Annotated in this window: 89 protein-coding genes (2 of these 89 cut by a window edge); 46 read left to right on the top strand and 43 right to left on the bottom strand. The window is 63.3% G+C overall.

Annotated features, from left to right (window positions below; genetic code table 11):
• Both ACQ4WS_RS00690 and ACQ4WS_RS00685 read left to right on the top strand, forming a co-directional pair.
• Positions 1 to 1,044: the 3' portion of an ATP-binding protein gene (locus ACQ4WS_RS00690; RefSeq protein WP_436472747.1), read on the top strand. The gene continues 1,470 nt to the left of window position 1, outside the view; 1,044 of the gene's 2,514 nt are visible here — the last part of the coding sequence; its start codon lies beyond the left edge, outside the window; its stop codon occupies positions 1,042 to 1,044.
• A gap of 149 nt (positions 1,045 to 1,193) precedes the next feature.
• Positions 1,194 to 2,180 (top strand): magnesium and cobalt transport protein CorA, encoded by a 987-nt coding sequence (locus ACQ4WS_RS00685; RefSeq protein WP_436472745.1) that lies wholly within the window; start codon positions 1,194 to 1,196, stop codon positions 2,178 to 2,180.
• Between the two features lie 203 nt (positions 2,181 to 2,383).
• Here ACQ4WS_RS00685 and ACQ4WS_RS00680 read toward each other — a convergent pair whose 3' ends face one another.
• The 10 genes from ACQ4WS_RS00680 to ACQ4WS_RS00635 form a co-directional block, all read right to left on the bottom strand.
• Positions 2,384 to 3,229 carry a universal stress protein gene (locus ACQ4WS_RS00680; protein ID WP_436472743.1) on the bottom strand — a complete coding sequence of 282 codons (846 nt, stop codon included), beginning with the start codon at positions 3,227 to 3,229 and terminating at the stop codon, positions 2,384 to 2,386.
• Positions 3,230 to 3,253: 24 nt separating this feature from the next.
• Complete coding sequence (locus ACQ4WS_RS00675) at positions 3,254 to 5,059, bottom strand: PHA/PHB synthase family protein (protein ID WP_436472741.1); 1,806 nt, start codon at positions 5,057 to 5,059, stop codon at positions 3,254 to 3,256.
• 248 nt (positions 5,060 to 5,307) lie between these two features.
• Positions 5,308 to 6,594, bottom strand: a complete 1,287-nt coding sequence (locus ACQ4WS_RS00670) for a DUF445 domain-containing protein (protein ID WP_436472740.1) — start codon at positions 6,592 to 6,594, stop codon at positions 5,308 to 5,310.
• A 59-nt stretch (positions 6,595 to 6,653) separates the two neighbouring features.
• Positions 6,654 to 8,051 (bottom strand): branched-chain amino acid transporter BcaP, encoded by a 1,398-nt coding sequence (gene bcaP / locus ACQ4WS_RS00665; protein ID WP_436472739.1) that lies wholly within the window; start codon positions 8,049 to 8,051, stop codon positions 6,654 to 6,656.
• A 211-nt stretch (positions 8,052 to 8,262) separates the two neighbouring features.
• The gene (locus tag ACQ4WS_RS00660; protein WP_436472737.1) at positions 8,263 to 10,050 is read right to left on the bottom strand and encodes an MFS transporter; all 1,788 of its coding nucleotides are present in this window, start codon (positions 10,048 to 10,050) and stop codon (positions 8,263 to 8,265) included.
• 50 nt (positions 10,051 to 10,100) lie between these two features.
• On the bottom strand, positions 10,101 to 11,195 hold the full coding sequence (locus tag ACQ4WS_RS00655) for an N-acetylglucosamine-6-phosphate deacetylase (protein WP_436472735.1): 1,095 nt from the start codon (positions 11,193 to 11,195) through the stop codon (positions 10,101 to 10,103).
• Positions 11,196 to 11,198: 3 nt separating this feature from the next.
• Entirely contained in the window at positions 11,199 to 11,966 is a 768-nt protein-coding gene (locus ACQ4WS_RS00650) for a DeoR family transcriptional regulator (protein WP_034751280.1), read from the bottom strand.
• A gap of 34 nt (positions 11,967 to 12,000) precedes the next feature.
• Positions 12,001 to 13,344 (bottom strand): D-tagatose-bisphosphate aldolase, class II, non-catalytic subunit, encoded by a 1,344-nt coding sequence (locus tag ACQ4WS_RS00645; protein WP_436473160.1) that lies wholly within the window; start codon positions 13,342 to 13,344, stop codon positions 12,001 to 12,003.
• A complete protein-coding gene (locus ACQ4WS_RS00640; protein WP_436472733.1) occupies positions 13,344 to 14,297 on the bottom strand; it encodes an ROK family protein in 954 nt (317 codons plus the stop codon). Before ACQ4WS_RS00640 ends, ACQ4WS_RS00645 begins: the two co-directional genes overlap by 1 nt.
• On the bottom strand, positions 14,284 to 15,432 hold the full coding sequence (locus ACQ4WS_RS00635; RefSeq protein WP_436472732.1) for an AgaS family sugar isomerase: 1,149 nt from the start codon (positions 15,430 to 15,432) through the stop codon (positions 14,284 to 14,286). The genes ACQ4WS_RS00640 and ACQ4WS_RS00635 overlap by 14 nt, the downstream gene beginning before the upstream one ends.
• A gap of 357 nt (positions 15,433 to 15,789) precedes the next feature.
• Here ACQ4WS_RS00635 and ACQ4WS_RS00630 point away from each other — a divergent pair, with 357 nt between their 5' ends.
• The 5 genes from ACQ4WS_RS00630 to ACQ4WS_RS00610 all read left to right on the top strand — a co-directional run bounded on the left by ACQ4WS_RS00630 (position 15,790) and on the right by ACQ4WS_RS00610 (position 28,566).
• Positions 15,790 to 19,140 carry a TIM-barrel domain-containing protein gene (locus ACQ4WS_RS00630; RefSeq protein ID WP_436472730.1) on the top strand — a complete coding sequence of 1,117 codons (3,351 nt, stop codon included), beginning with the start codon at positions 15,790 to 15,792 and terminating at the stop codon, positions 19,138 to 19,140.
• A 98-nt stretch (positions 19,141 to 19,238) separates the two neighbouring features.
• A complete protein-coding gene (locus ACQ4WS_RS00625) occupies positions 19,239 to 22,184 on the top strand; it encodes a TonB-dependent receptor plug domain-containing protein (protein WP_436472728.1) in 2,946 nt (981 codons plus the stop codon).
• A gap of 493 nt (positions 22,185 to 22,677) precedes the next feature.
• Positions 22,678 to 25,722, top strand: coding sequence for a TonB-dependent receptor (locus tag ACQ4WS_RS00620; protein ID WP_436472726.1), 3,045 nt, complete (start codon positions 22,678 to 22,680; stop codon positions 25,720 to 25,722).
• A 66-nt stretch (positions 25,723 to 25,788) separates the two neighbouring features.
• Complete coding sequence (locus ACQ4WS_RS00615) at positions 25,789 to 27,180, top strand: Gfo/Idh/MocA family protein (RefSeq protein WP_436472724.1); 1,392 nt, start codon at positions 25,789 to 25,791, stop codon at positions 27,178 to 27,180.
• Between the two features lie 63 nt (positions 27,181 to 27,243).
• Positions 27,244 to 28,566 carry a DUF3472 domain-containing protein gene (locus ACQ4WS_RS00610; protein WP_436472722.1) on the top strand — a complete coding sequence of 441 codons (1,323 nt, stop codon included), beginning with the start codon at positions 27,244 to 27,246 and terminating at the stop codon, positions 28,564 to 28,566.
• A 9-nt stretch (positions 28,567 to 28,575) separates the two neighbouring features.
• On the opposite strand, the gene ACQ4WS_RS00605 is transcribed toward ACQ4WS_RS00610, so the two are convergent.
• Both ACQ4WS_RS00605 and ACQ4WS_RS00600 read right to left on the bottom strand, forming a co-directional pair.
• A complete protein-coding gene (locus tag ACQ4WS_RS00605; RefSeq protein WP_436472720.1) occupies positions 28,576 to 28,869 on the bottom strand; it encodes a hypothetical protein in 294 nt (97 codons plus the stop codon).
• 268 nt (positions 28,870 to 29,137) lie between these two features.
• Entirely contained in the window at positions 29,138 to 29,515 is a 378-nt protein-coding gene (locus ACQ4WS_RS00600) for a SirB2 family protein (protein WP_436472719.1), read from the bottom strand.
• Between the two features lie 466 nt (positions 29,516 to 29,981).
• On the opposite strand from ACQ4WS_RS00600, the gene ACQ4WS_RS00595 reads away from it, so the two are divergent.
• From ACQ4WS_RS00595 to ACQ4WS_RS00585, 3 genes are read left to right on the top strand one after another with little or no spacing between them, the layout of a single operon-like run.
• On the top strand, positions 29,982 to 31,226 hold the full coding sequence (locus tag ACQ4WS_RS00595; protein ID WP_436473158.1) for an MFS transporter: 1,245 nt from the start codon (positions 29,982 to 29,984) through the stop codon (positions 31,224 to 31,226).
• A gap of 8 nt (positions 31,227 to 31,234) precedes the next feature.
• Positions 31,235 to 32,620, top strand: coding sequence for a NarK family nitrate/nitrite MFS transporter (locus tag ACQ4WS_RS00590; protein ID WP_436473156.1), 1,386 nt, complete (start codon positions 31,235 to 31,237; stop codon positions 32,618 to 32,620).
• A gap of 59 nt (positions 32,621 to 32,679) precedes the next feature.
• On the top strand, positions 32,680 to 33,372 hold the full coding sequence (locus ACQ4WS_RS00585; RefSeq protein WP_436472718.1) for a carbonic anhydrase: 693 nt from the start codon (positions 32,680 to 32,682) through the stop codon (positions 33,370 to 33,372).
• A 115-nt stretch (positions 33,373 to 33,487) separates the two neighbouring features.
• On the opposite strand, the gene ACQ4WS_RS00580 is transcribed toward ACQ4WS_RS00585, so the two are convergent.
• Complete coding sequence (locus ACQ4WS_RS00580) at positions 33,488 to 33,859, bottom strand: ribonucleotide reductase subunit alpha (protein ID WP_436472716.1); 372 nt, start codon at positions 33,857 to 33,859, stop codon at positions 33,488 to 33,490.
• A 245-nt stretch (positions 33,860 to 34,104) separates the two neighbouring features.
• Here ACQ4WS_RS00580 and ACQ4WS_RS00575 point away from each other — a divergent pair, with 245 nt between their 5' ends.
• From ACQ4WS_RS00575 to ACQ4WS_RS00535, 9 genes are all read left to right on the top strand, one after another.
• Entirely contained in the window at positions 34,105 to 37,803 is a 3,699-nt protein-coding gene (locus ACQ4WS_RS00575) for a nitrate reductase subunit alpha (RefSeq protein ID WP_436472714.1), read from the top strand.
• A gap of 1 nt (position 37,804) precedes the next feature.
• Positions 37,805 to 39,355, top strand: a complete 1,551-nt coding sequence (gene narH, locus ACQ4WS_RS00570) for a nitrate reductase subunit beta (RefSeq protein WP_230538232.1) — start codon at positions 37,805 to 37,807, stop codon at positions 39,353 to 39,355.
• A 21-nt stretch (positions 39,356 to 39,376) separates the two neighbouring features.
• Positions 39,377 to 40,033 (top strand): nitrate reductase molybdenum cofactor assembly chaperone, encoded by a 657-nt coding sequence (gene narJ, locus ACQ4WS_RS00565; RefSeq protein WP_436472712.1) that lies wholly within the window; start codon positions 39,377 to 39,379, stop codon positions 40,031 to 40,033.
• A 34-nt stretch (positions 40,034 to 40,067) separates the two neighbouring features.
• Complete coding sequence (gene narI / locus ACQ4WS_RS00560; RefSeq protein ID WP_436472710.1) at positions 40,068 to 40,754, top strand: respiratory nitrate reductase subunit gamma; 687 nt, start codon at positions 40,068 to 40,070, stop codon at positions 40,752 to 40,754.
• 14 nt (positions 40,755 to 40,768) lie between these two features.
• Positions 40,769 to 41,515, top strand: a complete 747-nt coding sequence (locus tag ACQ4WS_RS00555) for a peptidylprolyl isomerase (protein ID WP_436472708.1) — start codon at positions 40,769 to 40,771, stop codon at positions 41,513 to 41,515.
• Between the two features lie 102 nt (positions 41,516 to 41,617).
• Positions 41,618 to 42,604: a GTP 3',8-cyclase MoaA gene (gene moaA / locus ACQ4WS_RS00550; protein WP_436472707.1), complete on the top strand. Its 987-nt coding sequence runs from the start codon at positions 41,618 to 41,620 to the stop codon at positions 42,602 to 42,604.
• A 162-nt stretch (positions 42,605 to 42,766) separates the two neighbouring features.
• Entirely contained in the window at positions 42,767 to 44,668 is a 1,902-nt protein-coding gene (locus ACQ4WS_RS00545; RefSeq protein WP_436472705.1) for a type IV pili methyl-accepting chemotaxis transducer N-terminal domain-containing protein, read from the top strand.
• Between the two features lie 23 nt (positions 44,669 to 44,691).
• Complete coding sequence (locus ACQ4WS_RS00540; RefSeq protein ID WP_436472704.1) at positions 44,692 to 45,354, top strand: response regulator; 663 nt, start codon at positions 44,692 to 44,694, stop codon at positions 45,352 to 45,354.
• A 126-nt stretch (positions 45,355 to 45,480) separates the two neighbouring features.
• Entirely contained in the window at positions 45,481 to 46,692 is a 1,212-nt protein-coding gene (locus ACQ4WS_RS00535; protein ID WP_436472702.1) for an NnrS family protein, read from the top strand.
• A gap of 86 nt (positions 46,693 to 46,778) precedes the next feature.
• On the opposite strand, the gene ACQ4WS_RS00530 is transcribed toward ACQ4WS_RS00535, so the two are convergent.
• The 6 genes from ACQ4WS_RS00530 to ACQ4WS_RS00505 all read right to left on the bottom strand — a co-directional run bounded on the left by ACQ4WS_RS00530 (position 46,779) and on the right by ACQ4WS_RS00505 (position 54,469).
• The gene (locus tag ACQ4WS_RS00530; protein WP_436472700.1) at positions 46,779 to 50,189 is read right to left on the bottom strand and encodes a response regulator; all 3,411 of its coding nucleotides are present in this window, start codon (positions 50,187 to 50,189) and stop codon (positions 46,779 to 46,781) included.
• Between the two features lie 151 nt (positions 50,190 to 50,340).
• The gene (locus ACQ4WS_RS00525; protein ID WP_436472698.1) at positions 50,341 to 51,840 is read right to left on the bottom strand and encodes a response regulator; all 1,500 of its coding nucleotides are present in this window, start codon (positions 51,838 to 51,840) and stop codon (positions 50,341 to 50,343) included.
• On the bottom strand, positions 51,837 to 52,199 hold the full coding sequence (locus ACQ4WS_RS00520; protein WP_436472696.1) for an Hpt domain-containing protein: 363 nt from the start codon (positions 52,197 to 52,199) through the stop codon (positions 51,837 to 51,839). The genes ACQ4WS_RS00525 and ACQ4WS_RS00520 overlap by 4 nt, the downstream gene beginning before the upstream one ends.
• Before the next feature lie 34 nt (positions 52,200 to 52,233).
• On the bottom strand, positions 52,234 to 52,860 hold the full coding sequence (locus tag ACQ4WS_RS00515) for a response regulator (protein WP_436472694.1): 627 nt from the start codon (positions 52,858 to 52,860) through the stop codon (positions 52,234 to 52,236).
• Positions 52,861 to 52,934: 74 nt separating this feature from the next.
• Positions 52,935 to 53,849 carry an HDOD domain-containing protein gene (locus ACQ4WS_RS00510; RefSeq protein WP_436472692.1) on the bottom strand — a complete coding sequence of 305 codons (915 nt, stop codon included), beginning with the start codon at positions 53,847 to 53,849 and terminating at the stop codon, positions 52,935 to 52,937.
• Entirely contained in the window at positions 53,846 to 54,469 is a 624-nt protein-coding gene (locus ACQ4WS_RS00505; protein ID WP_436472691.1) for a hypothetical protein, read from the bottom strand. The genes ACQ4WS_RS00510 and ACQ4WS_RS00505 overlap by 4 nt, the downstream gene beginning before the upstream one ends.
• A 346-nt stretch (positions 54,470 to 54,815) precedes the next feature.
• Between ACQ4WS_RS00505 and ACQ4WS_RS00500 the strand changes: the two genes are divergently transcribed.
• On the top strand, positions 54,816 to 57,257 hold the full coding sequence (locus ACQ4WS_RS00500) for a membrane-bound PQQ-dependent dehydrogenase, glucose/quinate/shikimate family (protein ID WP_436472689.1): 2,442 nt from the start codon (positions 54,816 to 54,818) through the stop codon (positions 57,255 to 57,257).
• Positions 57,258 to 57,326: 69 nt separating this feature from the next.
• On the opposite strand, the gene ACQ4WS_RS00495 is transcribed toward ACQ4WS_RS00500, so the two are convergent.
• Complete coding sequence (locus ACQ4WS_RS00495; RefSeq protein ID WP_436472687.1) at positions 57,327 to 60,815, bottom strand: DUF748 domain-containing protein; 3,489 nt, start codon at positions 60,813 to 60,815, stop codon at positions 57,327 to 57,329.
• 245 nt (positions 60,816 to 61,060) lie between these two features.
• On the opposite strand from ACQ4WS_RS00495, the gene ACQ4WS_RS00490 reads away from it, so the two are divergent.
• From ACQ4WS_RS00490 to ACQ4WS_RS00480, 3 genes are all read left to right on the top strand, one after another.
• Positions 61,061 to 63,205, top strand: a complete 2,145-nt coding sequence (locus ACQ4WS_RS00490; protein ID WP_436472685.1) for a TonB-dependent siderophore receptor — start codon at positions 61,061 to 61,063, stop codon at positions 63,203 to 63,205.
• 180 nt (positions 63,206 to 63,385) lie between these two features.
• Complete coding sequence (locus ACQ4WS_RS00485) at positions 63,386 to 63,784, top strand: DUF2946 domain-containing protein (protein ID WP_436472683.1); 399 nt, start codon at positions 63,386 to 63,388, stop codon at positions 63,782 to 63,784.
• Between the two features lie 89 nt (positions 63,785 to 63,873).
• Positions 63,874 to 65,961, top strand: coding sequence for a TonB-dependent receptor (locus ACQ4WS_RS00480; RefSeq protein WP_436472681.1), 2,088 nt, complete (start codon positions 63,874 to 63,876; stop codon positions 65,959 to 65,961).
• Positions 65,962 to 66,065: 104 nt separating this feature from the next.
• Here the strand turns inward: ACQ4WS_RS00480 and ACQ4WS_RS00475 are convergent, their stop codons facing one another.
• Positions 66,066 to 66,290, bottom strand: coding sequence for a hypothetical protein (locus tag ACQ4WS_RS00475; RefSeq protein ID WP_436472679.1), 225 nt, complete (start codon positions 66,288 to 66,290; stop codon positions 66,066 to 66,068).
• Between the two features lie 225 nt (positions 66,291 to 66,515).
• On the opposite strand from ACQ4WS_RS00475, the gene ACQ4WS_RS00470 reads away from it, so the two are divergent.
• The 5 genes from ACQ4WS_RS00470 to ACQ4WS_RS00450 all read left to right on the top strand — a co-directional run bounded on the left by ACQ4WS_RS00470 (position 66,516) and on the right by ACQ4WS_RS00450 (position 71,050).
• Positions 66,516 to 67,253 (top strand): NYN domain-containing protein, encoded by a 738-nt coding sequence (locus tag ACQ4WS_RS00470; protein WP_436472677.1) that lies wholly within the window; start codon positions 66,516 to 66,518, stop codon positions 67,251 to 67,253.
• 118 nt (positions 67,254 to 67,371) lie between these two features.
• A complete protein-coding gene (gene dsdA, locus ACQ4WS_RS00465; protein ID WP_436472675.1) occupies positions 67,372 to 68,703 on the top strand; it encodes a D-serine ammonia-lyase in 1,332 nt (443 codons plus the stop codon).
• An 11-nt stretch (positions 68,704 to 68,714) separates the two neighbouring features.
• A complete protein-coding gene (gene dsdC / locus ACQ4WS_RS00460; RefSeq protein ID WP_436472673.1) occupies positions 68,715 to 69,644 on the top strand; it encodes a DNA-binding transcriptional regulator DsdC in 930 nt (309 codons plus the stop codon).
• A gap of 20 nt (positions 69,645 to 69,664) precedes the next feature.
• Positions 69,665 to 70,477 (top strand): ferritin-like domain-containing protein, encoded by an 813-nt coding sequence (locus ACQ4WS_RS00455; protein ID WP_436472671.1) that lies wholly within the window; start codon positions 69,665 to 69,667, stop codon positions 70,475 to 70,477.
• 342 nt (positions 70,478 to 70,819) lie between these two features.
• Entirely contained in the window at positions 70,820 to 71,050 is a 231-nt protein-coding gene (locus ACQ4WS_RS00450) for a hypothetical protein (RefSeq protein ID WP_436472669.1), read from the top strand.
• Here the strand turns inward: ACQ4WS_RS00450 and ACQ4WS_RS00445 are convergent.
• The gene (locus ACQ4WS_RS00445) at positions 71,004 to 72,101 is read right to left on the bottom strand and encodes a DNA topoisomerase IB (protein WP_436472667.1); all 1,098 of its coding nucleotides are present in this window, start codon (positions 72,099 to 72,101) and stop codon (positions 71,004 to 71,006) included. The two genes, ACQ4WS_RS00450 and ACQ4WS_RS00445, sit on opposite strands and share 47 nt — an antisense overlap.
• Positions 72,102 to 72,193: 92 nt before the next feature.
• On the opposite strand from ACQ4WS_RS00445, the gene ACQ4WS_RS00440 reads away from it, so the two are divergent.
• Positions 72,194 to 72,577: a YkvA family protein gene (locus tag ACQ4WS_RS00440; protein ID WP_436472665.1), complete on the top strand. Its 384-nt coding sequence runs from the start codon at positions 72,194 to 72,196 to the stop codon at positions 72,575 to 72,577.
• Here ACQ4WS_RS00440 and ACQ4WS_RS00435 read toward each other — a convergent pair.
• From ACQ4WS_RS00435 to ACQ4WS_RS00425, 3 genes are all read right to left on the bottom strand, one after another.
• Positions 72,574 to 73,764 carry a serine hydrolase domain-containing protein gene (locus ACQ4WS_RS00435; RefSeq protein WP_436472663.1) on the bottom strand — a complete coding sequence of 397 codons (1,191 nt, stop codon included), beginning with the start codon at positions 73,762 to 73,764 and terminating at the stop codon, positions 72,574 to 72,576. The two genes, ACQ4WS_RS00440 and ACQ4WS_RS00435, sit on opposite strands and share 4 nt — an antisense overlap.
• A gap of 109 nt (positions 73,765 to 73,873) precedes the next feature.
• Positions 73,874 to 75,169, bottom strand: a complete 1,296-nt coding sequence (locus ACQ4WS_RS00430) for a cation:proton antiporter (RefSeq protein ID WP_436472661.1) — start codon at positions 75,167 to 75,169, stop codon at positions 73,874 to 73,876.
• Between the two features lie 50 nt (positions 75,170 to 75,219).
• Positions 75,220 to 76,335, bottom strand: a complete 1,116-nt coding sequence (locus tag ACQ4WS_RS00425; RefSeq protein WP_436472659.1) for a mechanosensitive ion channel family protein — start codon at positions 76,333 to 76,335, stop codon at positions 75,220 to 75,222.
• A 259-nt stretch (positions 76,336 to 76,594) separates the two neighbouring features.
• Here ACQ4WS_RS00425 and ACQ4WS_RS00420 point away from each other — a divergent pair, with 259 nt between their 5' ends.
• The 3 genes from ACQ4WS_RS00420 to ACQ4WS_RS00410 are packed head-to-tail and all read left to right on the top strand — an operon-like array spanning position 76,595 to position 81,511.
• Positions 76,595 to 78,862 (top strand): alpha,alpha-trehalose-phosphate synthase (UDP-forming), encoded by a 2,268-nt coding sequence (locus tag ACQ4WS_RS00420; protein WP_436472657.1) that lies wholly within the window; start codon positions 76,595 to 76,597, stop codon positions 78,860 to 78,862.
• On the top strand, positions 78,862 to 79,653 hold the full coding sequence (gene otsB / locus ACQ4WS_RS00415) for a trehalose-phosphatase (RefSeq protein WP_436472655.1): 792 nt from the start codon (positions 78,862 to 78,864) through the stop codon (positions 79,651 to 79,653). Before ACQ4WS_RS00420 ends, otsB begins: the two co-directional genes overlap by 1 nt.
• Entirely contained in the window at positions 79,625 to 81,511 is a 1,887-nt protein-coding gene (locus tag ACQ4WS_RS00410; RefSeq protein ID WP_436473154.1) for a glycoside hydrolase family 15 protein, read from the top strand. Before otsB ends, ACQ4WS_RS00410 begins: the two co-directional genes overlap by 29 nt.
• 95 nt (positions 81,512 to 81,606) lie before the next feature.
• On the opposite strand, the gene ACQ4WS_RS00405 is transcribed toward ACQ4WS_RS00410, so the two are convergent.
• Positions 81,607 to 83,937: a TonB-dependent receptor gene (locus tag ACQ4WS_RS00405; protein WP_436472653.1), complete on the bottom strand. Its 2,331-nt coding sequence runs from the start codon at positions 83,935 to 83,937 to the stop codon at positions 81,607 to 81,609.
• A 273-nt stretch (positions 83,938 to 84,210) separates the two neighbouring features.
• Entirely contained in the window at positions 84,211 to 85,461 is a 1,251-nt protein-coding gene (locus ACQ4WS_RS00400; protein WP_436472651.1) for a PepSY-associated TM helix domain-containing protein, read from the bottom strand.
• 749 nt (positions 85,462 to 86,210) lie between these two features.
• Between ACQ4WS_RS00400 and ACQ4WS_RS00395 the strand changes: the two genes are divergently transcribed.
• The 4 genes from ACQ4WS_RS00395 to ACQ4WS_RS00380 all read left to right on the top strand — a co-directional run bounded on the left by ACQ4WS_RS00395 (position 86,211) and on the right by ACQ4WS_RS00380 (position 88,691).
• Positions 86,211 to 86,609, top strand: a complete 399-nt coding sequence (locus ACQ4WS_RS00395; protein ID WP_436472650.1) for a DUF8788 domain-containing protein — start codon at positions 86,211 to 86,213, stop codon at positions 86,607 to 86,609.
• Between the two features lie 309 nt (positions 86,610 to 86,918).
• Positions 86,919 to 87,434: a hypothetical protein gene (locus ACQ4WS_RS00390; protein WP_436472648.1), complete on the top strand. Its 516-nt coding sequence runs from the start codon at positions 86,919 to 86,921 to the stop codon at positions 87,432 to 87,434.
• 178 nt (positions 87,435 to 87,612) lie between these two features.
• Positions 87,613 to 87,888, top strand: coding sequence for a hypothetical protein (locus ACQ4WS_RS00385; RefSeq protein WP_436472647.1), 276 nt, complete (start codon positions 87,613 to 87,615; stop codon positions 87,886 to 87,888).
• A 104-nt stretch (positions 87,889 to 87,992) separates the two neighbouring features.
• Entirely contained in the window at positions 87,993 to 88,691 is a 699-nt protein-coding gene (locus ACQ4WS_RS00380) for an aspartate/glutamate racemase family protein (protein ID WP_436472645.1), read from the top strand.
• Positions 88,692 to 88,707: 16 nt separating this feature from the next.
• Here the strand turns inward: ACQ4WS_RS00380 and ACQ4WS_RS00375 are convergent, their stop codons facing one another.
• The 6 genes from ACQ4WS_RS00375 to ACQ4WS_RS00350 all read right to left on the bottom strand — a co-directional run bounded on the left by ACQ4WS_RS00375 (position 88,708) and on the right by ACQ4WS_RS00350 (position 93,629).
• Positions 88,708 to 89,547 (bottom strand): DUF3037 domain-containing protein, encoded by an 840-nt coding sequence (locus ACQ4WS_RS00375; RefSeq protein WP_436472643.1) that lies wholly within the window; start codon positions 89,545 to 89,547, stop codon positions 88,708 to 88,710.
• Complete coding sequence (locus ACQ4WS_RS00370) at positions 89,544 to 90,284, bottom strand: HipA family kinase (RefSeq protein ID WP_436472641.1); 741 nt, start codon at positions 90,282 to 90,284, stop codon at positions 89,544 to 89,546. The genes ACQ4WS_RS00375 and ACQ4WS_RS00370 overlap by 4 nt, the downstream gene beginning before the upstream one ends.
• 166 nt (positions 90,285 to 90,450) lie before the next feature.
• A complete protein-coding gene (locus ACQ4WS_RS00365; protein ID WP_289947978.1) occupies positions 90,451 to 91,668 on the bottom strand; it encodes an MFS transporter in 1,218 nt (405 codons plus the stop codon).
• A 363-nt stretch (positions 91,669 to 92,031) separates the two neighbouring features.
• Positions 92,032 to 92,505, bottom strand: coding sequence for a DUF6328 family protein (locus tag ACQ4WS_RS00360; RefSeq protein ID WP_436472639.1), 474 nt, complete (start codon positions 92,503 to 92,505; stop codon positions 92,032 to 92,034).
• Positions 92,506 to 92,578: 73 nt separating this feature from the next.
• A complete protein-coding gene (locus ACQ4WS_RS00355; RefSeq protein WP_436472637.1) occupies positions 92,579 to 93,307 on the bottom strand; it encodes a hypothetical protein in 729 nt (242 codons plus the stop codon).
• 109 nt (positions 93,308 to 93,416) lie between these two features.
• Positions 93,417 to 93,629: a hypothetical protein gene (locus ACQ4WS_RS00350; protein WP_034751103.1), complete on the bottom strand. Its 213-nt coding sequence runs from the start codon at positions 93,627 to 93,629 to the stop codon at positions 93,417 to 93,419.
• Positions 93,630 to 93,891: 262 nt separating this feature from the next.
• On the opposite strand from ACQ4WS_RS00350, the gene ACQ4WS_RS00345 reads away from it, so the two are divergent.
• On the top strand, positions 93,892 to 94,311 hold the full coding sequence (locus ACQ4WS_RS00345) for a YidB family protein (protein WP_436472634.1): 420 nt from the start codon (positions 93,892 to 93,894) through the stop codon (positions 94,309 to 94,311).
• 167 nt (positions 94,312 to 94,478) lie between these two features.
• Here the strand turns inward: ACQ4WS_RS00345 and ACQ4WS_RS00340 are convergent, their stop codons facing one another.
• The 3 genes from ACQ4WS_RS00340 to ACQ4WS_RS00330 form a co-directional block, all read right to left on the bottom strand.
• On the bottom strand, positions 94,479 to 95,576 hold the full coding sequence (locus ACQ4WS_RS00340) for a LacI family DNA-binding transcriptional regulator (protein ID WP_436472632.1): 1,098 nt from the start codon (positions 95,574 to 95,576) through the stop codon (positions 94,479 to 94,481).
• Between the two features lie 166 nt (positions 95,577 to 95,742).
• On the bottom strand, positions 95,743 to 96,015 hold the full coding sequence (locus ACQ4WS_RS00335) for a hypothetical protein (RefSeq protein ID WP_436472630.1): 273 nt from the start codon (positions 96,013 to 96,015) through the stop codon (positions 95,743 to 95,745).
• A gap of 9 nt (positions 96,016 to 96,024) precedes the next feature.
• On the bottom strand, positions 96,025 to 96,525 hold the full coding sequence (locus ACQ4WS_RS00330; RefSeq protein WP_436472628.1) for a hypothetical protein: 501 nt from the start codon (positions 96,523 to 96,525) through the stop codon (positions 96,025 to 96,027).
• A gap of 300 nt (positions 96,526 to 96,825) precedes the next feature.
• On the opposite strand from ACQ4WS_RS00330, the gene ACQ4WS_RS00325 reads away from it, so the two are divergent.
• The 5 genes from ACQ4WS_RS00325 (at position 96,826) to ACQ4WS_RS00305 (ending at position 101,373) form a co-directional block, all read left to right on the top strand.
• The gene (locus tag ACQ4WS_RS00325) at positions 96,826 to 98,076 is read left to right on the top strand and encodes an Hsp70 family protein (RefSeq protein WP_436472626.1); all 1,251 of its coding nucleotides are present in this window, start codon (positions 96,826 to 96,828) and stop codon (positions 98,074 to 98,076) included.
• Between the two features lie 84 nt (positions 98,077 to 98,160).
• Entirely contained in the window at positions 98,161 to 98,790 is a 630-nt protein-coding gene (locus tag ACQ4WS_RS00320; RefSeq protein ID WP_436472624.1) for a 3'-5' exonuclease, read from the top strand.
• Between the two features lie 176 nt (positions 98,791 to 98,966).
• Complete coding sequence (locus ACQ4WS_RS00315) at positions 98,967 to 100,355, top strand: tetratricopeptide repeat protein (RefSeq protein WP_436472622.1); 1,389 nt, start codon at positions 98,967 to 98,969, stop codon at positions 100,353 to 100,355.
• Between the two features lie 101 nt (positions 100,356 to 100,456).
• The gene (locus ACQ4WS_RS00310; protein WP_436472620.1) at positions 100,457 to 100,933 is read left to right on the top strand and encodes a DUF4262 domain-containing protein; all 477 of its coding nucleotides are present in this window, start codon (positions 100,457 to 100,459) and stop codon (positions 100,931 to 100,933) included.
• Positions 100,930 to 101,373 (top strand): DUF6386 family protein, encoded by a 444-nt coding sequence (locus ACQ4WS_RS00305; protein WP_436472618.1) that lies wholly within the window; start codon positions 100,930 to 100,932, stop codon positions 101,371 to 101,373. Before ACQ4WS_RS00310 ends, ACQ4WS_RS00305 begins: the two co-directional genes overlap by 4 nt.
• Positions 101,374 to 101,402: 29 nt before the next feature.
• Here the strand turns inward: ACQ4WS_RS00305 and ACQ4WS_RS00300 are convergent, their stop codons facing one another.
• Positions 101,403 to 103,190, bottom strand: a complete 1,788-nt coding sequence (locus tag ACQ4WS_RS00300; protein WP_436473152.1) for a GGDEF domain-containing protein — start codon at positions 103,188 to 103,190, stop codon at positions 101,403 to 101,405.
• Positions 103,191 to 103,603: 413 nt separating this feature from the next.
• On the opposite strand from ACQ4WS_RS00300, the gene ACQ4WS_RS00295 reads away from it, so the two are divergent.
• Positions 103,604 to 105,799, top strand: a complete 2,196-nt coding sequence (locus ACQ4WS_RS00295) for a prolyl oligopeptidase family serine peptidase (protein ID WP_436472617.1) — start codon at positions 103,604 to 103,606, stop codon at positions 105,797 to 105,799.
• A 15-nt stretch (positions 105,800 to 105,814) separates the two neighbouring features.
• Here ACQ4WS_RS00295 and ACQ4WS_RS00290 read toward each other — a convergent pair whose 3' ends face one another.
• The 6 genes from ACQ4WS_RS00290 to ACQ4WS_RS00265 all read right to left on the bottom strand — a co-directional run bounded on the left by ACQ4WS_RS00290 (position 105,815) and on the right by ACQ4WS_RS00265 (position 111,808).
• Positions 105,815 to 106,735, bottom strand: coding sequence for an STM4011 family radical SAM protein (locus ACQ4WS_RS00290; protein WP_436472615.1), 921 nt, complete (start codon positions 106,733 to 106,735; stop codon positions 105,815 to 105,817).
• Positions 106,729 to 108,108 carry an STM4012 family radical SAM protein gene (locus ACQ4WS_RS00285; RefSeq protein WP_436472613.1) on the bottom strand — a complete coding sequence of 460 codons (1,380 nt, stop codon included), beginning with the start codon at positions 108,106 to 108,108 and terminating at the stop codon, positions 106,729 to 106,731. The genes ACQ4WS_RS00290 and ACQ4WS_RS00285 overlap by 7 nt, the downstream gene beginning before the upstream one ends.
• Positions 108,105 to 108,953, bottom strand: coding sequence for an STM4013/SEN3800 family hydrolase (locus tag ACQ4WS_RS00280; RefSeq protein ID WP_436472612.1), 849 nt, complete (start codon positions 108,951 to 108,953; stop codon positions 108,105 to 108,107). The genes ACQ4WS_RS00285 and ACQ4WS_RS00280 overlap by 4 nt, the downstream gene beginning before the upstream one ends.
• Positions 108,946 to 110,034 (bottom strand): STM4014 family protein, encoded by a 1,089-nt coding sequence (locus ACQ4WS_RS00275; protein ID WP_436472610.1) that lies wholly within the window; start codon positions 110,032 to 110,034, stop codon positions 108,946 to 108,948. Before ACQ4WS_RS00275 ends, ACQ4WS_RS00280 begins: the two co-directional genes overlap by 8 nt.
• Before the next feature lie 27 nt (positions 110,035 to 110,061).
• Complete coding sequence (locus tag ACQ4WS_RS00270; RefSeq protein WP_436472608.1) at positions 110,062 to 110,988, bottom strand: STM4015 family protein; 927 nt, start codon at positions 110,986 to 110,988, stop codon at positions 110,062 to 110,064.
• A 244-nt stretch (positions 110,989 to 111,232) separates the two neighbouring features.
• Positions 111,233 to 111,808, bottom strand: a complete 576-nt coding sequence (locus tag ACQ4WS_RS00265) for a helix-turn-helix domain-containing protein (RefSeq protein ID WP_034751403.1) — start codon at positions 111,806 to 111,808, stop codon at positions 111,233 to 111,235.
• Positions 111,809 to 112,028: 220 nt separating this feature from the next.
• Between ACQ4WS_RS00265 and kbl the strand changes: the two genes are divergently transcribed.
• The 3 genes in view from kbl to ACQ4WS_RS00250 are tightly spaced (at most 48 nt apart) and all read left to right on the top strand, a layout consistent with a single transcriptional unit that may run on beyond the window.
• On the top strand, positions 112,029 to 113,255 hold the full coding sequence (gene kbl / locus ACQ4WS_RS00260) for a glycine C-acetyltransferase (protein ID WP_436472606.1): 1,227 nt from the start codon (positions 112,029 to 112,031) through the stop codon (positions 113,253 to 113,255).
• A 21-nt stretch (positions 113,256 to 113,276) separates the two neighbouring features.
• Positions 113,277 to 114,242, top strand: coding sequence for an NAD-dependent epimerase/dehydratase family protein (locus ACQ4WS_RS00255; protein ID WP_436472604.1), 966 nt, complete (start codon positions 113,277 to 113,279; stop codon positions 114,240 to 114,242).
• Between the two features lie 48 nt (positions 114,243 to 114,290).
• Positions 114,291 to 115,343, top strand: the 5' portion of a protein-coding gene (locus ACQ4WS_RS00250) for an L-serine ammonia-lyase (protein ID WP_436472603.1). It continues 360 nt past the right edge of the window; the window shows 1,053 of its 1,413 coding nt (coding positions 1–1,053); its start codon is at positions 114,291 to 114,293; its stop codon lies beyond the right edge, outside the window.

Raw genomic sequence — 115,343 nt, 5'->3', positions numbered from 1 at the left:
GAATCCTTGCTGGAGACGGAAACCAATCTCAGTCCGCAGGGCCGGCATTGCCTGGAAGTGATCGAGCGCGCCATCGACGACGTGGCCGCCACCGTGGCGCGCATGCGCGAATTCTACCGCCAGCGCGAACCGCAACTGACGCTCTCGCCCATCGACGCCAACCTGGTGGTGCAGCAGGTGCTGGACCTGACGCGCGCGCGCTGGAGCGACATGCCGCAGCAGCGCGGCATCGTCATCACCCTGCGCACGCAGCTGGCGCACGAGCTGCCCATGCTGCCGGGCAGCGTGGGCGAACTGCGCGAAGCGCTGACCAACCTGGTCTTCAACGCCGTCGACGCCATGCCGGAAGGCGGCACATTGAGCGTGCGCACCAGCTGCGCCAGCGCAGCGGGAGAGGCGCGGCAGGTGTGGATCGAGGTGGGCGACACGGGCATCGGCATGGACGAGAATACGCGCCGCCGCTGCCTGGAACCGTTTTTCACCACCAAGGGCGAGCGGGGTACGGGCCTGGGCCTGGCCATGGTGTATGGCATGATGGAGCGCCATGGCGCCAGCATCGACATCGTCACTGCGCCGGGGCAGGGTACGGCGGTGCGCCTGGCTTTTCCCGCCTGCGCGGTGGGCGAGGGGGAGCAAGCGCCCGAGGCGGCCCACGCCGTGCCGCCGCGCCTGCGCATCCTCGTGGTGGACGACGACCCGATGGTGCTCAAGTCCCTGCGCGACATCCTGGAAATCGATGGCCACGAGGTGGTGTCCGCCGATGGGGGCCAGGCCGGCATCGACTGCTTCCTGGCCGCGCACGACCGGCTCGAACACTTTGCGGTGGTCATCACGGACCTGGGCATGCCCCACGTGGACGGGCGCAAGGTGGCCAGCGCGGTGCGCCAGTGCTCTCCGGCCACGCCCATCATCATGCTCACGGGCTGGGGCCAGCGCCTGGCCGCCGACAGTGACTATCCCGAACACGTCGACTGCGTGCTGGGCAAGCCGCCCCGGCTGAAGGAGTTGCGGCGCGCCTTGAATGCGGTCATGTCGACGGTATAGGCCGCCGAGGTCGTTCAATCCCGATTATCCTTGTTTCAAATTTTTGTATTGGCGTACCCGCATGTCAATGCGCTCACTCGGTTGGCATGGTTATCATGGTCTCCGCTATACTGGCCGCCCGGCATTGCCGCCCATATCAGAAAATCACCATGGACCTGAGTACCCACGCCGCCGTCGTCAATGGCGAAGCCTATCGCGACGGCAAGAAGATCGCGCACTTTGATATTGACAAGGTGGGCGACTTCCTCGGCGATCCTGATTGTTTCGTCTGGATCGGCCTGGCCAGCCCCGACGTCACGGCCATGCAGGCGCTGCAATCGGCTTTCGGCTTGCATGAACTGGCCGTCGAGGATGCACAGGGCGCGCATGAGCGGCCCAAGCTGGAAGAATACGGCGACACCCTGTTCATGGTGATGCACACGGCTACCCTCGACGGCGACGCCATCGTCTATGGCGAAACCCACGTCTTCCTTGGCCCCCGCTTCATCATCACGGTGCGCCACGGCGCCTCGGCCGGCTATGCGAAGTTGCGTGAGCGCAAGGAAAGCGTGCCCGAGAAACTGGCCAGCGGCCCCGGCTACGTGCTGTATTCCATCATCGATTTCATCGTCGACCAGTACCAGCCCTGCATCGACCATTTGCAGTCCCGCTTCCAGCACTATGAGCTGCAACTGTTCAAGCCCAGTTTGAGCGAAGACAAGCTGCAGGATTTCTACCAGCTCAAGACGGAGCTACTGAAGCTGGACGCGGCCGTCAATCCCCTGCATGACATTTGCACCCAGCTGATCCGTTTCCATGGCGACATCGTGCCCAAGGAAAACCGCATCTATTACCGCGACATTCTCGACCACGTCAAACGCGTCACGCACACGGCGGGGCAGATGCGCGAACTGGTCAATTCGGCCATGCAGGTGGCGCTGGGGCAAATTTCGATCCGCCAGAACGAGGTGGTCAAGCGCCTGGCCGCCTGGGCCGCCATCCTGGCCGTGCCCACCATGGTCTTCAGCCTGTACGGCATGAATTTCGAATTCATGCCGGAACTGAAGTGGCGCGGCAGCTATCCGGCCGTGATCGTTGTCATCATCGCCGGCTGCTACTGGTTGCACCGGCGCCTGAAGCGCGAAGGGTGGTTGTAACGAGCAGGCGATTCTTTGCCACCGCGCCGCTTCCTGGATCGGCGTCGCCACCGGCTCCTCAGAGCCGCCTCTGGCCTGTGCCAAGGCGAGCTGGGGTCGGGTGTGTTGCTCATGCTGTACTCCTGTGTGGGTGAGGGCATGAGCAGCCGCGCATGAAGCGCAGATGAGGCCGCTGAAGGAAGGCTGAAGGCCCCGTCTGCGCGCTAGTGCGACACCAGCACCGGCAGCGTCATCTCCTGCAGTACCGTGCGCGTGACGCCGCCCAGCAGCGCTTCGCGCAGGCGCATGTGGCCGTAGCAGCCCATCACGATCAGGTCGCAGTGCCGCTGGGCCGCCATGGCCAGCAGGGCCGTGCCCACGTCCTGGCCGTGCGGGGTGTCGTGCTGCAGCACCTCGATGTTGACGCCATGGCGCGCCAGGTACAGGGCCAGGTCGGCGCCTGGCTGCTCGCCATGCGCGGCCGGCTGGGCGTGCGAATTGACGACGGCCAGCGTCACCTGCCGTGCCCCTTGCAGCAGCGGCAGCGCATCGGTGATGGCGCGCAGCGCTTCGGCGCTGCCATTCCAGGCCAGCAGCGGATGTTGCGCGGTGCCCGCTGGCGTGTCGCAAGGCGCGTGCGGCACCATCAGTACGGGCCGGCCGCAATGCAGCATCAGGTATTCGGCCGTGCCGGCGATGACGCGCGACGGCGTATCCTGCGCGTCCGTCTGCCCCAGGATCAGCAAGTCGCAATAGCGCGCCTGTAGCAGCAGTGCGCCTTGCGCGTCGTCGTCGACGAAGCGCGTTTCGTAGGTGCCCAGGCCTTCTTCGCGGGCGATGCGCTCGAAGTCGTGCAGCGCCTCGCTGGCCTGGGTGCGCAGCGCCTGCATCTGCGCCGGCGCAAACTGCAGCGCGTTGACGCCGCCGCCATATGCGTAGCGCGAGATGCCGCTCATGGCCGAACCGATCAGGTGCGCCCCTTCGGCGATGGCCAGGCGCACGGCCAGGCGGATGCGCTGGGCGCAGTGGCGGGAATTGTCGACGTGGACCAGCAGGGTAGTGTAGGGCATGGCGTTTTCCTCGGTTATCGGTGTTCAGGTCTGCAGCACGTAGCTGCCCGGCGCGTCGCCCAGGTCGGGCCCCATGGCGGGCGGCGCCACTTGCGTGCCCGCGCGCTCTTCCAGCCAGGCTTGCCAGGCGGGCCACCATGAGCCGTCATGGTGCGGCACGTCGCGCTGCCAGCTGTCCGCGTCGATATAGGGCGCGTCGTGGCGCTGTGTGGCCAGCTGGTAGCTGCGGCGCGGCTGGCCCGGCGGCGAGACTACGCCCGCATTGTGGCCGCCCGAGGTGAGCAGGAAGGTGACGTCCGTGTCGCTCAGCAGCTGCAGTTTATACACGGAGCGCCACGGCGCCACGTGATCCGTCAGGGTGCCGACGGCAAAGAGGGGCGCGTCGATGTCGGACAGGGCGATGTGGCGGCCCGCCGTGTGGTAGCGGCCTTCGGCCAGGTCGTTGTGCAGGAACAAACGGCGCAGGTATTCCGAGTGCATGCGACAGGGCATGCGCGTGGCGTCGCCGTTCCAGGCCATCAGGTCGCTGCCCTGCTCATCTTCGCCCAGCAGGTAATGGCGCAGCCGGCGCGACCAGATCAGGTCGTTTGAACGCAGCAGCTGGAAAGCGCCCGCCATCTGCTTCGTATCGAGGTAACCCTGCTTCCACATGGCCGCTTCCAGGAAGTTGACCTGGCTGTCGTCGATGAACAGCGACAGTTCGCCCGGTTCCTTGAAATCGACTTGCGAGGCCAGCATGGTGAGGCTGGCCAGGCGCGCATCGCCATCGCGCGCCATGCTTGCGGCGGCAATCGCCAGCAGGGTGCCGCCCAGGCAGTAGCCGGCCGCGTGCACCTGCGGCGCGCCCGTGATGCGGGCAACGGCGTCGAGCGCGTCCATCACGCCCAGCTGGCGGTAGTCTTCCAGCGACAGTTCGCGGTCTTCTTCCAGCGGGTTTTTCCAGGAAATCATGAACACCGTGTGGCCCTGGCCCACCAGGTAGCGCACCAGCGAATTGTGCGGCGACAGGTCGAGAATATAGAATTTCATGATCCAGGCGGGCACGAACAGCAGGGGCGTGGCATGCACCTTGGCTGTCGTGGGGGCGTACTGTATCAATTCGATCAAGTCATTGCGGTAGACCACCTTGCCCGGCGTGACGGCCAGGTTCGCGCCCACCTTGAACGCTGCTTCGCCGGTCGCGCCAGCGCCCATGGCGGCGCGCTGCCAGTCGCCGGCCGCGTGGGCCATGCCGCGCGCCAGGCTGGCGCCGCCGCTCTCGAGGGCCGCTTGCTGCACCACGGGATTGGTCAGCAGGAAGTTCGACGGCGCCAGCATGTCCAGCCATTGGCGCACGGTGAACGTGACGACATCCTCGTGGTGCGGCGAGACGCCGCGCACGCCCGTGGTGGCGCGGTGCCACCATTGCTGCTGCAGCAAGAAGCCCTGGTAGACCAGGTTGTACGGCCAGCGCTGCCAGGCCGGGTCGGCGAAGCGCCGGTCCTGCGGCAGCGGCGCGATGCATGGCTGGTTCGCGCCAGCGCCCGGCAGCGCTGATTGCATGGCGTACTGTTGCCAGCGGCCGATCTTTTTCCACGCTTCCTGCAGCAGGGTTTGCTGCTTCGATGGCGCCAGCACCAGGTGGCTGAGCCAGTCGGCATAGGCGTTGCCCAGCGCCGCCGGTGAAATGCCGCCCGTAAACTTGCCCAGCCAGGCGTTCAGCAGCAAGTCCAGGCTGGCGCCTTCCGGCGCGCTCTCCGGATAGTCGGGTGGGGGCACGCCTTGCCACGCGCTACCCAGGCGCTCATGTTCAACTTGTGGCTCCGCGCTGCTAGACTGCGTCTTGCTCATCCAGGACTCCTGTCATTTTTTTACAGGATAGCAAGAGCTTGTTCAAAAAATTATGATCTACATCAAGTTTGCCCGGATGCGTGCAGCAGGCAGCCTGCCTCAGGTGTGGCCAGAAGCGCCAGCGGCCTGCGCTTCCTCGCAGATACATGCCATGAATGCCTGTACGGCGGGACGCGTGGCCTCGAATTGCTGCCGCATTTTCCATCGCATGCGGCGCTGTCCGGGGATATTGCGCGCTGGTAGTGGCGCTAAAACGCCTGGCTGACTGAGTAAATCAGCAAACCGGCCAGGCCGCCCACGATGGTGCCGTTGATGCGGATGAATTGCAGGTCGCGCCCGATGGCCAGTTCGATGCGTTCGCTCATTTCATCCTTGCTCCACAAGTCCAGGCGGGCGGCGATGAAGGTGCCCACTTCGCCCCGGTAGCGGCGCACCAGCGAGCCGCTGCCGGCGACGATGGCGTCGTTCAGCCATTCCCGCGCGCGCATATCGGCCTCCAGCACCTGGCCCGTGTTGCGCGCCAGGCTGGCGATGGCTTGCGCCAGCACGGGCTGGTCCGCATGCAGGTCGGCCAGCAGGCGCGTGCCGATGTGGTTCCAGACGTCGCCCAGCATGGTTTGTACCGTGTCGCTGGCGACCAGCTGTAACTGGTAGTGGCGCACCGTTGCCTGCCACTGCGGGTCGGCCTTCAGGTGCAGCGCGCTGTCGGCGATCCAGCCGGCGATGCGCTGGCGCAGCGGGTGCTGCGGATCAATGCGCACGGCGAGGGCGAATTTTTGCAACGAGGCGATCATGCGCGGCTCGTACGCTTTCACGGCTTTTTTCACCAGCGCGTTCTCGATCTGGAAAGCGCCCAGCACGAAGTCGCCGATGGCGGCGTGGTGCGCTTCGTCGTCCAGGTAGGCGGCGCTGCGGTCGAGCATGAAGTCCAGCAGTTCCTGCGGCTTGCCATCGGCGATCAGCGCATCGATGCAATCGGCCGCCACGTCGGACAGATTCAATTGTCCAAGATAGCTGCTGGCCTGGTCACGCAGCAGCCGGCCCAGCTTCTTATGGTCGGCCATCGCCAGCAGCTGTTTCACCACGCCGGCGCTGGCCATGCCCAGCTGCTGCGCGTGGACCTCGTCGCTGAGCCAGTCTTTCATGCGCGCGGCAGGGTCGGCTTGCATGATGCGCTCGGCGATGCCTTGTTCGGTAATGAAATGGTTTTCCACGAAGGCGCCCAGGCTGCGGCCGATGTCTGCCTTGCTGTTCGGGATGATGGCCGTATGCCACAGGGGGATGCCCAGCGGGTGGCGGAACAGGGCGACGACGGCGAACCAGTCGGCAATCGCCCCCACCATCGCAGCTTCGGCAAACGCCTCTACATAGCCCCAGGCGGGGTGGCCGCCCCGCTGCGAGCGGGCTACGGCGAAGACCAGCGCGGCCAGCAGCAGCAAGCCGGCGGCCAGCCACTGCATGTTGCGCAGGCGCGCGCGCTTGAGCTGGTCCGTGCTTTGCTCCAGCTGGGCGATGAGGTAGGGGGATGGTTGCATGGATGGCGGCCTGCAGGGTTGCGAGACCGCCATCTTACTGCGATGGCGCAGTGACGCGATTACTGTTGCGGATGCAGCAGCGAACGGCGGCGCGCGTAGCCGAAGTAGATGACCAGGCCGATCACCAGCCAGATGGAAAAGGCCACCCAGGTGACCCAGCTGAGGAAGGTCATCAGGCCGACGCACAGGATCACGGCCAGCGCCGGCACGTATGGCACGCCGGGGCAGCGGAAGGCGCGCGGCAGGTCGGGACGCTTCTTGCGCAGCACCACCACGGCAATCGACACCATGGTGAAGGCGGCCAGGGTGCCAATGTTGATCAGCTCGGCGAGGATGTTGAGCGGGATCACGGCGGCGATCAGGCCGAACACGATGCCGACTAGCCAGGTGGCGAAGAACGGCGTGTGGAAGCGCGGATGGACGGTCGACAGGCGCTTGGGCAGCAAGCCGTCGCGCGACATGGCGAAGATGATGCGCGTCTGGCCGAAGGCCATCACCAGGATCACGGTGGTCATGCCGAGGATGGCGCCAAGGTCGACGAAGCCGGCGATCCAGTTTTCGCCCGCATATTGCAGGGCCAGCGAGACGGGATGGTCGACGCCGAGGAATTTTTGGTATGGCACGATGCCCGTCATGATGGCCGAGACCACCACGTACAGCACGGCGCACACGGCCAGCGAACCGATAATGCCGATCGGCAGGTCACGTGACGGTTTCTTGACTTCCTCGGCGGCCGAGGTGACGGCGTCAAAGCCGATGAAGGCGAAGAACACCAGCGCTGCGGCGCTCAGCATGCCGTGGTAGCCGAATGGCATATAAGGCTGCCAGTTGGCCGGCTGCACGTGGCGCGCGCCGAAGATAATAAACAGCAGCACCACGCCCACCTTGATGGCCACCATGATGTTGTTCAGGCGCGCCGATTCGCGCACGCCCCAGCCCAGCATGGCCGTCAGCAGCAGCATGATGACGAGGGCAGGCAGGTTGATGAAGGTTGTCACGCCCGGCAGGGCGCCCGGCGCGGCCGTCAGGGCCGCAGGCAGGGCGATGCCAAAGCCCGACAGCAGCGACTGGAAGTAGCCGGACCAGCCGACGGAAACGGCGGCGGCAGCCAGGCCGTATTCGAGCAGCAAGTCCCAGCCTATCATCCAGGCAGCCAGCTCGCCCAGGGTGGCATAGCTGTAGGTGTAGATGGAGCCGGCCACCGGCACGGTGGAGGCGAATTCCGCATAGCACAGGGCGGCGAAGCAGCAGGCCACGGCGGCCACGACAAACGACAGCGACAGGGCTGGGCCGGCCGTCAGCGCGCCCGTACCGGTGAGCACGAAAATGCCCGTACCGACGATGGCGCCTATGCCCATGAGGACGAGGTCGAAGGGCCCCAGCACCTTGGCCAGACCTCCTGGCTTCTTGCTGTGGGCAATCATATCATCCAAATTCTTGGTTCTAAATAAGCTCACTGTGTCTCCTGGTGGTTTTTGTCATGGCGTCATTGCCGCCTCGTGAGTAGCACGACGCAGCCAGATTTTAGCCCACGCGCCCTTGATTCCAGAAGGAAAACTGTACATTGTTGTGCGCGCCAGCCCCGTAAACTTGCGAAGCAGGCAAAAAAACAGCCCCGGATGGTGGTCCGGAGCTGGAAAGGAGATTGCTACAAATGGTTACTTTGGCTTACTTTGAAAAGTGCGCTTCAATCTCTTCTAACGTCTTGCCCTTCGTTTCTGGCAGCAAAAACGCGGCCGCCAGGAAGTACAGCACGGTGCAGCCGGCGCCGAAGAAGAACAGCGTCGAATAGCCGTGCAAGCCCACGGTCGGCAGGAAGATGGCGGCGATCACCGTCGAGACGAACTGGTTCACCAGCAGGGCGATGCTCATGCCGTTCGAGCGGATGCGCGTCGGCATCAGTTCGGACAGGGCCAGCCACACGCACACGCCCGGTCCCACGGCAAAGCTGGAGACAAATACGCAGATGGCGATCGCCACCAGCCAGCCGTGCGTGGACGAGGGTACGGGACCCAGGCTGGCTTTTTCGATGCGCAGCGGCGCTTCGCGCCCGTCGGCCGGGTCGGCGAACGGGTTCAGGTGCAGCTTGCGGAAGAACACGCCGATCACGCTGTCGGCTTGCACGGCGTCTGCGCGGGCGATCGTCACCTGGTGCAGCACGGGGTCGTCGCTGCGCAGGCTTTTCACGTTGGTGAACGGGCCGTAGGCGTAGGCGATGGTCAGCTGCTGCGGCGTGCCGTCGGCCGCCGCGCCCAGGGCCGTCAAGGTGGGCGCATCGAGGCGCAAGGCCAGGCCGTCCGCTTGCACCTGGGCGGCGATGGCGGGGCGCACGTCGGCCAGGTGCGCTTCGGCGCCGCGGAACAGCAAACCGGCTGCCAGCAGCGAGACGACGATGCCGCCCGTGCCCAGCATCAGCAGGAATTTGCGGCCCTTGCGGTCGACCAGCAGCACGGCCACCACCGTCATCAGGGCGTTCAGCACTTTCAATAACACGTCCGCCATATTGGCCGAGGCGCCCGACAGGCCCGCCTGGTTCAAAATATTGACGACATAGGCGAGGATGGAATTGATACCCGTCGCCTGCGTGCAGGCCAGGATCAGGCACGCGAGCAGGAAGGGCAGCACGTAGCGGCGGCTCAGCAGCGGATCCCTGGCCTTGCCGCTCGCCTTGGCTGTATTCTCCGGCGTATCTTGCATCTCGCGCAGTTCGATGTCGGCGGCGGCGGGCAGGCGCGTGCGCAGCAGCGACTGGCGCGCCTGCTCCATGCGGCCCCGTTGCGCCAGCCAGCGCGGCGACTCGGCCAGCAGCAGCGCGCCCACGGTAAATACCAGGCCTGGCGTCAGGCAAACCCAGAAGATGCTGCGCCAGGCCTGGTCCTTGGCTGTGAAGATGGCGGCGCTGCGGCCCGCTTCCGGCAAGGCTTGCGCTGCCTGCGTGGCCGTTTCCACCGTCTGCGCCTGCAGCAGGCCGATCAGGGCGGCGGCCACCAGGCCGATGGTCAGCAGCAGCTGGAACAGGGCGGCGCCCCGTCCGCGCTGCTGCGCGGGCAGGCATTCGGCCAGGTACAGGGGCACGACGACGCCGATCAAGCCGCCGCTGATGCCTTGCAGCAGGCGGCCCAGCAGCAGCGGCGTGTAGCCGTCGGCCAGGGCGATCAGCGGGATGCTGGCGCTGAACAGGGCGCCGGCCAGGAACATCACCCAGCGCCGGCCGATAATATCGGCCAGGGCGCCGGCGAACAGCGAGGAGAGGACTGAACCCAAGAGCACGGCGGCGACGATAAAGCTCAGCTGCTGCGCCGTCAGTTTCCAGGCCACCGAGGCCGTCGATTCCAGGTAGGGCAGGGCGCCGGCGATGATGCCGATGTCTATGCCGTACAGCAATCCCCCCATGCCGGCAATAAATAGCAGGTAGCGCATGGCCCACACGGGGGCCTTGTGTGACGTGTCGTGCATGGTAACTCCGGGACGGGGTTGAGGTTGGGGGCTGGGTCTAGAGACTGAATCTAGCGGGTGGAAAGATCGATGGCCGCGCCTTCGACGAAGACGGACACTGGCTGCAAGTTGGTATCGAGGACGACGATATCGGCCCAGGCGCCGGGCGCCAATCGGCCCCGTTCGGATTCGCCCAGGTAATCGGCCGGATACAGCGACAAACGGTTCGAGGCGTCGGCCAGGTCCAGGCCCAGGTCGACGAAATTGCGCAGGGCCTGATCCATGGTCAGCACGCTGCCGGCCAGCGAGCCCGTGGCCAGGCGCACGCAGCCCAGGCATTTGTAGACGCGCTGCGTGCCCAGGCCGTATTCGCCATCGGGCATGCCGGTGGCCGAGGTGGCGTCCGTCACGCCATACAGGCGCGGGATGGCGCGCAGGGCCGCGCGCAGGGCGCCCTTGGCCACGTGCTGCAGGTCGGGGATGATTTCCGCGTACTCGGCATGCGCCAGCGCCGCGCCCACCATGCCCGGGTCGTAATGCGTCATGCCCGTCATGCCGTTATACAGGTGGGTAAAACCGGAGACGCCGGCTTTCAGCGCCGCCACGCCTTCGTCATACGTGCCGGCGCTGTGGCCGATCTGCACGCGGATGCCCATCGCCGCCAGTTGCGGGATCAGTTCCAAATGGCCGGGAATTTCCGGCGCCATGGTCAGCACCTTGATGGGGGCGATGGCGTGAAAGCGCTGCACCAGCGCCAGGCTCGCTTGCACCACGTCGGGCGGTTGCGCGCCCAGGCGGTGCAGGTTCAAAAACGGGCCTTCCAGGTGCACGCCCAGCATGCGCGCGCCGTTGGCGGGTCGCTCGGCGATGACGCCGGCCAGGCCTTGCAGGGCGCGCAGGATCGAGGGCTCTTTCGCCGTCAGGGTGGTGCCCAAGAGGGCCGTGGTGCCGTGGCGCGCATGCACCTGCGCCACGTTTGCGCCGGCGTTTGCGCCTTCCATGATGTCGACGCCGGCCGCGCCATGCACGTGCAGGTCGATGAAGCCGGGCAGAATGGTCAGCGCGCTGTCGGCGGCAGGGTCTTCTTGTATCTGGACGATGCGCTGGTCAAAGGTGATGGTGCCCGTGATCCAGCCAGATGGGGTAAGGATTCTGCCGCTCAGCATGTGTTATTCCGCTATAAAAAGTTCGATGCCCAGCTTTTGCAGCCCTTCGCGGTACTCCTGGCTGATGCTGGCATCGGTGATGACGGTATCGACGCGGTCCAGCTGCACGATGCGGTGCAGGCTGACGCGGCCGAACTTGGAGGCGTCCGTGAGGACGATGATTTTCTTGGCCCGTTCCACCATCTTGTGGTTCAGGCTTGCTTCCGCTTCGTGGTGGGTGGTGACGCCAAATTGCAGGTCGAAGCCGTCCACGCCCAAAAACAGTTTGTCGAAGCTGTAGGCTTGCAAACAGGTTTCGGCCTGGCTGCCCTGGATCGACAGCGACTGCTTGCGCAGCAGGCCGCCCGTCAGGATCAGGTCCACGCCGGGCGCGTCGGCCAGTTCCCATGCGATGTTGAGGCCATTCGTGGCCACCGTCACGCCCGTCGCATCGCGCAAATGGCGCGCCAGCGAAATGGTGGTGGTGCCCGAGTCGATGATGATGTTGTCGCCCGGCTCCACCAGCCGCGCCGCATAGGCGCCGATGCGCTCCTTCTGCTCGTGGTTGATGGCGTCCTTCTGGCGTATCGTGTGTTCAAGCGGCGGCGTGCGCGTCAGGGTCGCGCCGCCGTGGCTGCGCGTGGCCATGCCTTGCGCTTCCAGCGCATTCAAGTCGCTGCGGATGGTGACCGCGGACACGCCGAGCTTTTCCACCAAGTCGGTCACTTGCACCGAGCCCTGCTGGGCAAGCATTTGGAGGATGGATTCACGGCGTTGGCTGGTATTTCGCATGGTGGCGGGCTCAGTAAAAATGAAAATACCGAGCTTAACAGATTGCCGCTTCGGCAATGACGGCCACTGCCGCATTGCGGTTGCAGGCGCGCGCATATTGCGCCAGCAAGCTGCCGATTTTGTGCTCGATCAAGGCTGGCGCCTGCGCTGGCAGGCTGCCCTGCACCACGGCGGCGTACTGTTCCGGCAAATGCTGGCTTAATAGCGGCAGCGGAATGGCCACGGTGTCCAGGTTGGCCAGCAGCTTGCCGACGGCGGCCGCCACTTCCGGCTCGCCCCAGTAATAGCGGCAACGGTCGCTCAAGCCGTAGCGGCGCATCAATCGCTGCTCGTCCGGCGTGCCCAGGTAATGCTTGATCCAGTTCTTCGGCTTGGCCACCATCACGTCGTCGAGCACCTGCATCAGCTGCGAGGTGGCGTGCGCCGGCAGCAGTTCCTGCTCGATCTGGCACAGGGCGAACAGCGCCTCGCGCAGGGCGAAGGTGGCGGCCGGGCCCACTTTCAGGATGGCGAAATGGTCGCGTACCATGGCGTGCAGGGCGGACTCGCGCTGGTAATCGGTGGAGTGGGCTTCGAACACGAGGCCAGGCTGCTCGGCGACAAAGGCCGACAGCTCGGTGGCGGCATCCGCGTCGTAATGCTGGATGCTGCTCTGGTCGAAATCGACGCCGGGCTGCACCACCATGGCGATCACGCGGCGCCAGGCGCCATGCAGGTCGTTGTCGAGGAAGGCGCGGCGGTGCACGTCGAGGGTGCGGCGCGCCGCCTGCGGACTGGTGACGGCGCCGGCCTGCGCCAAGGACGCTTCGCCGCCGGGAATCGGTACTTCCGTGCCGATCACGTAGACGGGCGGCGCGAAGCCGGCGGCGGCGGCGGCCGCTTCGGCGACGATGCACAGGCGCGCCGAGCGGGCTGCCACGGTTTCATCGTCGAGTTGCAAAGGGTCATCCACGCAGCGCATGCTGCAATCGAGGTGGATCTTGTGGAAGCCTGCCGCCGCATACGCGGCGATCAGTGTCTCTGCGTGCTCCATGGCGGTGGCCGCATCGAGGTGCTGCCAGGCGTTCGGGCCCAGATGGTCGCCGCCCAGCACCAGGCGCTCGGTCGGGAAACCCTGTTCGCGGGCCAGTGCCAGCATGCTGTCGCGGAAAACGGCCGGCGTCATGCCCGTGTAGCCGCCGAACTGGTCGACCTGGTTCGAGGTCGCTTCGACCAGCAGCACGGTGTCGTACTCGCTGGCCACGCGCATGGCGGCGCGCAGCACGCTCGGGTGGCTGCAGCAGACGGCGTACAGTCCCACGCGTTCGCCGCGGCGGTGCGCCTTGATCACTTGCTGGATCGGGGACAAGGTAAAAGTCGGGTTTTCCGCTTGCTTCATCATGTTGACGCCTTTGTATGTTGTCGTATCAAAAGGGCCGCGCCGCGCGCGCCGCCGGCGTCGCCAAAGCGGGGCGGCAAAATGGGCGGCACGTGCACGCCGGGGAACAGGTGGCGCTTGACGGCGGCCGGCAGCTTGTCGTACAGGTGCGGCAGCTTGGACAGGCCGCCGCCGAGCACGATGACGTGCGGGTCGTAAGCCAGCACCAGGCCTGCCAGCGCGTGGCCCAGCACATCGAGGTGCACGGCTACCGTGCGCTGGGCCACGGCGTCGCCCATGTTGGCACGCGCCACGATGGCCAGCGGCTCTGCGCCATCGCCGCCAAAATGCGCGTGGAGTTTGCGCATGGCGGGGCCGGAGACATAGCGCTCCAGACAACCCGCCTTGCCGCATGGGCAGGGATATTCGGCCAGGCCATGCTGCGCCAGCAGGGTGGCGGGCAGGCTCCAGTGGCCCCATTCGCCGGCCACGCCGTTAAAGCCGCGCAGCAGCTGGCCGCCCACGCAATAGCCGCCGCCGGCGCCCGTGCCGAGAATGGCGCCGAACATGCTGGCGGCATTCTCGGCGGCGCCGCCTTGTGCTTCCGACAGGGCGAAACACTGGCAATCGTTGCCGATGGCAACAGGGCGCTGCAAGGCTTGCTGCAGGGTTTGCGCCACCAGGCGGCCGTTCAGGGCCGGCACATTGGAGCTCAGTTGCCGGCCGCTGGCGCTGTCGATCACGCCTGGCAAGCCGATGCCGACAGGCGCCGTCGTGCCCAGGGCGGCGTCGCCGCGCGCCACCAGGTCGACGATGGCTTGCACGAAGGCGGCAAAATCGTCGCCCGGCGTGGCCACGCGCTCGCGGAACACTTCCGTCAGCGCGCCGTCGTGGTCGGCAAAGGCGACCAGCTCCATCTTGCTGCCGCCGATGTCGATGCCGTGGTAACCGGCTGTGTGATTAGAATTGGTCATGGCCATAGATGGTGACGCCTTGCACGACACGGTTGACGATGCCGCCGGCGAATGGATTGTCGGGGCGCAGTTGCAGCAGCGCGGACTGGTGCAGCGCATATTGCTGCGCCATCAGCAGCCACAATGGCGCCAGCCAGGCGTCGGGCCAGGCCGGCGCGTCGGCCGCCAAGTTGGCAGATAGGTCGCCGCCGATACCCACCGTCAGGCACGCCTGCGCCACGCTGTCGCGCTGCAGCTCTTTCAGTAAATCATCTTCATACTGGCGCGCCAGCGGCTTGCTGCTGCGCAACAGGATCACCAGCGACTCCGTGGTGACGGCCGATTTCGGGCCGTGGCGGAATCCCAGCGGCGTATTCGCCATCGCCATCACGCGGCCACCCGTCAATTCCAGGATTTTCAATGCCGCTTCCTTGGCCAGCGCTTCCAGCGGGCCGCTGCCCAGGTAGACGACGCGTTGCACCGGCTGCGATCCCAGGTCCGCCACAGGCGCCGACCAGTCGCGCAAGGCTTGTTCGCCCAGTTGCGCCAGCGTCTCCAGGCGGGTCAGATCCGTGTCCTTGCCCAGTACCGACAGGGCCGCCAGCAGCATGCTGCTAAAGCTGCTTGTCATGGCGAAGCCGCGGTCGCAACTGCCTTCCGGCATCAGCAGGTTATACGTGTTGCTGTCATTGGCGCCCTGGCGCGCCAGCTTGCCTTCTGCATTGCAGGTGATGTTGAGGAAGCGCGCGCCGGGCACGACCTGGCGCAGCAGTTCCACGGCGGCCAGGCTTTCCGGGCTGTCGCCGCTGCGGGCAAACGAGACGAGCAGGGTGGGCGCGTCCGCTTCCAGGTACAGCTCATGGTGCGTCAGCAAGGTAGTGGTGGCGATGGCGCGGATCTGCGCGGGCCAGGCCGCATTGAGTGTATCGACAACGATCTCGCCCACATAGGCCGAGCTGCCGGCGCCCGTCAGGATGACGCGCTGCTGCGGGTTGGACAGCGCATCACCGAGGAAGGCGGCCAGTGCTGCCTGCTCGCTGCGCAAAATGCTGGCCAGCGCGCGCCAGATGGCCGGCTGGTGGGCGATTTCCTCGGCCGTGTGCAGGCCGCCGATGTCGCGCCAGGTTTGAATGTCACGCTGAAGAAGGGTAGTCATGAGAGGTCAGTAAAGTGTTTGTTGGGGAAAGCATAGGCACTAAATTTCGAAAAGTCAAATACGAAAGCAAAACGAAAGTAAATTGTTTGCTGACTTGCGAAATAATGTCGTTCTGATTGACGTTAACCGGACTGAATCATGTTGCGGTGCCGCATGAAACCCAGTACTGCCGCCGCTTGTCGCTGAAATGCGACGATAACGAAAGTATGTTTTGTGACATTTTGGTGAAACGTAAGAAAAATGCGCCAATTCTGGGCATTTTATTAATAAATTGTCCCTTTAACTTTCTTTTGATTGACGATATTTATTTTTCTTCTTAAAGTATTTCCATCACTTCGATTTTCTGAAAGCCGTCAGATGAAACCTCTCCCGCTTCCCCGCCGCGCCCTTGTCGCCTGTGTCCTCGCCGCCCTTGCCACGCTGGCCGCGCCGGGTCTGCATGCCGCGCCTATCGGCAATCTGCAGTCGCTCTCCTCCGTGCATGCGGCCGACGTGGCCAAGGGCGAGGCACTGGGCTGGGATCTGCGCAGCGACACGGGCATGCAGCTGCGTATCAGCCTGCCGCAGGCGGACGTGTTGCGTATCCAGGCGGGCGGCAAGGCCGGTTTGACGGGGCCGGGCGACAAGGCCGCGCCCATCGTCGTGGGCCAGCCAGCCGCGCAAGTGGCCTATACCATCAGCGAGCAGGCCGAGCATATCCTGATCAATACCGAAGCCCTGAGCCTGCGCATCGACCGCAAACCCTTGCGCTTTACCTTGTACCGCAAGGGCGATGCTGTGCCGCTGTGGCGTGAGGTGCAGCCGCTGTCGCTCGACGACAAGCAGGGCGTGCAGGTGCTTTCCAGCCTGCCGGGCGAGCGTTACTTTGGTGGCGGCCAGCAGAATGGCCGCTTCGAATTCAAGGGCAAGCAGGTGTCCGTGTCGTATTCGGGCGGCTGGGAAGAGGGCGACCGGCCGAATCCCGCGCCATTCCTGATGAGTTCAAGGGGCTGGGGCATGCTGCGCAATACCTGGTCCGACGGCAATTACGATTTGCGTGATAACGAGCAGATCTCGCTGCAGCATGCGGAAGGCCGTTTCGATGCGTATTTCTTTGTCGGCAAGGACGTGCGCGACGTCGTCGCCCGTTATACGGACTTGACTGGCCGCGCGCGCATGCTGCCCCGCTGGGCGCTGGAATACGGCGACGCCGATTGCTACAACGATGGCGACAATGTGAAAAAACCCGGTTCCGTGCCCAAGGGATGGAGCGATGGCCCGACTGGCAAGACGCCGGATGTGGTGGAAACGGTGGCGCGCCAGTACCGCGAACACGACATGCCGGGTGGCTGGATATTGCCCAACGACGGCTATGGCTGCGGCTACACGAATTTGCCGGAAACGGTGAAGGGCCTGGCCGGCTATGGCTTCCGCACGGGCCTGTGGACGGAAAACGGCGTCGACAAGATCGCCTGGGAAGTGGGCCAGGCGGGTAGCCGCGTGCAAAAGCTGGACGTGGCGTGGACGGGCAAGGGCTACCAGTTCGCCATGGATGCGAACAAGTCCGCCTACGACGGCATCCTGAACAACTCCGACAGCCGTCCCTTCCTGTGGACGGTGATGGGCTGGGCCGGCATCCAGCGCTACGCCGTGGCGTGGACGGGTGACCAGAGCGCCAGCTGGGACTACATACGCTGGCACATCCCGACCCTGATCGGCTCGGGCCTGTCTGGGCAGGCGTATGCGTCCGGCGACGTGGACGCCATTTTCGGCGGCAGCCCGGAAACCTATCTGCGCGACCTGCAGTGGAAAAGCTTTACGCCGGTCCTGATGGGCATGTCCGGCTGGGCCGCGGCCGAGCGCAAGCATCCGTGGTGGTTCGAGCAACCGTACCGTGACATCAACCGCCGCTATCTGAAGCTCAAGATGCGTTTGACGCCGTATATGTATACGCTGGTGCGCGAAGCGGAACAATCGGGCGCGCCGCTGGTGCGGGGCCTGATGTGGGATTACCCGCAAGACCCGGCCGCCTACACGGAAGCATACAAATATCAATTCCTGCTGGGGCGCGACGTGCTGGTGGCACCCGTCTACCGCAGCCAGGCCGTCAGCGGCGGCTGGCGCAAGGGCATCCACCTGCCGCAAGGCACGTGGTACGACTACTGGGATGGCCGCCAGGCCACGGCGGACGCCAAAGGGCGCGACCTGGATATGCAGGTCACGCTGGATAAACTGCCCGTGTTTGTCCGCGCCGGCGCCATCCTGCCCATGTATCCGGAAATGCTGTATGACGGCCAGAAGCCCAAGGATCAGCTGACCCTCGATATCTATCCGCATGGCGCTTCCGAATACACCCTGTATGAAGACGACGGCAATACGCGCCAGTACCAGGGCGGCGCTTTCAGCCAGCAAGTCATCCGCATGCGCCAGGCGGGCGGCGACGTGCAGGTCGACATCGGCGCCGTCGATGGCCAGTACCAGGGCCAGGAAGCGCGCCGCGGCTATGCGCTGCGCATGCTGGCGGGGCAGGCCCCGGCCGCCGTGCGCGCCGGCGAACGCCTGGTCGCGGCATCCGCCGAACGCGCCGCCTACGACAAGGCGGCAGAGGGCTGGTTCTTCGACGCAGCAGACAGGCAGGGCACCTTGCACGTGAAAGTGGCGGCGCAGGATATCCGCCAGCCTTTGACTTTGCAGGTCGCCGGCGCGCTGGCCGTGGCGAGACTCGATGCCGATTTCCCTGCCGCCCCCGTGCCGGGCCGCGGCTTGCCGGCCGACGCCATGCAGGTAGTGGCGCGTCCGGCGGAAGAAAGCGGCTACCCGCTGGAAAACGCCTTCGATGGCAAGCCGGAGACGTGGTTCCGCACCGTGCGCAGCCCGTCCGTGAAAAGCGGTCCGCACGAATGGGTGATCGGCTTTACGGAGCGGCGCCTGGTGGACGGCATCGAACTGGCGCCGCGCAACGACCAGCATTGGAAACATGGCCAGGTGCGCGACTATGAAATCTACATCGGCGACAACAACGGCGAGTGGGGCGCGCCGCTGCAGCGGGGCACCCTCAAGCTGCAGGAAGGCACGCAGACGATCCAATTCCCCGCCACGGCCGGGCGCTTGCTGCGCTTCCGCGTCATGAGCACGCAAAATCCGGAAGGCGATGGTGCGGCGTCCACCGATCCGATGGTCACGGCGGCGCAAGGTGTGCCGGTGGCGCGCGCGTTTGACGCGGCGCTGGCGACCGATGTTGCGCCCGTCACCCTGTCCGAATTCCGCGTGCTTGAGCACCGCGTGGCCGAAGGCGAGGAGGTGCAGCGCTATCTGTCGGATCTGGCGCTGCCGAAGAATATCGCGAGAGACCGGCCGGCCGGCAAGGCGGCCGAGATGCGCATGAACGGGCTGTGGTTCCGCAAGGGCCTCGGCGTGGGACCGGCCAGCCGCATCGACTTGCAGCTGGCCGGCAACTGGAATCTGCTGCGCGCCGACCTGGGCGTGGACGATAGCTGCCGCAGCGCGGGCGGCTTGCAATTCCAGGTGTGGAGCGGTGAACGGCTGCTGTACGACAGCGGCCTGGTCACGGCTCCCGGGGTGGTCAAGCCCGAAATCGACGTGCGCGGCCTGAGCCAGCTCAGTTTGCGCACTCTGGGCGCGCGCGGCGGCCAAGCGGCCCAGGTGTGCGGCAACTGGGCCAACGCCGTGTTGACCGGCACGCAAGGCGCGACAGTCAAGCCGCGCTAGACACGCATCATTTCACCAAAAAACGAGCCCCTCTTCGGACCGGGGAGGGGCTCTTGCAGCCTGACGAAAACAAATCACTTACAAAAAAGGAGATGGGAATGCACTTGAAAAAACTGATGGCCGCCATGGTGGCGGTAGGATTGGCATCGACGGCGCTGGCGGCGGAGGAGGAAAAACTGGCGCGCGTCGAAGTGACGGGCTCCAGCCTGAAACGCATCAACGCGGAAACAGCGTCACCCGTACAGGTGATCAACGCCAAGCAGATCGAAAACATGGGCGCACTCACCTTGCTGCAAGTGCTCGACAACCTGCCCGCCGCCCGTCCGGCGCAGCAGGATTTCCGCTCGATGTTCACGGGCTCGGATGGCGGTTCGCAGGCGAACTTGCGCGGCCTGGGGGCGCAGGGCACGCTGGTGCTGTTGAATGGCCGGCGCCTGTCTTTCTATGGCGCGCCGGCCGGCTTCCAGACCATGTTCGTCAATATCGACGCCATCCCGGCGGCTGCCATCGAGCGCATGGAAATCCTGACGGACGGCGCGTCGGCCGTGTATGGCTCCGATGCCGTCGCAGGCGTCATCAACGTGATTACCAAGAAGTCGTATCAAGGCCTGGAAGCGCGCGCCAATGGCGAGTTTTCGCCCAGCGTGAAAGCCTTCGGCGAGCGCCAGGCCAGCGTGCTGTATGGCCTGGGTGATCTGGCCAGCGACGGCTACAACATCTACGGTTCCGTGAACGTCTACCAGCGCGACCGCATCGCGCTGGCCGATACCTGGCGCAAGCGTCCTTCGTATTTTTATGCGAACAATCCCAATTTTATCCCGAACATGCGCGTAGGCGTCGGCAGCGAGCCAGGCACGATGAATCCCGGGACCTTCTTTGTCTTCGACAAGGCGAAGAACAATGCCCGCACCCAGCGCGCCGTGAATGGCTGCAACACCAGCATCACCGAAGCGTCGGGCACGCGCTGCGTGTGGAATGCACTGCCCAACCAGCTCGACACGGGTCCCACCTCGGAGCGGGCCACGGCCTATCTGAGCGGCCGGCTGAAACTGGGCGGTGACATGGAAGCGTTCGCGGAAGGCGCCTTCACCCACATCAAGATGCGCGGCGAGAATGGCCCGTCCAGCTTCAATAGCGGCAGCACGAACAACTGGTTCGCGCGCAATACGGGCAATACCCTGAACACCTTCGCCACGCCTTTCCTGAGCCCGAACAACGTCTACCTGAAAGGCAAGCTCGATGCCGACATGGTGGCGAAGATGGGCGGCGCGGCGGGCTTGAATTACCTGCTGCAGGATGCGACGGGTCACTTCGGCCAGAAGAACGTCGATGAAAACTACCGCGCGCTCGTCGGCCTGCGCGGCAGCATCGGCGGCGGCTGGGACTTTGAAACGGCGCTCAGCGTGGCGGGCAGCCATTCCACCCTGTTCCAGACGGCGAATATCAACATCAAAGGTTTCGAGCAGGCGTTTGGGCCGTTCACGAAAGACCCCGTCAGCGGCCGCACCTACATCTCGGACAATCCCGCCTACAAGTTCGGCGAAATCAGCGAGGCCAACGCGGCGCTTCTGCGTGCCGCCTATCCGACCTTCGCCATCGAATCGTGGACCAAGCTGATGACGTGGGATGCGAAGCTGGAAGGCACCCTGTTCAAGCTGGGCGAGCGTGAAGTGCGCGCCGCCGTGGGCACCAACATCATGCGCGAGAGCTTCCTCACGCCCGGCAACGCCGATGCGGCCAATGGCCTGATCACGCAGCAGGGCGGCTCCTGGTTCGACGGCAAGCGCACCATCGCGGCCGTGTTTGGCGAAGTAGTGGTGCCGCTCAGCGACACCTTGGAAGTCAACGCGGCCGCGCGCCTGGATAAATATCCGCATTTCTCCGCCAACCTGGCGCCCAAGCTGGGCGTGATCTGGCGCGCGCGGCCCGACCTGATGCTGCGCGGGACGTATTCGGAAGGCTTCCGCGCGCCCAACCTGGCCGAATCGGGCACGGGCGGCGTCTTTGCGCAGGTGGGCGGCATCCGCGACACGGTGCGCTGCGACGAAACGAATGCCATGGCGCGCGCACTGATGAAGTCAACGGTGGCGACGGACGCGGACCTGGGCAAGAGCCTGCTGAACTCGAACTGTTCCACGACGGTGGGCGGCCTGACGCCGCCGAACCAGAACCTGCGTCCGGAAAAAGCCAAGATTTCGACCGTGGGCCTGGTGCTGCAGCCGGCCAAGGACGTGAGCATCTCCATCGATTACTGGTTCATCAATCGCCGCGATGAAATCGTGCGCCAGGACTTCAACGAGCTGTTTACGGAACTGGTGGACAAGTACGGCCCCACCCTGGCCGGCACATCGAGCGCCATCCGCAACGACCTGACGGACACGGACCGGGGCAACGTGGCGGCGGTGGCGGCCATGTGCGCCAATCCCGCCAACGCGGGCGTGTGCGCGGGCGGCGTGCCCGGCTACTCGGTGGGCAACCTGGGCGGCTTGATCAACTCGTATTCGAACCGTGGCCGTACCCTGATGGACGGCGTGGACATCGATGCGCGCACGCGCTTTGCGCTGGGTGACTGGGGCAAGCTGAGTACCGGCATCGCCGCCACCATCCGCAAGCGCGACACCCACGACAGCGAAGACGGCAGCGACATCAAGGGCAACACCGTCGGCTACTATGATTCGCCGCGCTACCGCGCCACCGTGAATGCCGACTGGAGCTACCGCAACTTCGTCAGCAGCGTGTTTGTCAACTACTCGGGCAAGACGCGCTGGGCCTACGGTCCCTGGGACAAGGACAACACGCCGGAAAACTGCACCGCCGCCTCCGTGGCCCTGCCTGCGGGCCAGTGCAAGGGCGCGCCGTCGTACACCACGGTCAACCTGGCCTTCAGCTGGAAGCCGATCAAGCACCTGGACGTGGGCCTGAACGTGAAAAACGCGTTCAACAAGCGGCCGTACTACGACCCGAATGGCTGGGAAGGCTACAACCATAGCCAGGACCTGTTCGGCCGCCAGTTTGCCCTCTCGGCCAGCTACAAGTTCTTTTAACACGTGACGACGCCCCGGTCCGCCTATGCGGGCTGGGGTATTGCCATGAAAAGAAAGGATGCCATTCCGAAATGTGCAATACGAAAGATAAACGTAAGTGAAAGCAGATCATCTGGGCTGCTTTCGCGTTTTCCGCGCCGATTTTTTGGTCTGTTTCACCGTTCCTGCTCACCTACCTGCATACGCTTGTATCTGCCACACCACGATAGCGAAAGTTATCTACCGAAAAACTCATTAAATCGAAAGATAAATCGCGATTATTTGTCCGTTTCAGCGATAAATTCGCGTTATAACTTTCTTTTTGTTGACGATACTTATTTTTCTTTTTAAAGTAATCCCAAGAAAACGAAAATCAGCCGATACGGACTGATTTCCCGGAAGGTGCAACTGCCTGGCGCTACCTTCCGACGACTACCATAAAAATTGCATCCCCTCGACTTCGCCCTGGAGCGGGGAGGGCGCGTATAACCCTCGATATAGACGGAGAGACAGCATGCATACCACCCGACTCAAATTGCGCGACATCAGCCGCGCCGCCGCGATCGTGATCGCACTGGCGGCCGGTGTGCCAGGCCAGGCCTGGGCACAGTCGAACGCCACCAGTACCATTTTCGGCGAAGTGAGCGTGCCGGCCGGCGCCACCGTGGTGCTGGAAAACCTGGCGACGGGCGTGCAGCGCAGCCTGACGCCCGATACGTCGGGCCGCTATGTGGCCAACTCCATGCCGCCAGGCCGCTATGCGGTGCGTGTGCTGCGTGCCGGTTCGGTCGAAGCGTCACAGGAAGTCGAAGCCCTGATCGGCGCCGGTGCGGAAGCCAACTTCGGTCCGGCCAGCGCGGCCGGTACCGTGGGCCAGGAGCAAACCGTCGTGGTGAAGGCGTCGCGCAATCCGATCGACGTATCGAACACGAACAATGGTGTGATCTTCACGGCCAAGGAATTGAAAGCGCTGCCAGTCGGGAATGACGTGGCTTCCATCGTGCAGCTGACGCCGGGCGTGGCCCGTGGCACCAACAGCGTGTACGGCAATGCGCCATCGATCGGCGGCTCGGGCCAGTCCGAAAACGCGTTCTACGTCAACGGTTTTCCCATCACGAACATCCTGACCCAGGTGGGCGCGTCGGAGCTGCCGTTCGGCGCGATCTCCAACCTGCAGGTGCTGTCGGGCGGCTACGGCTCGGAGTTTGGCCGCTCCACGGGCGGCGTGATCAACATCACCACCAAGAGCGGCGGCAACAAGGTCGAATTCGGCGGCAAGGTGTCCATCATCCCAGGTACGCTGAAGGGCACAACGGAAAACCGGTATTACCCGAACACGGGCGCCAATCCGGACACGGATGGCACCTTGAAGTACTGGAACCGCGATAACAACAGCAGCAGCAAGGTTGTCGGCTTGTACGGCAGCGGACCCCTGATCAAGAACAAGCTGTTCGCCTTCGTGGCGCTGGAACAGACGCGCACGAACAGCGGTTCCGTCGCCGGTGCGCGCGACGACTCGGACAAGGTGCTGCCGAACGGCTGGCGCGAGAGCAAGAGCAAGGTTGACCGCATGATGGCCAAGCTGGATTACAACCTGACGGACGATCATCACTTTGAATATACCAAGCTGTATGACCGCACGACGACGGATAGCCAGAGCTATGGCTTCGACTATGCCACCTTGAAACGCAACAACGTGCCTGGCGGCGGAAGTGAGACCACCATCAACTGCTGCGGCTCGTCGGCTGCGCCAGGCGCGAATGTCGATATCTTCAAGTATACCGGCTACCTGACGGACAATCTGACGGTGACGGCCATGATGGGCCAGTCGCGCACCAGCCACCGCCGCACGCCCGAAGGCTATGACCCCAACCTGGCGCAAACCAGGTCCATCCAATCGACGCAAGTGCCCGGCCTCGTCTATGTGAATCCGCAATCGGTCACTGGCTCCCTGACCGACCCTTCCTCGGAAGACCGCCAGAAGGCCAAGCGCCTGGATCTGGAGTACAAGCTGGGCAAGCACTCGCTGCGCGGCGGCATCGACCGCATCGACGTGGAATCGAAGGTGGGCCTGAACCTGGCCGGCGGCTATCGTTGGAACTACTTGAAAGCCAAAGATGCGAATCTGCCGATCAACGGCGCCTTTGAAACGCCGTACCAGGGCGGCGGCTACGGCAAGGATGGCTATTACGTCAGCAAGGACCTGAACGCCAACCTGGCGCGGCCGACCAGCGTGCAGTCGGCGCAATACATCCAGGATCACTACCAGGTCACGGAGCGGGTACTGCTGGATCTGGGCCTGCGCCGCGAACAGTTCACCAACTACAGCACCGATGGCGTGGCTTTTATCTCGCAGCGCAACATGATCGCCCCGCGAGTGGGCGCCACCTGGGACTACCTGGGTGACGGCACCCTGAAATTCTTCGCCAACGGCGGCCGCTACCACTTGCCGGTACCATCGAATTTGTCGAGCAACATGGCCAGCCCCTTCCTGGCCACCAGCGAGATGTACACCTACACGGGCGTCGATCCGGTCACGGGCGCGCCAACGGGGCTGCACGCGATCAGCAAGCCGTATTCGGCCAACAACGCCTATGGCCAGAGCCGCGATGCGCGCGAAGTGACGGCCGTGGGCCTGAAACCGCTGTCGCAGGATGAATTCTCGCTGGGCTTCGAACGCGCCCTGAGCAAGAAGCTGGTGGTGGGCGCCAGCGTCCTGTACCGCAAGCTGAATGACACCAACGACGACGTCTGCGACGAGCGTCCGCTGCAAGCCTGGGCTACGCGCAACGGCGTCGACACGGGCAACTGGAGCGGCTTCCAGTGCGCCATCATCAACCCGGGCCGCGACAACAGCCTGATGGTGGACTTTGACGATGGCAAGGGTTTGCGCCGCGTGGATATCTCGGCGGCCGAGTGGGGCAACCCGCTGCCATCGCGCACTTACCGCGCCTTGAACATGTTCATCGAGCATCCTTACACGAACGGCTGGTACGGCAAGCTGACCTACACCTTGTCCGGCCTGAAGGGCAATATGGAAGGCCAGACGGACAGCATCGGCGGCGGCGACGTCGGCCTGACGGTCAGCGACGACCACAAGGAACTGATGTACAACGCCTATGGCTACCTGCCGGGCGACCACCGCCACGCCTTCAAGGCCTACGGCTTCATGCAGGTCATCCCGGACGTGATGGTGGGCGCCAACCTGTCGCTGACCTCGGGCGCGCCGCGCAACTGCATCGGCGCGCTGCCCGATAACCTGCGGTTCGAGAACGATTACGGCGATTCCTACTTCTATTGCAATGGCAAGCCGGCGCCGCGCGGCAGCCAGGGCCGGCTGCCATGGCAAGCCCAGTTGGACATGAATGTGGCCTATACTCCCAGCGCCGTCAAAGGCCTGAGCCTGAAAGTGGACGTCTTCAACGTGTTCAACAGCCAGACCGTCACCCGCTATACCGAAACGCGCGAAGACCATGGCGCCATCTCCCGCAATTACCTGCAGGTCGATGGACGCACGGCGCCGCGTTCCGTGCGCTTCACGGCGGAATACACCTATTAAACTGCAGTCGGCCCGCTGTGCTGCGGGCCGGCGACGATCCTTACCAACGGAAGCGAGTAGAGACTAATGACAACACAAATCAATCGACGCAATTTCCTTTCCGCCAGCGCCGCGCTGGCTGGTGGCGCCATGGCTGGCAGCGCCTTGCTGTCTGGCGAGGCCAACGCTGCACCTGCAGCCGGCCGCGACAAGGTCCGCCTTGGCGTGATCGGCACAGGCATGCGCGGCCAGGTGCTGCTGGCTGAACTGGTGCGCCGCGACGACGTGGAAGTGGTCGCCCTGTGCGATATCGAGCCGATCATGCTGAAACACGCGCTGGGCCAGGTGGCCAAAGCCGGCAAGCCGCGTCCGCGCACGTATGGCGAAGACCGTGACCAGAAAGCCTACAAGCGCATGCTGGATGCGGGCGGCCTCGATGGCGTGATCATCGCCACGCCGTGGGAATTCCACGCGCCCATGGCAATCGCCGCCATGCAGGCTAAGATACCCGTCGGTTGCGAAGTGGTGGCTGGCATCACCTTGCAAGACCACTGGGACGTCCTGAATACCCAGCTGAAAACGGGCACGCCGTACATGTTGCTGGAAAATGTGTGCTACCGCCGCGACGTGATGGCCGCGCTGCAGATGGTGCGCGCGGGCCTGTTCGGCGAACTGCTGCACCTGCAGGGCGGCTACCAGCATGACCTGCGCGCCGTCAAATTCAACAGCGGCAATCCGGCCAAGCCGTATGGCGGCGGCGTGGAATTCGGCGAAAAGGGCTGGTCGGAAGCCCATTGGCGCACGCAGCATTCGGTTGAGCGCAATGGCGAACTGTATCCTAGCCACGGCATCGGCCCGTGCGCCATGTACACCAACATCAACCGCGGCAACCGTTTTACGCGCATCAACGCCTTCGCCACCAAGGCGCGCGGCTTGCACGACTACATCGTCAAGCAGCCGGGCGGCGCGCAGCATGCGAACGCCAAGGTGAAATTCAAGCTCGGCGACGTCGTCACCACCACCCTGGCGTGCGAGAACGGCGAAACCATCATCCTGCAGCACGACACGAGCCTGCCGCGCCCGTATTCGCTGGGCTTCCGCGTGCAAGGCACGGACGGCCTGTGGATGGACTTGAACAATTCCATCCATATCGAAGGCGTCAGCAAGCCGCACCAGTGGGACGACTTCAAGGCTTACCAGGACAAGTATGAGCACCCCGTATGGCGCAAATATGCGGCGCAAGCGGAAGGCGCGGGCCACGGCGGCATGGACTTCTTCGTCATCCACGCCTTTGTCGAAGCGCTCAAGGCCAATGCGCCGATGCCGATCGATATCTACGATGCCGTGACGTGGAGCGCCATCACGCCGCTGTCCGAGCAGTCGATCGCCGCCAACTTCCAGACCCTGGACTTCCCCGACTTCACGGGTGGCCAATGGAAATCGCGCAAGCCGATCTTCGCCCTCGACGGCAAGTACTAAGCACCATTTACCCGCTACCGCGCCTGCCGTCGTAGCGGGTTTTTTCTATCCCAGGAGACGTTGATGAAACACAGAAGTTCATTACTCTACGCAGTCCTTCCCGCCATGCCCTTGCTGCTGGCAGCCTGCGGCGGCGCCACCGCCACCAGCCCCAGCAGCACCAGCACGGGCGGCACCGCCTTGCTGGCCGCCAGCGTGGCCGCGCCGGTCACGTCCGCCAGCGTGGCACTGGCCGGCAATGCCTTCATCACCAGCGGTACTGAGGGCGCCATCATCGGCGAACATGGCCTGGCGGGCTGGAGCAATCCGGCTGCCGTCGCCAGCACGTATTTCCGCGTCGATGGGGCGGGCCCCGTCCGGGTGGCTCTCGATGCCAGCCTGGCCGATGGCGGCAACAGCACCATCCGCGTGAAGATCAACGGCACGCCGTTCGACGTCAAGCTGGCCGGCAAGGCCAGCAAGACCTACGCCGTCGGCACGGTCAATGTGCCGGCGGCCGGCTATGTGAAGGTGGACTTGCAGGGGCTGTCGCGCGTGAAGGGCACGTTTGGCGACGTCACCGCGCTGAAGGTGACTGCGAACGCCGCGCTCGCGTACGCCAACGACCCGGCCAATTATTACTGGTCGCGGCGCGGGCCGTCCGTGCACATGGGCTACGCGGTGCCGGCCAATACCGAGTATTTCTATAACGAGATGACGATACCCAAGGGGCAGGATGCCATCGGCTCCTACTTCATGGCCAACGGCTTCGGCCAGGGCTACATGGGCATTCAGGTCAAGTCGCCCAGCGAGCGCTGGATATTGTTTTCCGTGTGGGACGCCGACAATGGCGCGAAGACCACCCTGGTCAGCAAGGGTGCCGGCGTGGTCGACAATGCGTTTGGCGGCGAGGGCACGGGCGGGCAGACTTACCTTTCATATAACTGGGCGGCCGGCACCACCTACCGTTTCATCACGCGCGCGCGGCCCGATGGCAAGGGCGGCAGCGATTACTCGGCCTGGTTCTTCGCGCCCGAGACGGGCAAGTGGCGCTACATCGCCACCTGGAAGCGGCCGGCCATCAGCACGTACTTGACGGGCGTGCATTCCTTCCTCGAGAACTTCATCGATACCCTGGGCTACACGGAGCGCCGCGTCCAGTTTGGCAACCAGTGGGCAAGGAACGTTGCCGGCGCCTGGTCGGAAGTGACGGCAGGGCGCTACACGGGCGACGCCACGGCTACCAACGCGCAGCGCATGGATTACGCGGGCGGCCTGGAAAACGGCAAGTTCTACCTGCATAACGGCGGTTTTTTTGCCGATGTCGTGAAAACCGGCCAGAGCTTCACACGCCCGGCTACGGGCCAGGCGCCGGCCGTCGATGTGGCAGCCTTGCCGATGCAATAGGCATTGCCCTTAGCCCGGCCGCTTGCCCACCATCGCTTCGATGCCGCGATAGTAGGTGAGCGGCCGGCCTATCGTCACTCCGATCAATGCCGCCGCCTGGATGATGTCAGCCGTGTCGCGCCGGTACACCACCAGCGCATCCATTTCGTCGGAGCCGTTGCCATCGATCTGTATCAGGTTGTAGCCACCTTCGTCCACGGCGCGTTGCGCCAGTTCCGTGTCCAGCCACTCGAAATAGGGCAGCGCGCTACCGTCGCTGTCCTTGAGCATGTCGTACGGGAAGTCGGGGAATTCGTCGAACATGTCCTGTCATCTACCTGGGACGTCTGGATGCCAACCGTTTCCTGGAAGTGGCTTCGATACACGACAATTTCGAGGAAGATATCGTCTATCTGAAGAAAAATCCCTTGCTGGCCAATGCCAGCATCGAGAACAAGGCGCTCGATGTGCGTGAATGGTAGCTACAGGACGCCACTGGCAAGAAACTGCTGGAAAGAAACCGCGCCAAATAAGCACGTGCAGGGCGCGCCAGCGGGCGCCAGCTCGCTTGCGCTGCTGTATATCTGATGCATCACAGCGGCCAGGCCTGCTTGGTGACGGCCACGCCGACGATGTAGGCGAATACCAGCACGGCGCCGGCAAACGCGGCGCCGCGCACGGCCGGCGTCTTGCCCCGTTTTAGCGCGATGGTGCCCAGCACGATGTAGGCCACCAGCGCGCACAGCTTGGCGGCCAGCCAGGGCTGGCTGCCCGGCGACTGGCCGCTCCACACGGCCAGGGCGATGGCGCTGGCCAGCAGAGCCGTGTCGACCAGGTGCGGCAGCACTTTCACCCAGCGCTGTTGCAGCAGCGGCGAGGCGCGCAGCATCCAGGCGCCGCGCAATAGGAAAAGACAGCCGCTGGCGGCGGCGCAACCCATGTGGAAATGCTTGAGGCTCAGATAATCCATGCGTGATGTGATGGCTGTTGATTGAAGGTGGCGCCAGCATAACCGCCTTTGGCGCGTCGCGCCATACGTCGTCGGGACGGCTGGCGTGCGCCTGCGCGTACGCATCGCAGGCCAGCATGGCATCCACATCGCCAGCCTGGGCCACGCGAGTGACGACCGCGTCTGTTGCGTCTCTGTGCAGCATGCCGCTCCTTTTCTTCAGGCGCCGAGTGTGCCAAAAATACCTGCGTTGGTAAAACGCCCGCCATCCAGCCTAGGCCCGCACCGCGCCATCTAGTCACTTTTGCCGATGCGGCTATCCAGATTGCCTTTCCAGAATCACCCTGTGGCCGATAGTGCCTTTCCCCTCTGCCACGTAAGCTGGTCGGGACGGCTGGCCAGACGGCCAGTGCATTCATGGAGAAACATCGTGGCTACCCTAGATGGCACTAAGAACAACAGTAGTAACAAGGCAGTCGAACCGGGCATGCGGCGCAAGCAGGCGTCCGTACTGATCAGCAGTACCTTCGCATTTACCATCTGCTTTGCAGTCTGGATGATGTTTGCCGTACTGGGCATCCCCATCAAGACCAGCCTGGGCTTGACGGAAACGCAATTTGGCCTGCTGGCCGCCATGCCCGTGCTGACGGGCTCCCTCGTGCGCGTGCCCCTGGGCATCTGGACGGACAAATACGGCGGACGCCGCGTCTTCTTTTGGCTGATGCTGGCCAGCGTGGTGCCGATCTACCTGATTTCCTACGCCACCGCCTACTGGCATTTCCTCGTGCTGGGCATGTTCGTGGGCCTGGCGGGCGGCTCGTTTTCCGTCGGCACGCCGTATGTGGCACGCTGGTATGAAAAGGAGCGCCGTGGCCTGGCGATGGGCATCTTCGGCGCCGGCAACTCCGGTTCCGCTCTGACCAAATTCGTCGCGCCGGGCATCGTCGCCGCCTTCGGCTGGCAAATGCTGCCCAAGGTGTATGCGGTAGCCATGCTGGCCACGGCCATCATCTTCTGGCTGTTTTCGTACACGGACAAATCCCATCTGGCGCCATCGGGCGAAAGTTTTTCGGCGCAGATGAAGGTGCTGAAGGACCCGCGCGTGTGGCGCTATTGCCAGTACTACTCGGTGGTGTTCGGCGGTTATGTGGCGCTGGCGCTGTGGATGACGAAGTATTACGTGGCCGAATACGGCTTCGACCTGAAACACGCGGCGCTGCTGGCCGCCTGCTTCTCGCTGCCGGGCGGCGTGCTGCGCGCGCTGGGCGGCTGGATCTCCGACAAATATGGTGCGGCGAAAGTCACCTGGGCCGTGATGTGGGTGTGCTGGGTGTGCTTCTTCCTGCTGTCGTATCCGCAAACGCAGATGGTGATCGAGACCGTCACGGGACCGCTGGCCATCCACATCGGCTTGTCGCCGCTGTGGTTCACGGTGCTGCTGTTCATCGTCGGCATCGCCATGGCCGTGGGCAAGGCGTCCGTCTTCAAATTCATCGGCGATGATTTTTCCGACAATATCGGCGCCGTCTCGGGCGTGGTAGGCCTGGCCGGCGGCTTGGGCGGCTTCATCCTGCCCGTGATGTTCGGCGCCCTGGTGGACCTCACCGGCGTGCGTTCGAGCGCCTTCATGCTCTTGTACGGCACCGTCTGCGTTTCCCTCGTCTGGATGTATTTCTCGTTCAAGCCGCTGCGCGCGGCGACTATACCTCAACCTGCAGGAGTTACGCTGTGAGCAAACCAATGAGCCGCTATATGATTAACACCTGGGAGCCGGAAACCCCGAGCTTCTGGCAAAACACGGGCAAGGCCACGGCCGCGCGCAATCTGTGGATTTCGATTCCCGCGCTGCTGCTGGCGTTCGCCGTATGGATGGTGTGGAGCGTGGTGGTGGTCAACCTGCCCAACATCGGCTTCACCTACAGCAATAACCAGCTGTTCTGGCTGACGGCCTTGCCGGGCCTGTCCGGCGCCACCTTGCGCATCTTTTATTCCTTCATGGTGCCGATTTTCGGCGGCCGGCGCTGGACGGCCATTTCCACGGGTTCCCTGCTGATCCCGGCCATCGGCATCGGCCTGGCCGTACAGGATGTGAATACGGGCTATCCGACCATGCTGATCCTGGCCCTGCTGTGCGGCTTCGGCGGCGGCAATTTCGCCTCGTCGATGGCCAACATCAGCTTTTTCTACCCGAAGGCGAGCAAGGGCTTCGCGCTGGGCATGAATGCGGGCCTGGGCAACCTGGGTGTGTCGGTGGTGCAGTTCGTCGTGCCGCTGGTGATCACCTTCGCCGTCTTCGGCGCCTGGGGCGGCGATTCCCTCACCTGGGTGAAAAATGGCGTGAGCAAGGACATGTGGCTGCAAAACGCGGGCTTCATCTGGGTGCCGTTCATCGCGCTGTCCACTTTGCTGGCCTGGTTCGGCATGAATGACCTGGCTTCGGCGAAAGCCTCGTTTTCCGAGCAGGCCGTGATCTTCAAGCGCAAGCACAACTGGCTCATGTGCTGGCTGTACACGGGCACCTTCGGCTCTTTCATCGGTTATTCGGCCGCGTTTCCGCTGCTGATCAAGATCCAGTTCCCCGACGTGAACCCGCTCGACTACGCCTTCCTGGGCCCCCTGGTCGGTGCGCTGGCGCGCGTGGCCGGCGGCGTGATTTCCGATAAATTGGGCGGTGCCCGCGTCACGTTATGGTCTTTCCTGCTGATGATAGGCGCCGTGCTGGGCGTGCTGTATTTCATGCCGCAAGCCGGCGTGGGTGGCAGCTTCAGTGGCTTCTTCTGGATGTTCATGCTGCTGTTTGCCGGCACCGGCATCGGCAATGCATCGACCTTCCGCATGATCCCCGTGATCTTTTTGACGGAACACCAGCGCGCGGCCGCCGGCAAGGGCAAGGCGGCGCAGGAGCAAGCCATCGTCGACGCCAACAAGGAAGGCGCGGCCGTCCTGGGCTTTACCTCGGCCGTGGCGGCCTACGGCGCCTTCTTCATCCCGAAAAGCTATGGCACCTCGATTGCGCTGACGGGCAGCCCCGACGCGGCCCTGTGGTGCTTCATCGGTTTTTATGTCAGCTGCATCGCCATCACCTGGTGGTGCTATGCCCGCAAGAATGCGCCGATGCCTTGCTAAAGTTGGAATGCCTGGCAAGTCCTGCTTGCCGGGCGCTGTATAAAGTATTCGAGGTAGTCATGGAAGAACTGGAAAAATTCGTCAACGGTTTCAGCCTGTTTCAGCAGCAGTATTTCAGCGAGCCGCAAACCTTGTACGATAGCCTGCGCGACGGGCAGCGGCCCTCGACTTTGCTGATCGGCTGCTGCGATTCGCGCGTCGATCCCATGCTGCTGACGGGCAGCGACCCGGGCGACATGTTTGTCGTGCGCAATATCGCCAACCTGGTGCCGCCGTGCACGCCCGACGCGCCGCCCGGCGTCAGTTCGGCCATCGAGTTCGCCGTCTGCAAGCTGGAAGTGGCCAGGGTCATCGTGCTGGGACATGCGCGTTGCGGCGGCATCCGTGCGCTGCTGGAACCGCAGCCGCGCGCGGAGGGCCAGGAAACGGACTTCGTGGGACAGTGGATGCGCATCGCCGAACCGGTGGCGCAGCGCGTGCGGCGCGAGCTGGCGCACCGCTCGTCGGAAGAACAGCACCATGCGTGCGAACTGGCCAGCATCCTGCAGTCGCTGGACAATCTGCTCACCTACCCATGGCTGAAGCGGCGGGTGGAGCAGGGCTTGTTGAAATTGCACGGATGGTATTTCGACATCGACAGCGGGGCGCTGATGGCGTATTCGGCGCGCCAGCAGCAGTTTTTGCCCCTCGTGTGTCCGATAGAGCGCGCGCGGCATTTGCACGAGCGCCCTTGGCCGGATGCAGGCAGGTAACCTGGTATGTAGCGTCAACAATGTGTCGGATTACGCTACGCTAATCCGACCTACGTCACTCTACATCAATCACGTAGGTCGGATTAGGCCGCAGGCCGTAATCCGACAACTTCCCTCAGCTGAACCGTAATAAATCCCCGCTGCGGTCAAACGCCAGCAGGCCATCGATGCGCCCTTGCTCGATGGCCGTCACCATGGCGCGCAGGGGCGCTTCGCATTCCTGCGCGGCGGGCGGCTGGCCGTCCTGGCCCGCCAGTCCCGCCACGAAGACCACGTCCCAGTGCGTCTGCATCTGTTTCGACTCCTCCATCAATGTCTCGAAGCTGCCCAGTTCCTCGGGCAGCTTGTCGGCGCACATCACGGGCGTGAGGGACTTGCCCTGGCCGCCAGGCTGGGGCTGCGCCTGGGTAAAGGTGAACAGCAGGCGTTGCGGCTGCTCCTGGTCGCGGGCGCTGCGCAGCAGGCTGGCGTAATCGGTAATCGACATGGTGCTCTTTCTCTGTGTTGAACGATGACGACAGGTATACCGCAGCGCCGCCTTGCCGCCCATAGGCAATAGTGACTATCCGGGTGACTACGCGCCTATGCATTCCTGGTGCGGGAAACCGACTTCTTGCCAATACCGCCGGGCAGGGCGCATCGATAGACTGTTTGTATCGACGCTTGAGCCATCCTGCTTGCAGCGTTTTTTAAGACCTGGCGCCGCTGCCTGCGGCGCAATGTGGAGGTAGCATGAGTCACTTTCTGGACCGCCTGAAATTTTTTAGCAAGCCCGCCGAACCGTTTTCAAACGGCCATGGCACCGTGGTCGATGAAGACCGTACCTGGGAAAACGCCTACCGCCAGCGCTGGCAGCACGACAAGATCGTGCGTTCCACGCATGGCGTGAACTGTACCGGCTCGTGCAGCTGGAAGGTGTATGTCAAGAATGGCCTGATCACCTGGGAAACCCAGCAAACCGATTATCCGCGCACGCGGCCCGACCTGCCCAACCACGAACCGCGCGGCTGCCCGCGCGGCGCCAGCTATTCCTGGTACGTGTATTCGGCGCAGCGCGTGAAATACCCGATGGTGCGCGGCCGCCTGATGGAAATGTGGCGCGAAGCGCGCAAGACCATGGACCCCGTCACCGCCTGGGACTGGATCAGCCAGGACCCCGTGCGCTCGCAGCAATACAAATCCATCCGCGGCCTGGGCGGCTTCGTGCGCGCCACCTGGGAAGAATCGAATGAAATCATCGCCGCCGCGAACGCGCTGACGATCAAGAAATACGGCCCGGATCGCATCGTCGGCTTCTCGCCGATTCCCGCCATGTCCATGGTCAGCTATGCCTCCGGCACGCGCTATCTGTCGCTGATCGGCGGCGTGGCCCTGAGTTTTTATGACTGGTACTGCGACTTGCCGCCGGCCAGCCCGCAAGTGTGGGGCGAACAGACGGACGTGCCGGAATCGGCCGACTGGTACAACTCGACCTATCTGATGGTATGGGGCTCGAACGTGCCGATGACGCGCACGCCGGATGCCCACTTCTACACGGAAGTGCGCTACAAGGGCACGAAAACCGTGGCCATCTCGCCCGATTACGGCGAAATGGTGAAGTTCGGCGACATCTGGCTGGCGCCGAAGCAGGGCACGGATGCCGCGCTGGCGCTGGCCATGGGCCACGTCATCCTCAAGGAATTCCACTCGGAAGGGCAGAGCGCCTACTTCCGCGACTATGCGCGCCAGTACACGGATTTCCCCATGCTGGTCTTGCTCAAGGAGCATAACGGCACCCTGGTGCCCGATTACTTCCTGCGCGCTTCGCACCTGGACAACAATCTCGACGAAACGAATAACCCGGAATGGAAAACCCTGGTCATCGACGAAGCCACGGGTGCCATTACCGCGCCGGCAGGCTCCATCGGTTTCCGCTGGGGTGAGTCGGGCAAGTGGAATCTGGAACAGAAGGCCGGCCGCAGCGGCGCGCCCATCGTGCCGATGCTCTCCATGATCAACGACAGCGACGCCGTCACGGAAGTGGGTTTCGCCTACTTCGGCGGCAAGGATGCGGCTGACATGCTGCTGCGCAAGGTACCGGTGAAAACCATCCGCCTGGCCGACGGCACGACGGCTCTCGTCACCACCGTGTTCGACCTGACCCTGGCCAACTACGGCATCGACCGTGGCCTGGGCGGCGAAAACGTGGCCGAGAGCTATGACGACGACGTACCCTACACCCCGGCCTGGCAAGAGAAGCACACGGGCGTGAAACGCGCCGACGTCATCACCGTGGCGCGCCAGTTTGCGCAAAACGCCGACCAGACGCGCGGCAAGAGCATGGTCATCGTGGGCGCCGGCCTGAATCACTGGTACCACATGGACATGACCTACCGCGGCATCATCAATATGCTGATGATGTGCGGCTGTATCGGCCAGTCCGGCGGCGGCTGGGCCCATTACGTGGGCCAGGAAAAACTGCGTCCGCAAACGGGCTGGACGCCTTTGGCTTTCGCCCAGGACTGGGTACGCCCGATGCGCCAGATGAACGGCACCTCGTTCTTCTATGCCCACACGAGCCAATGGCGCCACGAAAAGCTGGAAACGGGCGACATCGCCTCGCCATCGGCGGCCGGCGGCACGGGCGACCTGACCCTGCTCGACTATAACGCCAAGGCCGAGCGCATGGGGTGGTTGCCATCGGCGCCGCAGCTGCAAACCAATCCGCTGGAAGTGACCAAGGCCGCCAAGGCGGCAGGGCAGGCACCGGCCGCGTATGCGCTAGCCCAGATCAAGGCGGGCCAGCTGCAGTTCTCCTGCGACGACCCGGACAACCCGGCCAACTTCCCGCGCAATATGTTTGTCTGGCGCTCGAATATCCTGGGCAGCTCGGGCAAGGGCCACGAATACTTCCTCAAATATTTGCTGGGCACGCAGAATGGCTTGCTCAGCGATGAAGACGACTGCATCACGCCGAAACAGGTGAAAGTGCGTCCCGCCGCCGAAGGCAAGCTCGATCTGCTGGTGGTGCTGGACTTCCGCATGTCGACCACCTGCCTGTATGGCGACGTGGTGCTGCCGACAGCCACCTGGTACGAAAAAGATGACTTGAATACGTCGGACATGCATCCCTTCATCCACCCCTTGTCGGAAGCCGTGCAGCCCTTGTGGCAATCGAAGTCGGACTGGGAAATCTACAAGGGCATCGCCGAGAAATTCTCGGAAATCGGCGGCGAATTGCTGGGCACCCAGCAAGACATCATCCTCACGCCGCTGATGCACGATACGCCTGGTGAGTTGGGCCAGCCTTTCGATCCCAAGGATTGGCGCGCAGGCGAATGCGACGCCATTCCCGGCAAGACCATGCCGAACATGACGGTGGTCGAGCGCAATTACCGCGACGTCTACAAGAAATTCACCTCGATCGGCCCGCTGCTGGAAAGCATCGGCAACGGCGGCAAGGGTATTTCCTGGAAAACGGAGCATGAAGTCGAGGTACTGCGCGGCATCAACCGCACGGTGCTCGAAGATGGCGTCTCCAAAGGCCAGCCGCGCCTCGATACGGCCATCGACGCGGCCGAGATGATTTTGTCGCTGGCGCCGGAAACGAATGGCCACGTGGCCGTCAAAGCCTGGGCCGCGCTGTCCGCCATCACGGGGCGCGAGCATACGCATCTGGCTCTGCCGCGCGAGCATGACAGCATCCGCTTCCGCGACGTACAGGCGCAGCCGCGCAAGATCATTTCCTCGCCCACCTGGTCGGGCCTGGAAAGCGAAGAAGTCAGCTACACGGCCGGCTATACCAACGTGCATGAACTGATCCCATGGCGCACCCTGACGGGCCGCCAGCAGTTTTACCAGGATCACCTGTGGATGCGCGATTTTGGCGAAGGGCTGTGCGTGTACAAGCCGGCGATCAACACGAAGACGACGGAAGCGCTGCTGGGCACCAAGCCGAACGGCAACAAGGAACTGGCGCTGAACTTTTTGACGCCGCACCAGAAGTGGGGCATCCACTCCACGTACTCGGACAACCTGCGCATGCTGACCCTGTCGCGTGGCGGACCGCACGTGTGGCTGTCGGAAACCGACGCGAAGACGGCCGGCATCGTCGACAACGACTGGATCGAGGTCTTCAACGTGAACGGCAGCCTGACGGCGCGCGCCATCGTCAGCCAGCGCATCCCGGCCGGCATGACGATGATGTACCACGCCCAGGAAAAGATCATCAACGTGCCTGGCGCGGAGATGACGGGCAAGCGGGGCGGCATCCATAACTCGGTGACGCGCGCCGTGCCCAAGCCGACGCACATGATCGGCGGCTACGCCCAGCTGGCGTACGGTTTCAATTACTACGGCACGGTGGGCTCCAACCGCGATGAATTCGTATTGGTGCGCAAGATGAACAAGGTTGACTGGCTCGAAGGCCCGTTGCAGGAAGAAGGAGCATAGTATGAAAATCAGAGCGCAAATCGGCATGGTGCTGAACCTGGACAAGTGCATCGGCTGCCACACCTGTTCCGTCACCTGCAAGAACGTGTGGACCAGCCGCGATGGCGTCGAGTACGCATGGTTCAACAACGTGGAAACCAAACCAGGCATCGGCTATCCGAAGCAGTGGGAAAACCAGGACAAGTGGAATGGCGGCTGGCGCCGCACGGACGCGGGCAAGATCGAGCCGCGCCAGGGCAGCCGTCTGAAAATCCTGGCCAATATCTTCGCCAACCCGAACCTGCCCGCCATCGACGAGTACTACGAACCGTTCACCTACGACTACGAGCATTTGCAAAGCGCGCCGCTGTCGCAGACGCCGCCGACGGCCCGTCCGATCTCCGTGCTGACGGGGAAAAAGATGGAGAAAATCGAGTGGGGTCCGAACTGGGAAGATGACCTGGGCGGCGAATTTGCCCAGCGCAGCAAGGATAAGCTGTTCGACAACATGCAAAAGGAGATGTACGGCACCTTCGAAAACACCTTCATGATGTACTTGCCGCGCCTGTGCGAGCATTGCCTCAATCCGACGTGCGTGGCGTCTTGCCCGTCCGGCTCCGTGTACAAGCGCGAAGACGACGGCATCGTGCTGATCGACCAGGACAAGTGCCGCGGCTGGCGCATGTGCATCTCCGGTTGCCCGTACAAGAAGATTTACTACAATTGGTCGTCCGGCAAGGCGGAGAAGTGCACCTTCTGCTTCCCCCGCATCGAAGCGGGCCAGCCTACCGTGTGCTCGGAAACGTGCGTGGGCCGTATCCGCTACCTGGGCGTGCTGCTGTACGACGCCGACAAGATCGAGGCCGCCGCCTCCGTGCCGCAAGAGCAGGACCTGTACCAGGCGCAGCTTGATCTGTTCCTCGATCCGCACGACCCGGCCATCATCGCCGAGGCGCGCCGCCAGGGCATCCCCGACCTTTGGCTGGAAGCTGCTGTCAAGTCGCCCGTCTACAAGATGGCCGTCGAGTGGAAAGTGGCGTTCCCGCTGCATCCCGAATACCGCACCTTGCCGATGGTGTGGTACGTGCCACCGCTGTCGCCGATCCAGGCGGCGGCCGAATCGGGCAAGCTGGGCGTCAACGGCATGCTGCCGGACACGCAAAGCCTGCGCATTCCGGTGCAGTACCTGGCCAATTTGCTGACGGCCGGCGACCAGCCGCCCATCGTCACGGCGCTGGACCGCATGCTGGCCATGCGTGCCTACATGCGCAGCAAGACCGTCGAGAAGGTGGAAAACCTCACGGTGCTCAAGCAAGTGGGCTTGAGCAAGGCGCAGGTGGAGGATATGTACCACATCATGGCCATCGCCAATTACGAAGACCGTTTCGTCATTCCCAGCAGCCACAAGGAAATGGCCGAGGACAGCTTCAACGAGAAGGGTTCGTGCGGCTTCAGCTTCGGCAATGGCTGCTCGGACGGCAGCAGCGAGCCGACCTTGTTCGGCAAGAAAAAACACGGTTCGGCCATCTTCATGCAGATGCCGAAGTCGCGCAAAACGGCGCCTGGCGCCTAAGGAGCTGATATGGAACACGCTATGCATCACTACCAAATCCTCTCGCGCCTGCTGCTGTATCCGGAGCCGGAGCTGATCGCCCACCTGCCGCAGCTCGATGCCGCGCTGGCGGCGGTGCCGGAACAGCACGCGCTGTTGCTGCCCTTGCTGGCGCACCTGGAAAGCAGCAGCCTGATCGACCTGCAGCAGCAGTACGTGGCCACGTTCGACCGCAATCCGTCGCACTCGCTGCACCTGTTCGAGCATATCCACGGCGAATCGCGCGACCGGGGCCAGGCCATGGTCGACCTGATGGAGGAATACAAGCGCCATGGCCTGCAAATGGTGGGCGACGACTTGCCCGACTTCGTGCCGCTGTTCCTGGAATTCCTGGCGCAGCTCGACGAGGCGGCATCGACACCGCTGCTGGGCGACGCCGTCCACGTGCTGGCGCACATCGGCCGCAAGCTGACGGTCAACGGCAGCCCGTATGCGCCCGTCTTCACCTTGCTCGAACGCCTGAGCCCCGTGGCGGCAGAAATGCTGGCCGAACCGCCGGTGCGCGACATGGATGAAGCGCTGGAAACCTTCGGTCCCGGTGCGGACGGCGTCGAGCCGTTGCTGCGCCAAGGTCTGGGCCAGGTCGCGGGCGGCGTCCATCCCGTGCATTTTCACCCGCAGCCGCGGCGCGCCGCCTGAATGGCAGCCTGCGCCCGCATGAGGAGAGTACATCATGAGTAATTACTTGCATCAATTTGTGTATGGCATTTATCCATACATCGCGCTGGCCATCTTTTTCCTGGGTAGCCTGATCCGTTTCGACCGCGAACAATATACGTGGAAGTCCGATTCCAGCCAGCTGCTGCACCGCGGCAGCCTGCGCCTGGGCAATATCCTGTTCCACATCGGCATCATCGGCCTGCTGTTCGGCCATGCGGCCGGCTTGCTGACCCCCATCTGGGTGTGGGATACCCTGGGCGTGTCGCATAGCCTGAAACAGGGCGTGGCCATGGCGGCCGGCGGCATCATGGGCGGCCTGTGCCTGGCCGGCCTGCTGATCCTGCTGGTGCGCCGCTTTTCCAATGACCGGCTGCGCGCCGTCACCACGGCCGGCGACAAGCTGGTGATGGTGTGGATTTTGCTGACATTGCTGCTGGGCCTGTCCTCTATCTTCGTCTCGGCTTCGCACATGGATGGCCACATGATGGTCTTGCTGATGCACTGGGCGCAGCACATCGTGACCTTGCGCGGCGACGCCGCCAGCTTCATCGTCGATGCGCCGCTGGTGTTCAAGCTGCACCTGTTCATGGGCATGTCGCTGTTCGTCATCTTCCCGTTCACCCGACTGGTGCACGTATGGAGCGGCTTTGGCGCAGTCGCTTATCTGGGCCGTGCCTATCAACTGGTGCGCCGCCGTTAAGAAAGGAGTCAGTCATGGGAATTTCCGTCAATGGCATCGATATCGACGATGCCGACATCGCGCAGGAACTGCCGCATCACGACAGTGCTGGCAATCCGCTGAAGCAGGCCGTGCATGAACTGATACTGCGCCGGCTGCTGCAAGACGAGGCCGAACGCCTCGGCGTGCAGGGCGACAGTATGGACGACCGCATCGAAGCGTTGTTTGCGCAGGAAGTGCGCGTGCCGCCCGCCGACGATGCGGCTTGCCGCACCTTTTATGCGCAGCGCCCGCAGTTGTTTTGCAGCGGCGCGCTGGTCGAGGCGCGCCACATCCTGTTCCAGGTGACGCCGGAAGCGCCCCTGGAGCTGCTGCGCACGACGGCGCAAGCCGTGCTCGACGCCCTCAAACTGGCGCCAGAACGCTTCGGCGAACTGGCGGCGCAGTATTCGAACTGCCCGTCGGGCGCCCTTGGGGGAAATTTGGGCCAGCTGTCGCCGGGCCAGAGCGTGCCGGAATTTGACGCGCTGCTGTTCCGACTGGAAGAGGGCGTGCTGGCCGGTCATTTGCTGGAAACGCGCTTCGGCTATCACATCGTGCAGGTGCTGCGCCGCGTCGAAGGCCAGGCCATTGCCTACGAAGCGGTGCAGGCGCAGATCGCCGACCGCCTGTCGCGCGCCGCGTGGCAGCGGGCCGTGCACCAGTATCTGCACTTGCTGGTGGGGCGCGCCGACATCGCCGGTATCGAACTGGAAGGCACAGCCAGTCCGCTGGTTCAGTAAGTAGAAATGCGTAGGCCGAAAGGCGTAGGCCGCTAGGCCTTCTGGGGCACAGCCAGATCGTGCCCCAGCCTTTACAATCACGGAAGAATCAGGAGTAGTGTCATGGCTAGCGTCAAGTTGCAGGACCGTTTTGGCCGTTCGATCGATTATGTGCGTCTGTCCGTCACAGACCGCTGCGATTTGCGCTGCAGTTATTGCATGCCCAAGGGCTTTCGCGGCTTCGAGGAGCCGAAGGACTGGCTGACGTTCGACGAGATCGAGCGCCTGCTGGGTATTTTTGTTCGCCTCGGCACGCGCCGCGTGCGCCTGACGGGCGGCGAGCCCCTGTTGCGGCGCAACCTGCCGGCACTGGCGCAGAAGCTGTCCGCGCTGCCCGGTTTGCAGGACTTGTCGCTGTCGACCAACGCTACCCAACTGGGCAAGCATGCCGTGGCGCTGCGCGCGGCGGGCGTGGACCGCATCAACGTCAGCCTGGACTCTTTGGACCGCGCCTGCATGCAGCAGATCACGGGGCGCGACAGCCTGCAACCGATTTTAGATGGCCTGATGGCGGGCAAGGCGGCCGGTTTCGACCCGATCAAGATCAATATGGTGGCCATGCGCGGCGTCAATGACGGCCAGATCGAGGCCATGGCGGCGTTCTGCATCGAGCAGCAGTTCATCTTGCGCCTGATCGAAGCCATGCCCATGGGCAGCACGGGCCGCAATGCCTGCTACATGCCGCTGGGCCCCGTGCGCGAGCGCCTGGCAGCCCGCTTTGGCCTGGTGCCGCAGGCGATGGAGCTGGGTGGCGGGCCGGCGCGCTACATGGCGACAGCCGATGGACGCTCGAGCATCGGCTTCATCACGCCCATGTCGCAGCATTTCTGCGCCAGTTGCAACCGGGTGCGCTTGTCCGTCGATGGTACCCTGTACCTGTGCCTGGGCCAGGAAGAAAAATTCGCCTTTGGCCCCATGCTGCGCGGCGGGGCCACGGATGCGGAGATCGAATCGGCGATCCGCGCCGCCATCGAACTCAAGCCGCAGCAGCATGATTTCAATACGCAGCCGGACAAGATCGTGCGCTTCATGGCGCAGACGGGCGGCTAGGACGGACACCTGGCCAAACCTACTGCGCGGCGCGCTTTGCGGCCGGCGATGCTCACCGTACTGTAGTACGGTTGCGCTTCTCGGCCACAAATCACTGCCGCTCGCTACGGTTTTGCCAAGTGTCGTGGCGCCAAGGGCTGGCTTCTTAAAGCAAAAGGACCTATGAAATTCAAGGCGATGTTTTCCTCCTGGCAGAAACTGTCGACCAAGATCGTCGGCGCGCTGCTGCTCATGCTGGTGCTGGCTTTGAGCGCCATCGGCTGCACCCTGTTCCTGTCGTGGCAGCTCGAAGGCAGTTCGGCCGCTATCAATGAGACGGGCCGATTGCGCATGCAGACTTACCGCCTGACCCTGCTGCTTGCCAGCGACGCCCGCGAGCAGGCGCGCCAGCAGGTGCTGCTGATCGACGAGACCCTGGCCAAGATCGGCCACGGCGACCCGCAGCGCCCCTTGTTCCTGCCCCCCAGCACCGCCATCAAGTCCGAATTCGAGCGCATCGGCACCGCCTGGCGCGGCGCCTTGCGTCCGGCCGCCCTGGCCGCCGATTCCACCGCGCGCGCGCGCCAGTTCGGGCATGACGCCGATACCTTCGTCGGCCAGGTCGATCAATTGGTGCGCCTGATCGAGCACGATAGCGAACAGCGCACCTTCTGGCTGCGCGCCTCGCAGCTGATCCTCGTCGGCATGGCCGTCATCGGCACGGTCAGCATGATTTACCTGATGTTCATGCTCATCATCGAACCCGTCACGCGCCTGCGCCTGGGCATGCAGCGCATGAAAGAGCGCGATTTCAGCGTGCGCCTGGCGGTCGAAAGCAATGACGAATTCGGCCAGCTGGCCAGCGGTTTCAACCAGATGGCCGACCGCCTGCAGGCGCTGTACGGCAACCTGGAAGAGGGCGTGCGCAGCAAGACGGCCACCCTAGAATACCGCAACCGCGAACTGGCGCTGCTGTACGAAAGCGCCGCCTTCCTGCAGCGCCCGCAGCCCCTGGAAGACATTTGCGGCGGCTTCATGCAGCGCATCGTCGATTATTTCGAGGCCGACGGTTCCACCGTGCGCGTGCTCGACGCCGAGCGCGGCAACCTGCACATGGTGGTGCACCACGGCCTGTCCGAAGAACTGGTGGCGTCCGAGCATTGCCTGAAGGTGGGCGACTGCCTGTGCGGCACGGCCGTCGAGATGAAGGTGGCGAAGGTGCATGACATGCGCCGTATCGACAAGGCGCACGAGCTGCGCTGCCACCGCGAGGGCTTTGCCACGGTCTCCGTCTTCCAACTCCACGCGCATGAACAGCACCTGGGCTTCTTCAATCTGCATTTCCGCCATGCGCGCGTGTTTTCCACGCGCGAACTGGCCTTGCTGGAAACCCTGGGCCAACTGCTGGGCATCGCGCTGGAAAACCTGCGCCTGGCCGCGCGCGAGCGCGAAATGGCCATTTCCGAAGAGCGCAACCTGGTGGCGCAGGGCCTGCACGACAGCATCGCGCAAAGCCTCAATTTCCTCAACCTGCAAGTGCAGATGCTCGACGACTCCGTGCGCAATGCCCGTTTCGACGAGGTGGCGGGCATCGTGCCGGCCCTGCATGCGGGCGTGAAGGAAAGCTACGAGGACGTGCGCGAGCTGCTGGCCAACTTCCGCAGCCGTTTGATGGAGGATGACCTGATCGGCTCCCTGCGTGCGGCGGTGGACAAATTCCGCCGCCAGACGGGCATCGAGGCCGAGCTGCTGGCCGACGTCGACGGCGCGCCATTCCCCCGCGAGCAGCAATTGCAGTTATTATTCATCGTGCAGGAAGCGCTATCGAACATCCGCAAGCACGCCCAGGCCAGCCACGTCGAGGTGCGCCTGGCCGATCACCAGGATTTCAGCTTGACGATCAGCGACAATGGCATCGGCTTCGATACGTGCGCCGTGCTGGAAAAGGGCGACAGCCATGTCGGCATCCATATCATGCGCGAGCGCGCACAACGCATCGAGGCCACCTTCGACGTGCATGCCTGTCCTGGCGGCGGCACCACCGTCGAACTGCATCTGTCGCGCGAGCAGCGCCGCGCCGCCTAAGCAACTATCTGAAAGTACAAAAAATGGAGACTCCCGATAAACCGATCACCGTCATGCTGGTGGACGACCACGCGCTGTTCCGCAGCGGCATACGCTCGCTGCTGCAGCGGCATACGGACTTTTCCGTCGTGGGCGAGGCGGCCGATGGCGTGGAAGGCATCAAGCGCGCCATCCAGCTGCAGCCCGACGTGGTGCTGCTGGACCTGAACATGGCCGGCATGTCCGGCGTCGAAGCGCTGCAGCTGATGCAGCAAGACTGTCCCGACACGGCCATCGTCATGCTGACTGTGTCGGAAGACGCGGAAGACCTGGCGACGGCCTTGCGCGCGGGCGCCTGCGGCTACCTGATCAAGAATATCGATGCCGATTACCTGGTGCGCGCCATCCGCCGCGCCGCCGCCGGGGAGGTCGTCATCGCCGAAGCCATGACGGGCAAGCTGGTGGCGCAGCTGCAGGCAGGCACGCGGCGCGAGGAACCCGTGTCGGAACTCGACAAGCTCACGCCGCGCGAAAAGGAAATCATCGATTGCCTGTCGCGCGGCGAGAGCAACAAGGGCATTGCCCGCACCCTCGACCTGGCCGAAAGCACAGTCAAGATCCACGTGCAGAACGTGCTGAAAAAACTCAAGCTCACCAGCCGCGTGCAGGCGGCCGTGTACGCGGTCGAACACCGCCAGGGCAAGTAGCCGGGTAGTGGCGGGCTGACCCGCCGGGTCAGACCCCATGGCTATTATTGCTAGTCCTTTTTGCCGATGGCCGTCCTTGCGCTTTTAAAGTAGTATATGGAATATATCTTTAAAAGCGAGCCCATCATGGCCATCACCCCGATCAGCGAACCATCTTCTACTCCCGCCGCCATCGGCGCGGCGCCTTGGCATGCCGGCCACGCCGTCTGGCAACTGGGTTTTCGCCCGTTTTACCTGCTGGCGGCCGTGTTTGCGGCCGTCAGCATTCCCCTGTGGCTGGCCAGCTATTTTGGCGTGCTGCCGGGCGGCCTGCAGGTGGGGCTGGGCTGGCATATGCATGAAATGGTATTCGGCTTCGCGCTGGCCGTCGTCGTGGGCTTCTTGTACACGGCGGGGCGCAACTGGACGGGCTTGCCCACACCGCACGGCGCCCGGTTGATGGCGCTGGTGGCGCTGTGGCTGGCGGGGCGCGTGGCCATGCTGTGCGGCCCCGGCTTCGTGGCGGCGCTGGTCGACTGGCTGTTCCTGCCGCTGGCCGCCTGGCCCCTGTACCTGGTGCTGCGACGCTCGGGCAATACGCGCAACCTGTTCCTCGTCGGGCTGCTGGCCTTGCTGGCGCTGGCCAATGGCCTGTTCCACGCGGCCGTGCTGGGCTGGTTGCCGCTGTCGCTGTTTGTGCCCGTGCAGGCGGCCATCTTCATCATCGTGCTGATCGAATCGGTGATCGGCGCGCGCGTGATCCCCATGTTTACCCGCAATGGCGCCCCTGGCAGCACGCCGGTGGCCAGCCCGCGGCGTGCCTTGATCGCCGTGGCCTGCATGGCGGCGGCAGCCATCGCGTGGCTGGCCGGCGCGCCAGCCTGGCTGACGGCGCCGCTGGCCTTCTGCGCTGCCGGCGTCTCGCTGGCCAATCTGCTGGCCTGGCAGCCGCATCTCACGCTGCGCGTGCCCTTGCTGTGGATTTTGCACCTGTCGTATGCGTGGATAGGCGTCGGCTTCGCACTGCTGGCGGCCGCCAGCCTGGGGCTGGTATCGGCCAGCGCCGCGTTTCACGCGCTGACGGTGGGCTCGATGGCGGGCTTGATCATCGGCATGATGACGCGCACCACCCTGGGCCACACGGGCCGTCCTTTGAAGGGTGGCAGGGCGGAAGCGGCGATGTACTGGCTGATCCAGCTGGGCGCGCTGGCGCGTCTGCTGGCCGCCGTCGGCCCTGCCTCGCTGTCCATGCCGCTGCTGCTGGCAGCGGGCGCCTGCTGGTCGCTGGCCTTTGGCCTGTATGCGTGCGTGTATGCGCCTTACCTGTGGCGCGCCAGGGTGGATGGCCGCGAAGGGTAGGCCGGTTTCAGGAAGGAAGGCAGAACAGTATTTTGCTGATTCTCAGCAGCAAACTACTGTAGCAGACCATGGCGCTTCCCGAATTTTCATGTTGACAAGTTTGTTATTGGCACGGGTGTCTGTGCCGTGAATGCGGCAACGGCCTCGATGGCTTGCGCCAGCGCCTGTTCCAGTGCATCGAGGGCGGCGGCGGCATCGTCGCCCGCGTGCAGCAGCTGTTCGGCTTGCTGGGCCGCATGCAGGGTGGCTGGCAGGGCCAGGCTGCCGGCCACGCCCGCCAGCTTGTGCGCCAGCGCGGCGGCGTCGCTGCGCGCATCGGCCGCCAGCAGTGCGCGCATGGTGCCCACCGTATCGCTGTAGGTGAGGCCAAAGCGCGACAGGTGCTGGCGGTAGGGCGCTTCATCGAGCCATTGCGCCATTCCTTGCGCCAGGTCGATCGCGGGCGCCGCGCCGCTCGCCCCAGAGAGCGTCGCCTCTTCGGCCACGGCCGGCGGCAGGGCTGGCAGCCCTTGCGCATGGCGCCGGTGCGCGCGCGCGATCAGGGCGATGGTCTGCGGCACGTCGAACGGTTTGCTGACGAAATAGTTCACGCCCGCTGCCATTGCTGCCGCGCGCTGGGTTTCGAAGGCGCCGGCCGTCAGCGCCACCACGGGCAAGTCCTGGAACTGCGGCAACTGGCGCAGCGCGCGGGTCGCCTGCAAGCCATCCATGACGGGCATCTGCACATCCATCAGCACGATGTCGGCGTCGGCGGGGTGGGCCAGCAGCCAGTCCAGCGCTTGCTGGCCATCGCAGGCAAACGAGGGCAGGGCGCCCTGGTCGCACAGGATATGCCTTACCACGTCGCGGTTGATTTCGCTGTCGTCGACCACCAGCACGCGCACGCCGGCCAGCTGGCGCTCTTCTGGCGCAACAAGGTTGGCATCCGGACCGGCGGCCCTGGCGCGCTGCTGGCGTGCCTCCATCGTCGCGTTATACAGGCTGGAAGCGGTCACCGGTTCGTTGAGGATGGCATCGGCGGCATCTGCCGGGTCGGTGCTGCGCCGCGCCGGCGCTGTCGCTGGCGCGCCGCTGGCTGTCAGGATGACGACGGGGCAGGCCTGCGGCGGCAAGTACTCGCGCAGCGCGCGCGCCGTGGTTTCGCCATCCATGTCCGGCATGCGCGCGGCCAGCAGGATGACGCCGGGCCGCGCGCCGTCGGCGCAGGCCAGCGCATAATCGAGTGCCGCCTGGCCGCCGGATACGGCATGCACGCTCCAGCCCAGGCTTTGCGCCATGGCGGTCACGGCGCCGCGCGTGTCTGCCTTGCCATCGGCCAGCAAGACATGCAAGCCCTGCATGTCGGGCGAGGACGGGGCTTTGGCGGGCATCAGTTGCAGCGGCAGGGTGAAACTGAATGCGCTGCCCTGGCCCAGGCCGCTTGTCAGGCGCAGCGAGCCGCCCATCAGGCGCACCAGCTGGCGGCAGATGGTCAGGCCCAGGCCCGTGCCGCCGAAACGGCGCGTGGTGGAGGTATCGGCCTGGGCGAAGGCGGAAAAGATCGCCTCCTGCACCTCGGGAGCGATACCGATGCCCGTGTCGCGCACGCAAAAGCGCAGCACCGCGGCATCGCCGTCGCGGCTCTCCAGTGCGCTCGTCAGCTCGACCGTGCCCTGGGTGGTGAATTTGACGGCATTGCTGGTCAGGTTGACCAGCACTTGCTCCAGCCGCAGCGCGTCACCCATCACCTGGTCGACGCCATCGGGCAGCGGCCCGATCCGTACCTCAATCGGCTTGTCATGCGCGGCCACGCCCATGCTGGCGGCAATCTTCTCGATCACCTCGGCCAAGCGGAACGGCGCCTGTTCGATGGTCATGTGGCCTGCCTCGATTTTCGACACGTCGAGCACGTCGTTGATGATGCCCAGCAGGGACTGGCCGGCAGCGCGGATCTTGCGCGCCATCGGCAGCGCTTCGCCATCGAAGCCGTCCCTTTCCAGCAGCCAGGCCATGCCCAGGATGGCGTTCAGCGGCGAGCGGATTTCATGGCTCATGTTGGCGAGGAATTCCGCCTTGCTGCGGTTGGCCGCTTCGGCCGCGTCGCGCGCCAGCAGCATGGCCTCTTCGGCCTGCTTCTGCGCGGAAATATCCTGGGCAAAGATCAGGGTGGCCGGTCCATCCTTGAGCAGCACGCGCGTGGTGGTCTTGAACATGGGCACAGGCAGGCCCTGCTTGCCCAGGCCGACCGCCTCGAACACCTGTTCGCTGGGCGAGTCCGCCTCGATCAGCGCTTCGTTGACGGCCAGCGCCGCCAGCGATGGCGCGGAAATCATGGCGGACCAGGGCAGGCCGTTCAGATTGTCTTTCAGCGTGTAGCCGTGCAGCCTGCGGTAGCGGGGATTCGAGTAAATGAAGCGGCCGTGGCGCAGGATGGCGATGGCCACCGGCGCATCTTCGATCAAGGTGCGAAAGCGCGTTTCGCTATCGGAAACGGCTTGCATGGCCTGGCGCTCCCTTTCCTGTTCCGCATGCCAGGCGGCCTGCTGCAGCCGCCGCCGCTGGCTCCAGAACAGCAGGCTGGCCCCGGCCAGCGCCAGCATCGCAAAGGAGAAAATGTAGCCCAGCGCCTGGCGCCGCAGCGGGGCGGCGATGGCCGCTTCTTCGCGGCTCAGGCCGATGAAGAGGGCGCGGTCCATGTGCAGCGCCGGGGGGGCAATTGTCGCCATGGCCATGACGCGGGGCGCGGCGGAGACGCCGGGAATCTCGACGCCGCTCAGTACGCCCGCCTGATAGCCGCTGTCGCGAAAGCGCCGCAGGAAGCTGCCGGGGATGTCCATATTGCCGCCATTGGCAGTGCTGGCCGGATAGTTCAGAAACTGCTGGCCGTCGGCATGCAGCACCACAGCCCAGACGTCGGCGGCGTACATGGCGGTGCGGAACTTGGCCGTGAAGTATTCGGGGGCGAAGGTGGCCACCACCACGCCGGCAAAGCGGCCTTGCCGGTCCTGCACCATGCGCGACGCCGTGATGACCAGGTCGCCTTTGAAGGAGCGGAAGGGCGCCGAGATGTACAGCATGCGCGCATCGGGGGCGTCGCGCGCCGTCTGGAAGTAGCCGCGGCGCGACAAATCCTGGTCGGCCAGTTCCGGGATATTGGTGGCGACCGGCTTGCCTTGCGCATCGATGACCAGCATGGTGCGCACGCCCGGCATGGCGTCGACCAGTGCGGCCAGGCGCCGGGGCAGGGCTTGCCCTGCATCGGGCGTGGCGCCGGCGGCCAGATAGTCGCGGATCACGCCGCCGAGCACCAGGTTGGTCGCCTCCAGGTCGACTTCGATATTTTTTGCCAGCAGCGCCGTCAGCACGCTCAGGCGCTCGCGTTCGGCCTGGTCATGCCGCGTGGCTTCGGCCAGGTGCGCATAGGCGAGGGCGGCAGCGACGATCAGCAGCCCGAGGAGCAAGAACAGCCATTCGATCCATTGTCTGCGCACCGCCGCCGCATCTGTGTGATAGCTCATATGGCGATGCTATACCCGATAGGGATGGAGAACAACTTTTGCGCACAACTATGCAGGTGATAGTGTGGTCAATTTGCCGCCCAGCGACAGTGAACCTCATTGCTTTTATGGAGGTTGTTGTAGTGAGTGCCGGCCGGTGGCGTAGTGCCTGCTAGCGCGCCAGCCAGTGCTCGACCATCGCGCGCAGCTGGGCGGCCGTAAACGGCTTGGACAGATAGTCGTCCATGCCGGCCGCCGCGCAGCGCTGGCGGTCGTCGTCGGTGACGCCGGCCGTGAGGGCGATGACGGGCAGGCGCGGCGCGCCGCTGGCCGCTTCGCGGGCGCGCAGGGCCTGGCACGCCTGGTAGCCGTCCATGACGGGCATCATGCAGTCCATCAGGACCAGGTCGTATCGCTGTTCGGCCAGGGCTTGCAGGCCCTGCGCGCCGTTCTCCGCCGTGTCGATGCTGTCGCCGCGCCCGCCCAGCTGCAGGCACACCAGCTGCCGGTTCAGCGCCGTATCCTCGACCAGCAGGATGCGTGCGCCCGGCGCCGATGCCGGGGCAGGCGCGCAGGCGGATGGCGGCATTTTCTCTGGTTCCGGCGCCTGGGCCGCCATGCCGGCCATGGTCGCATTCGCCGCTTCCGCGCGCGCCTGCAACACCAGCGCCAGGGCCGCGTCGCGCTCCTGGCGCCGCAGCAGGGCCATGATCAGCGCGATGGCCCCGGCCAGCAGGAGCAGGCTGACCACGGCCGTGCCGCCCATGGTGCGCAGCATGGACCGCCAGCCCGCCAGGTAGACCTCGTCCGTCACGCTCACGTTGATGGCCAGCGGATAGTCGCGCACCAGGCGTATACCGGCCAGGCGGTCGGCCGCGCGCGGCGAGTCCAGTTGCAGCACGCCATCGGTCTTGCCCTGTTCCAGCAGGCGGTAGGTGCTGCCCGTCAGGATGCGCTTGCCCATCATGGCGGGCAAGGCAGGCCAGCGGGCCAGCAGCGTGTAGTCGCTGCGGTACAGGGAAAAGGCCGTGTGTTCGCCGATGCTGGCGCTGTGGAAGAATTTGCTGAAGAAGTCGCACGACAGGCCGACCAGCACCACGCCCAGGAAGCGGCCGTCCGGCCCGCTGATGCGCCGGCTGATGTAGAAGATCCAGGCGCCATTGCCCTTGTTTTGCACGGGCGCGCTGACATGCATGCCGCCGTTGGGGTGGCGCCGGTGATACTCGAAGTAGTCGCGCTCGTCGAGGCGGATGGGCGGCGCGGGAAAGGCGCGGCTGAAGGCCAACACGGCCGCATCGCTGCCGACGATGGATACCACGTCCACTTGCGGCACGCCGCCGATTTGCTGCCGCAGCCTCTGCTGCATGGCCGGGGTGCCGATGGCGGCTGCCAGCGCGGCCGCGTCCGCAGGGGCAGCGGCATCAATGTCGTTGCTGACGCTGTCGAGCACCAGGCTGGCCGCCGTCATGCTTTGCGTCGTGTTTTCCGCCAGCAGCAGCGACAGCTTGGACAGGTCCTGTTTCCAGTCGTCGACGGCGTCGCGGTGCAGCAGCACGCCGGAGACGACGATGCACAGCGCCAGCAGGCCTACCAGCACCAGGCCCACGACGGCCACCGTGGTGCGCGGGCGATAGCGGTGCACCAGGCGCAGGATGGCCTGGCGTGCGCTCATGCCTGCGCGCCCGTGTAGTCAAGCATGCTGCGGCGTACCTCCTGCTCCACTGCGCCGACCAGCACTGTCGTTTCCGCCAGCCAGTCGGTTGCCGCCACGCCCTGGTGGCGCACCAGCTGTTCCAGTTCGGCCAGGCGCGCCACCAGGGCGCTGGCGCCCAGCAGGGCCACGGTGCCGCGCAAGGTATGGCAGCTCTGCACGACGGCTTGCGGCGCGCCGCCGCGCACGGCCTGTTCGATGCGCGCAAACATGGCCGGCGACGTATCGAGGTAGGTCTGTGACAGGGCGCGGAACATCTCCAGGTCGTGGCCGGTGGCCTGGAACAGCACGGCAGGATCGATGTGGCGATAGGCTGGCATGGCGGCTCCGAAGGGAGGGAAAAGCGGTGTTGGGCTACGCGGCCAGGCTGTTGCGCCGCGCATGGCCGGCGCAGCAGGCGCGCAGATAGCCGCGCAGTTCGTCGTAATTGACGGGTTTGGCAAAGAACACCACGCCGGGCGGCACGCCGCCGCGCTCTTCCAGTTCCTCCGGCGTCAGGCTCGACAGCATGGCGATGTGCATGTCCGCCAGCAGCGGGTCGGCCAGGATGGTGCGGATCACCTCGTAGCCGTCGATGCCTTCCATGATGATGTCGGCCAGCAGGATGTCGGGCTGGCCGCGGGCAATTTCCATCAGCGCCTGGTAGCCGTTTTCGCAAAAGCGCAAGCTTGCCTGCAAGCCCCATGAACCGATCTGCTTTTCATACAGCGCGCGTTCGATCGGATTGTCTTCGATGACCAGGATGGAGGGCGGGCGGCCCGATGGGGCGGCGCGGCTGGCGCGTGCCGCGCGCTGGTCCTGGCCCGGCTGGCCTGGATTGCCCTTGTAAGCCTCGACGGCCGCGAGGGGGATGCGCCGGTGGCCGCCCTTGGTCTTCCAGGCTTCGATCACGCCGGCCTCGACCAGTTGCTGCACCGATGTGACCGAGATGCCGAGGATTTCGGCGGCCTTTTGGGTAGTGCAAACGTCTGCAGTGTGCATGATGGGCTGTATGGTCGCGGATGAAGTTGATGGGAATGATACGCAATCGCGCTTAAAAAATCAATTTCAACGAATTAGATGAATTCACTAAAAACCTGGGCAGCGGCGGGACGGACCCGCGTACGCGTGCGGCAGGTGGCGGCATGGGCAGGCGGTTCGAGTATCTCGCGCCATTCGCTCCACTCGGCGTTGCTGTGGCGTAGCAGGGTTTCCATATGTTCCCCACCCAGACCGAGTAGCCGCGCGGCGGCCAGGGCCGGCCCGCGCGGCCCCGCGCCATTGCGCAGTATCAGGTCGGCGAAGCTGCTGGCCAGGTTCAGCAGCCAGGCCAGATCCGTCATGCGTCCGGCGCGCCTTAAACCGGGCGGCGTGGCATGGCAGAGTACGGCGTCGCACAGGATGTCCGGCATGCCCCAGCCCCGCATGAGCATGGCCGACAGCGCCAGCTGGTGGTGGCCGAAGCGCCGCGACTCGGCCCGCAGCAGCCGTACCCTGGCGGCATGGCCGTGCTGGCCCAGCAGCTGTGCATATTCCTGCGGATGCAAGGTGGCCAGGGCCAGTTGGCCGCAGTTGGCCAGCAAGCCGCAACTGTACAGCTCATCGGCCGGCGCCAGCTGCAGCGCATCGCCTGCCACGCGGGCGGCGCACGCCATGGCCAGCGAGTGCGACCAGTAGCGCTGCGCGTCGAAGTGCGCGCACGTGGCCGCTGGTATCGCGGCAGTGGAGAACGCCTGGCGCAGGGCGGGCAAGCCGATGGCCGCCAACATCGCGGCGTTGAGCGCCGCATGCCTGCGCTCGCCCGCTGGTACGCCGGCATTCGCCAGACCGATGACCTTGCCAGTCAGGGCCGGATCGCAGCCGAGTTGTTCTGCCAGCTCATCGAGCGGCACCTGCTGCTGGCACCGGGCCGCCAGCCAGTGGCCTCTACCGGCGGGTGAAGGCAGGATGGCGCCGTCGAGCAGGCGCGCCAGGTCGATGTGCGCGCTCATGGCCGGCTGCCGATGCCGCTGCAGTCATCGGCCTGCGCGGCGCCGGACGTTTGCAGGGCCGTGACGGCCCGCGACAGGGCATCGAGCGCCATCAGCAGTTCTGCGTGCAGGCGGCGCAGCGCGCCGATATCGTTGGAAAAGCCCGCATGCACGGCCTGGCGCGCCAGCGCCTGCAAGGGGAGCAGGCCCATGGCGTGACTGCCGTCGAAAATTTCCTGCGCCAGCACGCGTGCCGGCGCGGCCCGTTCGCAGCGCAGCGCATGAGCGATGCCGGCCAGGCGATCGCGCGTCTCGGCCACGAACAGGGCCAGAATCTCGCCCTGCAGGCGCCGGTCATAGCCGAACATGGCATCCAGGCGGGCCGCTTCGAATGGCGGCAAGTGCGCTGCCTTGGGCGCAGGCGGCGCGCTGTCAGCCACCTTGGCCGCTGGTGCCGTCTTGCGCATTTGCAGCAGCGCATGCAAATCGGCCGGCGCCGCGCGGCCAGTCTGGCGCCAGCGGGTGCGGCGCCACAGCAGAGCGGCCAGCAGCAACAGCAGACCTGTCAGCGCCAGCGCCGGGCGCATCAGCGAGAGGTCTTCGCAGCGAAGGAAGGGATGAATGGCGAGGAAGGCGTTCATGACAGTGCTCCACTGCGGTCTATGCAAGTGATTCGGCGTGATGGCGGATCTGAAATGCTGGGCTTGGATGCTTTTTTCATTTTACGATAATAATTTGTTTTATTCGAGAAATTTATTACTTATTTATTTTATTTAATGTTTTTATAAAAAACTATATGGTTGTGGCGTACTGGGCTGGCAGGTCGTGTATACAAAGCCATACGGCATGCCAAAGCCATACGGCATGCAGCGGGCATGCTGGCGTGTGGCACGCTTTGCCAATTAGTGAAAAAATGCAATATCCTTGATCGCCATCACATACGGTGCGCAGGCGCGTGCCGCCGACTGACTCTTGTAAAGGAGCATCATGACTGCCTCTGCCCGACCTGGACCCTTGCTTGTCATCACCGCAGTCATCTTCATCTTGCTGGGCCTGGCGCTCCTTGGGGGCGGCGCCTGGCTTGTCAGCCTGGGCGGCTCCTGGTATTACGTCGTGGCCGGCATCGGCATGCTCATCGCGGGCGCGCTCGTGTGGAAGGGGCGGCGCAGCGCCCAGCCTTTCCTCGCACTGCTGCTGTTCGCCACCCTGATCTGGTCCGTGATCGAAGTGAAGTTCGACTGGTGGCAATTGCTGCCGCGCCTCGATATCTGGTTCGCCGCCGCCGTCTGGCTGCTGCTGCCGTTCGTCGATCGCCGCCTCGCTCCGCCACTGACGGCCGGGGCGAAACCGCGCGACGCCGGCAAGAGCGCCCTGGCCGCCGCCGTGGTGCTGACGGCCGCCGTGGGGGTGTTCTCGCTGTTCCAGGATTACTACACCTTGCACGGCGAAGTGCCGGCCGAAAACATGGCGGCCGCGCCGCAAGGCGATTTCGCGCCCGGCGTGGCGCCCAACGACTGGGCCGCGTATGGCCGCTCCGGCTATGGCGACCGCTACGCGCCGGCCGCGCAGATCACGCCGGCCAACGCTGCGCAGCTGAAACAGGCGTGGGTCTACCACACGGGTGACTTCAAGGGGCCGAACGACCCGGGCGAGATCGCCAACGAAGTCACGCCCCTGAAAGTGAACGGCATGCTGTACCTGTGCACGCCGCATAACATCGTCATCGCGCTGGATCCGGACACGGGCAAGGAGTTGTGGCGCCACGATCCGAAGATCAACCGCGACGCGTCCAGCTACCAGCACATGATTTGCCGTGGCGTGGCCTACTGGGACGTCAACGCGGGCCGCGCCAAGGGCGACCCGGCGCCAGAAGCTGCCAGCATGGAATGCCCGCGCCGCATCTTCGCCCCCACCATGGATGCGACCCTGATCGCCGTGAATGCCGATACGGGTGAAGCGTGCAAGAGTTTTGGCGAAAACGGCGTGATCGGCTTGTACCACGGCATGGGCATGAAGAAGCGGGGCTTCTTGATGCCCACGTCGCCGCCGGCCGTGGCGCAAAACGTGGTGGTGATGGCCGCCAGCGTGACCGATAACTTTTCCACCGAAGAGCCGTCGGGCGTGATCCGTGGCTACGATCCCGTCACCGGCAAGCTGATGTGGAACTGGGATGCCTCGAACCCGGACGACACGGCACCGATTGCCGATGGCAAGACCTATACCAACAATTCGCCCAATTCCTGGGGCGTGTCCAGCGTGGATAAAAAGCTGGGCATGGTGTACATCCCGATGGGCAACGAAACGCCTGATACCTGGGGCGGCAACCGCAATCCCCATGGCGAGAAATACAATAGCGCCATCGTCGCGCTCGATCTTGCCACCGGCAAGGTGCGCTGGGTCTACCAGACCGTACACCACGATATCTGGGACATGGATATCGGCGGCCAGCCCACTCTGGTCGACATCGACACGCCGAAAGGCAGAGTTCCGTCCGTGGTCGCCACAACCAAGCGGGGCGACATCTATGTGATCGACCGGCGCGATGGCAACCTGGTGGTGCCGGCGCCGGAAAAACCGGTGCCGACGAACAAGCCCGCTCCGGGCGACCGTTTGTCACCCACGCAGCCGTTCTCGGCCCTCACTTTCCTGCCCGAGAAACACATCAGCGAAACGGATATGTGGGGCACCACGCCGTTCGACCAGCTGGCGTGCCGCATCATCTTCCGCCAGCACCGCTATGAAGGGCCGTTCACGCCGCAAACGGTGGCTGAAGGCAAGATCAAGGGCGCCATCATCTCGCCGGGACCCCTGGGCATCTTCGAGTGGGGCGGGGCGGCCGTCGATCCCGTGCGTCAATTGTTGCTGGTCAATCCAGACTATATGGGCTTCCTGGAACGCCTGGTGCCGCGCGCGCAAGCCAACGCGAAGGGTGGCACGGGTTCGGAAATGGGCTTGCAGCCGCAGACGGGCGTGCCGTTCGCCGTGGAAATCAAGCCCTTCCTGTCGCCACTGGGCTTCCCATGCCAGGCACCGCCGTGGGGCTATATCGCCGCCGTCGATCTGCGCACCATGAAAAAAGTATGGATGCACAAGAACGGCACTACGCGGGACAGCGCGCCCGTGCCCATCTCCTTGCCGCTGGGCGTGCCCAGCCTGGGCGGCATCAGCACCACGGGCGGCGGCGTGGCCTTCCTCAGCAGCACGCTCGACTACACCATCCGTGGCTACGACGTGCGCAACGGCAAAACCGTGTGGAAAGCCCGCCTGCCGGCCGGTGGCCAGGCTACGCCGATGAGTTACGTGTCAGACAAGACGGGCAAGCAATATGTGGTGGTGATGGCCGGTGGCCACGGTTCGCTGGGTACGAAGATGGGCGATAGCCTGGTGGCGTTTGCTTTGCCGGATGAGGCTGTGGAAAAGAAAAAGTAGGCAGGTGAGGGCGCCGGGAAGTGCCGGGATCGGACCCTGAGGGGCTGATCCGGGCACTTTGCTTTTGGCTTATTGGGCCGCCAATCCCAGCTTCAAGCCCACCAGCTTGCCTGGCGCGGCCTCGGTTTTTTCCGGCGCGCCCGCGCTGACCCTGGCCGCCGGCGTGCCGTCCTGCTGCAGGGCGGCCAGAATCGCTGCGCTGCGCTGGCTGCCCAGCTTGCTCAAGGCGTCGGCAGGCAGGGGCTGTTTGGCTTCCAGCTGTTCGCGCAAGCCGTTGTAGAAGGCAGCCGTATCGGCCACTTGCGGCTCTCCCTCGATCAGCTTGCCCAGGCGTTGCAAGACGGGGATTTTTGTTGCCGCCGGAGCGGAGGCGGCAGCAGAGGCGGCCGCTGCCGCCGCTGTGGCAGGTACGGCCGACTCCGCCGCCTTCTTCTGCTTGTCCAGCTCGGCCTTGCCGAAGCGTTCGCCGTACAGCTCGCGCAGGGCGCCCCGTATCTTGCGTTCGCCCAGGTTCAAGGGGCCCGGTTCTTCTCCCGCTTCGAGCTTGATGCCAGCCTTGGCGGCGACGGCGCGGCGCACGGCCTGGGCGCGCAGGGCGGCCCCGTCCGTGTCGCTGTACTGGCCCGGCACGGCCAGCGTCAGCTGTTCGCGTTTGGCGAGGATTTGCGCCACTTGCTTGAGCTTTTCCCGCTCGGGCGGCAGTAGCACGGCGCTGCCCGCATCGAAGTCGATGGATTCGAGCTTGTCGGCGCTGATGCCCAGCAAGTTGCCCAGCGCGCGGAACGGCGCCGTGACGATTTTCGTCAGCACATTGCCCACGGCTTTCCAGATCAGGGCGCCATAGCTGAATTGCGGGTCGTTCATGTCGCCGGAGACGGGCAAACCGAGGTCGATGCGCCCGTCGCTATCCTTGAGGATGGCCAGCGCCAGTTCCAAAGGCAGTTTCAAGGCGTCCGGGCTGTCGATGCGCTCGCCCAGAGTCAGCTTGTCGAGCACGATCTGGTTGGTGCCATCGAGCTGGCGGTTGCGCACCTTGTACTGCAAGTCCAGCGAAATCTTGCCTTCGGCCACTTTGTAGCCGGCGAACTTCATCGTGTACGGCGAGGCGGAGACCATGTCGACGTTCTTGAAGACCACGTTCAAGTCCGTGTTGTCGGTCGGGGCGAACGGGTTCAGCTGGCCACGCACGCGGGCCAGGCCGAATTCGTCGATGCGGCCGTCGAGTTCGATCTGGCTGCGCGCATCGCGCCTGGTCGACAGGCCCGTGACGACGCCATTGAGTTCATAAATCTTGGCGGCGAACTGGGGCCGCAAGCTGAGGTCGGCAAAATCCAGCTTGGCGTTTTGCAGGCGCACGCGGCGCACGCGCACGGGGAAGGCGGCGTCCGCTGCTGGCGTAGCGGCGGCAACGGGGGGCGCAGCGCGCGCAGTAGCCGGCTCTGGCGCCTTCACCAGCAAGCGCTGGGCATTCAGGCTGCGGTCGTTTTCGATGATCAGCTGGGCGTTTGCTTCGACCACGCGCAGCTCCGGGATGTCGACCAAATCGGGGCCCACGCTGGCCGTCAGCTTGTCGGCGCGCACGCTTTTCCACGAGGCGAAGCGCTTGCCATCCGTTTCATTGAGCACCAGGCCGGCAATATCCACGCCGCCCACATAACGTACTTTTGGCGCTTGCGGCGCGCCGCCGCCCGTCGTCAGGCGGCCGCTGCCGGAAAGGGTGCCGCCCGCCAGCTTCAGTTTGATATGCTGCGCCAGCAAAGGTTGCACGGGGGCCAGGGTCAGCTGCTTCAGATTCAGCTGTGCATCGACGGCGCCCGTGCCCGGCACGAACTTGCCATTGGCCGTGAGCAAGCCGCCTTCGCGCAAGCCCACGCCCAGCTCGAATGGCAGCGCCTGGTGCATGTCGTTGCTGACGTTGTGCAGGGACAGGCGTGCATCCTGCAACGTGCCCTTGATGCCAGTGCCCTCATCGTCGAAACGGGCGCCGAACTTGCTCAGTTCCACCTTGTCTACCTTGGTGGACCACGGCGCGGACGGCGCATTCTTGGCAGAGTCGGTTTTGCCGGAGGCAAACACGGGCAGCTTTTGCGCAATCGCAAATTCGCCCTGGCGGTTGCGCGCCAGGTCGATCTGCGCGCCGCTGGCCGTCACGGCGCCCAGGTGCACGGTATGGGCCGCCAGGTCGATCTTGCCGTCTGTAAAGCCCAATTGGGCCAGCTTGAACGGGGTTTGCGCGCCCCGCTGCATGGTCAGATCGGCCAGGCTGAAACTGGCGCCATCGAGAATGATGCTGGTTCCCGCCTGGGCCTGCTGCAAGGCCAGTTGCAGATTCAGTTGCAGCTGTCTGGCGCTCAGCTGCAAAGCGGGCGAGACGGTTTCATCGATGGCCGACACGTCCACATTGGCCAAGGCCAGCTGATGCAAGTCCACTTTCCACTTGCCAGGCTTGGCTGGTGCGGCCGGCGCGGCGGCGGCCGATGCTGAAGGTGCAGGATTGCCCGGTAGCATCAGGTTCGCCACGTCGATCTCGCCCTTGCTGTCGCGCCGCACGGCCACCTTGCCGCCGTACAGATTGACTTTATCCACCGTGACGCTCTGGCGCGCCAGGTCCACGTTCACGCCGGCGACGCCCAAGGTGCTCAGCGACGTAAACGGTACACCCTTGCCATCTTGCCCCAGCGCCAGGTCGCGCAAGGCCAGGCCCGCGCCTGTGACAGTCGCTTCCAGCGTGCCGTCGGCATAGGAAAAGGCGTAGGGCAGGCGCGCCGACAGCTTGCCGCTGGTCACCGTGGCGCGGGTATACGCTTTCAAATACGCGGCCAGGCCGGGCAGGGAAGCGTCGTTCAGTATCAGTTCGCCTTCGCCACGGATGGGGCTGAGTGAGGCCGTGCCGCGCCAGTGCAGCTTGCCGCCGCGCGCCGCGTCCGCGCTGAGGCTGTAGCTGCCGTTGGCGTCGGGCAGGGTGGAGATATTGTCGAGCGTGAAGTTGATCGGCGTGAAGTTGTCCGCATAGCCGGCCTTTTGATCTTGCCAGTCCACTTTGCCTTGCTCCAGCGCAAAGTGGGCAATGACGAGGCGCGGCATGCCGCCGTCGCTCTTTTCCGGATGCTTGCGTTGCCAGGTGGCCAGCACTTCGGCCAGGTTGAACTTGCCGTCTGGCGTGATGGTCAAATGCGTCTGTGGCGCCGTGATGCGGATTTCTGCCAGGCTCCAGGCGCGGCGCACGATGGATTTCCATTCCAGTTGCACGGCCAGCGCACCGATGGACAGCAGCGGCGCATCGCTCTTGCCATCTGCGCTGGCCGCTTCCTTGAAAGCGATCTGGTGCGCTTCCAGGCGCAAGGTATACGGGTTGAAGCGCACCTCGCCTATGCTGGCCTGGCGCGACAATTCCTTTTCAGCAAATTTGGGTAACTGGTTTTTGATGACGTAGGGCACCAGCCAGAAGCCGGCCGCGCTGTAGGCGGCCAGGGCGCAGCCTGTGCCGACGGCCCAGCGCTGCCAGCGTTTCCAGCGAAATGTTTTCGTCTGCACGCTTTTGTTGTCGATTGTGTTCACGAACTGACCTTTTGATCTTGTTGAGCGGCGCATTCTGCGCGCGGTGACTGTCAGTATGCCTCTTTGCGGCCTCGTCTGCAAAATCCAAACGTGTTCAAGTGATAACAGATGCCAGAGGGAGCTTGTTTCTTCTGTAAAACTCACACAAACTCACCATTACTTGATAATGATTCTCATTATCGGTATCATGTTCGCTAACCGTAAGTTTCCATTTGTACATATTTCCTCATTGAAAGCCCGATGTCATGCCTGTCGTCTCTCCTCGCACCCGCTTACTTCCACTCGCTGCAGCTTTGTCGCTGGCCTTCGCTTCCCACGCCGCGCTGGCGGCCAATGAGGCCAATGGCCAGGACGACCTGACGGCTGGCGATGCGAAAGTCATGCAAGCCGTGCAAGTGACGGGCGCACGCGCACAAGGTCTGGTGCCCGTCACCACGGAGGCGGGAAGCTTTCGCGGCGCCAACATCATGGACGTGCCGTCGACCGTCAACGTGATTACGCGCGAATTGCTGGAGCAGCAAGCCGTGTCCGGCCTGTACGATGCCGTGCGCAATACGGCTGGCGTGACGCGCCAGCAAAACGGCGGCGAGACCTGGGATCAATTGGTGATACGCGGCATCGCCGTGGAAAACCGCACGAATTACCGCCTCAACGGTTCCATGCCCATCATGAATTTCTCGCAAGTGCCCATGGAAAACAAGGAACGGGTGGAAGTGCTGAAGGGGGCCTCGGCCCTGTACTACGGTTTTACCTCGCCGGCCGGCGTCGTCAACTTCGTCACCAAGCGGGCCGGCAGCAAGCCCGTCACCAGCATGGGCTTGAGTCTCGATGACCGTGGCAGTTTTGTTGCGAACGTCGACCTGGGCCGCCGCTTTGGCGCGCAGCAGGAATTCGGCGTGCGCGTGAACGCCGCCGGCGGCACTCTGGGTTCCTACCTCGATAAGGTGGGCAATGGCAACCGTCGCTTCATTTCCACGGCGCTCGACTGGCGCGTGACGAACAAATTGCTGCTGAAAGCGGACCTGGAATACGAGCGCCGCAGGGTGACGGAGCAGGCGGGCGTGGCCTTGCCCACTGCAGTAAAAGGCGTGATCAGCCTGCCGCGTGCCGTCGATCCGCGCCAGCTGATCGGCCCCGACTGGTCGGCGTTCGAAGCGCAAACGAAAAACGCGCAATTGCGCGCCGACTACGCCATCACGGATGGCTGGGCGCTGACGGTGGAAGCGGGCCACTCGGAAACGGCGCGCGACCGCCGCCTGGCCATCTTCCGCCTGAACAACGCGGCCGCGCTGGCCACGGGCGCGGGCCGCATCACGGGCAATATCCAGCATAGCCTGATGGCGTCGAACTTGCTGCGTGCGGAACTGGCCGGCAATTTCAACACGGGTTTCATCGCCCACGAACTGACCCTGGGCGCTTCGCGCACGGACAAGTCGCAAGATCCGATTTATCAGAGCAACTATACGATTGCGTCGCAAAACCTGTACAACCCTGTGCCTGTGACGAATGTCGTGTTCGGCCCCAAGCCGACGTCGCCCACGACGGCCGCACTCGACACGCGCGACACGGGCTTGTACGCGCTCGACCGCATGGTTTTCAGCCCGCAATGGCAAAGCGTCATCGGCGTGCGCCGCAGCAGTTACCAGAGTGACCAGGGCGCCAGCCATTACGACGTCAGCAAGACGACGCCGATGGCCTCGCTGATCTACAAGGCCACGCCCGAGCTGTCGTTCTACGCATCCACGGCGCGGGGGCTGGAAGAGGGCGAAACGGGCCCGACGGGCACGGCCAACCAGGGCGTCAAGATGGCGCCTGGCGTGAGCCAACAGAAAGAGCTGGGCGCGCGCTGGCTGACGCCGGGCGGCAGCCTGGTCTCCGCCGCATTGTTCGACATCACGCGCCCTGGCTACTACACGAATGCCAGCAATGTGTTCACGTCGGATGGCGAACAGCGCTACCGTGGCCTGGAAGTGACGACCCAGGGCAAGCTGACGCGCCAGCTGTCGTGGCAGACGTCGGCCCAGTTCCTCGACCCCAAGTTTGCCCACATCAACGCCGACTACAACGGCAAGGCGCCGGAAAACGCATCGAAACGCACGGCCAGCGCCTTCCTGGCCTACGCGTTTGACGCCGTGCCGGGCCTGTCCGTCAACGGCGGCGCGTATTACTACAGCGCCCGTCCCGTCAACGACCTGAACCAGGCTTTCCTGGGTGGCGTGAGCCTGTTCAGCGCGGGCGCCCGCTATGCAAGCCGGGTGCTGGACAAGGCCGTCGTGTGGCAGCTGAACGTGGAAAATGCGGCCGACAAGCGCTACTGGGCCGGCGCCGGCACGCGCCTGGCGTCCGGTGCGCCGCGCGCCATCAAGCTGTCGATGAAGGTGGATTTGTAAGAACGCCCATCAAAACCTGCTGCGCGTCGGTATAGGCGGCCTGCGATGCTCACCGTGCTCAAGCACGGTTGCGCTTCTCAGCAACCTCTTCCTTCCGCTCGCTACGGTTTTGTTAGGCTTTGTCAGTCAGGTTTGACCTGCGCCCTGTGCGCAGGGGGCTTGCGCTGATACAATGTTGCCATGTTCATCAGCAAAAGCAAGGCCAGCATCGTCCTGTGGATCGCGTGTATCGCCATCTTCCTGGCCGCGCTCGCCCCCACGGTGTCGCGCGCGCTGACGGTCGCCAGCGGCCTGGCCGTGCCCAGCCTGGAAATTTGCTCGGTGGCGGGCGGCATGCAAGCCATGCCCGCCCGCTTCGATGCGCAAGAGCCCTCCGCGCCTGAAAAGCAGGGCATGCGCATGGCCGACTGTCCGTGCTGCAGCATGCATGCTGCCACCCTGGATGTGCCTCCCACTAGCCTCGTGCTCGCTTCCGGAGAAATCCTCACGGGCTTGCTGCCCCTGCTGTTCTACCAATCCGCCACGCCCCTGTTCGCCTGGACGCCCGTCCAGCCCCGTGGCCCGCCCGCCGCTTTCTGATCTGCCCCTTTCCCTGAACTGCCTTGCGCCGCGCGTGTCGCGCGCTTGCGTCTGTTCGACTTAGCTATACAGAATCTGAAAGCAGCACAATGAAACATTTACCGTTATTGATTTCCCTCGCCATCGCCATGCCTGCCGTGGCGCAAACCCGCAGTGAAGCAGGCGCCACTGTCTTGCCTGAAATGAAGGTTATCGTCACCGCCATCGGCGACGGCTATCGGCCCGCCGCCGACACGGCCTTAATGCTGTCGAGCACGCCCGGCTACAGCGTGGCGGCCGGCGGCGGCGTGTCCGGCTTGCCGGTAGTGAACGGTTTTGCCGATGACCGCATCAAGATCCGCATCGACGGCATGGAATTGACATCGGCTTGCGCCAATCATATGAATGCGCCGCTGTCCTACATTGATCCGCAACAAGTGCAGCGCATTCAGCTGATCGCGGGCGTGACACCCGTCAGCGCGGGCGGCGACAGCATAGCCGGCACCATCGAGGTGCAGTCGAACGCGCCCGTGTTCGCCCAGCCTGGCGCGGCGCTGTTGACGCAAGGCAGTTTTGCCGTCTCTGGGCGCAGCGTCAACAACAGCGTGGCGACCAGCGTGAGCGCCTCGGCCGCCAGCGACAGCTTGAGCGTCGGCTACAGCGGCGCCTACACGCGCGGCCACAGCTATGAAGATGGCCATGGCAACACCGTGTTGGCCAGCATGGTTGAAAGCATCAACCAGTCCATCGTGTTGGCGGCCAGGCGTGATGGCCAGCAGCTGACCCTGCGCGCCGGCGTGCAGCACATCCCGTACCAGGGTTTTCCCAATCAGTACATGGACATGACGGATAACCATGGCCAGTACACCAACCTGGCTTACCAGGGCACATTTGCCTGGGGCGTGCTTGACGCGCGTGCCTACTGGCAGCAGACGGACCATGAAATGGGCTTTTTCTCGCCTGAGCGCAAGGGCACGATGCCGATGCTGACGCATGGACGCAATACGGGTTATGCGTTGATGGCCAGTTTGCCGACCGCTGCGGGCGAGTTGCGCCTGGGCCAGGAATGGCACGGTTTCCGTCTCGACGATTACTGGCCGGCCGTGCCCGGTTCCATGATGATGGGGCCGCGCACCTACCTGAACATCAATGACGGCAAGCGCGACCGCACCGTGCTGTTTGGCGAACTGGAAACGCGTCATGATGCGCGCTGGACGAGCGTGCTGGGCTTGCGCGGCGAATCCGTGCGCATGGACACGGGCGAGGTGCAATCGTATGGCACCAACATGATGAACATGCCGGACGTGATGGCCGCCCGGGCCTTCAATGCGCGCAGCCGCAGCCAGCGCGACACGAACATCGATGCCTCGGCGCAAGCGGCCTTCACGCCCGATGCGGCCAGCAACTATGCATTCGCACTGGCGCGCAAGGTGCGCTCGCCGAATCTGTACGAGCGCTACTCGTGGGGCCGCGGCTCGATGGCCATGACCATGACCAACTGGTTTGGCGACGGCAACGGTTACGTGGGTGATATCGGCCTGAAGCCCGAGACGGCTTACACGGCAGCCTTCACGGCCGACTGGCATGGCGGCGGCGAAGAGGGCTGGTTCCTGCGCGTCAACCCCTATTACAGCAAGGTCGACAATTACATCGATGTCGATGTGCTGGCGTCTTTCCACCCCTACATGAAAATGGGGGCGAACGGCAATTTGTTGCGCTTCGCCAATCATGACGCCAAGCTGTATGGCGCCAATCTGGCATGGCAGCTGCCTTTGGTGCGCAGCGCGCGCTGGGGGCGTTTCATGGCGACGGGCAACGCGGCTTACACGCGGGGTCAGCGCAGCGATGGCGGCGACCTGTACCGCATGATGCCGTTCAACGCCTTGCTGGCCGTCGAGCACAAGCTGGGCGCCTGGAGCAGCCGCATCGAAACGAAGATCGTGGCCCGCAAGGACAAGGTCGACGCGCGCCGCTTCGAACCGGAAACGGGCGGCTATGCCCTCGTCAACTTGCGCAGCAGTGTGGCGCTGGGCAAGATGGCCAGCCTGAACGCAGGCGTGAGCAACCTGTTCAACCGCGCCTACGCGGACCCGCTGGGTGGCGTGTACCTGTCGGGCTTGAAGGCAAATGGCGGCGCGCTGCAAGCCTTGCCGGCCGAGGGCAGGTCAATCGATGTGGGGCTGCAACTGAAGTTCTAAGGCCGATAATCAGCATTAGCGCCTTCCTGCCGCCGGTGGTGGCGGAAGGCGGGTGCGCCCGGCGTCGAGTATCCAGCGCCCCCAGCGAATCCGGCACAAAGCCATCAGTTTCCGCCGCCGCTCTTTTTTCGCCGCGCCCCCGTCAGGACGCGCAGCGCGGTGTCGATCGGCACCTTGTTCTTGGCCAGATAGGCGGCGGCCGTGGCGGTATCGAGCATTTCCTGAAAGATAATGCCGACCTCGACCTTTTGGGCCGTCAAATCGTCCTGTCTTGCACAGTCGAGGATATCCATATCCACAGCAGTGACTTTCTCATTCTTGGAGCGCATTTTTACCTCAGTAGAAAAGAGAAAAAATGTCTCCTTTTATTTGCCTTAAAGATAACTTATTTTTGTGACTTTGTGGAAATTTTTCTTTAATCGATAGTGCATTCAGGAATTAAATTTAGCTATCGTCAGGGATCGGGTGTGGATTTGGATATTGCTTGCCGGAACATTTGACTGCATAGTAGGAACTGCAATCAAACGGCGGTTAGCTGATGAGGCCCAAAAATTATGACAAGTAATGCCAAACTGGCCGTCCTGATCGATGCGGACAATGCCCAGGCGTCGATTATCAAGGAGTTGCTGACGGAGGTATCGACTTTTGGTACCGCATCGGTGAAGCGTGCCTATGGAGACTGGACTACGCCCAATTTGAAAGGCTGGAAAGAAATCCTGCATTTGATGGCCATTCAGCCGAACCAGCAATTCAGCTATACGACAGGTAAAAATTCAAGCGATTCATCGTTGATCATCGACGCCATGGATTTGCTGCACTCTGAAAAGCTGGACGGCTTTTGCCAGGTATCGTCTGACAGTGATTTCACGCGCCTTGCAACACGGATTCGCGAATCAGGACTTGCCGTGTATGGTTTTGGTGAAAGAAAGACGCCGCCAGCCTTTGTTGCCGCCTGCGACAAGTTTGTGTATACGGAGATTTTGCGGCCGGCAATACCGCCTCCATCGGCGGGAAAACAACTAAAAACCTTACATGCGCTGGCGCCGGTCTCCCTCGACGTGGATACGCAAGAAGTGCTGCGCAAGGCCATTATCGCCGCAGCGCGTGATGATGGTTTTGCCTCCTTGGGTGGCGTCGGTAGTCTGATCGTAAAGAATAATCCAGCCTTCGACCCGCGCCACTATGGCTGCCAGAAATTGAGCGAACTGGTGCGTCGCCTTCCTTTTGTTGAAGTCAAAGAAGTTCAAAGCGAAAAGAATCCCGCCATGCATCTGTACATTAAATTGAAATAGGGAAGCAGCCGGGCCATCATGACACGTGATCTCCCGTCACCCATTGCCTGATCAACCATCCTTTGCCAGTGGCGCTCGGATGGGGTCTAATCATTGCTTGTTCCTACACGAGGTTGCCATGCTACCCACTCCCGCCATCGCCGCGCTGTGCGAAAAGTTTCCCCTGATCAATGAACTGATGGCCTTGCAGCCCTTGAACTGGTTCAATCCCGGCATCGCGCCGGCGGCCGAGGCCTTGAGCGATGTGGGCTTGACGGCGGATGACGTGGCGGACGCCAGCGCACGCCTGGCGCGTTTTGCACCGTATCTGGCCGAGGCTTTCCCGGAAACGCAGGCCAGCGGCGGCGTCATCGAGTCGCCCGTCGTGCCGCTGCCTGCCATGCAGGCGGCGCTGGGTTTGGCGTCAGGCATGACGAGTGGTCAGCTATGGCTCAAGCAGGACAGCCATTTGCCTATTTCCGGCTCGATCAAGGCGCGCGGCGGCATCTATGAAGTGCTGAAACACGCGGAAATGCTGGCGCTCGATGCCGGTTTGCTGAAGGCGGGCGATGATTACAGCTTGCTGGCCAGCGACGCCGTGCGGGCCTTCTTTGGCCAGTATGCAATCGCCGTCGGCTCCACGGGCAATCTGGGCTTGTCGATTGGCATCATGAGCGCGCGCCTGGGCTTTCGCGCCACCGTGCACATGTCAGCCGACGCCCGGCAATGGAAGAAGGACACATTGCGCAGCCATGGCGTTACCGTCGTCGAGTACGCGACCGACTACAGCGTGGCCGTGGAAGCGGGGCGCAGGCAGGCGGAGAATGATCCCACTTGCCACTTCGTCGACGATGAAAACTCGCACGATCTGTTTCTCGGCTACGCGGTGGCGGGCCAGCGCCTGAAAGACCAGTTCGCCGCACAAGGTGTCGCGGTCGATGCCGGGCACCCGCTGTTCGTGTACTTGCCATGTGGCGTGGGCGGCGGCCCCGGCGGCATGGCCTTCGGCTTGAAGCTGGCCTTTGGCGATGCCGTTCATTGCGTCTTCGTCGAACCGACCCACTCGCCGTGCATGCTGCTGGGTGTGTACACGGGCTTGCACGATGGGATCAGCGTGCAAGAGATCGGCATCGACAACCTCACAGCGGCCGATGGCCTGGCCGTGGGACGCCCGTCCGGTTTCGTCGGACGCGCCATGCAGCGGCTGATCGACGGCTACGCCACCGTCACGGATGAAGAACTGTACCGCTTGCTGGCGCTGCTTGAGCAAACGCAAGGCTTGCGCCTGGAACCGTCCGCCGTGGCCGGTTTCGCGGGCATCGCCCCCGTGCTGGCCGCACCGCAGTATCAACAGAATCTGGCGCAGGCCACGCACCTGGTGTGGGGCACGGGCGGCAGCATGGTGCCGGAGCAAGAAATGGCCATCTACGTGGCGCGTGGCCGCGCGCAGCTGAAGGCCGGAGCCGTTTGATGCCGCCCGGCGTGGCGCTCACAGGTATGCTGACGGCCAGCCAGTTCGCCAACCTGCACACCTTTCTGGTGGCAGCGCGCCATGCCAGTTTCGCGCTGGCGGCGCAGGAACTGGCGCTCACGCCCAGCGCCGTCAGCCACCGCATCGCCCGGCTGGAGGCGAGCCTGGGCTTGCGCCTGTTCCAGCGCCTGACGCGGCAAGTCAAACTGACGGCGGATGGCGAGCGCATCTTCGCCGCCCTGCAAATTGGCTGGGACGGCTTGCAGGCGGCGCTGGCCGGCGGCGATGCGCTGGAGGGCAGCGTCAGCCTGCATGCGCGGCCCTCGGTGGCGCAATGCTGGCTGGTGCCGCGCCTGGCAGGCTTCGCCGCGCAATATCCGGATGTGTCGATCGATTTGCGCGTGGGCAATGATAGCGTGGACTTTCGCGCCGGCCAGGTCGACCTGGCGCTGCACTATGGCGACGGCCACTTTCCCGGCCTGGCCTCGCGCAAGCTGATGGATGAATGGCTGGCGCCCGTCTGCAGCCCGCAATATGCACGCGAGCACGGCTTGCAAGATGCGCCGCAACACTTGTCCAGCGCAACGCTGTTGCACGATACGCTGGCCTGGCCCGCCTGCGCGCCCGATGCCGAGTGGCGCCTGTGGCTGGACGGGCAGGCGCCCGAGGTGAGTCTGCCCACGCGCAGCCTGCGCTTCGACCGCGCCGACCTGTGCGCGCAGGCGGCCATCCACCACGCGGGCGTGGCCATGGGTCGGCGCCAGTTGGTGCAGCCGTGGCTAGCCAGCGGCCAGCTGGTTTTGCCGTTCGGCGGTGTTGCCTTGGCCAGCCCGCAGGCGTATTACCTCGTGCATGCCGCCCGGCCACTGCCGGCGCGAGTGCAGGCGCTGCTGGACTGGCTGATGGGGCACGCTCTTGATACACTGCAGCCCTCATTGTAAACGCGCACGAAAGAATTCCCATGCAGCCATCCCCATTGACCTCGACCGCGCCAGCGGAATTGCGCACGTATGCGCTGGCCTGCCTGCTGGAACCGGATCCGGCGACCAAGGTGGCGATGGTGGCGGCCATGGCCGAGGCGCAGCTGGCGCTCGATGCCCAAGCGCCTTTGGCGCCATCCGGCGCCGTGCCGGGCCGTCCCGAGCGCCCGGAACTGGTGCCGCCGCGCCTGGTGGGGCGGCGTTCGATGATCACGCCGGAAGGGCGCGCCATGCTGGTGCACGCGCTCGCGCATATCGAATTCAACGCGATGAACCTGGCCCTCGACGCGCTGTGGCGCTTCCCGGACTTGCCGGCCGAATACTACACGGACTGGCTGCGCGTGGCGAAAGAGGAAGCCACGCACTTTGCCATGCTGCAGGCGCATCTGCAGGTGCTGGGCCACACATATGGCGACTTCCCCGGTCACGACAGCCTGTGGGAAATGGTCGACAAGACGCGCGGCGACGTGCTGGCGCGCATGGCGCTGGTGCCGCGCACCCTGGAAGCGCGGGGGCTGGATGCGATTCCACCGTTGCGCGCCAAGCTGGCGCAGGCGGGAGACATGGCCGCCGCCGCCATCCTCGACATCATCCTGCGCGATGAAGTGGGGCATGTGGAAATCGGCAACCGCTGGTATGGCTACCTGTGCCAGCAGCGCGGCCTGGAATTGCGCGCCACGTATGCAGAACTGGCGCTGCGCTACGAAGCGCCCACCTTGCGCGGCCCGTTCAACCTGGAAGCGCGGCGCCGGGCGGGTTTCTCGGAGCTGGAACTGGCCGACTTGCCCGCTTGAATCTGTCGCGGTGTCAAGGATGGGCCGCGATGCTGATGTGCCAGGGGCTCAGGTGTCCCGCTTCGCCGTGATCCACGCCTGCAGGGCCGCCAGTTTCGGCTTTTGCGCGGGGTTGGCTACCACGTTCGCCTTCGGGTCGTTGATTAAATTATGCTGTAAAAACAAGGGCTTGACTTGAATGAGCCGGGGCCGGTGTCAAATTTTCCGACACAGGATGTGATGGATGAGCGCTGTCAGAACTGTCCTACCCATCTTGTCGAAACTGTCTGATTGTATGCCTTGCGGAAACACGCGATGATCGTGTCCATGCTGCAACAGCCAACCAGTCCGACGGAGTACGCGATGCAAAAGCCAGACCAGTCCATTCACGTGAACAAGCCGTTCCTGCTGATCTGTCTGTTTACTTTCTCGACCCTGGCGGCCACCTTGATGAATAAGGGCGAGGCGCAGACGAGCGATGTTGCGCCGGCGCCCGTGGCGCGCGATGTTGGCCACGGCGCCTTGCCCCTCTGCAGCAGCGACGCCCTCACGCTGTCGGCCCGGTGCCAGCCCCAACCCGCGCGCCAGGCTTGAGCGCACCCTGCAGGCGCTGCTGCAGCAAGGCCAGCACGGCAGCTTCTTCCGGCGCCAGCGCCGGTAAATCGTCCCGCATTTGCTGCCGCGCCCGTGCGCGCATGCCTTTCAATAAACTGCCATCCAGATACGATTCCAGCACGGCCGGGTGCACATAGCACTTGCGGCAGATCGTCGGCGTGTTGCCCAGTTTTTTCGCTACCGATTCGATCGCCAGCACGATGTTTTTCTTAGCTTGCGCATCGGAATCGACTTGCTCGAACGCCTGCAGGGCCAGCGCGGCAAGCAAGGTGCCGGACCAGGTGCGGAAATCCTTGGCCGTGTAATCGTCGCCCGTCACTTCGCGCAGATAATCGTTGACGTCGCCCGAATCGACGCCATGGCGCTCGCCATCGGCATCCACATATTGAAACAGTTCCTGGCCCGGCAGTTCGCGCATGCGCTGCAGCACCCTGGCCAGGCGCCGGTCGCTGAGGCGGATAGCGTGGCGCACGCCGCTCTTGCCCTTGAAGTCAAAGGCCACGGCGCTGCCATCGACCTGCACGTGGCGCGTGCGCAGTGTGGTCAGGCCGAACGATTTGTTCGTGCGCGCGTATTCTTCGTTGCCGATGCGCATCATCGTCAATTCCAGCAAGTGCACGATGGTGGCCAGCACTTTTTCACGCGGCAAGCCGGGCAACTGCATGCCGCGCGCGACGGCGGCGCGGATGGCGGGCAGGGCGCGGCCAAAGCTGAGCATGCGCTCATATTTGACGTCGTCGCGCACCTGGCGCCAGCGCGCATGGTAGCGGTATTGCTTGCGGCCGCGCGCATCGCGTCCCGTCGCCTGCAGGTGGCCGTTGGCGTGCGCGCAGATCCACACGTCCGTCCAGGCCGGCGGAATGGTCAATGCCTTGATGCGCGTCAAGGTGGGGGCATCGCGCAAGATCAGCCCGTCGCCATCGCGGTAGCGGAACTTGCCGGGCTTGCCCAGGCGGATGATGCCGCTCTGGTGGTCCCCCGTGTAGCGCAGGCCTGCGGCGCGGGCCGTGGTGGTGGCAGATATTTCCATGGCGATAGCTTACCTTGCAGGCCGCGCACCCGGCGCGCCGTTATGCTAAGGTGCGCATTCGTAACGCCGCGCGCGGCAGACAGGAGCAGCAGATGTTTGGCAGAAAAAAGAATCTGGAAGAAGACCACGCCCCCCAGGCCGACAAGCAGTATGAAAGGAAATACACGGAAGACAGCTTCTGGGACAAGGTCGTCAAGTTCGCCAGGACGGCGGGACGCGAAGTCATCGAGAAAGCCCTGTGGTTGTATTACGCGGCGCAGCAGCCGAATACGCCGCTGTGGGCCAAGACGGCCATTTATGGCGCGCTCGGCTATTTCATTTCACCTATCGATGCGATTCCCGACATCACGCCCGTGGTCGGTTATGCGGATGACCTGGCCGTGCTGGCGGCGGCTGTCGCCACGGTCGCCACCTACATCACGGCTGAGGTCAAGGAACGTGCCGCCGAGAAACTGCGCGGCTGGTTCGGCGCCTAGGGTTTCTTGGCCGCAAGTGCGCCGCTGCCCCCATGGGCCAGCAGGCGCAGCACGACTTCTTTCTGGAATGAGCGAAATTCCTTGTCGGCGCTGACGTTGGCGAAGGCCAGCACGGCTGTCTTGCTGGCCCGGTCGACGCAGACGACGGACGCGGCGCCCGGGTCGCCGCCGCTGTGCGTGGCCAGCGGCTTGCCGTCGACGTCGCGCAGCAGCCAGACCAGGGCCTGGCGCACGGACGCATCGGCGGGCGAGACGGGAGCTGCTTGCGGGGCGAAAAACAATTGCAAGGTGGCATCTTGCAGGTAGCGGTGGCCCTCGACCCGGCCGCCATTGCTGAAGATGGCCAGGAAACGGGCAAAGTCATGCGCCGAGCTGCGCAGCAGGCCGGCCGGCCAGTCCGGATAACCGACGGGCGGCAACACTTGCAGGCCCGCTTCCTTGTGTGCATACGGCTGGGCGACGACGGCGCGCCGCGGCAAGCCGGCCAGGTTCCAGGCCGTGCTGTCCATGCCCAACGGTTCGAACAGTTGCTCGTGCGCAAAGGCGTCCAGGCCATCGGGGTTCAAGCGGCCCACCAGATAGCCGAGCAGGGCGATGCCGACATTGCTGTAGCGCCATTCCGTGCCGGGCCGGGCGGCAAATGATACCTCCGCGTCATACCAGGCGCCGCCGCGCGACAGATAGCCCTTGAGGAAGTCGCGCAGCGGTAATCGCGGGTCGCCCTGCACGGCAAACGCCGTCGTCTTTTCGTACACGGCGTCGGAAATGCCCGAGGTGTGGCTGAGCAAATGGCGAAAGGTGATGGCCACGTCGGGAAACTTCGGATGCATGAGCGGGAAGTCCAGATAGGCGGCCACCTTGTCGTCGAGCTGGAAGGCGCCCTGTTCCAGCAGCATCATGACGGCCGTGGCCGTGACGAGCTTGCTGACGGAGGCGACATGGAACACCGTGTTGGTATCCGCCTTCTTGCCGGCCTGGATGTCGGCCCAGCCATAGCCGCGCGCGAAAATGGTTTGCTCGCCGCGCACCACGGCCACGCTCATGCCCGGCGTTTCCGTGCGGGCCAGCCCATCGCGCATGAAGCCGTCAAATGCCGTTTCCCACGCCAGCCTGGCCGGATCGGTGGCGCAACCCGTTTGCAGCAGGGCCAGTGAGACGCCCAGTCCCAGCACACTTCTTCGTTTCATTGCTTCTCTCTTTAGCCATTTTTAATTATCTTAACAATATTTCCGCCCGCCATAGGGGCAATTGACAAAACATTGCTTTGCAGCAATGATAATCGGGGATCGTCGCTACCTATTTGCGCCAATAGCGTTCCAGCAGGGGTTTGACGGTCAGGCCGTGCGCGACGATGGAGAGGATAACGACGACCACGGTGATGTCGGCCAGTTCGCGTGCCAGCCCGCGCGGCAAGCCATGCGCAATGGCATAGCTGAGGTAGTATAGCGAGCCGATGCCGCGCACGCCGAACCACGCGGCCAGACCCCGCAGGCGCACGCTGGTGCCCGACGCCAGCAAACCGAGCATCACGCTGGCCGGGCGCGCCACCAGCAGCAGGAACAGCGCCACGCTCCACGCCTGCCAGCTCCAGGCTGCCGCCGTGACGGTGCCGCCCAGCAATAGCACCAGGGTCAGTTCGGACAGGCGTTCCAGGTGTTCCTTGAAGACGAGCGATTCGCCGCTGACGGTGAGCGGCACCTCGCTGTCGTGCGGCTTGGCGGCGGACGCGGCATGGGTTTCCCCGGCCTGCAGCAAGCCTTGGCGGTCTTCGGGCGCGCCGGCCAGGCGCAGTTCCGTCTGGCGCAGGGCCACGCCGGCAAAGAACACGGCCAAAAAGCCCCACGCGTGCAGCCAGGTAGTCAGGCCGTAGACGAGGGCGATCAAGCCCAGCGCCGCCAGGTCGTCCAGCATCGCGTGTTTCGGCTCCTTGGCGCGTACCTGCCAGCCCAGCCAGGCCAGCAGCGCGCCGCCGGCAGCGCCCAGTGCAATGGCGCCCGCACTGGCCCAGAGTAAATCGCGCCACAGCCAGGTGGCGCCATGCGGCCCCAGTTCATGCAGGCCCAGCAAGCCCAGGCCCAGCATGACGAAAGGAAAGCCGCTGCCATCGTTCATGCCCGCTTCGCTGGTCAGGATGAAGCGCAATTGCTCGCTGTCGCCCGCATGGCGCAGCTGCACGTCGGTGGCCAGCACGGGGTCGGTGGGCGCGAGGATGGCGCCCAGCAGCACGCCCGCGCCCAGGGGCAGGCCCAGCACCAGGCATGAAAAGGCCGCCACCAGGGCCACGGAAATGGCCATCGACAGCCACGCCAGGCGCAGCGAGGGCAGCCAGCGCGCCAGGCTGAAGGGCACGGGCATCTTGACGCCGGCGGAAAACAGGGAGATGAGGACGGCGATTTCCGTCAGGGTTGCCAGCAGGGGCGCCTGCTGCACCAGGTCAAACGCAAACAGGCCAAGGAACATGGGCCCCAGCAGCAGGCCCGCGCCCAGGTAAGCCATGGCCGAGGTCAAGGGCAGGCGCGCGATGCGGTCGGCGCCCAGGCCGCGCGCCAGCATCAGGCAGCCGATCAGGATGAACCAGGCGGTGGTGCTCATGCGAACCATTGTAGCGGCGCGCGGGCAAGGGCAGCGCGCCGCAGGTTTCTTTACACTTTGTACAGCGACACGCTGTCGTTCTGCGCCTGCATGCCATGCACCTCGATGGGGTCATGCGTGGAGCGCAAGCGGGGCAGGCTGTGCGGATAATTGCTCGTGATGAAGGCCAGCATCTGCTCGCGCACCATGCAGCGCAATTCGAAGGCCGTGCCCGAATCTTTCGCACTGATCAGGAAGCGTACGCGCACGGCCCGCTCGTTCGAATCCGTCGCTTGCACGGTGCAGACCCGGCCATCCCATTGAGGGGCGGACGCGCAGATGCGCGCCAGTTCCGCGCGCAGCGGCTCCATCGGGATGCTGAAATCGAGCCACAGGAACACCGTGCCCAGGATGTCCGAGGAGGTATGCGTCCAGTTCTCGAACGGATTTTCAATGAACCACTGCAGCGGCACGATCAGGCGGCGCTCATCCCACACGCGCACGACCACGTACGTACCCTTGATTTCCTCTACCGTGCCCCATTCGCCATTGACGATCAGCACATCGTCGATGCGGATGGGTTGAGAGAACGCAATTTGCAGCCCTGCAATGAAATTGCCGAGCACGGGGCGGGCGGCGATACCGGCCACCAGGCCGGCCACGCCGGCCGAAGCGAGCAGGCTGGCGCCGATCTGCCGCGCGCCGGGCAAGGTCAGCAACACGAAGGATAGGCCCAGCAGGACGACGATGGCGTGCGCGCTGCGCGTCAGCACGCGGGCCTGGGTGATGCGGCGCCGCGCGCGCAAGTTGTCGGCCGCATCGGCGGGATTGAGCTGCGAAATCGTGATGGAAAGCGACTCGATGCATTGCATGGCCAGCCAGGTCAGGGCGATGATCAGCGCCACGCTGGTGATATGCGACATGGCCACCAGTGCCGGCGTGTCGTCGGGCGCGCCGGCCAGCACCATGCGCAGGCCGAAGACGATCAGGCACAGCTGGCTGGCGCGGAAGGCCACGCGCGCGAGGTTGCTGGTCAGCGGGTGGCCATTGGCCAGTTTTTTCAGCAAGCCGATGCCGGCCCGGTGCACGCCGAAGGCGACCACGGTGACGAGCAGGGCGGAAACGAGCACGGTCAGCGCCGAGCGCAGCGGGCCTCCCATCAGCGAGTGGAACGTGCTGAGATCCATAGGCGAAAACTCCTTGAAATGGGTGAGGTGGATGTTGGAAGCGGCTATTTTACGGGCAGATGGCGTCGCGGGGACGTGCGTTGCCGAACGGATAAGACCTGCATCAAAGTGGATACTGGAATAAATTGCTGCGCTGCGCCATGCCACGTTGACGTTTCATGACGGAAAGCAAACGCGAGTCGCCGCATAGAAAACATAGCCATACTTGCCATGCTTTTTGTTTTTGCAAAGGAAACCGATGATAGTACGATCACTGCGAATGTCCTTGCGCTTCATCCTGCCACTGGCCCTGGTGCTGGGATTGTTTGCTTATATTGTGGTACCCCTGTTGGACAATATTACCTTGCGCTGGTATGTGCGCGACCTCGACAGCCGGGCGGAATTGCTCGCTGGAACCCTCCGGCCCTCGCTCACCGAATACCTGCCCGAAAAAGATGCCACCCGCATCGGCGAACTGTTCCAGGGCGCCACGCGCGACGAACGCCTGATCGCCATCGGCTTTTGCGACAACGCAGGCCACTTGCTCTACCAGTCCACGCAATACCCAGCATCCATCGGCTGCTGGAGCACGCCTTCCACGGGCGGCTTGTACAAATCCCTGGCGCAATTGCCGCAAGGGCAAGTCCACATCAGCGAAACACCCGTCATGCAGGAGGCGTCGCAGCTGGGCCGTTTGGTGCTGGTGCAGGACATGAGCTTTGTCGAGCGCCGCAATACCGATACCAAACGCTTCATCTTTGCCTTCCTGGCCGTGCTGGCCGTGCTGATTTCCCTGATGACCGTGTTCGTGGCGCACTTGAGCTGGCGCGGCTGGCTGTCGGCCGTGAAGGATATTTTACGGGGCGAGTTGCTGCCGAAAAGCAATGGCGCAGTGACCGCCGCCACCGCGCCCGCCGCCGCGCCCGCGCCGCCGCCGGAAATGCAGCCGCTGATCGGCGACTTGCGCGAATTGCTGCAGGAATACCATTTGGAACGCCAGGGCGACAACGGCTGGTCGTCCGACTGGACGCCGGACAAGCTGCGCGCCTTGCTGGAAGCGGACTTGCAGGGCGACCAGGTGCTGGTGGTGTCGAACCGCGAACCGTATATCCACACCAAAACGGCAGATGGGATCACGGTGCAGCGCCCCGCCAGCGGCCTGGTGACGGCCGTGGAGGCGGTGATGCGGGCCTGTTCCGGCACGTGGATCGCCCACGGGGCCGGTTCCGCCGACCGCGAAACGGTGGATAAACTCGACCACGTGCCCGTGCCGCCCGACAACCCCAGCTATACCTTGCGCCGCGTGTGGCTGACGCAAGAGGAAGAGCAGGGATACTATTATGGTTTCGCCAATGAAGGCATGTGGCCGCTGTGCCATATCGCCCACGTGCGCCCCGTGTTCCGCTCGTCCGACTGGGAGCAGTATGTAAAAGTCAACCGCCGCTTCGCCGACGCCGTGATCGCCGAGGCGAAGACGGACAACCCCGTCGTGCTGGTGCAGGATTACCACTTTGCCTTGCTGCCGCGCATGGTGCGCGAAGCGCTGCCGAAGGCGACGATTATTACCTTCTGGCATATCCCCTGGCCGAACTCGGAATCGTTCGGCATTTGCCCTTGGCGCGAAGAAATCCTCGACGGCTTGCTGGGCAGCACGATTCTGGGCTTCCACACGCCGTTCCACCGCAAGAATTTTCTGGAAACGGTGGATCGCTACCTGGAAACCCGCATCGAACCGGAAGCGTCGACGATTTCCTACGGCGGCGAGATGACGCAGGTCGAGGATTACCCGATTTCCATCGCCTGGCCCGAGGATAATCCGGCGCAGCCCGACGTGGCGACCTGCCGCGCGCAAATCCGTGCCGAGCTGGGCGTGGCACCCGAGCACTTGCTGGGCATCGGCGTCGACCGCCTCGACTACACGAAAGGCATCGTCGAGCGCTTCCAGGCCGTCGAGCGCATGCTGGAGCAGCAGCCTGGCATGGTGGGCAATTTTACCTTCGTGCAAATCGCCGCCCCCAGCCGCGCGTCGCTTGATGAATATCAAAGTTTTGACGCACGCGTGCGCAAGATGGTCGAGCGCATCAACCGCCGCTTCGGCAGCGGCAGTTATGTGCCCATCCTGCTGAAAGCGGAGCACCATGGCCAGGACGATTTGCAGCGCTATTTCCGCGCCTCGGAAGTGTGCATGGTGACAAGCTTGCATGACGGCATGAATCTGGTGGCCAAGGAGTTCATTGCCGCCCGCGATGACGAGCTGGGCGTACTGGTGCTGAGCCAATTCACGGGCGCCGCGCGCGAGCTGCATGAAGCGCTGATCATCAACCCGTACCACATCGAGCAAGGCGCCGACGCCCTCTACCGCGCCCTCGTGATGCCGCCCGTGGAGCAGCGCGAGCGCATGAAAAGCATGCGGGCCAGAGTCAAACATTTCAATGTCTACCGCTGGGCCGGGCGCATGCTGCTGGACGCGGCCCGCTTGCGCCAGCGCGACAAGGTCATGACCAAGATCGACGCCCACAGCCGCATCAAGCGGCGCAAGGGGATTTGATGGCCGATATCCCTGACGATAGCGCAGCCCTGTTGCAACTGCTGAGTAGCCCCGGCAGCGCCGTCTTCCTCGATTTCGACGGCACCCTGGTCGACCTGGCGCCCACGCCCGATGGGGTGCGCCTGGAAGGGGGCGTGGTCGAAGCGCTGGCATTGCTGGCCGAGCGCCACGGCGGCGCGCTGGCCCTCATTTCCGGGCGTCCCGTGGCGCAGATCGACGCCATGCTGGCGCCTCTGGTCTTGCCGGTGGCGGGCGTGCATGGCGTGGAGCGGCGCGGCGCCGATGGCGCGCTGCATGTGGCGGCCACGCCCGATGTCTCGCCCGTGCTGGCGCGCGCCCGGGCGCTGGCGGCGATGCACCCCGGCTTGCTGGTGGAACACAAGCGCGGCGCCGTGGCCCTGCATTACCGGCTGGCGCCGGAACTCGGGCAATTGTGTTTGCAGGAAATGACGGCCGCCGTGCAAGCGTGCCCGGGGGTGTTGCTGTTGCATGGCAAAATGGTCCTGGAAGCCAAGCCAGCCGCCACCGACAAGGGTGGCGCCATCGCCGCCTTCATGGCCGAGGCGCCATTCGCCGGCCGTCGGCCCGTGTTCGCGGGCGACGATACCACCGATGAGGCAGGCTTTGTCTTTGTACAACAAGTTGGCGGGCAGGGCGTAAAGGTGGGCAGCGGCCCCAGCGCCGCCACCCTGCGCCTGGCCAGTCCGGGCGCCTTGCGCGCCGCACTGCTGGCCGCCTCCGTATCCCCAGAAGGAGTAGATGATGACGAGTTCCCAAGAACAAGCGTATGACACGCCCAGCGGCGCTGCCGCCTCGCAGGCCGCTTGCGCCACTGCGGCGGCCAGCGCGGCGGCGCCCGCCACGCCCATCCAGGCTAGTCTCAACTGCGGCGTGGTGGGCAATTGCGCCTTCAGCGCCCTGATCGACCAGGCGGGGCAGGTCGTCTGGTCCTGTCTGCCCCGTTTCGATGGCGATCCTGTCTTTAACGGCTTGCTGGACGCGACGGAAAACGGCAGCGTGTGGGGCATCGACATTGAAAACTATGCGCGCAGCGAGCAATGTTACGAGCCGAACACGGCCGTCCTGCGCACCCGCCTGTACGACACCGAAGGGCGCGGTGTGGAAATCACGGATTTCGCGCCCCGATTCCTCAGCCGCGACCGCATGTTCCGCCCGCTGATGCTGATCCGCCGGGTGCGCCCGCTCGATCACGCCGTGCGCATCAGGGTGCGCCTGCGCCCCCGCTACGACTGGGGCCGACTGGCGCCGCAGATCACGCAGGGCAGCCACCACATCCGTTACGTGGGGCCGGAACAGACCTTGCGCCTGAACACGGATGTTTCGCTCAACTATGTGCTGAGCGAAACGTATTTCGTGCTGGGCGGCACCGCCAACTTCCTGCTGGGTCCCGATGAAACCCTGGCCGGCGGCATCGACGAGACGGCGCGCATTTTCGAAAAGGAAACCATCAACTATTGGCGCACCTACACGCGCCGCCTGGCCGTGCCGCTGGAATGGCAGGACGTGGTCATCCGCGCCGCCATCACCTTAAAATTGTCTTTATATGAAGACACGGGCGCCATCATTGCCGCCATGACCACCAGCATCCCGGAAGCGCCGGGCAGCAGCCGCAACTGGGATTACCGCTATTGCTGGCTGCGCGACGCCTTCTTTGTCGTGCGGGCATTGAACAGCCTGTCGGAAGTGGGCACGATGGAAGAGTATTTGCGCTGGCTGACGAATATCGTCGCCCGCTCGAAGGGCGGCCACATCCAGCCCCTGTACGGCATCGGCCTGGAAGAGCAATTGCCGGAATCGACGCTAGATCATTTGCCCGGCTACCGGGGCAACGGCCCCGTGCGTGTGGGCAACCAGGCCCAGGAACACTTCCAGCACGACGTCTACGGCAATATCGTGCTGGGTGCCGCGCAGGCCTTTCTCGACCACCGATTGTTCCACCGGGCGGGAAAAGCCGAGTTTGCCGCGCTGGAAGCCGTGGGCGACCAGGCATTCCGCCTGCACGCGGAGCCGGACGCCGGCATGTGGGAACTGCGCACGCGGGCGCGCGTCCACACCTCGTCCATGCTGATGAGCTGGGCCGCCTGCGACCGCCTGGCGAAAGTCGCGCATAAGCTGGGCTTGCCGGACCGGGCCGACCACTGGAACAGCCGCGCCGTGCTGATCCGCGAACGCCTGCTGCGCGAAGCGTGGAGCGAAGAGCGCCAGGCCTTCGCGGAAAGCCTGGGAGGGCGCGACCTCGACGCCTCCGTCCTGCTGATGGCGGAAGTCAATTTCATCGACCCCATGGACCCCCGTTTCATCGCGACCGTCGACGCGCTGGAAGCATCGCTGTGCGACGGCCCTTACATGCGCCGCTACGAAGCGCCCGACGACTTCGGCAAGCCGGAAACCGCCTTCAACATCTGCACCTTCTGGCGCATCGACGCCCTGGCGCGCATCGGCAGGAAGGATGAGGCGCGCAAAATCTTCGAGACGATGTTGCTGGCGCGTAACCACCTGGGCTTGCTGTCGGAAGACACGCACCCAGTGACGGGCGAAATGTGGGGCAATTTTCCGCAGACGTATTCGATGGTGGGGCTGATCAATTGCGCCGTGAGGTTGTCGGCGCCGTGGGATAGCGCTGTTTAAGAGCGGGCCGGGATCGCGGGCCTGATGGGTGGCCATGGCTTGCCATCTATTCGCCGCCCCCTACGTTTGGCGTGGCTACGGGGCGGCGCCGCGCCTTAAAGCCTGGCGCTCAATCCGATCTGAAAGCCACGGCCAGGCAAGGGCGCGATGTATTTCAATGGAGAATTGTGCGGCCGGGCATCGTCATCGAGGAGGTTGCTGCCGCTGATGAACACCTCAATGCCTGCAAACGGCGAATTCGCTACCTGCAGTGCGCGGCTCAGCTGGAAGTTCAGCATGGTGTAGCCGTCGAGCGGCACTTCCTCGCTGACGCTTTTGCCCAGGTATTTCTGCTTGGCGTACCAGGTGCTGGAAAGCCTGGCCTTCCACCCCTGTTTCTCCCACAGCAGATTCGCACCATAGCGGTGGGTGGGCATGTTGGGCAGATACGCGCGGTCGTTGTGCGCGCGCAGCTTGTCGGGATTGTCCGCCTTGTTCTTGACCAGGTCGGCAAATGCGGAGAGGTTCAGCTTGCCGTAACTGCCAAGCTGAACGACTTGGGAGGCGTCGATCTCGAATCCCCTGACCGTCGTATCGGTCTGCTTCCAATATTTTAATGGCAGGCGATTGGCCATCTGGGCGCCCGAGTGGCCAAGGTAGAGATAGTTCTCGTACTGCATGACATAGCCCGTTGCCGACATGGCAAAGCCGCGATTGCCGAACAGGGCCGTGAGTTCGGTATGACGAGCGCGCTCGGCCTTCAAGTCCTGATTGCCCTCTTCCTGGGTCATGATCGAATAGTGGCGGTTGCTCGCATACAACTCATTGACGTCGGGCGCTCTTTCCGAGGATGCATAGCGCAGCTTCGCACCGAAAAGCTGGCCCAGCTTGGCCGAAGCTCCCAGGCTATAGCTGTTCAGGCTGAACGACTTGTCCTCGAGTTTGGAATTGCTCGCATTGCGCGACGTTTTGAAACCGCTCTTGCGGATATTGTGGTCCACTTTTTCATGGCGAAAGCCGGCATCGAAGGTGGCCCAGTCGACGTCGAGGCTTTCCTTGACAAACAGCGCGCGGCTGGCCGTGCTCGTATCGGGCAGGTACAGCTGCGAGCCGCTGCCGGCGATATCCCTGGCTTTATGGCTGAGGCCAAGCAAGCCGCTCAAGGGCCCCACGCGCCGGTGCGCCAGCAGGAGCTCGGCCTGATTGGTGTCGAACTGGTAGTCATTCGCCTTGGCGGCGCCGAGGCGTTCTCCCGAGGCATTGCTCAAGTGGGACACGCGCAATTGCGCGCTTTCAAGATAGGCAAGGGGATCGCGAAGATGGGCTTCCAGCGCATATTTATCCTGCTGTATCACCACGCCGACGGGCAGTCCCGCGGCATAATTCGAACCGAAAGACTTGTTTTCCATGGAAAAACCCGGCACGCCATACTCGCTATTCTTGGTGTCGAGGCTGACGGCCACGTAGCCACGGTCGAAAAAGTAGGTACTGCCGACGGCAAAGTGGGAATTGCTGGCATAGCTGTTGCCCAGGCTGCCGTGGTAATCCGGGGTCACGTCCTTGTTGATCTTGTTCTGGGTCATCGATGGCGTGCCCGGCACGTAAGCGGGGTTGACGGGATTGACGTAGGTCTTGCGCTGCCAGACGGACGTCGGGTTATTGGTATAGAAGGAAAAATCACCGTCCGCCCAGTCCGGATTTTCCTTCATGAACTGGTCGATAAAGGGCTGCGAAGCCTTGTTGTAGACTTGCTGTATCCTCGCTTCTTTCTGGCAACTGTCGGCCAGAAAGGTATTCACGCCGCCCTTCAAGGGGAACAGCTCGCTGTTGCACACGCCCGCCTTGCTGTTGCCGGGAATGTCGTAATGCCCGATCTTCTGGAAGGACATCTGCAGATTCGTCGAGAAGTGTTTCCCATCGTTGAAATTCATGCGCAAGCCCTGAGCATTGGCATCGTTGAAGCCCTTGCGCAGGACAAATTCCAAGTCCTTCTCCTTGCTCTCCATCTTCCTGGAAATGAGGCCGGAATCGACATCGACGCTGCCGCCAATGGCATTGCCGCCGAAACGCACACTATCGGACGATTTGTTTACGCTGACGCTGCGCGCAAACAGCGGATCGAAGGGGATGTTGATGTCGCCGCTGAGCGCATTCATGCCGAGGATGGACTGGCCATCTTCGAGAATTTGCACGCGGCTGCCGCTCAGGCTGCGAATCACCGGTGCGCCCGCATTCGGCCCGAAGGCGCTGCTTTGCACGCCCGAAACATGCTCGAGCATGCCGCCCAGCGTCCTGTTCTGGGCTTGCGTATTTTCGACCAGGACGACGCTGTCGATGCCAGCTGGCTTGTCGGCCCGGATGTTGATGGTCTGCAGGGTAACGTCGTCTGCCGCGTAAGCGAGCGGGGCAGTGGACAGCATGGCAGCTGCGAATACGTGATGGCGCATGGGGCTCTCTAAAAAGACGGATGGGGGTGCTGGCGCTGGACGCAGGCACAGCGTGGCGGGTAAATGCAATTTGGTTGCAATAATAGCTCGCACGGAATACTAATGCAAGTAAGTTGCATTTGGTTGCGTGAAAAGCGCAGCCAGCCGGCATGTGCCGGCTACTGTGTCGCAAAGTGCGGAGATGGGATGGCCGCTACAACTTATGCGTTGCGCGTGTGCGGCGCAGACTGAATGAGTCCGCCTGCGCCGTTGTGAAGTCGCCAGTTCAGGTGACTATCGATGGCTTTTCGCCTGCAGCCGGCGCGCACGGCGCTTTCTTTCCCAGATGACGATGCCCGTCACCGACAGCATGGCCACCATGATGCCCATGAAGGACATCAAAATGCGTCCCGCCAAGCCGAGGATGCGGCCCGAGTGCAGGGGAAATTGCAGTTGCACGAAAACGTCGGCGGCCGTGCCTTCCCATGGCTTGTGCTGGCCGATGATGCTGCCGTCCATGCCGTCGACGTACAGGTTCGACAGGCCCATGCCGGCGGCGCCGAATTCGTCGGCCGGGTCGAAGAACGAGACGTTGTAGAACGAATAATTGCCGCCATAATAAATGCCGCCGATGGGCGCCGTGATGCCACGCTGCACGGCCTGCTTTTTGGCGATCTCCACGGCCTGCTCGAAACCGATCACGGGCTTGATGTAGGTGCCGTAGGGCGCCGGCGTCTGCGTTTCATACGGGCCCGGTGTGGTGGTGGAGACGAGCGACATGACGGGATAAAACACTTCGCGGTACAGGTTCAGCGAGAACGACGTGAAGGCGACGACGATAATGATGGCCCACACCCACAGGCCGCCCGCGCGGTGCAGATCGAAATTGAGCTTGTAGTCGCCGGCCGCCCAGCGCACCACCCACGACGGTTTCCAGCGCTGCCACCAGTTGGCGGCGTCGCGGTGGCGCGGCGTTTCGTCGTGCGCGCGCGGGCGCAAACGGCGCGGCGTGGTCAGGTACAACGCCACCATGCTGTCGAGCAGCCAGATCAGGGCTACCGTCCCCATCAGCCAATAACCCCAGCGGTCCGTGCCCCAGAAGGCGGGCACGTGCAGGCTGTAGTGCAGGTGGCGCAAGAACGGCATCAGGCTGCGGCGCGACAGTGAAATGGCCGTCGAATCGCGCGTGCCCGTGATCTGCGCCGTGACGGGGTCGATGTAGACGGTGTTGTAGTCGAGCACGAACGGTTTGTTCGTGGCCGGGTCGGTCAACGGGCGCACCATGAAGGCGGCCGCATGGCCTTCTTCCAGGCCCAGGGTCATGTAATTGACTTCCGCGCGCGTATCGGCGGCAGCAACCACTTGCGCCAGCGCAAATGGTTGCTGCAGGGGACCGCGGCCCGGCGTGTCCATGATGTCGGCGTTGAGCCATTCATCCAGTTCGTGGTCCCACGACGTGACGGCGCCCGTGAGTCCCGCAACGATGAGGAAGAGGGCGATGGTCAGGCCAGCCCAGCGGTGTATGACAGTCCAGAAAGCGCGCATGCGGTACAAACCTTCAACATAAAACCGGCTTGTTGCCGCCAGCAGGCGCCACCGGGGCGCACAGGGAGAGCCAGGCAGGGCCTGGTATTTTGATAATGGGAATCGTTCTCATTATCCGCCGTGGCGTGGCCTTTGTCCAGCGACGATGCTGTCGGCCCTGTATAAAATCCGTATGCCAGGATGCTGGCAAGAAGTTAATATACATTAGCCACCATGGTGTTCATGCCAAGACCTGGAGAACAGCTTTTGCCGCACGGATACCGCCATCGCCCTGCATTTCGCGCAAGCGCCCCCCCATGCGGCACCCGTTGCCGGCGCCTGTTTTCACTCTTCCCTCCATTTTTTCTGTTGGCATACCGCTATTGTTTGCGGTAAATCAAATACTGAATCCCAATATTCAATATAAAAGAAATTTCTTTTAAAAATTAAATGTTATTAATGGATAGATTTTAAATATTATTAAAAATAATTTGACTTGAAAAAATAAATAAAATATTCTATCTTCGTAGTTGCGGTAATGGAGATCAAAAAATATCATTGATCACCTGGCGCATAAATATTATCGATAGATTTGGTGATTTATTGATATATTCTGCGTATTTTTAATTGATATATTTCGCGTATTTTTATGCGCCAGGATGGGTTCCGATTGCGGCGAAAGTGCTGCCGGCAATTTGACTGGGTCTTCATTATTTCATCGCACAAAGGATAGTTGTATGTTTAATTCCATTCCAACGAGGGGTAAAACCATGGCAACAATTAATGTACTGGTAGCGGTCAATGTCGGTCAGGCAGTGGCACAAGGCAATCTGAGCAAGTATGTCTTCATGGTCGACACGACTGGCTACTCGGGCAACGGCAACGAAGGCGGCAATGAACTGGTGACAACCTGCAAGAACGGCGACACCATCGTCTGGAACGTCGAATCGCTGGACCCGGCCGAGCAGGTTTCCATCCACAGCTTCGGCGGCACAGCCATCAGCAATGGCATGGTCAATCCGGCGCCTTATCCGCAATACGACAACACCGTATGGGGCGGCCGTGTGAATGCCAAAGGCAGCAATGTGCAATATACGATGACCTTGTTGCTGGCCGGTAATACGCTGCTGACCTTCGATCCGTTCATCGTGGCGTCGAATCCGCAATAAGCGATGTGATGGCCATGTTCGGCATGCCGCGCGCATGGCCTGTCTTGATGTCTCTTTGAAAGAATGCTTTTCCGATAAGCCTTGCGTTTTATGTTTCTAATTGGTTTATTGTTTCTCTTATTCTGATTAAATGCCCCGCTGCGCGGCCATCTTATTTTTTCCCTCTCTTCATCTCGAAGCGTGCTCCCATTCTTCTCAGCCCTTATCCCCTGCGTGGGCTTTACACTGCCTGTCGTATAATATGCCCGCAACAACCATCCTTTCAGGTGCCGGGCACCGTTTATAGCTGCGCGCTTGCGAAGAATAACAATGGAACAATTGACAGAACTTGAGCTGGAATGCTTCCAGTTGCGCCATGGCGATGGCCGGGCGGAGCGCTGCGTGGACTGGGCCGTGGAGCGCTTGCGCCTGGATCAGGAAGGCGACGACCTCGATATCGTGCTGCTGGCCAGCGCCCGGGGCATTGACGAGGTGTTGCCGCTGGCCGAGGCGATCATCGAACGCTATCGTGGCGACGCGCGCCTGGAGGAACAATTCCTCGCTGGCAAATATATCGTCGAATTGCGCGCCGCCTACCTGGACGGCCGGGAAAGCGTACAGTCGCTCGATGCCAAATTTACCCGCTTGTATCCGGCGCTGGGCTACCCCGACTGGCTGGTCATGCTGAGCCGCAATTGCGAGTATGCGACGGATGTGCAGGATTTCGAACAGCCGTTCGAGCTGGAATTCGACTACATCGCCAGCTTGTGGGCGCAGGCGGAGAGCCTGGCCGCATTCGAACGCGAATACAACCGACAGACCTCCAATTGCCATGACATCAAGTAAAGTACGAACAATTAACGGCAAAGTACTACGTGCGCTGGGCCTCACCGAGGCCATGCTGCGTCATCTGGATGGCGACAGCGTTGCGCCGCTATTGGACTACCGCTGCCAGTAGGCACGCGCGTGGCGTTCCTCGCCCATTGCCGGGCGCGGCATCGTGCCCCTGTGGGAGTGCGGCATAGTGCTCGATTACTTCAATTCCGCCAACGACTGCTTTGAACGCTGCAGTCTGGAGAATGTTGACGAGGTGTGGTGCAGCTATGCATCGCTGCAAGGCCTGCTGGCAGAGCTGTTTCTTAGTGCCTACGAGGATGAGGTGGATGATGTCGCGCTGTGCGCCTGCGCCAGCCTGTTCGGCTTTCATTCAATACAGCGCTTGCTGGCGGAGGCGGCCAACGCCGGAGTCGGCTACAAGCAATGGCGTGCAGGATTTGGCGCGAGCTGCATGGACCACTAAGGGAACCGGCGCACACTAGTTGCCATGCTGCCTGCGTGCATCTCTGCCGCAAAATATATATGCATGAACATGTAATTTTAACAAATATTCTCTACAGGATAAACGTGCAACACAAAACGATAGGTTTACTTGGCGGCATCGGCTGGGCTTCCACACTGGAATATTACCGCCTGCTCAATGAAATGCTGGTGGCGCGCATCGGCCCCGCGCATAGCGCGCGCATCATGCTGGTCAGCATGGACCAAGCCGATTTCGTTGCGCACGCGGCGCAAGCCGATTCCCGCGCCATCGAACAATTCCTGGTCACGCAAGGGCAGCGCCTGCAAGGCATGGGTGCGGATTTCTTCCTGCTGTGCGCGAATGGCGCGCACCGCTTCGCGCCGGCCGTCGTGCCGCGCATCGGCTTGCCTTTTATCAGTATCGTCGAGGAAACGGCAAAGCGGGTGCAGCAGTCAGGCGTGCGCAAGGTCGGCTTGCTGGGCGTCAAGCAGACGATGGCGGGCTGTTTCTATCATGATGCGCTGGAGCAGCTGGGTATTGCTACGGTGACGCCCGATGCGGCCGACCAGGAAATCCTCCACGACATCATCTATACGGAACTGGTGCAGAATATCTTTACCGACGCCAGCCGGAACATCTTCCTGGACATCATCGAGAAACTGCGGCGGCAAGGCGTGCAGGGCGTGATTTTGGGTTGTACAGAAATACCGCTGCTGGTCAAGCCCGGCGATATCGACTTGCCGCTATTTAGTACCACGGCCATTCACTGCGAGGCGGCGGTGGCGTTTGCCCTTGAGGAGTAGGACATCTGTCTTATAGTCAGCCTCTATCAGTAGCGAACTTGAGAATCTGACGCTCATCGTCTGCAGCTACTACCTGTACATTTTCAGCAAGCAAGTCTTGCCTGATCTCTTGGAATGCATGATAAGGCTTGGTGTTGGCTGCCGGTTGAGTGACCGGGAACAGTACTTTCGGGGGCAGTGCATTGCGTTTGCGTAAGCGCCGTACTTTATCGACCCATTGACCGCCATGTGTGAGGATTTTGGTGCTATCGCCTTGGGCAAGGTACAGCGGTTTGATCACTCGTTCAGCTTTGCCTTCCACCATGTCGACAAAGGGAAAGTTTACGGCGAAATCTTCCGTACCAACCTTTTCACGTTGATATCGAGCTCCGACTTGCGCGTTGAAGAGGAGTTTGCGGACATTGTTTTCCAATAAACGCTCTTGATATTCTTTGGTTACAAAGTTGCGTTCGACATAATGGTCAAATAGTTGCAGAAGTTTGGCCTTTGGATCCTCCGCCAGGACGACGCGTTGATCGGCAAACTGCAGCATCGCTTCTCGTGGACGAACCACTTCAGCAAACAGATTTCTTGCGAGTACTATATTGGGCTGTGTTTTTCTTCCATCCAATGCCAGCCGACGAAGCTCGAGAGCGAAGCGATCCATCTCTTCTTTAAAAAGTTGGCGGCCATCCAAGTAGATTTGACGGTCAAGCTGATGAAAGAATTGCGTGATACGGCCATACCGCTTCAGTATACGGAAGCCGAAGAAGCGCGCTTCGGGCGCGATCAGCGCAATACCGACGTTGGCAAACTCTCCGGTTTCCACAAACGGGCGAAATCGTAAAAGAGCATATTGGCAGGCGAACTTGTTCATGGGGTATTCCAAAAATCTTCTTGGCTGCAACGCTGCAGGCAGGTCTCGATTTCATCCCACGTCACGTCTGCTGGTACGCCATCATCAACAAACCACCAAGAGTCGGGTATGATAGCACGGATGCCTGCCAATCTTGGCAAAATTGCCTCTAACTTGCTTGCGTAGTGCTCGCGTTGAAGATGGTCGCTAAAAATGTCGTTCCACCTGCTTGCAAACACATGCGTTTTCAGGAAGTTGCTCGAATTGAAGTGCCGATCAAAGGCCTGGTTATGATCGATCACGACCAATTCTGAGTTCTGCATGTCCCAAAGCAAGTTAGGGTTGCCGCCACGTTCGGTTAAATGACGATCTTCGTTATGCAACCACCAGTCGAAAACCAGAACATCGCTTGCCAGTTGATCCGGAACAAGGTCTCGTGTGATCGCTGTCAGCTCTTGAGGATGTGGAAGTTCTCTCGAGGCAAAGACTATCCCGCTACCGAGTTGGCTGATATTGGGAAATGCATTCGCCTCGATGAGTTCCTCAGCCACTTCTGCCAACGCATATTCTGCGATGGGGAGGCCGAATTCTGTCGCCAGCTGCGCCGAGACCCACTCACAAATCTGGCTGCGTCGACCAGCCCCCTTGCCTTTTATAAAGTAAATCGCTCCGTCGTCGCCGCGGCAAATAAATGGTTCTGTTATGCCTTGCTGCGCCCGCCCGAGGACTTCGTCAATGAAGATGGTTGCTGCATTCACAGACGACAGCTTTCAGATTTGTACCTGGCGATGATTGCTTTGTTCATGGCTTGCACGCTTCATCATGTAAAGGGTCGGATACGCAGGAATTGCGAGATCCGCTCCCTATTCATGATATAGGAAATGATAACGATACAAATATAATTATCCTACCTATGCGACCGCATCAAGCCGGCTGCGCGCCGCCTACATTGCGGCTGCGGTTTTCCACCAGCACGGAAATGCCCAGCACGACGATGCCGCCGCAGGCCAGCATGGCGCCGACCCAGCCGGTCGAGCGCAAGCCCATGCCCATGGCGATGGCGATGCCGCCGGCCCAGGCGCCCAGGGCGTTGGCGATGTTGAAGGCGGAATGGTTGAGGGCGGCGGCCACGGTTTGCGCGTCGCCGGCCACGTCCATCAAACGCGTCTGCACGGCGGGGGCGACGGCGATGCCGGCGCCGATGGCGAACAGGTTGATCGCCGTCAGCCAGACATTGCTGCTGGTATAAGTAAACGCGGCCAGGGCGGCCACGTTCCACAGCAGCACGCCAAAGATGGTCCACAGGCGCGAGCGGTCGGCCAGCCAGCCGCCGATCAGATTTCCCACCGTCATGCCGACGCCGATAATGGCCAGCAAGATGGAAATGACCAGGGGCGACACTTTCGTAATTTCCAGCAAGGTTGGCGTGATGAAGGTGTAGACGGCGAACATGCCGCCGAAGCCGATCGCCACCATCAGCAGGGTCAGCCACACTTGCAGGCGGCGGAAGACGCCCAGTTCGCGGCGCGGGCTCGAATCGCCGGCGGCCACCATGGGCACGAAGATGCGCACCATCAGCATGGTCAGCAGGCCCAGCGCGGCGACCAGCAAAAAGGCCGAGCGCCAGCCCAGGGTCTGGCCAATGTACGTGGCCAGCGGCACGCCGAAGATATTCGCCACGGTCAAGCCCATCAGGACACGGGCCACGGCCTGGCCCCGCTTGTCCGGTTCGGCCAGGGCGGCCGCCACCAAGGCGGCCACGCCAAAATACGCGCCATGGGGGATGCCGGCCACGAAGCGGGCCACCACCAGCAAGCCATAATTGGGCGCGATGGCGCTGAGCAAGTTGCCGCCTGCGAACATCAGCATCAGACAGATCAGCATCAACCGGCGCGGCATGCGCGCCAGGAAGATGGTGATCAGGGGCGCGCCGACGACCACGCCCAGCGCGTAGGCGCTGATCATGTGGCTCATCTGCGGCAAGGTCGTGCCCAGGTCGTCGGCCACCACGGGCAGGATGCTCATGGAGGCGAATTCGCCCGTGCCGATGGCGAGGCCGCCAAGGGCCAGGGCCAGGTCGGCATAGCCAGCGCCAAAAGGCGCGGTGACGCGCGGAATCAGGGGATCTACGGATGCGTGCATGTTCTTGTGATTTGGGTAAGGAATGACAGGGTGAAGAGGCGTGCTGTGGCTCAGCCGCAGTGGCAGCAATGGGCTACCGGATGCGAAGTGAAGAAAGGCAAGGCGGAGTAGCAGCCCCGGCATTTCGGGCCAGAAGAGCTGCCCACAGACAACATTGTAAAAGATTCGGGCAAGTTCTGCCGGGAGGCAGGCAAACCATGCTGCACCGCAATGACAGCGCTTGCGCTTGTTGTTAACGATAACACGGAATGCGCCAGATTTCACCGCGGGCAATCGGGGAATGCGCGGCTGTGGCGGAATTGGTTCTTGCCTGCCGTTCAATATCCGCCAGAAAGCGAGCGAGCCGCTGGCGGGTCCGGCCGTCTAGATTTTCCTGGCGTGCTTCAAGTGCAAGGGCAACCACCACCACATGCAGATGATGAGTGCCCCCATCAGCACGCAGGCGATGATGCCGGCGATGTGGCCGAAGACTTCCGACATCACCAGGTTGGTGCCTAAAATAAACGCCAGTGCCAGGGAAAAGGCGCCGCACATCATGATGCGGTCAGCCACGCGCTTGAAGCGTTCGCGGTCTTGCAGGGGCCGCATCACGCGGTGCTGGATGGCTGGCGCGCTAAGCAGCACCAGGCTGGTCATGGAAAGGAAAAATGTCAGCAGGAAGACGACTTTTTCCGCCTGCACGATCTTCGCGAAGCCACCGTTGAAAGGCAGGATGATGAGGAAGGCCGTCAGCATCTGCGCACCCGGCAAGAGGATGCGCAATTCGCTGAGCAGGTCGGACAAGTCGCCTTGGTCGCCTTGCTGATCATTTTCATCCTGGTGTAGCGCTGGTGGCATGAGACTGTCCTCGTGATGGTGATGCGGCCAGTCTACCCGGCAGTGCCTTGCCTGACTGTGGGCGGGCGCACCTTCAGAAGCATTGCATGCGGCGCCCGGGCAGGCGCGCGGCGTATTCGCGCAGCCGCCACAGGGGCGTCGAGACGATGGCCGTGGCGCTGTGCGAGGCGTCGTGGCCACAATGGCCGCAGCTGTGGCGCCGGTGCGGCGTCAGCGCGAAGCTGTCCAGGTCCAGGTGCGGGTGCCCGCAGCGGGTGCAGTCGCTGCAAGCGAGCGGGGCGCCAGCCTGCAAGGCGGCGGCGAGCGCTTGCGCGGCGGGTGGCGTGATATTCAGTTGCACTATGTCGCGAGGAAACAGGCCGGGCAGGGCGCGGCAGTCGATGGCCAGCGCGGCCGCATCGCGCGCCAGCAGGGCGCCGCCGTCGTCGGCGCGGGCGCGCAGTTGCAGCAAGCCGTTGGGGCCCAGGCGCAAGGTGGTGGCGTGGAATTGCATGGGGTCGAACAGCGCCGGATACAGCACATAGCCCATGGGGCTGGCGTGCTGGCGGCAACGCATCTGCTGTGTTGCATGCCAGTCGGCCAGGTCGGCTTGGGTGCCCCAGTAGCATTGGTGCGTGCGGCACCAGTGGCGCGCCGCGCCGTTGCGAAATTTTCCAGCGGGCAGCAGATTGCACAGGACGATGGCGTCTGTTCCCGCACCGGCGCGAAAGTGGCCCGTGATGCGGGATGTGGTGACGGCAAGGTGGCCCATGCTCGCTTGCAAAGGCCAGCAGATGCCGGGCAGGGTCAGCGGCGTGGTCAATGGTGCATCCGCGCGGCTATCGGCTTGCCAGCCGATAGTGGGCCGGCATGAAAAAACCCGCCGATTGGGGCGGGCTGTGCTGACGCGGATGTCAAAGGCATGGCCCGGTCTATTCTTCCGTATCGGCCAGGGTGACGATGGCGCGCGCCCACTTCGAGTATTTCAGGTTCGCCAGGTCGCGCACGGTCTTGATATTGAACGCCTGCTTGAGCAGCTCTGCATCTTTCTCGCTCACGCCTTGCAGCGCGTCGACGGGGGCATCAGCGATTTCCTTGAACGTCTTTTTTTCGTAAGCCTTGTCTACCGCTTTATTGATGTTCATGTGTTGATACTCCTCAGTAAGTAGGAAAATTAATTTTACACGTTTTTGTGAAGCGTCAATTTACGCTTGCAAGTTGTGCTGAACTAAATATGATGGAGGTGGGCCGTGCTACGGCCGGGTCTGTTTTTGAATCGCTCGTTAAATTGTAAATATGGCATTTAAATTATATATAGTATAATTGTTGTGTGCGTCGGAGACTATGCGCCGACCTTACCGGACGCCGCTGTACGCGGCACTAATTGACAGCGTTCAGGAGAATACGATGAGTTTGCTAGACCAACTTGCAGGACAGGCGATGAGCGCTTTGGGCAACAAGGGTGCGGATGGGGAAGCGCCATCGGGATTGATGGCCAGTGTGATGGACCTGGTCAACCAGCATGGTGGCTTGCCCGGCCTGCTGCAGAAATTCCAGGAAAGTGGTCTGGGCGACCAGGTGGCTAGCTGGATCGGCACCGGCGCCAATGCGCCCGTCTCCGGCGACCAGATCAAGGATGCGCTGGGCGCCGACACGATCAGCCAGATCGCTGAAAAAGCGGGCGTCGCCCCGGATGCGGCTTCGGGCGGCCTGGCAGCCTTGCTGCCGCAGCTGATCGACAAGCTGACGCCGAACGGCCAAGTGCCAGAAGGCAATGACCTCGTCAGCCAGGGTTTGAATATGCTCAAGGGTAAGATCTTCGGTTGATACAGCCGATGCAGCAACAAAAAACCTCGCAGCGATGCGAGGTTTTTTTATGTGCAAGGTTTCTGGGTGATCAGTGTTAACGTCTGAAAAACGCCTGTGGCTAGGCGCCGCCACGAAGACAGTACGAATGTACGGCAAGGGGCCGGCAACAACGCCACAGGCGTTTTTCAGGCTGCGGCCATCATGCCGAAACGCTGGGGCTCGGCAGTCAGCCGCGCCGTACTACCCTCGACCAGATAGGAACAATAGCGGCGCCGCTCGGCGCTGCCGCCGCGCCGTTCCATCAGTTCGCCCAGCATGACGACGGCATCGGTGGCCATCTTTTGCACGGGCTGGCGCAGGGTGGTGATGTCGTAGCTGAGCCAGCCGGACGCTTCCAGCGCGTCGAAGCCGGCCACCGACATCTGCAGCGGCACCTGGATGCCCATCTGGTGGCGCGCCGTGTCCAGGCAGCCGATGGCCATGATGTCGTTGCCGCAAATGACAGCGTCCGGCACGCGGCCCAGGCGGTCGATGACCTTGCGCAAGCCGCGTCCGCCGCTGGCGTAATCGTAGTTGCCGCTGACGACGATGGGCGCGGGCAAGCCCAGCGTGAACAGGCGGTCGAGCATGCCGGACTTGCGTTCCTGCGCGACGGCCGAGTCGCCGGGACCGTCGATGATGGCAAACTGGCGGTGCCCGGCCTCGGCCAGGCGGGAGACGAGCAGGCGCGCCGCTTCGCCCTGGTCGCACAGCACGGCATGCACGGCGTGCTCGCGCGGGCTGCGGTTGAACAGCACCAGCGGCACGTCGCGCCGGCCGAATTCGGCCATCTGCTCGTCCGACAGGCAGGCGGCCACGATGGCGCCATCGACCTGGTATTGCCACACATCGCCCAAGACCTTGCCGATGTCTGCTTCGCGCTCCAGGGTAAACAGCAATAAACGCTTGCCCTGGCGGGCGATTTGCTGGCTCAGGTCGGACAACACTTGCGGATAATACAGATTGGCCAGGTTGGAAATGATGACAGCCACCAGGTTCGAGCGTCGCGTGATCAGGCTGCGCGCGGCAGCGTTGGGGATGTAATCGAGGCTGATAGCCGCCTGCATGACCTTGGCGTGGGTGGCGGGCGAGATGCTGGCGCCGGGCTTGAAGCAGCGCGACACGGCCGATTGCGACACGCCGGCCAACAGGGCCACGTCATACGAGGTCACGCGCCGTCCGGCACCGGGTACGGGGCGGGTGGCGGTGCTGGGCGCCCGGATGACAGTATTCTTTTTTCGCATATTGGTTTGGTAAGCAATCTGTCTCAAAGTATTCCTGCAGGCCCAGGCCGCTTGTGGCGGCCTGGGCGGGAAAAATGAGCATAGCGAAAATATTTCCATGTGGCAAGACTGTTTTCTTATTCATGTTGCAAATAATTTGATTTAATGGCAAGTGGCAGCTTGCGCCTCAATCGGGGCTGTCGCAGGGGCCACTGCCATAGGGGCTGATGCGTCCCGGCGGGTCCACGCGGTTCGCGCTGAAATCGCTGGCCAGGGTCGGTAAACGCAATGCCGCCGTGGCGCTCGCTTCCGTGCCGCTGACCGTGCCCCGCACCGTCAGGACCACGTCCACCCAGGAACCGACGTTGCGCGGATAGCTGACGGTCAGGGGAATGTCCGGGTCGAGCAGGCCATTGCCGGCGCTGTCGGAGACGAACACGGTAAAGTCCTTTTGCAGCACGCTGCTCGACTATTCGCGCAGCAGGCTGCCCGTGCCCAGCTTGATCGACAGCGCTTGCCGCGCCACCGTTAGGCGCACGAGGGCCGTGGCCGCCGCTTGCGGTGCGCCCTCGATGCGGGCCTGCATCAGTACGCCGTCGCGGCCGCTGTCGGCCGGTCCCGCCACGTACACGGCGCGCGCCAGGCCGTCGCTGCCTGTCAACACCCGCCCGGCCTGCCGCAGGTAGCCGCCGCTGGGTTCGCTCAAGATGGAAAACAGCACGGGCGCGTTCTTGAACAGGTTGTTGAGTGGGCCATCGCGCACCACGGCGCCGATGGTGCTGATACTGGTGCTGGCGTTGTCGGACGAGGCCGTCGAAGTGCTCGTATTGGCGCGCAGCACAGCCAGCTTGCTGGCGCCGCTCAAGGGCGCGACGAATTCCAGCCGCGTCTGCGCCGTGGGCCCACCGGCCACGGCGGCCGTGAGGGTGGCCACGCCAGCGTTGGCCGGCTGTACATAGCTGCGTGGCAAGTTCAGTGCTGGAAAGACCAGGTTGACGGCGCTGGCCAGGCTGGCCGGCTCGGGAGGGCGCGACGGGCGGAACCACGGGGGGCGTCATCGGCGGCGTGACAGGAGGCGTCAGGGGCGGCACGCTGGGTCTCCGGGAACTGGCCGAGTTGCTCGGCATCAATTGCCCAAGAGTAGCTTTTGCGGGCGGCCAGCACTTGTTGCAAAGCAAGCTTGTGTTGTTGACCCCGTCGAACCGTTTTTGCTGGTGCAATGGCCTGCCTTCTGATAACATAACGCCCCTTTATTCAGGGAAGGGTCGACATGGCCAATGCTTGCGGTGTCGATTTCGGCACGTCAAATTCCACGGTAGGCTGGGCACGTCCCGGGCAGAGCACCATGCTCGGCCTGGAAGATGGCAAGACGACCTTACCGTCCGTCGTCTTCTTCAATGCGGAAGACGAGGAAGTCAGTTTTGGCCGCGCGGCGCTGGCCGGCTATCTGGCCGGTTACGAGGGGCGTTTGATGCGCTCGCTGAAAAGTTTGCTGGGCACTAGCCTCATCGATGGCCAGACGGAAGTGGGTGGCCGCGCCTTGCCATTTCGCATGTTGCTGGCGCAATTCATTGGCGAAGTGAAGCGCCGCGCCGAGCAGTCCGCCGGCCGCGAATTCTCGTCCGCCGTGTTCGGCCGTCCCGTCTTCTTTATCGATGACAATGCCCAAGCGGACCAGCTGGCGCAAGATACCCTGGCCGAGGTGGCCCGCTCCGTGGGCTTCAAGGACGTCGCCTTCCAGTTCGAGCCGATTGCCGCCGCGTTCGATTACGAGTCGCAGATCGACAAGGAAGAGCTGGTGCTGATCGCCGACATCGGCGGCGGTACTTCCGACTTTTCGCTGGTGCGCCTGTCGCCGGAACGGGCGAAAAAAGCCGAGCGGCGCGAGGACATCCTCGCCACCGGCGGCGTGCACATCGGTGGCACGGACTTCGATAAATACCTGAGCCTGTCTTCCGTCATGCCCTTGCTCGGCTACGGCAGCCGCCTGCACAACAATAGCGAAGTGCCGTCCAGCTATTATTTCAACCTGGCGACCTGGCACACGATCAATCTGGCGTACACGAAGAAGATCTGGGTGCAGCTGGCCGACGTGTGCCGCGATGCGCGTGAGCAAGACAAGATGGGGCGTCTGCAAAAGCTGATCGACGAGCGCGCCGGCCACTGGCTGGCCATGAAAGTGGAAGAGGGCAAGATCGCCCTGTCCGACGCGGCCGAAGTGCAGCTGGAGCTGGACCGCCTGTCGCCCGCGCAAAGCCTGTTGCTGAAACGTACGCAATTCGATGAGGCCATCGGCCACCTGTGCGGTTCGGTGGAGGAAACCGTGCTGCGCCTGCTGCGCGACGCGGGCGTGGCGCCGCAAGCCGTCGACACCGTGTTCTTCACGGGCGGCTCCAGTGGCGTGCGCTTGCTGCGCGAAAAGATCGCCGCCCTGGTGCCGGCCGCGCGCAAGGTCGAAGGCGATTTGTTCGGCAGTATTGGTGCGGGATTGGCGCTGGACGCCGTGCGCAAATTTGCTTGATAAAATGCGCATGGCGGCGTGGCCGCGTCTTGCCCTGCGCATTTTATCGATACACCCTACGTCGCACCCACGAAAGAGCGCCCCATGAATGTGTTTGACAAACCGATCGTCATGATCGACTTCGAGACGACCGGATTGTCGCCTGACATGGGCGACCGCATCACGGAAGTGGCGGCGCTGCGCATCGAGGGCGGGCGGATCACGGACCGCTATGTGACCCTGATCAACTGCAATGCCCGCATTCCCTCGTTCATCACGGGCTTGACGGGCATCACGCAAGCCATGGTGGACAAGGCGCCGCCCGTGGCCGAGGTGGTGCCGCAGTTACTGGACTTCATCGGTAGCGATGCCCTGTCGGCGCACAATGCCAGCTTCGATGAAAAATTCCTGCGCGCGGAAAGTGCCAGGCTGAACCTGACGCCCGCGCACCAGTCGCTCGTGTGTTCCCTGAAACTGTCGCGCCGCGTGTTTCCCGGCATGGCCAGCTACAAGCTGGGCTTGCTGTCGAGCCAGCTGGGCATCGCCTTCAAGAGCGCTGCCCACAGGGCCGAATCCGATGCGGAAGTGGCGGCGCAAGTGCTGATCCATATCGGCCGCCATTTGCGCAGCAGCTATGGCATCGCCGATGTCGACGCGGACTTGCTGATGTCGCTGAACAAACTGGCAGCCGCGAAAGTGCCGCAATTCCTGCAAAAGCATCCGTCACGCCGCTGATCTGCGCTTCCTCTCTAAGCGGGCTCATCAAAACGATGTAATTTTGTTATTTCGTTTGAGCCTGCTCAAGTCCTTTCCCCGCATCGAATTTAAAATTTAAGCAACACACAATTTCGCCGCCCTGGGCCGCCGTTTTGCGCGTGCTGCCGGCAAGCGCAATGTGGATGGGGGCGCACATGGACAAGCACCATACTGCCAGAGACAACCACCAGGCGTATGTCTGGTTCCGCACGGCTGCCGAGCAGGGCAATGCCTACGCCCAGTTCAACCTGGGCTTGATGTACAAGAAGGGCGAAGGCGTGGCGCAGGACGATGCGCGCGCCTTTGTCTGGCTGCGCCTGGCCGCGCTGCAAGGGCTGGCTTATGCGCAGAACCACCTGGGCGCCCTGTATTACCATGGCCGCGGCGTGGCGCAGAGCGACGAGGATGCGGTGCTGTGGTTTCGCCGCGCGGCCGCGCAGGGCGATGCCTCGGCCCAGCAAAACCTGGGGCAGATGTACCGCAAGGGACGCGGTGTGCTGCAGAGCGACGAGCTGGCCCTGGCGTGGTTTTACCGCGCCTCCGAACAGGGTGTGGCCAGCGCGCAATCCATGCTGGGTGTAGCCTATGCGCAAGGGCTGGGCGCGAAAAAGAACGATGCGCTGGCCCTGGCCTGGTTCCGCAAGGCAGCCTTGCAGGGGGATGCGCAGGCGCAGCTGAACCTGGGACTCGTCTACAAGCGGGGCCAGGGCGTGGTGCAGAGCGATGCGCAGGCGCTGGCCTGGTTCCGTCAGGCCGCCGCCCAGGGCCTGGCCTTGGCGCAGCGGCAACTCGGCGTGGCGTATGCGCAAGGCCTGGGCGTGGCGTCCGACCAGTTGCGCGCCTATGCCTGGCTGCAGCGGGCGGCCGAGCAGGATGACGCCGACGCCCAGTTCAACCTGGGCTTGATGCTGGCGCGCGGCCAGGGCGTGGACAAGGACGATGCGCGCGCCGTCGTCTGGTACCGGCGTGCCGCCACGCAAGGCCATTGCATGGCGCAATACAATCTGGGGGGCATGTTTGCGGGCGGGCGCGGCGTTGCGCGCGACTTGCACCAGGCGCTGGAATGGTACGCCAGGGCGGCGGACCAGGGCGCGTCGAATGCGCAGTTCAACCTGGGCGTGATGTATGCCAATGGCCAGGGCGTGGAACGCGACGAGGTGCGCGCCGTGCGCTGGTACCACACGGCTGCCGAACAGGGCGATGCCAGCGCGCAGAACAACTTGGGCGTCATGTATGCGAACGGCCATGGCGTGGCGCAAGACGATGGCCTGGCCGTGCAATGGTACGGGCGCGCAGCCGGCCAGGGCCATGCACTGGCGCAGTACAACCTGGGTGGCATGTACAACAGCGGGCGCGGCGTGAAGAAAGATACCGTCTGCGGCTACATGTGGCTGGTGCTGGCGGCCGAGGGCGGCGATAGCGGGGTGGCCAGGGCGCGGGAAGAGGCTGCCGCCAGGCTGGAGCCGGCTCAGCTGCAAGAGGCGCAGCAGCGCATGCGGCAATGGCGCCAGGTGCGCTTGCCGCCGCAGCCCCTGCGCGACTGAAGCGCCGGCACCGTGCGCACATGGACGCGCGCTGCATGCGATAATTGCCGGCAAGCATGTCGCGAAGGCGGCGCGGTTTTGGGCACAGTGAAAGGTAGACTATGGTAAGGCAGGCAGGCGAGGATGCATCCGAGCAAAAAGTCATCGACGACATCGCCACGCATGGATGGCATGGCGTGCATATCAGTGCGGATGAAGAAGGTCCCGGTTATGCCTTCACGATAGGTGCCTGCCACAGCTTCGGCCAGCCTGAATTTCTCATCATGGGCTTGCCGCGCGCCATGGCCCACCAGATACTTGACGTGGCGCTGGATGCCGCGCGCAGCGGCGCCATCACGGATTTCACGGCCACCACGGATGTCTTGCTGGAAGGCCATCAGTGCGCCTTCGTGCGCGTGCCCGTCGCGCAATACCGCAACTACGTCGGCTATGCGCGCTGGTATTACCAGGGCGATGATTTTACCTTGTACCAGATCGTCTGGCCGTCGCGCGATGGCCATTTTCCGTGGCAGGCGCAAGCCAGTGCGCAGTACGTGGAGAGCCAGCCCTTGCTGGGACCGGCGCCGCTGGCCGCATGACGGCAGGCACGTTCGTCACCATTGTGACCGGCACGGCCACCGTGTGCGTGTTTGACCCGGCCCTCTTGCGCCACAAGCTGGACAATGACTGCGACTGGTGGAGTCTTCGCAGTGCGGAACTGGCTGCCGTGAACGCGGGGCAGGTGGCGTTTTTCAACGTGGGCGGCGACGGTGCGTATGACCTCACCTTGCACGCCGAACTTGCCGAGCCGCATGTGGTCGTGCATCTGGCCGTGGTCTCGGGCCGCGTCTTCATCGGCGCCGGGGAAGACGTCACGGGCGGTGGACTTGAGCCGGACACGGCATACGGGGGCCTGTTCGTGGACGTGCCCGCAGGCAGCTACCGCGTGCAGGCGCGCCGCGATGGCGCGCGCATCAGCCTGGCATTCGTGCCCGCTTCGCGTAGCAGCAATGCGTTTGACGACCTCGTGCGCATCTGATCCCTGTTTCGCTTCTGACTCAGCCCTGGCTACGCATCCATGCGCGCCACGCCCGCGCCTTGCCGCCGGTCCAGGAACAGGCTGTTGCCGTGTATTTTCTTCGCCTGCTTCTTTGCTTCCGCCGCCTGCGTGGCGATCTGATGGTGCGTGTAGTACTGGTGCGCTTCGACCTTGATGACGCCCAACGATAAGCTGATCAATGAATAAAACACTTTCTTGCCTTGCCGGTCTTCGCTGATGTAGCCGCCCCGTTCGCAGTCGCCCGTGCTGTAGTAGGCGAGGATGGCGGCCGCGAAGTCGTCCAGCATGGCCTGGCAGCGCGTTTCCCAGTCTTCGCTCTGGAACAAAATCATGAAATCGTCGCCGCCGATGTGGCCGATGAAGTCGCGGTTCGGGTCGCAATGGCCGCTGAGGATTTCTCCCGTCAGCTGAATCACGTCGTCACCCTTGCGGTAGCCGTACACATCATTGAAAGGCTTGAAGTGGTCGAGGTCGCAATAGCAGACCCAGAAGCGGCTGCCGCTGTGCAATAAACGGTCGATATGTTCGTTGATGGGCACGTTGCCGGGCAGTTGCGTCAGCGGGTTGGCATAGCGGGCCGCATTGATCTGCATCTGCGTGATTTCGCGCATCAGGTCGTGGCCCGTGCCCATGCCCAGGTAGCGGCCGTGTTCGGTAATGATGAAGCCGTTGAACAGGTGGTGGGCATCGGACTGCACCATGGTGTAGCTGAGTTCCTGCAAGCTCGTCTCATGGTCGGCAATCAGGGGCGTGGCATCCATGAACAGGCTGCATGATTTCTTGCCATACAGCTCACGCTGGTAGGGGCGGGCGAAGTGGTCGATCATTTCGAAGCGGCTGATCAGGCCCAGCGGCACGCCGTCGTCGACGACGGGGATGATCATCAGCTTCGGGTCCTTGAGGAAGATATCGTACACCTCGTTATTGTTGAGTTGCGGCGAGACGGCCGCCACGCGGTGCAGCAGCTTGCGGATGCTGGCGCCGTTCTTTTCCAGGTTGCTGCGCTGCGGATACACGGCCACGCCGTTGCGTCCCAGCGCCTGCACCACTTCGGCCGGCAGGGCGCGCGCCGGCACCGCATTGGGCCGGCCCAGGTGATAGCCTTGTCCGAAGGCCACACCCAGGTCGCGCAAGACCAGCAATTCCGTCTGCGCCTCGATGCCTTCGGCGATCACCAGAGTGCCCGATTTCTCCGCGATTTCCTGGATCGAGCGCACGAACTGCAGTTTCACGGGGTCGTTATTGATGCCCTGGATGAAATGCATGTCGATTTTCACGTATTCCGGGCGCAATTCCGACCACAGGCGCAGGCTGGAAAAGCCTTCGCCCAGGTCGTCGATGGCGATCTGGAAACCCATGTTGCGGTAATGTAGCACCGCTTCGCGCATCAGTTCGTAATCGTAGGTGGGCTGGTTTTCCGTCAGCTCGATGATGACACGGTCCGGATTGATGCCGATATGTTCGATGTATTCCAGGGTTTCGCCATGCCGCGCATTGCGCAGCAGCAGGCATTCGGGGCTGACGTTGAGAAACAGCTTGCCCGGCAACTGCAGTTCGGCAAAGCGCTCGAGCACCACTTGCCGGCACAGGTGCTCCACTTCCAGGGTCAGGTCATGCGCGCGCGCCACCTTGAACAGATTCATCGGCGCGTGCAGGGGGCTGTCGGATGGCCCCCGTATCAAGCCTTCGTAGCCGATGATGTCGCCGCTGTGCATGTGGATGATCGGTTGAAACAGCGCGCTGAGCTTGCGACCCGCCAGGATATCGTGCAAGGCATCCGTCCCTTCGATGCTCATGGTGGCCGATGGCGGCTTCAGGTAAGCCACATTCGATGGCGTCGGGCCGGGCGGCGCGGCGGTGGCGGTAGGGAGGGCGAGAGTGTGCATAGGTGGATGTGGCGGCACGGCCTCTGGACGGGCCATGAACATGTTGCCGATAGTAAAGAAGATTTATGACGGCTTGATGAAACGACTTTGCTTTTGATAATGTTTCTTGCATGAACGTCAGTTTGCCGATTCCGGCGAAAGCGATATTTATCATGGCGATTCACGTTTGTTGTCCAAATAAAAGACGGCAAATCCATCAGATAACTGTGCTTTAAAAGTGGCAATCCGCGCTATGATTTCTCTTGGCGAAAGTCAACATGGGCAGCCGCAGCGTGTGTGAGCGGCCTGCTTTCCTCGACATCCAACAATGAGACAAACAACCCATGCAATTACGTAGTGCAACCCTCATATTCAGCTTGCTGGCCGCCTTCGGTGGCAATGCCATGGCGCAAAGCGCCACGACGCCATCGTGCCCGGCCGGCGACGGCGCTGCCGTGACGTATCCGCTCAGCAAAAAAGTCGACCAGCAAGACAGCTATTTCGGCACCACCATTGCCGATCCGTACCGCTGGCTGGAAGACGCCAACAGCGCGGAAACGGGCGAGTGGGTGACGGCGCAAAACAAACTGACGCAGTCGTACCTGGGCACCATCCCCGAGCGCGCCGCGATCAAGCAGCGCCTGACCAAGCTGTGGAACTATGAGCGTTTCTCTACGCCAACGAAGCAGGGCGGCCGTTACTTCTACAGCCGCAATGACGGCTTGCAGAACCAGGCCGTGCTGTACACGGTGAAGAAACTGACGGACGAGCCGCGCCTGCTGCTCGATCCGAATACCCTGTCCACGGATGGCACGGTGGCACTGGCCGGCACGTCGATCAGCCCGAACGGCAAGTACCTGGCGTATGCCACGTCCGCTTCCGGCTCCGACTGGAACGAGTGGAAAGTGCGCGACATCGAATCGGGCAAGGATTTGACGGACCACATCAAGTGGGCCAAGTTCTCGGGCGCCTCGTGGACCAAGGACAACACCGGTTTCTTCTACAGCCGTTATGACGCGCCGAACGAAGCGACCAAGCTGGCCGATATCAATTACTTCCAGAAATTGTATTTCCACAAAATCGGCACGCCGCAAAGCGACGACGTGCTGGTCTTCGACCGTCCCGACCAGAAGGAATGGGCGTTTGGCGGCAGCACCGTCAGCGACGACGGCAATTATTTGATCATCACGGCCACGCAAGGCACGGAACGCAAGAACCGCGTGTTTTACAAGGACTTGCGCCAGAAGAATGCCAAGGTGGTGGGCTTGCTGGAAGCGTTCGACGCTTCCTACTCGTTCATCGACAATGACGGCCCCGTGTTCTTCTTCAAGACGGATAACAAGGCGCCGAAATCGCGCGTGATCGCCATCGATACGCGCAAACCTGCGCCCGCCGACTGGAAGGAAATCGTGCCGCAAAGCGCGGAAACCCTCGTTGCCGTCAACCTGATCAACAACCAGCTGGTGCTCGACTACTTGAAAGATGCACAAACGCAAATCAAGATCGTCGACCTGAACGGCAAGCTGGTGCGCGAAGTAGCCTTGCCGGGCATCGGTTCGGCCGGTGGTTTTGCGGGCAAGCGTGGCGACACGGAAACGTTTTACTCGTTTACCAGTTTTACGACGCCAGCGACCATCTACCGCTACGACATGAAGTCGGGCAAGAGCAGCGTGTACCGTCAGCCGAAGGTCGACTTCGACCCGAACGCCTTTGAAACGCGCCAGCAATTCTTCACCAGCCGCGATGGCACCAAGGTGCCGATGTTCATCGTCTCGAAAAAAGGCATGAAGCTCGATGGCACGAATCCGACCTATCTGTACGGTTATGGCGGCTTCAATGTTTCGCTCACGCCTAGCTTCTCCGTGGCCAATCTTGCCTGGGTGGAAATGGGCGGCGTCTACGTGATGGCCAACCTGCGCGGCGGCGGCGAGTACGGCGAAGCCTGGCACCAGGCTGGTACCAAGCTGAACAAGCAAAACGTGTTTGACGATTTCATTGGCGCGGCGCAGTGGTTGGTGGACAACAAGGTCACCTCGCCTTCGAAACTGGCGATCGGCGGCGGCAGCAATGGCGGCCTGCTGGTGGGCGCGGCCATGACGCAGCGTCCCGACCTGTTCGCCGCAGCGATTCCGCAAGTGGGCGTGCTCGACATGTTGCGCTTCCACAAGTTCACCGTGGGCTGGGGCTGGGTACCTGACTATGGTTCGTCGGACGACGCCGAGCAGTTCAAGGCGCTGGTGAAATACTCGCCGCTGCACAACCTGAAGGCGGGCGGCTGCTATCCGGCCACCATGATCACCACGGCCGACCACGATGACCGCGTCGTGCCTGCCCACAGCTTCAAGTTCGCCGCCGCCGCCCAGGCAGCGCAAGGCGGCCCAGCGCCCGTGCTGATCCGCATCGACAGCAAGGCGGGCCATGGCGCCGGCAAGCCGACCACCAAGCAGATCGAAGAAGTGGCGGACCGCTGGGGCTTCCTCAGCCGTTCGCTGAAAATGGCGCCGGCAGTGGCGGAGCCGGCGAAGGTGGCGGCGCAGTAATCTCGCTGTAACCTTTTAACCCGAAGCAGAAACCGGGGTCGTATCCTCAGGGTACGACCCCGGTATTTGCATTGGGGTTATCCTCGCCAGCACCCCCTCCCCAAATACCGCCTGAAACGGCAAATCCTTGCGCTGCGCATAGCCGATGTAACAATCGCACTTGAAGCGCGGGCAGCGGCGTTCCTGCAGCAGGTCTTCCAGCTTATCCACATATAAATTCCCCAGCCGCTCGTGCACGAAATGGCAGCGCGCCAGTTCGCCATCGCCATCGACGGACAGCGACGCTTCGCCTGCCAGGCACGGTTTGCCGCGCGAGGGCGATGGGCGGCGGTTTTGCGCAAACCACGGGTCGATGGCGTCGAACCAGGCCAGGTCTTGCTCGCTGTAGTAGTGGGGGCCACGGCGGTCGTAGGCGTTCAGCCACAGGTAGACGTGCGCCGGCAGGGCCGCGCGCAGGGCGCGGATGGCGTCCAGGTGTTCGTTCATCGCCACCACGCCGACGGAATAGCGCACGCCCATGGCGTCCAGGCGCGCGCAGCGTGCGAGAAAACGCGCCAGTGTCGTCTGGTCCGGGTGGTAGGTGCACCACAGGCCGAGCTTTTCCAGTCCGTGCATGTTCTCCAGCCAGCCTAAGGGGCCGGACAGATTCGTTTGCAGCGCCACCTGGCGCACGTTGGGCAAAGCAGCCAGCGTTTGCATGGCCGCGCGGTAGTGGCGCCGCACCAGCGCTTCGCCCCAGGGCGTGAACAGGATGCTGATATTTCGCTTTTGTGCCGCTACCCAGCCGGTAAAACGCGTCACTTCGCGCGCATCGCGGGCCAGCGCGGCGCGGCTGTCGCGCTTCTTGGCAAACGGGCAGTAGCCGCAGGCGTAGTTGCAACTGGCCAGGGTGCCGCGGTACAGCAGGGACAAAGTGCCAGGTTCAGTTGTCAGCACGCCTGGCCGCCTTCGGCCATCAGCGCGCGCACCGTCTCGGAGGCCAGCCACGGGCCGATGGTGTCGGCATAGCTGTAGCCCCGGTCATTCAGGCGCAGCAGCGGGCCATTTTCTTGCACCAATTCCAGCGCGTGCAATTCGGCCAGCTGCGGCAAGTCTTCTTCGCAGTGGCTGCCGAAGCGCGCCGTGTAGGCGTCGCGGTCCAGGCCCGGTTCCGTCAGCAGCGACTGGATCACGTAGCGGCGGCGCTGTTCTGCACCATCCAGCACATAGCCATGTTCGGCCTGCGCGAAGCGCGCCTCGTCCAGTGCCAGATACTGTTCGATGATGTTGATGGTATCAAGGCGCGCCACCGCGTACTCGCTTGAATAATGGAGGTTGGCCGTGTAGGAGCGCGCGCCCGCGCCCAGTCCCACCATGCCATCGTTCTGGCAGCAGTAGGACGGGCCGGCATCGTCGGGCGCATGGGGGGCGCGGAACATGCGCATCGAGACCTGCTCATAGCCCTGGGCGCGCAAATGGTCGCGCGCGGCCGCGTACAGGGCCAGACGGCTGTCGCCGCCCTGCGCCAGCATGATGGGGTTGAGCGATTGCGCGCCCTGGCGGCGCGCCACCTTGCCAAGACCTGTCTGTTCGCGCACGTACAGCGGATACAGGTAGATTTCCTCGGGCCGGAAGGCCAGCGCGCTGTCGATGGAGGCCAGCAGGCTGGCCACGGTTTGCCCGGCGATGCCGTAGATCAGGTCCAGGTTCAGGGTAGGAAAGCCGGCGTCGCGTATCAGGCCGATGGCGTGATGGACGGTGGCGTTTTGCTGGGGCCGGGCCAGCGCACGCATTTCGCCGGCGGCAAAGCTCTGGATGCCCAGACTGACCCGGTCGATGCCGTGCGCGCGGCAGACGGCAAGGCGGTCCGCCGTGATGGTTTCGGGCGACGCTTCGATGCCGGCCGGTGTTTGTTGCAGGTCAATGCCGAGAATGTCGCGCGCGCCGCACAGCAGGGTGTCCAGCTGCGCCGGCGACAGATAGGTGGGCGTGCCGCCGCCCAGCGCGAAGCGGGCAAAGCGCCGTTCGCCCAGTGCGCCGGCCAGTGCGCGCATCTGCACCAGCACTTGCTGCACATAGCGCTCGACCATGTCGGCACCGGGGCGTGCCATGGCGAACAGGTTGCAAAAGCCGCAGCGCATCTCGCAAAACGGAATATGGATATACGCGAACAGGGCGGAGCGGTCTTGCCGCGCCCACAGGGGGGCCAGCAGCGCCGCCTGCGGCAAGGCGCGGTAGGCCGCCTTGTGCGGATACGAATAGGAATATGCCTGGTAGGGCGTGTGGCGCATGCGCTGCGCCAGGGTGCCAGGTTGTTCGGCTGGGTTCACGGTGGGGATTCCTTGGGAGGTGTATCGGTATCGGGGGCGATGAAGAAATGCGCGTACGGCACGTTCCATACGCTGTCGTGGGCCACCCTGTGGCCCCGGTAGCCGTCTTCGCCATACGCGCTACCGTGGTCCGAGCAGACGATGGCAAACGTGGGCGCGCGCGCGGCGCAGGCGGCAAACAATGGCGCCAGCGCGCCATCGACATAGCGCAGGGCCGCCGCATGGCTGTCCAGGTTATCGGCGCGGCAGCCAGGCAGGTAGGCGCGGTTCGGCGTATGCAGGGCGGCCACGTTGATGAACAAAAAGGTGCGCTGGGCGCCGTCTGCCAGACGGGCTATGGCCAGCGCCACCTGCTTTTGCGTCGAATGGCGGCTGGCCACGCCCATGCCGGCGCTCCAGTGGCTTTCCTGGAACAGCGACGGCAGCACCGTGCCCAAGGCGGTTTGCTTGTTGAAGAAGCCCACGCCGCCGATGCAGATGGTGCGGTAGCCGCGCGCAGCCAGCGCGGCGGGAAGGTCCGCTTCCTCGAAAGTGAAGGTATGCGGCGAGGTGGTCTCGCTGCCCGCGAAAGCGCTGGCGAACAGGCGCGGATGGCGTCCCGGCGCGGCCGGCGTGGGCAAGAATCCTGCGAAGAAGGCCTGGTGCGCCGCATACGTAAACGTGGCGGGCGAGTGGCGCCGTTCCCAGCCGCCCGGTGGTAAAAAACGTCCCAGCACGGGCAATTCACCCGCCTCATACAGGGCTTGCGCCACGTCAAAGCGCAGGGTGTCGAGGGTGAGGAAGACGATGTCGTGGCTGCCGACGATGGCGTGCATGTCGGGGATGGCGGGTGTGTCTTTAAACATGTGTCAGTTGCGCTGCGTAAGTGTCCGCGCCTTGCCATAACAAGCCGGGCAGCAGGTCGCCGAAGGCATTCGCTTCCAGCACATGGGCCTGGCCCTGGCGCACCACCAGGTCGTAGCCCGTGACGTGGCTCTTGGGGAAGGCGCGCGCGGCCTGGGTAGCAGTTGCTTCCAGCGCCGCCAGGTCGGCTGCGTTCAGGAGGCCAGATGCCTCGCCGCGCCGGTTGTCGAGATGCAGGTTCGTCATCATGTGCTGTCCGATGCGCGCCACCCGGTGCGCGGGCTGGCCCGCCAGTGTCACGACGCGCAGGTCGTAATGGCTGTCGCAGCAGCGCGGCTTGTTCAGCCATGCTTCCGCATACAGCTGTTGCGCGGCCAGCGCATCGACGAGGGCCGCGATGTCGGCGGGCGTCTCGTAGCGTGCCATGCGCTTGACGTTGAACAAACGCGTCTCGCCATCCGTCCGCGACAGGTTGGCCGAGGTGGTTGCTTGCTGGCGGCCGGTCTTGTTCCTGCGGTAGGCGACGACGCCGGACGCGGACGAGCCGTAGCGCGGTTTCAGGTACACGCGGTCGAGATCATGCTGGTGCAGCAGCGACTGCAGGTGCCCGTAGCTCTCCACGGGGCCCAGCAAGTCGGGTATGGGCACGCCGTGCGCGGCCAGGTGGCGCTGGCAAGCCAGCTTGTCCGTCATGCGGAGAATCTCGACCGGCGCATTGAAGACGCGTATTGCCGGTAACGCCGCCAGTTGCGTTGCCAGCGCTTGCATCGCGCTGGAAAAGCCCGCAAACCACGCATCCATCGCCAGCAGCTCGCCATGTGCGGGAGCGTCAGGCAGCGGGCGGTCCTGCAAACGGCAGCCCGCCTGCAGCAATGACAAATGGGCGGCAGGATCGTCGCCGGGCGGCTCGATCTTGAACAGGCAGGGTTGGCGCAATGCCTCCTCCAGTCGCGCCGGCTGCGCCAGCCAGTGGCGCCATTCCAGCACGTGCGCAGGCGGCAGGCGCAGTTGCGCGCGCGCCGCCTGCATCAGGCGCACGCGCTTGCTGCCGGCGGTGGCCAGCAGGGTGAGAGGCGTGGGCAAAGTGGGAATCCGCTTATTGGATCACGACTACTCGCCGACGGCCACGTAGCGGTAGGTCTCGCCGTCGTCTTCATCCTCTTCCTGCGGATCGTCCAGCACCACCTCGAAGGGCAGTGCCTTCAGTTTCGCCTGGTTTTCTTCCGAGATGTAATGGTGCGACAGGTCCAGGCGTTTCAACTTGCCCAGCTGCGTGTGATTGAGCACGGCCACGGCGCCCAGGTCGCCGATGGTGCCCAGCGACAGGTCCAGCGTGTCGAGCTGCGCCACCAGCGGTTCTTCCGCCAGCCACACGGCCAGGTCGTCGGCGATTTGCGCGTCGCGCAAGCCCAGGTAGCGCAGCGTCGGCACGGTCAGCTGCGCCAGCACCTTGCGGTACAGGTCGACATCGCCCGAAAAGCCATAGTCGTCCGTGCCCAGCCACAGTTCCAGGTGTTCCAGCTGCGGCATGCTCGATTGCGCCAGCGCCTCGGCGATCTTTTGATCCAGGCCGCCCGCTTCGATGGTGAAGCGGCGCAGGTGCTGGTGCGCGAACGGCTCGATGACGAGCTCATTGCCGCCGCGGATGCGCAGTTCTTCCAGCTGCGGGAAGGCGTCAAGCAGGGGCTTGTAGCTGCCTTGCACGATCCACGAAATTTCACACTCTTCGTACGTCATGTCGCCGATGAACAGGGCGCGCAAATTGGGCAGCTGCGGCGCGTGGGCGATCAGCGCGGCGATCACTTCGTCGGCGCCCGCTTCGTACGGATCGCCCCACATGCCGATGATCAGCGCCTCAAGCGCATTCTTGTCGGTTTTTTCAAGGAAGCCGGCGATCAGGTCCGGCATCTTGCGCTTGTCGTCGTAATCGAGCGACAGACGGTAGACGATGCCGGGCGATGCGTCGAATGGCAGGTCCGGGTCGTATTCGACGACTTTCTTGTTGTGGAAGGTGGTGGTGCTGTCGGAAATGGTCATCGCGGGGGCTCCGTAAAAACAGTGGAGGCCTGGGTGCCGCGCGCGGTGTGGCGGAGCTGGGACGAGCCGGGAGGTGCCGTGACGCTCTGCGAAGACATCCAGGCCTGGAAATCTTGTCTATTCTAAAATCTTAGCATGAGGAAAGGGGCTTATTGCGCACTGGAGAATGCAGTGCCTGACTTGAACCCCGCTGCCGCCGGGGTCGTACCCTGAGGGGACGACCCCAGTTCTTGCCCTTGGGCTATTACCTGTGGATGACCACGAGCAAGGCCTTGCCTTCCGTCTTGCCCAGATTGCGAATGGTATGCGGCTGGTCCGCCGGATAGCGTGCCGTGCCGCCATTCTTGACCTTTTTCTTCGCCGTCCCCACTTCCAGCTCCAGGTTGCCATGGATCACCGTCAAATGCTCGGTGGTGCCCGGGTCGTGCGGCTGCGACGCCAGTTCGCCGCCCGGCGCCAGGGTCACTTCATACCATTCGTATTTGCCGGCCAGTTCCATCGGCCCCAGGATGCGCAGCACGTAGCCCGCGTGGTCGCCGGGCAGGGTAGGGGTTTCGTGGGCGTCCGTGATGCGGATGGTTTCCACGGCTTTTTCCGCGCTGGACAGCAATTCGCCAATCTGCACGCCCAGGGCGTTGGCCAGGCGCCACGTGATGGCGATGGTGGGATTGGCTTTTTCGCGCTCGATTTGCGACAGCATGGACTTCGAGACGCCCGCGATGCGCGACAAATCCTCCAGTGTCAGGCCGCGCGCGAGGCGCAGCCGTTGCAGGGTGGCACCCACTTCAGGGGGGGAATTGGTCGAAACGCTGGTTTTCATCGGCAGGTGGCTTGCAAAGTTCAAAAGGCTTGGGTAATATCCACTATATTGAATTTCAGTTCGAAATAGTGGATTTTGAGGAAAAACACGGAAACGTGTAGACTTCAAACAGCGCTTCACGGTACAGCATACTGCGCGCACCGGTCAAGCGGCCACTTTCCCTATGACGGCTGAGGTCACCCGGATACCACCCATACAACAGGGACACACAAGGATCATCATGAGCGAGCAAGCGAAGAACACCTTTTTCAGCGGTCTGCAACAGAATCTTGATCAACTGCGCCAGCAGGGCTTGTACAAGCCCGAGCGCGTGATCGCCTCGCGCCAGGGCGCTGAAGTGGTGTGCGACGATGGCCGTACCCTGATCAATATGTGTGCGAACAACTACCTGGGCCTGTCCGGCGACCTGCAGACGCAGGAAGCGTCTATTGTCGCCACGCAAAAGTATGGCTATGGCCTGTCGTCCGTGCGCTTCATCTGCGGCACGCAAACCGTACATAAAGAACTGGAACAGGCGCTTTCCGCGTTCCTGGGTACCGAGGACACGATTCTGTATGCGGCCGCGTTCGACGCCAACGGTGGCGTGTTCGAGCCCCTGTTCGATGAAAATGACGCCATTATCTCGGACGCGCTGAACCACGCTTCCATCATCGACGGCATCCGCCTGTGCAAGGCTGGCCGCTACCGCTATGCCCACAACGACATGGCCGACCTGGAAGTGCAGCTGAAAGCGGCGATTGCCGCCGGCAAGCGCCATAAAGTCATCGTCACGGACGGCGTGTTCTCGATGGATGGCACGATTGCGCAACTCGACAAGATCTGCGACCTGGCCGACCAATACGGCGCGCTGGTGATGATAGACGAATGCCACGCTTCCGGCTTCATGGGCGCGACGGGCCGCGGCACGCACGAACACCACAATGTGATGGGCCGCATCGACATCATTACGGGCACCCTGGGCAAGGCCCTGGGCGGCGCCATGGGCGGCTTTACCTCGGCGCGCAAGGAAGTCATCGACACCCTGCGCCAGAAATCGCGTCCCTACCTGTTCTCGAATACCCTGGCGCCATCGATTGCCGGCGCTTCGCTGTCGGTACTGGAGCGCCTGGCCAAGTCGACGGAACTGCGCGACCGCCTGCATGACAACACGGCGTTCTTCCGCAGCGAGATCGAACGCATCGGCTTTACCATCAAGCCGGGCACCCATCCTGTCGTGCCGGTGATGCTGTTCGACGCTCCCGTGGCGCAGAAATTCGCCGCCCGCCTGTATGAACTGGGCGTGCTGGTGACGGGCTTCTTCTACCCGGTCGTGCCGATGGGCCAGGCCCGTGTGCGCGTGCAGCTGTCGGCCGCGCATACCCGCGAACAGCTGGTGAAAGTGCTGGCCGCCTTCGAGCAGGCAGGCAAGGAACTCGGTCTGCTGACCACCACGACCACTACCAATTAACAAGAATTCAGGAAAAATAGCATGGAACGCATCTTAGTCATTGGCGCAAACGGCCAAATCGGTAGTGAGTTGGTGGGCGCGCTGGCGCAGCAGCATGGCGCGGACAACGTCATCGCCAGCGACATCGGCACGAACAATCTGTACCAGGCCAAGCGCTATGCCCAGCTCAATGTGCTGGACAAGGACGGCCTGGCAAAGATCATCGCCGATGAAAACATCACCCAGGTGTACCAACTGGCGGCCATGCTGTCGGCCACGGGCGAAGCGGCGCCGTTGAAGGCGTGGAGCCTGAACATGGACGGCTTGCTCAATATCCTGGAACTGGCGCGCGAACGGGGTGTAGCGGGCAAGCCTTTGCGCATCTTCTGGCCATCGTCGATCGCCGCCTTTGGCCCGAACACGCCGCAAGTGAACACGCCGCAAATGACGGTGATGGACCCGACCTCGATGTACGGCATCAGCAAGCTGGCCGGCGAGCGCCTGTGCGAGTACTACTTCAACAAGTATGGCGTGGACGTGCGCAGCATCCGCTACCCGGGCATCATCAGCTACAAATCGCCTCCGGGCGGCGGCACCACCGATTACGCCATCGCCATCTTCCATGCGGCCTTGCGCGGCGAGCGCTATGACTGCTTCCTCGATGCGAACACCACCTTGCCGATGATTTACATGCCCGACGCCATCCGCGCCACCATCGAACTGATGGACGCGCCGGCGGCATCGATCAAGATCCGTTCATCCTACAATGTGGCCGGCGTGTCGTTCAACCCGGAGCAGCTGGCGAAAGCCATCGTACACATGGTGCCGGACTTCAAGATCAGCTACAAGCCGGACAGCCGCCAGGCCATCGCCGACAGCTGGCCGCAAAGCCTGGACGACAGCAAGGCCAGCGCCGACTGGGGCTGGAAGGCGCAGATCGGCGTTGAGCAGATGGTCACCGACATGCTGGCCAATGTCGATGCAGGGCAGCCGGCCAAGGCAGCCTGAGGCCCACACAGGCATTCATAAAAACATACTAATATAAAGAGACACTACATGGACATGAGCGTATTTGACCTGTTTAAAATCGGCATCGGGCCGTCGAGTTCCCACACGGTGGGTCCGATGGTGGCGGCGCGGCGTTTTCTGGTCGAATACGGTCCGCTGGAGCAGGTAGTGGGCGTCGAGGCGGCCCTGTATGGCTCGCTGGCGCTGACGGGCGTGGGCCATGCCACGGACAAGGCCGTCATTCTGGGCTTGATGGGCGAAACGCCGCAGGACGTGGCACCCGATGCCGTCGACAGCAAGCTGGCCGCTATCGAGGCGGCCGGCGAGATCGCGCTGCTGGGCACGCACGTCGTGCCGTTTACGTCTGCCATGGGCTTGATCTGGCACAAGAGCGAGTCCCTGCCCGAGCACCCGAACGGCATGCGCTTTACCCTGAAACTGGCGGATGGCAGCCGTGTCGACAAGGTGTATTACTCGATAGGCGGCGGTTTTATCCGCGAAGCCGGAGAAGCGCAAACCTCGGCCCAGGCGCAAGCAGCCGTGGAATCGGCCGCCAGCGGGCGGGTCGTCTTCCCCTTCGATACCATGGAGCAGTTGCTGGCGCATGGCGTGGAAAGCGGCCTGTCGATCCCGGAAATGCTGCGCGCCAACGAGTGCGTCAAGCGCAGCGAGACGGAACTCGATGAAGGACTGGACCGCATCTGGCACGTCATGCGCGACTGCATCGCGCACGGCCTGGAAACGACGGGCAACCTGCCGGGCGGCTTGAACGTCAAGCGCCGCGCCGCGAAATTATGGCGTCTGGCGCAGGAGGCGAAGGCGTCGGATAACCGCGCCAACGACTTGCCGCACGACGCCGTGCACCTGGTCAGCCTGTACGCGATGGCCGTCAACGAAGAAAACGCGGCCGGCGGGCGCGTGGTGACGGCGCCGACCAACGGCGCCGCCGGCATCATCCCGGCCGTGCTGCGCTACTATGCGCAGGATTGCCGCCCCAGCGACCCGGTCGGCGGCGTGCGCCGCTTCATGCTGACGGCGGCCGCCATCGGCATGCTGTGCAAGCGCAATGCCTCGATCTCGGGCGCCGAAGTGGGGTGCCAG

This window comes from Janthinobacterium leeuwenhoeki (assembly GCF_051380795.1).
In the GTDB taxonomy this organism is placed as follows: domain Bacteria; phylum Pseudomonadota; class Gammaproteobacteria; order Burkholderiales; family Burkholderiaceae_D; genus Janthinobacterium.
The sequence above is the reverse complement of the archived record's forward strand: the minus strand, read 5'-3'. Positions and strand labels throughout refer to the sequence as shown.

What these genes read in the sequence shown, in the direction of transcription:
- ACQ4WS_RS00600 (WP_436472719.1), bottom strand. Translation starts at nt 29,515, where the DNA reads ATGGATTATCTGAGCCTCAAGCATTTCCACATGGGTTGCGCCGCCGCC.
- ACQ4WS_RS00350 (WP_034751103.1), bottom strand. Translation starts at nt 93,629, where the DNA reads ATGAACATCAATAAAGCGGTAGACAAGGCTTACGAAAAAAAGACGTTC.
- ACQ4WS_RS00450 (WP_436472669.1), top strand. Translation starts at nt 70,820, where the DNA reads ATGCAAAAGCCAGACCAGTCCATTCACGTGAACAAGCCGTTCCTGCTG.
- ACQ4WS_RS00545 (WP_436472705.1), top strand. Translation starts at nt 42,767, where the DNA reads ATGAAATTCAAGGCGATGTTTTCCTCCTGGCAGAAACTGTCGACCAAG.
- ACQ4WS_RS00595 (WP_436473158.1), top strand. Translation starts at nt 29,982, where the DNA reads ATGCGGCGCAAGCAGGCGTCCGTACTGATCAGCAGTACCTTCGCATTT.
- ACQ4WS_RS00410 (WP_436473154.1), top strand. Translation starts at nt 79,625, where the DNA reads ATGACGAGTTCCCAAGAACAAGCGTATGACACGCCCAGCGGCGCTGCC.
- ACQ4WS_RS00525 (WP_436472698.1), bottom strand. Translation starts at nt 51,840, where the DNA reads ATGAGCGCACGCCAGGCCATCCTGCGCCTGGTGCACCGCTATCGCCCG.
- ACQ4WS_RS00390 (WP_436472648.1), top strand. Translation starts at nt 86,919, where the DNA reads ATGGAACAATTGACAGAACTTGAGCTGGAATGCTTCCAGTTGCGCCAT.
- ACQ4WS_RS00535 (WP_436472702.1), top strand. Translation starts at nt 45,481, where the DNA reads ATGGCCATCACCCCGATCAGCGAACCATCTTCTACTCCCGCCGCCATC.
- ACQ4WS_RS00325 (WP_436472626.1), top strand. Translation starts at nt 96,826, where the DNA reads ATGGCCAATGCTTGCGGTGTCGATTTCGGCACGTCAAATTCCACGGTA.
- ACQ4WS_RS00590 (WP_436473156.1), top strand. Translation starts at nt 31,235, where the DNA reads ATGAGCCGCTATATGATTAACACCTGGGAGCCGGAAACCCCGAGCTTC.
- ACQ4WS_RS00405 (WP_436472653.1), bottom strand. Translation starts at nt 83,937, where the DNA reads ATGCGCCATCACGTATTCGCAGCTGCCATGCTGTCCACTGCCCCGCTC.
- ACQ4WS_RS00430 (WP_436472661.1), bottom strand. Translation starts at nt 75,169, where the DNA reads ATGAGCACCACCGCCTGGTTCATCCTGATCGGCTGCCTGATGCTGGCG.
- ACQ4WS_RS00255 (WP_436472604.1), top strand. Translation starts at nt 113,277, where the DNA reads ATGGAACGCATCTTAGTCATTGGCGCAAACGGCCAAATCGGTAGTGAG.
- ACQ4WS_RS00510 (WP_436472692.1), bottom strand. Translation starts at nt 53,849, where the DNA reads ATGAGCGCGCACATCGACCTGGCGCGCCTGCTCGACGGCGCCATCCTG.
- ACQ4WS_RS00365 (WP_289947978.1), bottom strand. Translation starts at nt 91,668, where the DNA reads ATGCACGCATCCGTAGATCCCCTGATTCCGCGCGTCACCGCGCCTTTT.
- ACQ4WS_RS00455 (WP_436472671.1), top strand. Translation starts at nt 69,665, where the DNA reads ATGCAGCCATCCCCATTGACCTCGACCGCGCCAGCGGAATTGCGCACG.
- ACQ4WS_RS00320 (WP_436472624.1), top strand. Translation starts at nt 98,161, where the DNA reads ATGAATGTGTTTGACAAACCGATCGTCATGATCGACTTCGAGACGACC.
- ACQ4WS_RS00655 (WP_436472735.1), bottom strand. Translation starts at nt 11,195, where the DNA reads ATGCTGAGCGGCAGAATCCTTACCCCATCTGGCTGGATCACGGGCACC.
- ACQ4WS_RS00685 (WP_436472745.1), top strand. Translation starts at nt 1,194, where the DNA reads ATGGACCTGAGTACCCACGCCGCCGTCGTCAATGGCGAAGCCTATCGC.
- ACQ4WS_RS00505 (WP_436472691.1), bottom strand. Translation starts at nt 54,469, where the DNA reads ATGAACGCCTTCCTCGCCATTCATCCCTTCCTTCGCTGCGAAGACCTC.
- ACQ4WS_RS00620 (WP_436472726.1), top strand. Translation starts at nt 22,678, where the DNA reads ATGCATACCACCCGACTCAAATTGCGCGACATCAGCCGCGCCGCCGCG.
- ACQ4WS_RS00555 (WP_436472708.1), top strand. Translation starts at nt 40,769, where the DNA reads ATGGGAATTTCCGTCAATGGCATCGATATCGACGATGCCGACATCGCG.
- ACQ4WS_RS00635 (WP_436472732.1), bottom strand. Translation starts at nt 15,432, where the DNA reads ATGACTACCCTTCTTCAGCGTGACATTCAAACCTGGCGCGACATCGGC.
- ACQ4WS_RS00500 (WP_436472689.1), top strand. Translation starts at nt 54,816, where the DNA reads ATGACTGCCTCTGCCCGACCTGGACCCTTGCTTGTCATCACCGCAGTC.
- ACQ4WS_RS00575 (WP_436472714.1), top strand. Translation starts at nt 34,105, where the DNA reads ATGAGTCACTTTCTGGACCGCCTGAAATTTTTTAGCAAGCCCGCCGAA.
- kbl (WP_436472606.1), top strand. Translation starts at nt 112,029, where the DNA reads ATGAGCGAGCAAGCGAAGAACACCTTTTTCAGCGGTCTGCAACAGAAT.
- ACQ4WS_RS00610 (WP_436472722.1), top strand. Translation starts at nt 27,244, where the DNA reads ATGAAACACAGAAGTTCATTACTCTACGCAGTCCTTCCCGCCATGCCC.
- ACQ4WS_RS00585 (WP_436472718.1), top strand. Translation starts at nt 32,680, where the DNA reads ATGGAAGAACTGGAAAAATTCGTCAACGGTTTCAGCCTGTTTCAGCAG.
- ACQ4WS_RS00435 (WP_436472663.1), bottom strand. Translation starts at nt 73,764, where the DNA reads ATGAAACGAAGAAGTGTGCTGGGACTGGGCGTCTCACTGGCCCTGCTG.
- ACQ4WS_RS00440 (WP_436472665.1), top strand. Translation starts at nt 72,194, where the DNA reads ATGTTTGGCAGAAAAAAGAATCTGGAAGAAGACCACGCCCCCCAGGCC.
- ACQ4WS_RS00425 (WP_436472659.1), bottom strand. Translation starts at nt 76,335, where the DNA reads ATGGATCTCAGCACGTTCCACTCGCTGATGGGAGGCCCGCTGCGCTCG.
- ACQ4WS_RS00615 (WP_436472724.1), top strand. Translation starts at nt 25,789, where the DNA reads ATGACAACACAAATCAATCGACGCAATTTCCTTTCCGCCAGCGCCGCG.
- ACQ4WS_RS00645 (WP_436473160.1), bottom strand. Translation starts at nt 13,344, where the DNA reads ATGAAGCAAGCGGAAAACCCGACTTTTACCTTGTCCCCGATCCAGCAA.
- ACQ4WS_RS00375 (WP_436472643.1), bottom strand. Translation starts at nt 89,547, where the DNA reads ATGAACAAGTTCGCCTGCCAATATGCTCTTTTACGATTTCGCCCGTTT.
- ACQ4WS_RS00300 (WP_436473152.1), bottom strand. Translation starts at nt 103,190, where the DNA reads ATGAGCATCGAAGGGACGGATGCCTTGCACGATATCCTGGCGGGTCGC.
- ACQ4WS_RS00520 (WP_436472696.1), bottom strand. Translation starts at nt 52,199, where the DNA reads ATGCCAGCCTATCGCCACATCGATCCTGCCGTGCTGTTCCAGGCCACC.
- ACQ4WS_RS00360 (WP_436472639.1), bottom strand. Translation starts at nt 92,505, where the DNA reads ATGCCACCAGCGCTACACCAGGATGAAAATGATCAGCAAGGCGACCAA.
- ACQ4WS_RS00485 (WP_436472683.1), top strand. Translation starts at nt 63,386, where the DNA reads ATGTTCATCAGCAAAAGCAAGGCCAGCATCGTCCTGTGGATCGCGTGT.
- narH (WP_230538232.1), top strand. Translation starts at nt 37,805, where the DNA reads ATGAAAATCAGAGCGCAAATCGGCATGGTGCTGAACCTGGACAAGTGC.
- narJ (WP_436472712.1), top strand. Translation starts at nt 39,377, where the DNA reads ATGCATCACTACCAAATCCTCTCGCGCCTGCTGCTGTATCCGGAGCCG.
- narI (WP_436472710.1), top strand. Translation starts at nt 40,068, where the DNA reads ATGAGTAATTACTTGCATCAATTTGTGTATGGCATTTATCCATACATC.
- ACQ4WS_RS00660 (WP_436472737.1), bottom strand. Translation starts at nt 10,050, where the DNA reads ATGCACGACACGTCACACAAGGCCCCCGTGTGGGCCATGCGCTACCTG.
- ACQ4WS_RS00420 (WP_436472657.1), top strand. Translation starts at nt 76,595, where the DNA reads ATGTCCTTGCGCTTCATCCTGCCACTGGCCCTGGTGCTGGGATTGTTT.
- ACQ4WS_RS00680 (WP_436472743.1), bottom strand. Translation starts at nt 3,229, where the DNA reads ATGCCCTACACTACCCTGCTGGTCCACGTCGACAATTCCCGCCACTGC.
- ACQ4WS_RS00490 (WP_436472685.1), top strand. Translation starts at nt 61,061, where the DNA reads ATGCCTGTCGTCTCTCCTCGCACCCGCTTACTTCCACTCGCTGCAGCT.
- otsB (WP_436472655.1), top strand. Translation starts at nt 78,862, where the DNA reads ATGGCCGATATCCCTGACGATAGCGCAGCCCTGTTGCAACTGCTGAGT.
- ACQ4WS_RS00305 (WP_436472618.1), top strand. Translation starts at nt 100,930, where the DNA reads ATGACGGCAGGCACGTTCGTCACCATTGTGACCGGCACGGCCACCGTG.
- ACQ4WS_RS00400 (WP_436472651.1), bottom strand. Translation starts at nt 85,461, where the DNA reads ATGCGCGCTTTCTGGACTGTCATACACCGCTGGGCTGGCCTGACCATC.
- ACQ4WS_RS00295 (WP_436472617.1), top strand. Translation starts at nt 103,604, where the DNA reads ATGCAATTACGTAGTGCAACCCTCATATTCAGCTTGCTGGCCGCCTTC.
- ACQ4WS_RS00315 (WP_436472622.1), top strand. Translation starts at nt 98,967, where the DNA reads ATGGACAAGCACCATACTGCCAGAGACAACCACCAGGCGTATGTCTGG.
- moaA (WP_436472707.1), top strand. Translation starts at nt 41,618, where the DNA reads ATGGCTAGCGTCAAGTTGCAGGACCGTTTTGGCCGTTCGATCGATTAT.
- ACQ4WS_RS00480 (WP_436472681.1), top strand. Translation starts at nt 63,874, where the DNA reads ATGAAACATTTACCGTTATTGATTTCCCTCGCCATCGCCATGCCTGCC.
- ACQ4WS_RS00265 (WP_034751403.1), bottom strand. Translation starts at nt 111,808, where the DNA reads ATGAAAACCAGCGTTTCGACCAATTCCCCCCCTGAAGTGGGTGCCACC.
- ACQ4WS_RS00530 (WP_436472700.1), bottom strand. Translation starts at nt 50,189, where the DNA reads ATGAGCTATCACACAGATGCGGCGGCGGTGCGCAGACAATGGATCGAA.
- ACQ4WS_RS00310 (WP_436472620.1), top strand. Translation starts at nt 100,457, where the DNA reads ATGGTAAGGCAGGCAGGCGAGGATGCATCCGAGCAAAAAGTCATCGAC.
- ACQ4WS_RS00670 (WP_436472740.1), bottom strand. Translation starts at nt 6,594, where the DNA reads ATGCAACCATCCCCCTACCTCATCGCCCAGCTGGAGCAAAGCACGGAC.
- ACQ4WS_RS00630 (WP_436472730.1), top strand. Translation starts at nt 15,790, where the DNA reads ATGAAACCTCTCCCGCTTCCCCGCCGCGCCCTTGTCGCCTGTGTCCTC.
- ACQ4WS_RS00395 (WP_436472650.1), top strand. Translation starts at nt 86,211, where the DNA reads ATGGCAACAATTAATGTACTGGTAGCGGTCAATGTCGGTCAGGCAGTG.
- ACQ4WS_RS00625 (WP_436472728.1), top strand. Translation starts at nt 19,239, where the DNA reads ATGCACTTGAAAAAACTGATGGCCGCCATGGTGGCGGTAGGATTGGCA.
- ACQ4WS_RS00540 (WP_436472704.1), top strand. Translation starts at nt 44,692, where the DNA reads ATGGAGACTCCCGATAAACCGATCACCGTCATGCTGGTGGACGACCAC.
- ACQ4WS_RS00475 (WP_436472679.1), bottom strand. Translation starts at nt 66,290, where the DNA reads ATGCGCTCCAAGAATGAGAAAGTCACTGCTGTGGATATGGATATCCTC.
- ACQ4WS_RS00580 (WP_436472716.1), bottom strand. Translation starts at nt 33,859, where the DNA reads ATGTCGATTACCGATTACGCCAGCCTGCTGCGCAGCGCCCGCGACCAG.
- ACQ4WS_RS00280 (WP_436472612.1), bottom strand. Translation starts at nt 108,953, where the DNA reads ATGTTTAAAGACACACCCGCCATCCCCGACATGCACGCCATCGTCGGC.
- ACQ4WS_RS00470 (WP_436472677.1), top strand. Translation starts at nt 66,516, where the DNA reads ATGACAAGTAATGCCAAACTGGCCGTCCTGATCGATGCGGACAATGCC.
- ACQ4WS_RS00345 (WP_436472634.1), top strand. Translation starts at nt 93,892, where the DNA reads ATGAGTTTGCTAGACCAACTTGCAGGACAGGCGATGAGCGCTTTGGGC.
- ACQ4WS_RS00675 (WP_436472741.1), bottom strand. Translation starts at nt 5,059, where the DNA reads ATGAGCAAGACGCAGTCTAGCAGCGCGGAGCCACAAGTTGAACATGAG.
- ACQ4WS_RS00515 (WP_436472694.1), bottom strand. Translation starts at nt 52,860, where the DNA reads ATGCACACTGCAGACGTTTGCACTACCCAAAAGGCCGCCGAAATCCTC.
- ACQ4WS_RS00340 (WP_436472632.1), bottom strand. Translation starts at nt 95,576, where the DNA reads ATGCGAAAAAAGAATACTGTCATCCGGGCGCCCAGCACCGCCACCCGC.
- ACQ4WS_RS00605 (WP_436472720.1), bottom strand. Translation starts at nt 28,869, where the DNA reads ATGTTCGACGAATTCCCCGACTTCCCGTACGACATGCTCAAGGACAGC.
- ACQ4WS_RS00640 (WP_436472733.1), bottom strand. Translation starts at nt 14,297, where the DNA reads ATGACCAATTCTAATCACACAGCCGGTTACCACGGCATCGACATCGGC.
- ACQ4WS_RS00650 (WP_034751280.1), bottom strand. Translation starts at nt 11,966, where the DNA reads ATGCGAAATACCAGCCAACGCCGTGAATCCATCCTCCAAATGCTTGCC.
- ACQ4WS_RS00445 (WP_436472667.1), bottom strand. Translation starts at nt 72,101, where the DNA reads ATGGAAATATCTGCCACCACCACGGCCCGCGCCGCAGGCCTGCGCTAC.
- dsdA (WP_436472675.1), top strand. Translation starts at nt 67,372, where the DNA reads ATGCTACCCACTCCCGCCATCGCCGCGCTGTGCGAAAAGTTTCCCCTG.
- ACQ4WS_RS00270 (WP_436472608.1), bottom strand. Translation starts at nt 110,988, where the DNA reads ATGACCATTTCCGACAGCACCACCACCTTCCACAACAAGAAAGTCGTC.